Annotated in this window: 99 protein-coding genes, 2 tRNA genes and 1 pseudogene (1 of these 102 running past the window's edge); 46 read left to right on the top strand and 56 right to left on the bottom strand. The window is 73.3% G+C overall.

Going from position 1 to position 115,343, the window contains the following annotated elements; translation table 11 throughout:
* The 5 genes from CLV28_RS12035 to CLV28_RS12015 form a co-directional block, all read left to right on the top strand.
* Positions 1–756 carry the 3' portion of a beta-N-acetylhexosaminidase gene (locus tag CLV28_RS12035; protein WP_100423575.1) on the top strand. Its footprint begins 1,137 nt before the window's first position, so 756 of the gene's 1,893 nt are visible here — the last part of the coding sequence; its start codon lies off the left edge, out of view; the stop codon is at positions 754–756.
* A complete protein-coding gene (locus tag CLV28_RS12030; RefSeq protein ID WP_100423574.1) occupies positions 753–2,429 on the top strand; it encodes an N-acyl-D-amino-acid deacylase family protein in 1,677 nt (558 codons plus the stop codon). Before CLV28_RS12035 ends, CLV28_RS12030 begins: the two co-directional genes overlap by 4 nt.
* A 61-nt stretch (positions 2,430–2,490) precedes the next feature.
* Positions 2,491–3,906, top strand: a complete 1,416-nt coding sequence (locus CLV28_RS12025; protein WP_239073219.1) for an alanine racemase — start codon at positions 2,491–2,493, stop codon at positions 3,904–3,906.
* Positions 3,907–3,945: 39 nt separating this feature from the next.
* Positions 3,946–4,359, top strand: a complete 414-nt coding sequence (locus CLV28_RS12020) for a RidA family protein (protein WP_100423573.1) — start codon at positions 3,946–3,948, stop codon at positions 4,357–4,359.
* 65 nt (positions 4,360–4,424) lie between these two features.
* Positions 4,425–5,366: a hypothetical protein gene (locus CLV28_RS12015; protein ID WP_100423572.1), complete on the top strand. Its 942-nt coding sequence runs from the start codon at positions 4,425–4,427 to the stop codon at positions 5,364–5,366.
* Positions 5,367–5,458: 92 nt separating this feature from the next.
* Here the strand turns inward: CLV28_RS12015 and CLV28_RS12010 are convergent, their stop codons facing one another.
* Complete coding sequence (locus CLV28_RS12010) at positions 5,459–7,138, bottom strand: SulP family inorganic anion transporter (RefSeq protein ID WP_100423571.1); 1,680 nt, start codon at positions 7,136–7,138, stop codon at positions 5,459–5,461.
* A 238-nt stretch (positions 7,139–7,376) separates the two neighbouring features.
* Between CLV28_RS12010 and CLV28_RS12005 the strand changes: the two genes are divergently transcribed.
* The 3 genes from CLV28_RS12005 to CLV28_RS11995 all read left to right on the top strand — a co-directional run bounded on the left by CLV28_RS12005 (position 7,377) and on the right by CLV28_RS11995 (position 10,669).
* On the top strand, positions 7,377–9,263 hold the full coding sequence (locus tag CLV28_RS12005; RefSeq protein WP_100423570.1) for an alkyl/aryl-sulfatase: 1,887 nt from the start codon (positions 7,377–7,379) through the stop codon (positions 9,261–9,263).
* A gap of 79 nt (positions 9,264–9,342) precedes the next feature.
* Positions 9,343–9,918, top strand: a complete 576-nt coding sequence (locus CLV28_RS12000; protein ID WP_100423569.1) for a dihydrofolate reductase family protein — start codon at positions 9,343–9,345, stop codon at positions 9,916–9,918.
* Positions 9,919–10,066: 148 nt separating this feature from the next.
* A complete protein-coding gene (locus tag CLV28_RS11995; protein ID WP_157802631.1) occupies positions 10,067–10,669 on the top strand; it encodes an LppA family lipoprotein in 603 nt (200 codons plus the stop codon).
* Here the strand turns inward: CLV28_RS11995 and CLV28_RS11990 are convergent.
* A complete protein-coding gene (locus tag CLV28_RS11990; RefSeq protein WP_100423567.1) occupies positions 10,647–11,291 on the bottom strand; it encodes a TetR/AcrR family transcriptional regulator in 645 nt (214 codons plus the stop codon). The genes CLV28_RS11995 and CLV28_RS11990 overlap by 23 nt on opposite strands.
* A 129-nt stretch (positions 11,292–11,420) precedes the next feature.
* Between CLV28_RS11990 and CLV28_RS11985 the strand changes: the two genes are divergently transcribed.
* The gene (locus CLV28_RS11985; RefSeq protein ID WP_100423566.1) at positions 11,421–12,944 is read left to right on the top strand and encodes an MFS transporter; all 1,524 of its coding nucleotides are present in this window, start codon (positions 11,421–11,423) and stop codon (positions 12,942–12,944) included.
* 57 nt (positions 12,945–13,001) lie between these two features.
* Here CLV28_RS11985 and CLV28_RS11980 read toward each other — a convergent pair whose 3' ends face one another.
* Positions 13,002–14,189: a glycerate kinase gene (locus CLV28_RS11980; RefSeq protein WP_100423565.1), complete on the bottom strand. Its 1,188-nt coding sequence runs from the start codon at positions 14,187–14,189 to the stop codon at positions 13,002–13,004.
* A 171-nt stretch (positions 14,190–14,360) separates the two neighbouring features.
* Between CLV28_RS11980 and CLV28_RS11975 the strand changes: the two genes are divergently transcribed.
* The 4 genes from CLV28_RS11975 to CLV28_RS11960 all read left to right on the top strand — a co-directional run bounded on the left by CLV28_RS11975 (position 14,361) and on the right by CLV28_RS11960 (position 19,421).
* Positions 14,361–15,920, top strand: coding sequence for a Re/Si-specific NAD(P)(+) transhydrogenase subunit alpha (locus CLV28_RS11975; protein ID WP_100423564.1), 1,560 nt, complete (start codon positions 14,361–14,363; stop codon positions 15,918–15,920).
* Position 15,921: 1 nt separating this feature from the next.
* The gene (pntB, locus tag CLV28_RS11970; protein ID WP_100423563.1) at positions 15,922–17,307 is read left to right on the top strand and encodes a Re/Si-specific NAD(P)(+) transhydrogenase subunit beta; all 1,386 of its coding nucleotides are present in this window, start codon (positions 15,922–15,924) and stop codon (positions 17,305–17,307) included.
* A gap of 53 nt (positions 17,308–17,360) precedes the next feature.
* Positions 17,361–17,804 carry a MarR family winged helix-turn-helix transcriptional regulator gene (locus CLV28_RS11965; RefSeq protein ID WP_100423562.1) on the top strand — a complete coding sequence of 148 codons (444 nt, stop codon included), beginning with the start codon at positions 17,361–17,363 and terminating at the stop codon, positions 17,802–17,804.
* A gap of 285 nt (positions 17,805–18,089) precedes the next feature.
* A complete protein-coding gene (locus CLV28_RS11960) occupies positions 18,090–19,421 on the top strand; it encodes an MATE family efflux transporter (RefSeq protein WP_244900160.1) in 1,332 nt (443 codons plus the stop codon).
* Positions 19,422–19,619: 198 nt separating this feature from the next.
* Here CLV28_RS11960 and CLV28_RS11955 read toward each other — a convergent pair whose 3' ends face one another.
* Entirely contained in the window at positions 19,620–20,084 is a 465-nt protein-coding gene (locus tag CLV28_RS11955; protein ID WP_100423560.1) for a MarR family winged helix-turn-helix transcriptional regulator, read from the bottom strand.
* A gap of 37 nt (positions 20,085–20,121) precedes the next feature.
* Positions 20,122–20,883: an isoprenyl transferase gene (locus CLV28_RS11950; RefSeq protein ID WP_100423559.1), complete on the bottom strand. Its 762-nt coding sequence runs from the start codon at positions 20,881–20,883 to the stop codon at positions 20,122–20,124.
* A 179-nt stretch (positions 20,884–21,062) separates the two neighbouring features.
* On the opposite strand from CLV28_RS11950, the gene trhA reads away from it, so the two are divergent.
* On the top strand, positions 21,063–21,764 hold the full coding sequence (gene trhA, locus CLV28_RS11945; protein WP_100423558.1) for a PAQR family membrane homeostasis protein TrhA: 702 nt from the start codon (positions 21,063–21,065) through the stop codon (positions 21,762–21,764).
* Between the two features lie 57 nt (positions 21,765–21,821).
* Positions 21,822–22,640, top strand: a complete 819-nt coding sequence (locus CLV28_RS11940; RefSeq protein ID WP_239073218.1) for a nucleotidyltransferase domain-containing protein — start codon at positions 21,822–21,824, stop codon at positions 22,638–22,640.
* Here CLV28_RS11940 and CLV28_RS11935 read toward each other — a convergent pair.
* From CLV28_RS11935 to mca, 3 genes are read right to left on the bottom strand one after another with little or no spacing between them, the layout of a single operon-like run.
* Complete coding sequence (locus CLV28_RS11935) at positions 22,616–23,416, bottom strand: carbon-nitrogen hydrolase family protein (protein ID WP_203968171.1); 801 nt, start codon at positions 23,414–23,416, stop codon at positions 22,616–22,618. The genes CLV28_RS11940 and CLV28_RS11935 overlap by 25 nt on opposite strands.
* Position 23,417: 1 nt before the next feature.
* On the bottom strand, positions 23,418–23,846 hold the full coding sequence (locus CLV28_RS11930; protein ID WP_100423556.1) for a hypothetical protein: 429 nt from the start codon (positions 23,844–23,846) through the stop codon (positions 23,418–23,420).
* Entirely contained in the window at positions 23,843–24,721 is an 879-nt protein-coding gene (gene mca / locus CLV28_RS11925) for a mycothiol conjugate amidase Mca (protein WP_100423736.1), read from the bottom strand. Before mca ends, CLV28_RS11930 begins: the two co-directional genes overlap by 4 nt.
* Positions 24,722–24,890: 169 nt before the next feature.
* Between mca and CLV28_RS11920 the strand changes: the two genes are divergently transcribed.
* Both CLV28_RS11920 and greA read left to right on the top strand, forming a co-directional pair.
* The gene (locus CLV28_RS11920) at positions 24,891–25,370 is read left to right on the top strand and encodes a DUF4307 domain-containing protein (protein WP_100423555.1); all 480 of its coding nucleotides are present in this window, start codon (positions 24,891–24,893) and stop codon (positions 25,368–25,370) included.
* 385 nt (positions 25,371–25,755) lie between these two features.
* Complete coding sequence (gene greA, locus CLV28_RS11915; protein WP_100423554.1) at positions 25,756–26,238, top strand: transcription elongation factor GreA; 483 nt, start codon at positions 25,756–25,758, stop codon at positions 26,236–26,238.
* Positions 26,239–26,315: 77 nt separating this feature from the next.
* Here the strand turns inward: greA and ilvA are convergent, their stop codons facing one another.
* Positions 26,316–27,542, bottom strand: a complete 1,227-nt coding sequence (gene ilvA / locus CLV28_RS11910; protein ID WP_100423553.1) for a threonine ammonia-lyase — start codon at positions 27,540–27,542, stop codon at positions 26,316–26,318.
* On the bottom strand, positions 27,539–28,846 hold the full coding sequence (locus CLV28_RS11905; protein WP_239073217.1) for an AI-2E family transporter: 1,308 nt from the start codon (positions 28,844–28,846) through the stop codon (positions 27,539–27,541). The genes ilvA and CLV28_RS11905 overlap by 4 nt, the downstream gene beginning before the upstream one ends.
* Before the next feature lie 130 nt (positions 28,847–28,976).
* On the opposite strand from CLV28_RS11905, the gene msrA reads away from it, so the two are divergent.
* Both msrA and CLV28_RS11895 read left to right on the top strand, forming a co-directional pair.
* Entirely contained in the window at positions 28,977–29,648 is a 672-nt protein-coding gene (gene msrA, locus CLV28_RS11900; protein WP_100423552.1) for a peptide-methionine (S)-S-oxide reductase MsrA, read from the top strand.
* Between the two features lie 211 nt (positions 29,649–29,859).
* Positions 29,860–30,126 (top strand): hypothetical protein, encoded by a 267-nt coding sequence (locus tag CLV28_RS11895; protein WP_100423551.1) that lies wholly within the window; start codon positions 29,860–29,862, stop codon positions 30,124–30,126.
* Positions 30,127–30,198: 72 nt separating this feature from the next.
* Here the strand turns inward: CLV28_RS11895 and CLV28_RS11890 are convergent, their stop codons facing one another.
* The 3 genes from CLV28_RS11890 to CLV28_RS11880 form a co-directional block, all read right to left on the bottom strand.
* On the bottom strand, positions 30,199–31,176 hold the full coding sequence (locus tag CLV28_RS11890) for a glycoside hydrolase family 19 protein (RefSeq protein ID WP_170062668.1): 978 nt from the start codon (positions 31,174–31,176) through the stop codon (positions 30,199–30,201).
* Between the two features lie 203 nt (positions 31,177–31,379).
* Positions 31,380–33,842, bottom strand: coding sequence for an Ig-like domain-containing protein (locus tag CLV28_RS15850; protein ID WP_203968170.1), 2,463 nt, complete (start codon positions 33,840–33,842; stop codon positions 31,380–31,382).
* A gap of 159 nt (positions 33,843–34,001) precedes the next feature.
* The gene (locus tag CLV28_RS11880; RefSeq protein WP_100423550.1) at positions 34,002–35,024 is read right to left on the bottom strand and encodes a LysR substrate-binding domain-containing protein; all 1,023 of its coding nucleotides are present in this window, start codon (positions 35,022–35,024) and stop codon (positions 34,002–34,004) included.
* A gap of 60 nt (positions 35,025–35,084) precedes the next feature.
* On the opposite strand from CLV28_RS11880, the gene CLV28_RS11875 reads away from it, so the two are divergent.
* The gene (locus tag CLV28_RS11875; protein WP_100423549.1) at positions 35,085–35,513 is read left to right on the top strand and encodes a DUF5997 family protein; all 429 of its coding nucleotides are present in this window, start codon (positions 35,085–35,087) and stop codon (positions 35,511–35,513) included.
* Between the two features lie 3 nt (positions 35,514–35,516).
* Here the strand turns inward: CLV28_RS11875 and CLV28_RS11870 are convergent, their stop codons facing one another.
* Positions 35,517–35,867, bottom strand: a complete 351-nt coding sequence (locus CLV28_RS11870) for an Rdx family protein (RefSeq protein WP_239073216.1) — start codon at positions 35,865–35,867, stop codon at positions 35,517–35,519.
* A 56-nt stretch (positions 35,868–35,923) separates the two neighbouring features.
* On the opposite strand from CLV28_RS11870, the gene CLV28_RS11865 reads away from it, so the two are divergent.
* Positions 35,924–37,117: a class I SAM-dependent methyltransferase gene (locus CLV28_RS11865; RefSeq protein WP_100423548.1), complete on the top strand. Its 1,194-nt coding sequence runs from the start codon at positions 35,924–35,926 to the stop codon at positions 37,115–37,117.
* A gap of 40 nt (positions 37,118–37,157) precedes the next feature.
* On the opposite strand, the gene CLV28_RS11860 is transcribed toward CLV28_RS11865, so the two are convergent.
* Entirely contained in the window at positions 37,158–37,562 is a 405-nt protein-coding gene (locus tag CLV28_RS11860; protein WP_100423547.1) for an FKBP-type peptidyl-prolyl cis-trans isomerase, read from the bottom strand.
* A gap of 100 nt (positions 37,563–37,662) precedes the next feature.
* Positions 37,663–38,547 (bottom strand): Bax inhibitor-1/YccA family protein, encoded by an 885-nt coding sequence (locus tag CLV28_RS11855; RefSeq protein ID WP_100423546.1) that lies wholly within the window; start codon positions 38,545–38,547, stop codon positions 37,663–37,665.
* 288 nt (positions 38,548–38,835) lie between these two features.
* On the opposite strand from CLV28_RS11855, the gene CLV28_RS11850 reads away from it, so the two are divergent.
* From CLV28_RS11850 to CLV28_RS11835, 4 genes are all read left to right on the top strand, one after another.
* Entirely contained in the window at positions 38,836–39,792 is a 957-nt protein-coding gene (locus CLV28_RS11850; protein ID WP_100423545.1) for an ABC transporter ATP-binding protein, read from the top strand.
* Positions 39,789–40,634: an ABC transporter permease subunit gene (locus CLV28_RS11845; protein ID WP_100423544.1), complete on the top strand. Its 846-nt coding sequence runs from the start codon at positions 39,789–39,791 to the stop codon at positions 40,632–40,634. The genes CLV28_RS11850 and CLV28_RS11845 overlap by 4 nt, the downstream gene beginning before the upstream one ends.
* 101 nt (positions 40,635–40,735) lie before the next feature.
* Complete coding sequence (locus tag CLV28_RS11840) at positions 40,736–41,989, top strand: sensor histidine kinase (protein WP_100423543.1); 1,254 nt, start codon at positions 40,736–40,738, stop codon at positions 41,987–41,989.
* Positions 41,986–42,669 carry a response regulator gene (locus tag CLV28_RS11835; RefSeq protein WP_100423542.1) on the top strand — a complete coding sequence of 228 codons (684 nt, stop codon included), beginning with the start codon at positions 41,986–41,988 and terminating at the stop codon, positions 42,667–42,669. The genes CLV28_RS11840 and CLV28_RS11835 overlap by 4 nt, the downstream gene beginning before the upstream one ends.
* A gap of 105 nt (positions 42,670–42,774) precedes the next feature.
* Here CLV28_RS11835 and CLV28_RS11830 read toward each other — a convergent pair whose 3' ends face one another.
* On the bottom strand, positions 42,775–46,002 hold the full coding sequence (locus CLV28_RS11830; protein WP_100423541.1) for an efflux RND transporter permease subunit: 3,228 nt from the start codon (positions 46,000–46,002) through the stop codon (positions 42,775–42,777).
* A gap of 156 nt (positions 46,003–46,158) precedes the next feature.
* On the bottom strand, positions 46,159–46,692 hold the full coding sequence (locus CLV28_RS11825) for a GbsR/MarR family transcriptional regulator (RefSeq protein WP_203968168.1): 534 nt from the start codon (positions 46,690–46,692) through the stop codon (positions 46,159–46,161).
* Positions 46,693–46,811: 119 nt separating this feature from the next.
* On the opposite strand from CLV28_RS11825, the gene CLV28_RS11820 reads away from it, so the two are divergent.
* On the top strand, positions 46,812–47,324 hold the full coding sequence (locus CLV28_RS11820) for a MarR family winged helix-turn-helix transcriptional regulator (RefSeq protein WP_157802630.1): 513 nt from the start codon (positions 46,812–46,814) through the stop codon (positions 47,322–47,324).
* Positions 47,325–47,352: 28 nt separating this feature from the next.
* Here CLV28_RS11820 and CLV28_RS11815 read toward each other — a convergent pair whose 3' ends face one another.
* Complete coding sequence (locus tag CLV28_RS11815) at positions 47,353–48,585, bottom strand: MFS transporter (RefSeq protein ID WP_203968167.1); 1,233 nt, start codon at positions 48,583–48,585, stop codon at positions 47,353–47,355.
* Positions 48,586–48,651: 66 nt separating this feature from the next.
* Between CLV28_RS11815 and CLV28_RS11810 the strand changes: the two genes are divergently transcribed.
* The 3 genes from CLV28_RS11810 (at position 48,652) to CLV28_RS11800 (ending at position 51,191) form a co-directional block, all read left to right on the top strand.
* Entirely contained in the window at positions 48,652–49,206 is a 555-nt protein-coding gene (locus CLV28_RS11810) for a MarR family winged helix-turn-helix transcriptional regulator (protein ID WP_157802629.1), read from the top strand.
* 171 nt (positions 49,207–49,377) lie between these two features.
* Positions 49,378–50,622, top strand: a complete 1,245-nt coding sequence (locus CLV28_RS11805; RefSeq protein WP_100423539.1) for a glycoside hydrolase family 3 N-terminal domain-containing protein — start codon at positions 49,378–49,380, stop codon at positions 50,620–50,622.
* Between the two features lie 71 nt (positions 50,623–50,693).
* Positions 50,694–51,191 carry a hypothetical protein gene (locus CLV28_RS11800; RefSeq protein ID WP_157802628.1) on the top strand — a complete coding sequence of 166 codons (498 nt, stop codon included), beginning with the start codon at positions 50,694–50,696 and terminating at the stop codon, positions 51,189–51,191.
* Between the two features lie 48 nt (positions 51,192–51,239).
* Here CLV28_RS11800 and CLV28_RS11795 read toward each other — a convergent pair whose 3' ends face one another.
* The 10 genes from CLV28_RS11795 to CLV28_RS11750 all read right to left on the bottom strand — a co-directional run bounded on the left by CLV28_RS11795 (position 51,240) and on the right by CLV28_RS11750 (position 61,117).
* Entirely contained in the window at positions 51,240–52,151 is a 912-nt protein-coding gene (locus tag CLV28_RS11795) for an oxygenase MpaB family protein (RefSeq protein WP_239073215.1), read from the bottom strand.
* 31 nt (positions 52,152–52,182) lie between these two features.
* Positions 52,183–52,259: transfer RNA gene (locus CLV28_RS11790), tRNA-Leu, on the bottom strand.
* 80 nt (positions 52,260–52,339) lie between these two features.
* Positions 52,340–53,785, bottom strand: coding sequence for an NAD(P)/FAD-dependent oxidoreductase (locus tag CLV28_RS11785; RefSeq protein ID WP_100423537.1), 1,446 nt, complete (start codon positions 53,783–53,785; stop codon positions 52,340–52,342).
* Between the two features lie 195 nt (positions 53,786–53,980).
* Complete coding sequence (locus tag CLV28_RS11780) at positions 53,981–55,288, bottom strand: hypothetical protein (protein WP_100423536.1); 1,308 nt, start codon at positions 55,286–55,288, stop codon at positions 53,981–53,983.
* Positions 55,285–55,617, bottom strand: coding sequence for a PadR family transcriptional regulator (locus CLV28_RS11775; protein ID WP_100423535.1), 333 nt, complete (start codon positions 55,615–55,617; stop codon positions 55,285–55,287). Before CLV28_RS11775 ends, CLV28_RS11780 begins: the two co-directional genes overlap by 4 nt.
* A 442-nt stretch (positions 55,618–56,059) precedes the next feature.
* Entirely contained in the window at positions 56,060–57,004 is a 945-nt protein-coding gene (locus CLV28_RS11770; protein WP_100423534.1) for a Ppx/GppA phosphatase family protein, read from the bottom strand.
* Between the two features lie 69 nt (positions 57,005–57,073).
* Positions 57,074–57,586 (bottom strand): DUF501 domain-containing protein, encoded by a 513-nt coding sequence (locus CLV28_RS11765; protein WP_100423533.1) that lies wholly within the window; start codon positions 57,584–57,586, stop codon positions 57,074–57,076.
* 80 nt (positions 57,587–57,666) lie between these two features.
* Complete coding sequence (locus CLV28_RS16095; protein ID WP_239073214.1) at positions 57,667–58,647, bottom strand: FtsB family cell division protein; 981 nt, start codon at positions 58,645–58,647, stop codon at positions 57,667–57,669.
* Positions 58,648–58,977: 330 nt separating this feature from the next.
* Entirely contained in the window at positions 58,978–60,258 is a 1,281-nt protein-coding gene (eno, locus tag CLV28_RS11755; protein ID WP_100423532.1) for a phosphopyruvate hydratase, read from the bottom strand.
* Between the two features lie 94 nt (positions 60,259–60,352).
* Positions 60,353–61,117: a nucleoside triphosphate pyrophosphohydrolase gene (locus tag CLV28_RS11750; protein WP_100423531.1), complete on the bottom strand. Its 765-nt coding sequence runs from the start codon at positions 61,115–61,117 to the stop codon at positions 60,353–60,355.
* 83 nt (positions 61,118–61,200) lie between these two features.
* Between CLV28_RS11750 and CLV28_RS11745 the strand changes: the two genes are divergently transcribed.
* The 4 genes from CLV28_RS11745 to CLV28_RS11730 all read left to right on the top strand — a co-directional run bounded on the left by CLV28_RS11745 (position 61,201) and on the right by CLV28_RS11730 (position 64,983).
* On the top strand, positions 61,201–62,775 hold the full coding sequence (locus CLV28_RS11745) for an ABC transporter permease (RefSeq protein WP_100423530.1): 1,575 nt from the start codon (positions 61,201–61,203) through the stop codon (positions 62,773–62,775).
* 80 nt (positions 62,776–62,855) lie between these two features.
* Entirely contained in the window at positions 62,856–63,524 is a 669-nt protein-coding gene (locus CLV28_RS11740; RefSeq protein ID WP_100423727.1) for an ABC transporter ATP-binding protein, read from the top strand.
* Between the two features lie 86 nt (positions 63,525–63,610).
* Entirely contained in the window at positions 63,611–64,696 is a 1,086-nt protein-coding gene (locus tag CLV28_RS11735; RefSeq protein ID WP_100423529.1) for a sulfite exporter TauE/SafE family protein, read from the top strand.
* A 92-nt stretch (positions 64,697–64,788) separates the two neighbouring features.
* Positions 64,789–64,983 (top strand): hypothetical protein, encoded by a 195-nt coding sequence (locus CLV28_RS11730; protein ID WP_100423528.1) that lies wholly within the window; start codon positions 64,789–64,791, stop codon positions 64,981–64,983.
* 33 nt (positions 64,984–65,016) lie between these two features.
* On the opposite strand, the gene CLV28_RS11725 is transcribed toward CLV28_RS11730, so the two are convergent.
* Complete coding sequence (locus CLV28_RS11725; protein ID WP_239073234.1) at positions 65,017–65,466, bottom strand: FAD synthase family protein; 450 nt, start codon at positions 65,464–65,466, stop codon at positions 65,017–65,019.
* Between the two features lie 258 nt (positions 65,467–65,724).
* On the opposite strand from CLV28_RS11725, the gene CLV28_RS11720 reads away from it, so the two are divergent.
* Positions 65,725–66,294, top strand: a complete 570-nt coding sequence (locus tag CLV28_RS11720; RefSeq protein ID WP_100423527.1) for an arsenate-mycothiol transferase ArsC — start codon at positions 65,725–65,727, stop codon at positions 66,292–66,294.
* A gap of 19 nt (positions 66,295–66,313) precedes the next feature.
* Here the strand turns inward: CLV28_RS11720 and mfd are convergent, their stop codons facing one another.
* The gene (gene mfd, locus CLV28_RS11715) at positions 66,314–70,021 is read right to left on the bottom strand and encodes a transcription-repair coupling factor (protein ID WP_100423526.1); all 3,708 of its coding nucleotides are present in this window, start codon (positions 70,019–70,021) and stop codon (positions 66,314–66,316) included.
* A gap of 90 nt (positions 70,022–70,111) precedes the next feature.
* Complete coding sequence (locus CLV28_RS11710) at positions 70,112–71,431, bottom strand: MATE family efflux transporter (protein ID WP_100423525.1); 1,320 nt, start codon at positions 71,429–71,431, stop codon at positions 70,112–70,114.
* Between the two features lie 196 nt (positions 71,432–71,627).
* Between CLV28_RS11710 and CLV28_RS15570 the strand changes: the two genes are divergently transcribed.
* Together CLV28_RS15570 and CLV28_RS11695 are read left to right on the top strand one after the other, a co-directional pair.
* Entirely contained in the window at positions 71,628–73,016 is a 1,389-nt protein-coding gene (locus tag CLV28_RS15570; RefSeq protein WP_170062667.1) for a tyrosine-protein kinase domain-containing protein, read from the top strand.
* A gap of 10 nt (positions 73,017–73,026) precedes the next feature.
* Positions 73,027–74,280: a hypothetical protein gene (locus tag CLV28_RS11695; RefSeq protein ID WP_100423524.1), complete on the top strand. Its 1,254-nt coding sequence runs from the start codon at positions 73,027–73,029 to the stop codon at positions 74,278–74,280.
* Between the two features lie 31 nt (positions 74,281–74,311).
* On the opposite strand, the gene CLV28_RS11690 is transcribed toward CLV28_RS11695, so the two are convergent.
* From CLV28_RS11690 to CLV28_RS11680, 3 genes are all read right to left on the bottom strand, one after another.
* The gene (locus CLV28_RS11690; protein WP_157802626.1) at positions 74,312–78,583 is read right to left on the bottom strand and encodes a LamG-like jellyroll fold domain-containing protein; all 4,272 of its coding nucleotides are present in this window, start codon (positions 78,581–78,583) and stop codon (positions 74,312–74,314) included.
* Between the two features lie 119 nt (positions 78,584–78,702).
* Complete coding sequence (locus CLV28_RS11685) at positions 78,703–79,428, bottom strand: hypothetical protein (RefSeq protein ID WP_157802625.1); 726 nt, start codon at positions 79,426–79,428, stop codon at positions 78,703–78,705.
* Positions 79,421–80,377: a glycosyltransferase family 2 protein gene (locus CLV28_RS11680; RefSeq protein WP_100423521.1), complete on the bottom strand. Its 957-nt coding sequence runs from the start codon at positions 80,375–80,377 to the stop codon at positions 79,421–79,423. The genes CLV28_RS11685 and CLV28_RS11680 overlap by 8 nt, the downstream gene beginning before the upstream one ends.
* Before the next feature lie 174 nt (positions 80,378–80,551).
* On the opposite strand from CLV28_RS11680, the gene CLV28_RS11675 reads away from it, so the two are divergent.
* Genes CLV28_RS11675 through CLV28_RS11655 form a run of 5 tightly spaced genes read left to right on the top strand, consistent with a single transcriptional unit; the run spans position 80,552 to position 85,267 of the window.
* Entirely contained in the window at positions 80,552–81,286 is a 735-nt protein-coding gene (locus tag CLV28_RS11675) for a CDP-alcohol phosphatidyltransferase family protein (RefSeq protein ID WP_100423520.1), read from the top strand.
* Positions 81,283–81,963 carry an acyltransferase gene (locus CLV28_RS16090; RefSeq protein ID WP_100423519.1) on the top strand — a complete coding sequence of 227 codons (681 nt, stop codon included), beginning with the start codon at positions 81,283–81,285 and terminating at the stop codon, positions 81,961–81,963. The genes CLV28_RS11675 and CLV28_RS16090 overlap by 4 nt, the downstream gene beginning before the upstream one ends.
* Positions 81,960–82,997, top strand: coding sequence for a glycosyltransferase family protein (locus tag CLV28_RS11665; protein ID WP_100423518.1), 1,038 nt, complete (start codon positions 81,960–81,962; stop codon positions 82,995–82,997). Before CLV28_RS16090 ends, CLV28_RS11665 begins: the two co-directional genes overlap by 4 nt.
* Positions 82,998–83,013: 16 nt before the next feature.
* Positions 83,014–84,345 (top strand): phenylacetate--CoA ligase family protein, encoded by a 1,332-nt coding sequence (locus CLV28_RS11660; protein ID WP_100423517.1) that lies wholly within the window; start codon positions 83,014–83,016, stop codon positions 84,343–84,345.
* A complete protein-coding gene (locus tag CLV28_RS11655) occupies positions 84,323–85,267 on the top strand; it encodes a glycosyltransferase family 2 protein (RefSeq protein ID WP_100423516.1) in 945 nt (314 codons plus the stop codon). Before CLV28_RS11660 ends, CLV28_RS11655 begins: the two co-directional genes overlap by 23 nt.
* A gap of 4 nt (positions 85,268–85,271) precedes the next feature.
* On the opposite strand, the gene CLV28_RS11650 is transcribed toward CLV28_RS11655, so the two are convergent.
* The 9 genes from CLV28_RS11650 to CLV28_RS11610 form a co-directional block, all read right to left on the bottom strand.
* Positions 85,272–86,402, bottom strand: coding sequence for a glycosyltransferase (locus CLV28_RS11650; RefSeq protein ID WP_100423515.1), 1,131 nt, complete (start codon positions 86,400–86,402; stop codon positions 85,272–85,274).
* Positions 86,399–87,493, bottom strand: coding sequence for a glycosyltransferase family 4 protein (locus CLV28_RS11645; protein WP_100423514.1), 1,095 nt, complete (start codon positions 87,491–87,493; stop codon positions 86,399–86,401). Before CLV28_RS11645 ends, CLV28_RS11650 begins: the two co-directional genes overlap by 4 nt.
* Positions 87,490–88,638, bottom strand: a complete 1,149-nt coding sequence (locus tag CLV28_RS11640) for a DUF1972 domain-containing protein (RefSeq protein ID WP_100423513.1) — start codon at positions 88,636–88,638, stop codon at positions 87,490–87,492. The genes CLV28_RS11645 and CLV28_RS11640 overlap by 4 nt, the downstream gene beginning before the upstream one ends.
* A gap of 156 nt (positions 88,639–88,794) precedes the next feature.
* On the bottom strand, positions 88,795–89,391 hold the full coding sequence (pth, locus tag CLV28_RS11635; RefSeq protein ID WP_100423512.1) for an aminoacyl-tRNA hydrolase: 597 nt from the start codon (positions 89,389–89,391) through the stop codon (positions 88,795–88,797).
* Positions 89,392–89,488: 97 nt separating this feature from the next.
* On the bottom strand, positions 89,489–90,091 hold the full coding sequence (locus CLV28_RS11630; RefSeq protein WP_100423511.1) for a 50S ribosomal protein L25/general stress protein Ctc: 603 nt from the start codon (positions 90,089–90,091) through the stop codon (positions 89,489–89,491).
* Between the two features lie 265 nt (positions 90,092–90,356).
* Positions 90,357–91,520 (bottom strand): glycosyltransferase, encoded by a 1,164-nt coding sequence (locus tag CLV28_RS11625; RefSeq protein WP_100423510.1) that lies wholly within the window; start codon positions 91,518–91,520, stop codon positions 90,357–90,359.
* A 150-nt stretch (positions 91,521–91,670) separates the two neighbouring features.
* The gene (locus CLV28_RS11620) at positions 91,671–92,654 is read right to left on the bottom strand and encodes a ribose-phosphate diphosphokinase (protein ID WP_100423509.1); all 984 of its coding nucleotides are present in this window, start codon (positions 92,652–92,654) and stop codon (positions 91,671–91,673) included.
* The gene (glmU, locus tag CLV28_RS11615; RefSeq protein ID WP_239073232.1) at positions 92,651–94,243 is read right to left on the bottom strand and encodes a bifunctional UDP-N-acetylglucosamine diphosphorylase/glucosamine-1-phosphate N-acetyltransferase GlmU; all 1,593 of its coding nucleotides are present in this window, start codon (positions 94,241–94,243) and stop codon (positions 92,651–92,653) included. Before glmU ends, CLV28_RS11620 begins: the two co-directional genes overlap by 4 nt.
* A gap of 90 nt (positions 94,244–94,333) precedes the next feature.
* Positions 94,334–94,405 (bottom strand) — tRNA-Gln (locus CLV28_RS11610).
* Between the two features lie 249 nt (positions 94,406–94,654).
* Here CLV28_RS11610 and CLV28_RS11605 point away from each other — a divergent pair.
* The 5 genes from CLV28_RS11605 to CLV28_RS11585 all read left to right on the top strand — a co-directional run bounded on the left by CLV28_RS11605 (position 94,655) and on the right by CLV28_RS11585 (position 99,417).
* Positions 94,655–95,260: a TetR/AcrR family transcriptional regulator gene (locus CLV28_RS11605; RefSeq protein ID WP_100423507.1), complete on the top strand. Its 606-nt coding sequence runs from the start codon at positions 94,655–94,657 to the stop codon at positions 95,258–95,260.
* A gap of 102 nt (positions 95,261–95,362) precedes the next feature.
* A complete protein-coding gene (locus CLV28_RS11600; RefSeq protein ID WP_100423506.1) occupies positions 95,363–96,388 on the top strand; it encodes an ABC transporter ATP-binding protein in 1,026 nt (341 codons plus the stop codon).
* On the top strand, positions 96,385–97,623 hold the full coding sequence (locus tag CLV28_RS11595; protein WP_100423505.1) for an ABC transporter permease: 1,239 nt from the start codon (positions 96,385–96,387) through the stop codon (positions 97,621–97,623). The genes CLV28_RS11600 and CLV28_RS11595 overlap by 4 nt, the downstream gene beginning before the upstream one ends.
* Positions 97,624–97,673: 50 nt before the next feature.
* Entirely contained in the window at positions 97,674–98,180 is a 507-nt protein-coding gene (locus CLV28_RS11590) for a MarR family winged helix-turn-helix transcriptional regulator (protein ID WP_100423504.1), read from the top strand.
* A gap of 73 nt (positions 98,181–98,253) precedes the next feature.
* Positions 98,254–99,417 carry an MFS transporter gene (locus CLV28_RS11585; RefSeq protein WP_100423503.1) on the top strand — a complete coding sequence of 388 codons (1,164 nt, stop codon included), beginning with the start codon at positions 98,254–98,256 and terminating at the stop codon, positions 99,415–99,417.
* A 13-nt stretch (positions 99,418–99,430) separates the two neighbouring features.
* Here CLV28_RS11585 and CLV28_RS11580 read toward each other — a convergent pair whose 3' ends face one another.
* From CLV28_RS11580 to CLV28_RS16085, 12 genes and pseudogenes are all read right to left on the bottom strand, one after another.
* Positions 99,431–101,377 (bottom strand): ABC-F family ATP-binding cassette domain-containing protein, encoded by a 1,947-nt coding sequence (locus CLV28_RS11580; RefSeq protein WP_100423502.1) that lies wholly within the window; start codon positions 101,375–101,377, stop codon positions 99,431–99,433.
* 8 nt (positions 101,378–101,385) lie between these two features.
* A complete protein-coding gene (locus CLV28_RS11575) occupies positions 101,386–102,708 on the bottom strand; it encodes a YibE/F family protein (RefSeq protein WP_244900159.1) in 1,323 nt (440 codons plus the stop codon).
* Between the two features lie 54 nt (positions 102,709–102,762).
* Positions 102,763–103,701: a 4-(cytidine 5'-diphospho)-2-C-methyl-D-erythritol kinase gene (locus CLV28_RS11570; RefSeq protein WP_100423501.1), complete on the bottom strand. Its 939-nt coding sequence runs from the start codon at positions 103,699–103,701 to the stop codon at positions 102,763–102,765.
* Positions 103,698–104,585 carry a 16S rRNA (adenine(1518)-N(6)/adenine(1519)-N(6))-dimethyltransferase RsmA gene (rsmA, locus tag CLV28_RS11565; RefSeq protein WP_100423723.1) on the bottom strand — a complete coding sequence of 296 codons (888 nt, stop codon included), beginning with the start codon at positions 104,583–104,585 and terminating at the stop codon, positions 103,698–103,700. The genes CLV28_RS11570 and rsmA overlap by 4 nt, the downstream gene beginning before the upstream one ends.
* Positions 104,586–104,708: 123 nt before the next feature.
* On the bottom strand, positions 104,709–106,028 hold the full coding sequence (locus CLV28_RS11560) for a resuscitation-promoting factor (protein WP_239073388.1): 1,320 nt from the start codon (positions 106,026–106,028) through the stop codon (positions 104,709–104,711).
* 399 nt (positions 106,029–106,427) lie between these two features.
* Positions 106,428–107,690, bottom strand: coding sequence for a resuscitation-promoting factor (locus CLV28_RS11555; RefSeq protein WP_170062666.1), 1,263 nt, complete (start codon positions 107,688–107,690; stop codon positions 106,428–106,430).
* Positions 107,691–107,954: 264 nt separating this feature from the next.
* Complete coding sequence (locus tag CLV28_RS11550) at positions 107,955–109,142, bottom strand: resuscitation-promoting factor (RefSeq protein ID WP_239073387.1); 1,188 nt, start codon at positions 109,140–109,142, stop codon at positions 107,955–107,957.
* Positions 109,143–109,262: 120 nt separating this feature from the next.
* Positions 109,263–110,279 carry a TatD family hydrolase gene (locus CLV28_RS11545; RefSeq protein ID WP_100423499.1) on the bottom strand — a complete coding sequence of 339 codons (1,017 nt, stop codon included), beginning with the start codon at positions 110,277–110,279 and terminating at the stop codon, positions 109,263–109,265.
* Positions 110,279–111,943, bottom strand: coding sequence for a methionine--tRNA ligase (gene metG / locus CLV28_RS11540; RefSeq protein WP_100423498.1), 1,665 nt, complete (start codon positions 111,941–111,943; stop codon positions 110,279–110,281). Before metG ends, CLV28_RS11545 begins: the two co-directional genes overlap by 1 nt.
* A gap of 86 nt (positions 111,944–112,029) precedes the next feature.
* Positions 112,030–113,775 carry a DUF7937 domain-containing protein gene (locus CLV28_RS11535; protein ID WP_100423497.1) on the bottom strand — a complete coding sequence of 582 codons (1,746 nt, stop codon included), beginning with the start codon at positions 113,773–113,775 and terminating at the stop codon, positions 112,030–112,032.
* 120 nt (positions 113,776–113,895) lie between these two features.
* On the bottom strand, positions 113,896–115,176 hold the full coding sequence (locus CLV28_RS11530; RefSeq protein ID WP_239073386.1) for a PQQ-dependent sugar dehydrogenase: 1,281 nt from the start codon (positions 115,174–115,176) through the stop codon (positions 113,896–113,898).
* A gap of 37 nt (positions 115,177–115,213) precedes the next feature.
* Positions 115,214–115,343: pseudogene (locus CLV28_RS16085) on the bottom strand (ectoine/hydroxyectoine ABC transporter ATP-binding protein EhuA); the annotation flags it as partial.

Genomic DNA, 115,343 nt, shown 5'->3' with positions numbered 1-115,343 from the left:
GTCGCGCGCGCGGCGGAGCTCGGGCTCGACGACGTTGCCGACCTGCACGGCTGGTTCCTGGGTCGGCTCTCCGAGGTCGTGACCGCGGCGGGCCGTCGCCCGATCGTGTGGGACGAGGGCTTCTCGCCGCGCCTGCCGCGCGAGGGCGTCGTGACGTCGTGGCGCGGGCTCGCGGCGGGTGCGCAGGCCATGGTCGCGGGGCACGACGTGGTCATGGCGCCCGAGCAGGTCGTGTACCTCGACCACCGCGCGTCCGACCGGGACGACGAGCCGATCCCGGCGGGGTTCGTGAACTCGATCGAGCGCGTGCTGGCGTTCGACCCGCTCCCGCCCGAGGTGGCCGCGGAGTTCCCGGCGCTGTCGGGCCCGGACGACGAGACCGGCACCGGCAGCCTGCTCGGCGGGCAGGCCGAGGTCTGGACCGAGTACCTCGACTCGGCCCGCCGCGTCGACTACGCGGCGTTCCCGCGCCTCGCGGCGTTCGCCGAGGCGGTGTGGAGCCCGGCGACGGACCGGGCGCCGGGCTCGACGGCGTCCGACGAGTTCCTGGACCGCCTGCGCGAGCACCACCTGCCGCGCCTCGACGCGGCAGGTGTCGAGTACCGCCCGCTCGACGGCCCGCTCCCGTGGCAGACGCGCCCGGGCGTGCAGGGCTACCCGCGCGACCTCGAGGCCGAGATGGCCGAGGCGGGGTGGGCCGGGGCCGGCGGCTGGCGCGAGGACGCCGACGGCAACGAGGTCGGGGACCGCGGATGACCGGCCGCACCCGCGCCGACGGCACCGCAGGCGGCCCGGCGGGCAGCACCGCGAGCACTACCGCAGGGGACGTGCTCGTGCGCGGCGCGCGCCTGCCCGACGCGACCGCACCGGACGGGATCGGCTCCCCCGTCGATCTCCTGGTGCGTGACGGCCGCGTGGCCGACGTCGTTCCGGCGGGCTCTCGTACGCCGTACGACGCACCGACCGTGCTCGACGCCGAAGGCCGGCTCGCGATGCCCGGGTTCGTCGACGCGCACGTGCACGGCGAGGCCGCGGTGCTCGACCCTGACGTGCAGCTCGCGCTGCTGCGCCAGGGGGTGACGAGCATCGTCGTGGGGCAGGACGGCGTGTCGTTCGCGCCGTCCCCCGCGCCCGCCACCAGCACCGACACTCCCGATGTACACGACGGGCTGCACGACTCGTACACCTGGTCGTCCGGCTACTTCGCCGCGATCAACGGCGCGCACCCGACCTTCCGCGGGGGCGGCGTCGGCGACCTGCTCGCGACGTACGACGGCACGACGCCCGTCAACGTCGCCGCACTGCTCCCCCACGGGACGCTGCGCTACGCGGTGCTCGGCGGCGCGGACCGCCCCGCGACCGCCGCGGAGACGGACCGACTCGTCGCGCTCGCGCGGCGCGCCTTCGACGAGGGTGCGTGCGGGCTCTCGACGGGCCTCGAGTACGTGCCCGCCGCGTACGCGGACGAGGCCGAGCTCGTCGCGCTCGCCCGCGTGGCCGCCGAGCGCGGCCTGCCGCACGTGAGCCACATGCGCGGCTACGAGGACAAGGCGGGCCCGGCGTTCGCGGAGCTCGTGCGCATCGCCCGCGCGTCGGGCGTCGCGACGCACGTCTCGCACTACCACGGCCCGCACGCCGAGCTCCTGGGTTACGTCGACGACGCGCTCGACGCGGGCCTCGACGTCACTTTCGACTCGTACCCGTACCTGCGCGGCTGCTCGATCCTGTCGATGGTGTCGCTGCCCACGTGGCTGCCGATCGCGGAGCCCGAGCGCGCGGTCGCGATGCTGCGCGACCCGGCCGTGGTCGCGCGCCTGCACGCCGAGCACTTCCCCGGCCTCGCCGACCTGTGGCCGCGCGTCACGATGGCGAACGTGCCGGGCGAGCACGCGTGGACCGAGGGCCTCACGCTCCCCGACGTCGCGGCGCGCCTCGGCCTCGCGCCCGCCGACGCGGCCCTGACGCTGCTCGTCAGCACGGGCCTGCGTGCCGGCTGCGTGTTCGCGCAGCCGCCCACGAACTCGCCCGACTCGGTGCGCGCGCTCCTGCGCCACCGCGCGCACATGGGCGGCTCGGACGCGATCTACGGCGGCGGCATGCCGCACCCGCGCGGCTGGGGAGCGTTCGCACGGTTCCTCGCCGAGCACGTGCGCACCCTCGGCGACTGGACCTGGGCGGACGCCGCGCACCACCTCGCGGCCGCCCCCGCGGCCCGCTTCGGGTTCGCGGGTCGTGGCACCCTGGTCCCTGGGTCGGTGGCCGACCTGTCGCTCGTCGACCCGGCCGCCGTGCAGGACGTCGCGTCGTACGACGCACCCCGCCGGCCGGCGTCGGGCATCGCCGACGTGCTGGTCGCGGGCGTGCCCGTGCTGCGCGACGGCGCGCCGACCGGCGCGACGCCGGGGCGCGCGCTGCGCCCGGGCGCCTGACCAGAGCACGTACGAACGAGCACGCCCGGCGCGCTCGCACGACCGACGGAAGGACGACGCTGTGCCGAGCGCGCAGACCGAGAGCAGCCCGACGACCCGCACGACCGACCCGACCACGGTGGTCGGGCGACGGACCAAGGGCCTGCGGCTCGACCGCGACCACGCCGCGGCCGCGCTCCTGACCGACCAGCCGCACGTCACGGACGCGCCGTTCGCGTGGCCGCTGCTCACGCTCGACGACGGCGCGCTCGCGCACAACATCGCGCTCATGGCACGGCTGTGCGCCGAGCACGGCGTGCAGCACGCGCCGCACGTCAAGACCACGATGTCCCGCCAGGTCGTCGCGCGGCAGCTCGCCGCGGGCGCGTGGGGCGTGACCGTCGCGACGCCCGGCCAGCTGCGCACCGTGCGCTCGTGGGGGCGAGAGACGGTGTTCCTCGCCAACGAGCTCGTCGACCCCCGCGAGATCGCATGGCTGCGCGCCGAGATCGAGGGGTCGCTCGGCCCGGGCGGCGTCCCGTTCGAGGTGTGGCTGTACGTCGACTCGCCCGAGGGCGTGGGCCTGCTCGCGCGCGGGTTCGCGGACGCCGCGCCCGAGGTGCTCGACCGACTCGGGGTGCTCGTCGAGGTGGGCGTGCACGAGGGCCGCACGGGCACCCGCACGTCGGCCGACACGATGCAGGTCGCCCGCGCCGTGGTCGGTGCGGGCCTGCGCCTGCTCGGCGTCGCCGGCTACGAGGGCAGCGCCGCCCACGGCACGAGCCCCGAGGAGCTCGAGACCGTCGCCGCGTGGTGCCGGTCGCTGCGCGAGGCCGCGACCGCGCTCGTACGCGAGCGCCTCGTCCCGGCCGAGCGCCCCGTGGTCGTGAGCGCGGGCGGCTCGTCGTACCTCGACGTCGTCCTCGCGACGCTGCCCGGCCCCGTGACCACGCCCGACGGTGCCGAGCACCCGACCCGCGTCGTCGTACGCTCGGGCGCCTACGTGGTGCACGACCACGGCTACTGCGCGCGCATGGACCCGTGGGACCGGATCGCCGGTGCCGAGCCCATGCGGCCCGCGGCGACCGTGTGGGCGCAGGTGCTCTCGACCCCCGAGCCCGGCCTCGCGCTGTGCGGTGCCGGACGCCGCGACGTGGCCGACGACATCGACCTGCCCACGCCGCTGTGGCTGCGATCGCTCCAGCAGGACGGCACGTGGAGCGCGCCGCACGAGCTGCACGGGGCGAGCGTCACAGGCCTCAACGACCAGCACCTGTACCTCCGGCTCGACGACTCCCCCGCCGACCGCACGCCCGCGACCGCGGTGGTCCGCCCGGGCGACGTCGTCGGGTTCGGCATCTCGCACCCGTGCACGCTGCTCGACCGTTGGCGCGCCGCGGCCGTGGTGCGCGGCAGCGGCCGCATGGGTGAGACCGGCGGCGCGCTCGGCGAGTCGAGCGCCGACGAGGTGCTCGAGATCGTCACGTTCGACTTCTGACCCCACCCACCCGAGAACGACCGAGGAGAACCCGACCCGATGAGCGACACGACCCCGAAGACCGCCGTCAGCACGCCGCACGCCCCGGCCCCCGCGCACACCTTCCACCAGGGCGTGCGCAAGGGACCGTTCGTGCAGGTCTCGGGCCAGGGCCCGGTCGACCCGGCCACGAGCGAGTACCTCTTCCCGGGCGACGTGCACGCCCAGACGACGCGCACCCTCGAGAACGTCAAGGCGATCGTCGAGGCGTCGGGCGCGACGTTCGACGACGTCGTGATGCTGCGCGTGTACCTGACCACGCGCGACGACTTCGCGACGATGAACGACGCGTACGGCGCGTTCGTCGAGGCGCACTGCCCGAGCGGCGTGCTCCCGAGCCGCACGACCGTCATGACGGGCCTGCCGCGCGAGGAGATGCTCGTCGAGATCGACGCGTTCGCGATCGTCGGCTGACACCCCGCGGGGACGGCCGGCAGCCCCCAGTTGCCGGTCGTCCCCGCGCGCGTCACCGTGGCTGCATGCTCGGAACCGTGACGCGAGGCCTCGTGGCCGGCGCAGCAGGGACCGCCGTCATCGACGCGGTCACGTACCTCGACATGGCCCTGCGCGGTCGCGACCCGTCGAGCGTGCCGCAGGGCACGGTCGACGCGCTCGCGGACCGTGCCGGCACGAGCGTCCCGGGCGACGGCGCTACCGCGGAGAACCGCCGCACCGCGCTCGGCGCGCTCGCGGGCACGGCGACCGGACTCGGCGTCGGGGTGCTCGCGTCGGTCGCCCGTCGCGCGGGCCTGCGGACCGGCCCGGCCGCGGGAGCGGTCCTGATCGGCGGCGCGGCCATGGCCGCGGCCGACCTGCCCGTCGCCGCCCTCGGCGTCTCCGACCCCGGCACGTGGTCCCGTGCGGACTGGGCCGCGGACGTCGTCCCGCACCTCGCGTACGGGCTCACGACCCACCTGACGCTCGACGCGCTCGCGAGCGACGAACCACCCGCGGGGCGCGCGCGCCCCGCGCTGCTCGCTCGGTCGGCGGCCCTCGGGCTCGCGTCGGGAGCCCGCGCCTCGCTCGGCGTCGCCGCACCCGTGCTGACCTCGCCCGGCGGCGGTCGCGGACGCGCGGTGGCGAAGGCGGGCATCGCGCTCGGGGTGGTCGGCGAGCTCGTCGGCGACAAGCAGCCCACGACCCCCAGCCGGCTCGACCCGCCCGGACCGCAGGTGCGCGTCGCCGCGGGCGCGCTCGGCGGTGTGGCGCTCGCACGGCGCGCCGAGGCGCGGCCGCTCGTGCCGATGGCCGTGGGTGCCGCGGCCGCCGCCGTGGGCACCCGCGCGGGGGCCGCGTGGCGCGCGTGGGCCGTGGGCCGGGTGCCGGACTGGCAGGCCGCGGTCGCCGAGGACGTCGCGGCGCTGGCTCTCGCGGCGGTGGCGTGCGTGGGCGGGCGCCCGGGCAGCGGCACGACGGCCTGACCGACGACCTGACCCCCGCGGCGACGTCGTCGTGGTCCCGGATCACGGCCCGGAGCGGTGCCCGGGGCGCGACGACGCGCCCACGCGGTCGGTCAGCGGTCGTCGTCCTGCCAGGCGCGCGCGTCGTGGACCGCGCGCAGGGTCGACTCCCGCAGGGTCGAGGTCGTGACGTGCACGCGGTCGGGCCCGAGCTGGTCGAGCGTCCCCGTGCGTTCGAGCTGGTGCGCGAGGTCGGCACTGACCCCGACGAGGTAGAGCCGTGAGTCGGCCCCGGCGAGCCGCTCCCCGTAACGCTCCAGCAGGTTGATGAACGTCGAGCCGAGCTCCTCCTTGCCGCGCAGGTTCAGCAGGACGGCGCACCGGTCCGTCGTCGGCCCCACCGTGGGGAGCTGCGCCTCGGCGATCGGCGTGGCCGCGAAGAACAGCGACCCGTACGGGCGGATCACCACGACGTCGTGACGTCCCAGGGTGCCGGGGAGGTCCTCCTCCGTGAACGACCCGTCCGCGTGGGGCACCCAGCGCCGGAGCGTGACCTTGTTGGACTGCTTGACGACGAACAGGATCAGCGAGGTGCCGACGCCGACGAGGACGGCGTACTGGAGCGGGATGAGGATCGTCAGCACGAACGTCACGAGCATCGCTGTCGCCTGAACGCCGCCCGTGCGGAGCACGCTCCCGGCGGCGGAGAGCTTGAGGCTGCGCACCCCGACCACCATGAGCAGGCCCGCGAGCGCCGGCATCGCGACCTGGCCGACCGCGTCCGAGAGCACCACGACGACGAAGGCCATGGTGAGGCCCGCGACGATCAGCGCGAGGCGGCTGCGTGCGCCGGCCCGGGTGACGATCGCGGTGGCGGACATCGACCCGCCGACGGGCATGCCTGAGAGCAGCCCGGAGGCGATGTTGGCGACGCCCTGCCCCCGGAAGTCGCCGGAGGGGTCGGGGTACTCGCCGTCGGGGTTGGGGGTCGAGGCGCTGATCGCCGCCCCTTGGACGAGCCCGACGAACGCGAGGGAGGCGGCGGGCACCAGGAGGGATCCGACCAGGCTGAGGTCGGGCAGCGTGATGCCGGGGAGCCCGGCCGGGACGGTCGCGATGTCTGCCAGGACGGGCACGGCGTCGAAGGGGATCGCGAGGAGCGACCCGAGGATCACGGCGACGACCATGCCGAGGGCCCCGAGCCGGGTCTTCTCGAGCAGCACGATGAGCACGATGGTCGAGAGGCCCACGCCGAGCGCGGAGAGGCTCCAGGAGCCGACGTGCAGGATCGTGTCGAGGGCCTCGTGCAGCCGGGTGGCGCCCACACCGTCGTACCCCGTGATGTCGTCGAGCTGGCTGAGCACGATCGTGACGGCGACCGCGTTGACGAAGCCGACGAGCACCGAGTTCGGTACCCACCGCACGACGCGCCCGAGCCCGGCGGCGCCGAGCGCGAGCATGATGATCCCGGTGAGCAGCGCGACGGTGAACAGCGCGGTCTCCCCGCCCTCGCCCTGGGTCTCCGGGATGTCGGCGACCACGACGGCCATCGCGCCGGTCGCCTGGACGGCCATGAACGCCGAGCTGGTGCCGAGCGCCCCGAAGAACGTGCCGACCATGTAGCCGTAGAGCCCGTAGATCGGGTTGACGCCGGCAAGGAGCCCTCCGGCGAGCCCGTCCGGCACCGACTCGACGCCGAGGGTGATGCCGGCGGGGACGTCCTTCTTCCAGTGACGTAGCGGCTTCCGGTGACGCAGCGGCCGCCGGCGGGGGGCGTGCTGCGGTCCGGGCATCCGTCAGCCTCCGGTCGTCGTGGTACGTCGGGTCGCTCGGGTTCGACCGTACCCGCGACCGCCCCGATCGACCTCCGAAGGTCGATCCTGCACGACGAGTGCGCAGACGCGATGACGGGACCCTGGACGCCCTCCGGGAGTCGTGTGCAGGTGTCGGTGAGGCAGCGCTCCCACCGGTGGTCGTCCACCCACGGCGGTCCTACGGTCGAAGAGAAGCACCGACGAGAAGGAGTCCGACATGAGCACACCGAAGCCCGCTACCGCCGCCACCGTCCGCACCAACCGCGCGGTGCTCGACGCACTGCCCTTCGACGACACCACGGACCTCGAGAACGCGGACCGGGGCCTCGTCGTCCGGGCGAGCGGCCAGGTCCGTACCGACGACGGCGACGTCGCCTGGGACTTCGACCGGTGGGACTTCCTCGACGGGGAGGCCCCCGACACGGTCAACCCGTCCCTGTGGCGGCAGAGCAAGCTCGTGTCCAAGGCCGGGATCTACAAGGTCACCGAGGGCGTCTACCAGGCCCGTGGCTTCGACCTGTCGGTGCAGTCGTACATCCGGGGCGAGAGGGGGTGGATCGTCGTCGACCCGTCGATCAGCGTCGAGCCGACGCGGTACGGGTACGACCTGATCCGTGAGCACGTCGAGGACCTCCCCGTCACCGCCGTCATCCACACGCACTCCCACATCGACCACTACGGCGGCGTGCGCGCGCTCGTCACCGACGAGGACGTCGAGGCCGGCACCGTGCGGATCATCGCTCCCGTCGACTTCCTCGAGGAGTCGGTGAGCGAGAACGTCATGCTCGGCAACGCGATGGCACGACGCAAGTCCTACATGTACGGCGAGATCGTCGGCTACGGGCCGGACCGCTCCGTCGGAGCCGGCCTCGGCCAGGTGACCTCCGCCGGCACCGTGACTCTCATCCCGCCGACGGACATCATCTCGGAGACCGGCACCGAGCTCACCGTGGACGGCGTCCGGATCGTCTTCCAGCACACCCCCGGCGCCGAGGCCCCCGCGGAGCTCTGCTTCTACCTGCCGGACCTCAAGGCGCTCTGCGGGGCCGAGATCGTCACGCACACGCAGCACAACCTCTACACCCTGCGCGGTGCGAAGATCCGTGACTCGCTCGTCTGGTCCAAGCACCTGCACGAGATGCTGCAGCTGTTCGGCGACGCCGAGGTCCTGTTCTCCTCGCACCACTGGCCCACGTGGGGCAACGCCGAGCTGCGCGACCTCATCGAGGGCCAGCGCGACATGTACCGCTACCTGCACGACGAGACCGTGCGGCTGGCGAACAAGGGGCTCACGCCCGTCGAGATCGGCGAGCGGATCACCCTGCCCGACGCCCTCGCGCAGCGCTTCGCGAACCGCGGGTACTACGGCTCGATCAACCACAACGTGAAGTCGACGTACGTCTACTACCTCGGCTGGTTCGACGCGAACCCCGCGACGCTGAACCCCCTCGAGCACGTCGACGCCGCCCCCCGCTACGTCGAGTACATGGGCGGCGCCGACGCCGTCCTGGAGCGGGCCCGTGCGGACTTCGACAAGGGCGAGTACCGCTGGGTCGCCGAGGCGCTCAACCACCTCGTCTTCGCCGAGCCGGAGAACATCGCGGCGCGCGAGCTCCAGGCCGACACGTTCGAGCAGCTCGGCTACCAGGCCGAGAACGGCACGTGGCGCAACTTCTACCTCACCGGCGCGATGGAGCTGCGCGACGGGATCCGCAAGCAGCACGTGCTCCTGACCGCGAGCCCCGACTCGGTGCGCGCGATGTCGGTGTCGATGTTCCTCGACTACGTGGCGATGCGGCTCAAGGCGCCCGAGGCCGCCGGACTGCGGTCGACCTTCGCCCTGGTGCTGCCCGACATCGACGAGCGCTACGTCCTCGAGCTCGGCAACGGGGTGCTCAACCACCGCCCGGGCACGTCCGACGACGTGCAGGCCACGCTCACGTTCGACCGTTCCGTGCTCGACGCCGTGGTGCTGGGCCGGACCGACATCCCCGAGGCCGTCGAGAACGGCGACGTGCAGGTCGACGGCGACGCGGCCGCCGTCCGGGAGTTCGTCTCGCTCCTGGACACGTTCGACTTCTGGTTCGACATCGTCACCCCCTGACGACTCGTCGTCTCCCGAACGCCGGGGCCCGACCGCACAGGTCGGGCCCCGGCGTTCGTACCTCCCGTACCGTGGACGCATGCCACGCACCGTCTTCTACACCGCGTCCACGCTCGACGGGTTCATCGCCGACGAGGCCGGGTCGCTCGACTGGCTGTTCGCGGTCGACGACGGCGGCGGGGCGGCCGACGAGTTCTTCGCGACGTTCATGAGCCGTGTCGGCGTGCTCGTCGAGGGGTCGACGACGTACGGCTGGGTCCTCGAGCACGAGAACCTCCTGGCCGAGCCCGAGCGCTGGCAGCAGCTCTACGGCGACCTGCCCACCTACGTGTTCTCGTCGCGCGACCTCCCCGTGCCGGACGGCGCGGACGTGCGCGTGGTCCGGGGCGACGTCGTCGACGCGCTGCCCTCGATCTGGTCGGCCGCGGGCGACAAGGACGTGTGGGTCGTCGGCGGCGGTGACCTCGCGGGGCAGTTCCTCGACGCGGGGGCTCTCGACGAGGTCGTCGTGGCGGTCGCGCCCGTGACGCTCGGTGGCGGCGCGCCCGTCCTGCCGCGGCGGGTCGAGGCCGACCGGCTGCGGCTGCGCGCCGTCGAGCAGCGCGCGCAGTTCGCGTACCTGACCTACCACGTGGTGCCCTCGCCCGCGTCGTAGCACGACCGCGACCTCGTCGCCCGTGCTGGACGACGAGCCGAGCAGCGTGGCGTCGCTGGCATCATGACCCCCGCACTGCACGTCGAGACAGAGGGGGCAGCACGAGATGCATCGACGACCACGTGGACGCCAGGGGCGGGTCGGCGCCGTGGTGGCGCTCTCGCTCGCGAGCGCTGCGACCTTCGGCGGGTGCGCCGCGTCGTCCGACTCCGCGGACCCGTCGACCGTGGAGGACTACCTGGGCACGAGCACCGAAGGCTACGACCGGATCGATCAGCGTGCCCCGCTGGAGACCGTGCAGGCCGAGAACGACGCGATGATCCTCGCGATGCGTGACGCCCTCACTGCGCAGTTCCCCGAGCTCGAGTGGGTCGAGGCCAAGGAAGGCCAGCTCAGTGGCATGCCGCCGGCCGACGACATCTTCACGGACGACGGGATCGAGGGGCGAAGCTACAACACGACGCTCTGGGCCACCGAGACGCAGCTCTCCTCATATCCCGACACCGACATCGACACCGCGATCCGCATCGTCTCCGACATCGGCAACGACTACGGGTACGGCGATCTGTCCACGATCCAGCGGCTGAGCGACCCTGCCGTCTTCGGCACCGTCGCCGACAACGCCGACGGCGACAAGTACTACTTCACCTCCGACAGCGGGACCACGCTCCGGGCGCGGTCGGCAGGCCACCTCACCAGCGACCAGCTCGACCAGGTCGCCGCCCTGGTCAGCCCGACACCGACCCCGTAGCGCCCGGCGCCGGAGCGGTCGCGAGCGGGACGACGATCTCGTCGGTGATGCGCGCGAGGTACTCCGGGCCGACCGGCAGGCCCGCGACGACCTTGCGGTACACGGTGAGCGCCGGGCCGATCTCGGCGAGCAGGTCGACGTCACGCTCCGGGGGGATCTCGCCGCGCTGCTTGGCGCGCTCGAGGAGCGACCGCATCATGTCGACCTTCGCGGTGACGAACCGCTCGTGGAACGCGTGGGCGAGGTCGGCGTCGGTCCGCATCTCCGAGATGAGGCCGGGCATGAGCGCGTCGCCCTTGTCGCGGCCCCGCAGCTCGGCGAGGGCCGCGAGGTCGCCGCGCAGCGTGCCCGTGTCGGGCACGTCCTCGGCGCGCAGGGTCGCGCGCGTGCCGCGGGTGATGGCGTCGACGGCGAGCTCGGACTTCGACGACCAGCGGCGGTAGACCGTGGCCTTGCCCGCGCCGGCGCGGCTCGCGACGGCGTCCATCGTCATGCCGCCGAACCCGCGCTCGGCGATGAGCTCGCGCGCCGCGTCGAGGATCGCGTCGTCGCGGGACTCGTCACGGGGTCGTCCTGGGCGCGGTGCGGGAGGCTGCACGTCGTCGTCGGCGTGCGTCGTCATGTGGATCTCCTCCTCGGGCGCTTTCGCTGTGGGCGAACATCGCCACTTTTCGAGACTAGCCAGTTTCGATACTGGTCGGTTCTGCAATAGGCTCAGGATACCGACCCGCCGTCCTCAGGAGAAACCCGCATGACCTCGACCCCCTCCTCCGCCGCGACCGGCGACGCCGCGCGGCACCACGCGCGCCGCTGGTGGATCCTCGCCACGGTCGCGCTCGCCCAGCTCATGGTCGTGCTCGACGCGACCATCGTGAACATCGCGATGCCCTCGGCCCAGGCCGACCTCGGCTTCAGCGACAACGACCGCCAGTGGATCGTGACCGCCTACGCCCTCGCGTTCGGGAGCCTCCTGCTGCTCGGCGGGCGCCTGTCGGACATCCTCGGCCGTCGCCGCACGTTCCTCGTCGGCCTCGTCGGCTTCGCCGTCGCCTCCGCGATCGGCGGCGCGTCGCAGAGCTTCGAGATGCTCGTCGCGGCCCGCGCCCTGCAGGGCGTCTTCGCCGCGGTCCTCGCGCCGTCGGCCCTCGCGGTGCTGACGACGACCTTCACCGAGCCCAAGGAGCGCGGTCGCGCGTTCGGGGTGTTCGGCGCGATCGCCGGCATGGGCGGCGCCGTCGGCCTCCTGCTCGGCGGCTACCTGACCGAGAACTTCGACTGGCGCTGGAACCTCTACGTCAACCTGTTCTTCGCCGCGATCGCCGTGGTCGCGGGCCTCGTCCTGCTCCCGCGCGACGCGACCAAGCGTGCCGCGGGCGCACCGCGTCAGAGCCTCGACGTGCCGGGCGTGCTGCTCGGGTCCGCCGGGCTGTTCGCGCTCGTGTACGGGTTCTCGCAGGCCGAGCCGCAGGGCTGGGACTCCGTGTGGACGTGGGGCCCGCTCGCGGCGTCCGCGGTCCTGCTCGTCGCGTTCGTGCTGTGGCAGCGCCGCACGACCCACCCCCTGCTCCCCCTGCCCGTCGTCGTCGACCGCGACCGCGGCTCGGCGTACGTCGCGATCCTCGTCGCCGGCTCGGGCATGTTCGGCGTGTTCCTGTTCCTGACGTACTACCTGCAGTCGTCGATGGGCTACTCCCCCATGACCACGGGCTTCGCGTTCCTCCCGATGGTGCTGGCGATCATCGTGACCGCGCAGGTCTCGAACAACGTCACGCTCCCCCGGTTCGGCCCCAAGGTGCTCGTCCCGATCGGCCTGACCACGAGCGCGGTCGGGATGCTCTGGTTCACGCAGCTCGCGGGCGACTCGGCCTACGCCTCGGGCGTCATGCCGGGCCTGATCCTCATGGGCATCGGCATGGGCTGCACCATGCCGCCCGCGTTCCAGCTCGCGACGCTCGGCGTCGACCGCCGCTACGCGGGCGTCGCCTCGGCCATGGTCTCCACGAGCCAGCAGGTCGGCGGCGCGATCGGCACGGCCGTGCTCAACACGCTCGCGGCGACCGCCGCGACGTCGTACGTGACCGACCACGCCCCCGCGACGCCGCAGGTCATGGCCGACGCCGCGATCCACAGCTACGACGTCGCGTACCTGTGGTCGGCCGCGTTCTTCCTGGTCGGGGCCGTCGTGGTCGCGTTCCTGTTCCGGACCAAGGACGACCGGGCCGAGCGGCTCGCCACCGCCGAGGCCGAGACGTCCGCCCCGGTGGTCGCGCACTGATCGCACGCCCCGACGGCGGGCTCGCGCCCGGACGGGGTCGGACGGCGTCACGCGGGGTCAGCGCCCCGCGTGACGCCCCGCCAGGTGCAGGCTCGTCACGGCCGCCGCGACCTCGGTGAGTCGCACCGCCGTGCGGTCGAGCAGCGCGTCGAGCTCGATCGGGCCGGGCGCGATGCTGAACGCCGCGGCGATGCCCGCCTCGCGCGCCTGCGCGACGGGCAGCAGCACACGGCCGGCGATCACGACGACGGGCGGCGGCACGGGCGCGGCCGCGGCGAGCGCACCGATCGTGTCGGCGACCTTGCCGTGCACGGACTGCGAGTCGAACGACCCCTCGCCCGTGAGCACGAGGTCGGCGTCCGCGACGGCGGCGGGCAGGCCGACCGTCTCGGCGACGAGCGTCGACCCGCGCTCGGTCTCGGCACCCAGCACCGCGACGAGCGCCGCGGGCACGCCCCCGGCCGCCCCCGCGCCGGGCAGCTCGCGCACGTCGACGCCGGTCGCGGCCTCGAGCACCCCGGCCCACCGGTCGAGCGCGGCGTCGAGGAACTCCACGTCGGCCGGGCCGGCGCCCTTCTGCGGCCCGAACACCGCGGCGGCGCCACGCTCGCCCACGAGCGGGTTGGTCACGTCGACCGCGAGCCGCCAGCGCACCGCACGCGCCCGCGGGTGCAGACCTGCGAGGTCGAGCGAGGCCACCCGGGCGAGACCCTCGCCTCCGTCGGGGACGTCGGTGCCGTCGTCCGCCAGGAGACGCGCGCCAAGCGCGCGCAGGACACCCGCGCCCCCGTCGGTCGACGCCGACCCGCCCAGGCACACGAGGATCTCCTCGACCCCCGCGTCGAGCGCGGCACGCGCGAGGTCCCCCGTGCCGCGCGTCCCCGCGTGCAAGGGCTGGAGGCGGACGTCGCTCACGGCGGGCAGCCCGCTCGCCTCCGCGAGCTCGACGACCGCGACCGTACCGTCGGCGCTCAGCCCGAGCCGGGCGGTCGCGGGGCGGCCGATCGCGTCGACCGTGTCGACCACGACGGTCCGCACCCCACCACCCGCGGCGAGCGCGTCGAGCGTCCCCTCGCCGCCGTCGGCCACGGGCAGCTCGACCACGTGCGCGTCCGGCGCGACGGACCGCACGCCCGCGGCGAGGCAGCGCGCGACCTCGGCGGCGTCGAGGCTGCCCTTGAAGGAGTCGGGCGCCACGACGACGCGCAGCGCAGGGACGGTCGGATCGTTCGTCGGCGAAGTCACGCGTGAATCGTACGCACCCCCGTGCGGCACCGGCGTCCCACATGCTGCGACGCCGCCCCGGTGTGGGAGCGCGTCCCCTAGGCTCGGCGCCGGCGGGCCACACCCGCCGGTCGGCGCGACGACGCACCGGCCAGCAGTCCCCGCAGCAACGGCGCACGACGGGAGCAGCACATGAGGATCGGTGTCCCTCGCGAGACACGACCGGGCGAACGGCTCGTCGCCGCGACCCCCCGCACGGTCGGACAGCTCGTCGACCTCGGGTACGAGGTCGTCGTCGAGTCCGGCGCGGGCGAGCGCGCCCACCTGGGCGACGAGGCGTTCACGGCCGCCGGAGCGCGCGTCGTCGGCGCGGACGAGGCCTGGGCCGCGGACGTCGTCACCGCGGTCAACCCGCCCGCAGCCTCAGACGTCGCCCGGCTCACGCCCGGCGCGACGCTCGTGTCGATGCTCGGCCCGGCCGCGCACCCCGACCTGGTCGAGTCCCTGCGCGCCCGCGGCGTGACCGCGCTCGCGCTCGACGCGGTGCCGCGCATCTCGCGGGCCCAGGCGCTCGACGTGCTGAGCACGCTCTCGAACGTCGCGGGCTACCGCGCGGTGGTCGAGGCGGCGACGGAGCTCGGCGCGATGTTCTCCGGCCAGGTCACCGCGGCGGGCAAGACGCCGCCCGCGACCGTGTTCGTGATCGGTGCGGGCGTCGCGGGCCTCGCGGCGATCGGCACGGCGGCGAGCCTCGGCGCGCAGGTCCGCGCGTTCGACGTGCGCCCCGAGGTCGGCGAGCAGATCGAGTCGATGGGCGCGACGTTCGTGCAGGCCGCGCAGGCCCAGCAGGAGGTCAGCGCCGACGGCTACGCGAGCGCGCTCACGGCCGAGCAGGAGGCCCTGACCCGCGCGATGTACGCCGAGGAGTCGGCGCGCGCCGACGTCGTGATCACCACGGCGCTCGTGCGCGGCACGGCGCCGACGACCATCACGGCCGACATGGTCGCGGCCATGAAGCCCGGGAGCGTGATCGTCGACCTCGCGGCCTCGGGCGGCGGCAACTGCGAGCTCACGGTGCCGGGCGAGCGCGTCGTGACCGCGAACGACGTCGTGATCGTCGGGGCGACCGACCTCACCTCACGCATGCCGCAGCACACCGCGCAGCTGTTCGGCACGAACGTCGTGCACCTCATGGCCCTGCTGACGCCGGGCAAGGACGGCGTGCTCGTGCTCGACCTCGACGACGTCGTGCAACGCGGCATGACGGTGGCGCACGCCGGCGAGACGCTGTGGCCGCCGCCGCCCGTGCAGGTCTCGGCCGCTCCGGCAGCCGCCGCGCCTGCCCCGGAGCCCGCGCAGGACCCCGCCGAGGTCGAGCGGGCCGCCGCGGAGCAGCGACGCCTGCGCTCGCGCCGCCGCACGGTCGGCGCCACCCTGGCCGCCGTGCTGGTCGTGCTCGCGCTGTCGTTCAGCCCGCCCTCCGTCGTCGGGCACGCGACCGTGCTGATCCTCGCGGTGTTCGTCGGCTACTACGTCATCTCGCACGTCTCGCACTCGCTGCACACCCCGCTCATGGCCCAGACCAACGCGATCTCCGGGATCATCCTGGTCGGCGCTCTGCTGCAGATCGGCAGCGACGACCTGCTCGTGACGGTCCTGGCGTGCGTCGCGGCGACGGTCGCGTCCATCAACATCTTCGGCGGGTTCGCGGTCGCGTACCGGATGCTCGCCATGTTCCGGAAGGGGGCATGAGATGACGTGGACGTCCCTCGCCCAGGCGGTCTACGTGGTCGCCGCCGTGCTGTTCGTGCTCTCCCTCGCCGGGCTCTCGCGGCAGGAGACCGCCAAGCGCGGCAACGTGCTCGGCATGGTCGGCATGGTGCTCGCGCTCGCCGCGACGGTCGCGCTCGCGGCCGACCAGTCCGAGCGGCCCGTCGCCGTGACGCTGACGCTGACCGCCGCGGTGCTCGCGGTGGGCGCGAGCGTCGGGCTGTGGCGCGCGCGCAGCGTCGAGATGACGCAGATGCCCGAGCTCATCGCGATCCTGCACAGCTTCGTGGGCCTCGCCGCGGTGCTCGTGGGCTTCAACTCCTACCTGACCGAGCCGCAGGACCCCGCGCACCTGGTCGAGGTCTTCCTGGGCGTGCTCATCGGCGCGGTCACGTTCACCGGCTCGATCGTCGCGTTCCTCAAGCTCTCGGCGCGCATCAAGAGCTCGCCGCTCACACTCCCGGGCCGCAACTGGCTCAACCTGGGCGCGCTCGTCGCGTCGGCCGGGCTGCTGTGGTGGTTCCTCGCGTCGGGCTCGGTGCTGCCGCTGATCCTCATGACCGTGGTCGCGCTCGCGCTCGGGTGGCACCTGGTCGCGGCCATCGGCGGCGGTGACATGCCGGTGGTCGTGTCGATGCTCAACAGCTACTCGGGCTGGGCCGCAGCCGCCGCCGGGTTCATGCTCAGCAACGACCTGCTCATCATCACGGGGGCGCTCGTCGGCTCGTCGGGTGCGATCCTCAGCTACATCATGTGCACGGCCATGAACCGTTCGTTCGTCTCGGTCATCCTGGGCGGGTTCGGGGCGGACGGCGGGTCGGCGGCGTCGTCCGGCGACGTGACCGGGGAGCACCGCGAGGTCAGGGCCGACGAGGTCGCCCGGATGCTCGCCGACGCCCGCTCGGTCGTCATCACCCCGGGGTACGGCATGGCGGTCGCGAAGGCGCAGTACCCGGTCGCGGACCTCGTGGCGCGGCTGCGCGCGCAGGGCGTCGAGGTCCGGTTCGGGGTGCACCCCGTGGCCGGGCGCCTGCCGGGGCACATGAACGTGCTGCTCGCCGAGGCGCGCGTGCCGTACGACGTGGTGCTCGAGATGGACGAGATCAACGACGACCTCGCCGCGACCGACGTGGTGCTCGTGATCGGCGCCAACGACACCGTGAACCCGGCCGCGCTCGACGACCCGGGCTCGCCCATCGCCGGGATGCCGGTGCTGCGGGTGTGGGAGGCCGCGCAGGTCGTCGTGTTCAAGCGCTCGATGGCGACGGGCTACGCGGGCGTGCAGAACCCGCTGTTCTTCAAGGAGAACACCGCGATGCTGTTCGGGGACGCGAAGGAGCAGGTCGAGGCGATCGTCCGCGAGCTCTGAGGCGTGGCACGGTCTCGTTGACAGTTAGAAGTCAAACAGTTAGAGTTCTAATCATGAGCGAGGACGAGACCCGGTTCGACACGCCCCTCGGCCTGCTGCGCTGGATCAGCTGGGCGCAGATGCAGGCCGGCGAGGAGTGGGTCCGCGAGCGCGGGCTCACCCGGGAGCAGGCCTTCGTGCTCGGCTATCTCGTCAAGAACCCCGGCGCGATCCAGCGCGACATCGCGCAGGTCAGCCGCACGACGCCCGCGAGCGTCTCGAGCCTCCTGCAGGGGCTCGAGCGCCGCGGCCTCGTCGAACGCCGCACCGAGCCCGGCGACGTGCGCAGCAAGCGCGTGCACGCGACCCCCGAGGGGGCCGCGCTCGTCGCCGGGTTCGAACCCGCCGTCGCGGCGATCGAGGAGAAGATCCTCGCGCCCCTCGACGCGACCGAGCGCGCCCAGCTGCACGAGCTGCTGCGCCGGATCACGGCGGCGCTCCCGCCGCCCACGCGCTGACGCGCCCTGATGCTGCCCGTTCTCAGTCGCTGACCGTTCCCCGACCGCCCCGCGCGGCCGCACCACCCTCACCCCACATCGCCATGCCCTGACGCGCCGCTCCCCCGGCGTGCGCCGCGGCCTGCCCGGATGGAGCACGCCATGACCTCCCTCACCCCTGAGACACACGCCCCTGAGACACACGCCCCTGCGACACCTGCAGCCAAGGCCCCTGCCCCGGGCACCAACCGCTGGTACCTGTCGACCGCGCCGATCCTCAGCGCTCTCGCACACCTGTGCATCCCTATGGCCGCCGCGATGATCGTCGGCGCGCTCTACAACGTCATCAACGCAGGGTTCGTCGGCTCCCAGCACGACACCGCGCTGCTCGCCGCGATCACGCTCGGCACCCCGCTCCTCGGCCTCGTGATGGGGGTCGGCGGCATGTTCGGCGTCGGCGGCGGCGCGCTCGTCTCGCGCCTGCTCGGCGAGTCCGAGCAGGACCCGTCCCGGGCGGCCGGCATCCGCGGCGTCACCTCGACGTCGTTCTGGGGCGCCGTCGCCACGGGCGCCGCGCTCGCCCTCGGCGGCCTGCTGCTGCTCGACCCGCTCGTGTCGCTCCTGGGCGCCGACGCCGCGACGCAGGACGCCACGACGTCGTACGTCATGGTCATGCTGCTGTTCGTCCCCGTGCTCGCAGGGGCGTTCTGCCTCGAGCAGCTCGTGCGCGCCGAGGGCGCCGCGCGGCAGGTCATGGTCGCGCTCGTGGGCTCGGCGGTGCTCAACGTGCTGCTCGACGCGCTCCTGATCCTCGTGCTGCACCAGGGCGCCGCGGGCGTGGCGCTCGCGACAGGCCTGTCCAACCTCGCGGTCGTCGGCTACTTCGCGCTGTGGCTGCACCGTCACAGCGAGCACACGAGCCTCGCCCCGCGCTGGTTCACCCTCGCGCCGACCGTGCTGCGGCCGGTGCTGGGCGTCGGCAGCAGCGAGCTGCTCCAGTCCGGGTTCCTGATCGTCACGTCGCTCGTGCTCAACAACCTCGCCGCAGCCTACGGCGACGGCCCGCTCGCGGCGATGGGCGTCGCGGTGCGCATCGCGCAGGTCCCCGAGTTCCTCGTCATGGGCGTCACGCTCGGCGTGCTGCCGCTGCTCGCCTACACGTTCGGCAAGGGCGACCGTGCGCGGATGCTCGCGGCACTGCGCGCCTCGGCACTCACGGTCGGAGCGGTCGTGCTGGTGTTCTCGACCACCGTGCTCGTGCTGCGCGAGCAGGTCTTCTCGATCTTCTCCGACGACGCCTCGTTGCTCTCGATCGGGGTCACGATCCTCACCGCCCAGCTCGTCGCGACCGTCGTCAACGGGTTCACCGGCCTCATGACGTCGCTGTTCCAGGCGACCGGGCGCGCGACGTCCGCGGTGACGATGTCCCTCGCGCAGGGCGTGCTGTTCATCCCGATCGTGCTGCTGGGCGACCACCTGTTCGGGATGCCCGGCATCATCTGGGCGCTCACGGTGACCGAGATCCTGGTGTTCGTCGTCGGTCTCGTGATGCTCGCGGTCTCGCGCCGCGGGATCGAGCGCGACCTCGCCGACGGGACCCCCGAGCGCGCGGAGGCCGTGCTCGAGACGGCCGGCTGACTCCCGCGCGGGCCGCGAGCTCGGCGCGCGGGCGGGCCAGGTCAGCCGCAGCCCACCGCTTGTGGTCCGCAGGTGCGCGGACGGAGCTCCGAGACCGGCGCACCGTCGACGATCCTGGACGGCGCAGCGGAGTCGCCGTACGGCGACACGAGTACCCGTCCGCGCCCGTCAGTGCCCGTCAGTACCCGTCAGTACCCGTCAGTACCCGCGCAGCTTGTCCGTCAGGCGTTGCAGCTCGGCGAGCTCGTCGTCGTCGAGCACCGCGCCCACGGCCGCGTCGATCGAACGCACGTGCCGACGGCCGATGCGCTTCTGCAGGCGCGAGCCCTCGGCGGTCAGCGCGACCACGGTGCCGCGGGCGTCGTCGGGCGCGGCGCGGCGCTCGACCAGACCGCGCTCGGCGAGACGGTCGACCATGCGGCTCAGCGACGGCTGGCTCAGCAGGATCCGTTCGTTGACGTCGCGCAGCCGGGCGGCGGCGTCCGGGAAGGTCGAGAGCGTGAACAGCACGTCGTACTCGCGCAGGCTCAGCTCGTCCCAGACGTCCTCGGCCTGGAACCTGCGCATGAGCGCGACCTGCGCGCGGAACAACGACTCCCAGGCCGCGGCGGAGCGGTGCGCGCGCGGCGTCAGCGCGGCGTCGTCGGGCAGGTCGGTCGACATGAGCCGATCCAACCACGGCACCGCGCGCCGGGGCGGGCTACCGCCCGAGCCGGCGCTCGCGCAGCGAGAACGCGCGCAGGGCGCGCAGGTAGTCGACGCGCCGGAAGTCGGGCCAGTGCGCCTCGCAGAAGTAGAACTCGGACTGCGCGCTCTGCCACAGCAGGAACCCGCTGAGCCGCTGCTCGCCCGAGGTGCGGATCAGCAGCTCCGGGTCGGGCTGACCCTTGGTGTACAGGTGGGCCTGGATGTGGTCGACGTCGACGATCTCGGCGACGTCCTCGAGCGAGCGCCCCTCGGCGGCCTGCTCGCGCAGGAGGTCGCGCACGGCGTCCGCGATCTCGTGCCGGCCGCCGTAGCCGATGGCCACGTTGACCTCGAGGCCCGCAACGTCGAGCGTGCTCTGCTCGGCCTCGCGCAGCGCGACCGCGACGCGCTCGGGCAGCAGGTCGATGCGACCCACGACGCGCACGCGCCAGCGCCCGCTCGCGGCGAGCGAACGCACGGCGTCCTCGATGATCGGCAGCAGCGCCGCGAGCTCCTGCGGCGAGCGCGAGAGGTTGTCGGTCGAGAGCATCCACAGCGTCACGACCTCGATGCCGAGCTCCTCGCTCCAGCCGAGGAAGTCCGCGATCTTGTCGGCGCCCCGGCGGTGCCCGTGCGCCGCGGGCTCGCCGAACGACTTGGCCCAGCGCCGGTTCCCGTCGAGGATCACCCCGACGTGGCGGGGCATCTCGGACGCGTCGATCGACGCCGCGAGCCGCCGCTCGTAGAGGTTGTACAGCGGGTGGGGCAGGCGCACGGCGTTCCTTCGGTCGTCCGGTGGATCGGGGCAACGGTACCGGAGCGCCGCGCGCCGCCGGACGACGTCGGGCAGGCTGGCACACAACATTCACACCGGGGGTCGCAAACCTACGGTGGCGTAACCTACGATTCCGTAGGTAGGGGTCGGCACGCGCCCCCGACGACGCGAGGAGCACCGTGAACGACGAGAACCGCGAGAGCGCACCGGAGACCCTGCGCGAGGTCGTCGCGGACGTCGCTGCGGCCGTCAAGCCCCGCCTGCGCGGCTGGATCCACGCGGGTACGTTCCCGCTCGCGCTCGTCGCGTCGATCGTGCTCGTCGTCCTCGCCCCCACCACGGCCGGCAAGGTCTCGTGCGCGGTGTTCGGCGTCAGCGCGTGCCTGCTGTTCGGCACGAGCGCCGTCTACCACCGCGGCACCTGGTCGCCCCGCGTCGCCGCCGTGCTGCGGCGCGCCGACCACTCGAACATCTTCCTGATCATCGCCGGCACCTACACCCCGCTCGCGGTCCTGCTGCTCCCCCCGGACACCGCCCGGATCCTGCTGATCGTCGTGTGGTCCGGCGCCCTGCTCGGGCTCGCCGCACGCATCGTGTTCCTCAACGCACCCCGCTGGGTCTACGTGCCCATCTACGTCGCGCTCGGCTGGGTCGCCGTGTGGTTCCTGCCCGAGTTCGGCCGCGCCGGCGGCCCCGCCGTCATGTGGCTCGTGATCGCTGGCGGGCTCGCCTACACGCTCGGCGCCGTCGTCTACGGCATCAAGCGGCCCAATCCGAGCCCGCGCTGGTTCGGGTTCCACGAGGTGTTCCACTCGCTGACGGTGGTCGGGTACGTCTGCCACTTCACGGCGATCGCGCTCGCGGTCGCCGCGACGAGCTGATCCGGCCGCACCGCAATTCGTTGTCCCTCAGAGCGTGATCGCTGCGACGATCGACCCGTGCGAGAGACCATCACGACCATGGCCGGCCGGCTCGTCGACGTCCCGGGCGTCGTCGGCGTCATGCTCGGCGGCAGCCGCGCCCGCGGCGAGCACCGACCCGACTCCGACTGGGACCTCGGCGTCTACTACCGCGGGCCGCTCGACCTCGACGCGCTGCAGGCGCTCGCCGGGCCAGAGGTCGAGATCGCCGGGCCGGGGTCGTGGGGTCCGTGGGTCGACGGCGGCGCCTGGCTGGTCGTCGACGGCACCCCCGTCGACTGGATCCTGCGGGACCTCGACCGCGTCGAGCAGGTCTGGGCCGACTGCCGCGCGGGCCGCTTCGAGGTGGGCACCCAGGTGGGGCACCCGCTCGGGTTCTGGTCGCCCTGCTACGCCGGGGAGGTCGCGCTCGGGCAGGTCCTCGCCGACCCGACGGGCACGCTGACCGACCTCCGGGCGTCAGCCCGCTACCCCGAGCCGCTGCGCGAGGCCCTCGTCGCCGCGGCGTGGGAGGCGTCGTTCCTCGTCGGCTCCGCGACCAAGGGCGCCGCCCGCGCCGACACCCTCTACGTCGCGCTCTGCCTCGCGCGCGCCGTCGGCGTGCTCGTGCAGTCGCTGCACGCCGCGCACGGCCGGTGGTGCCTCAACGAGAAGGGCGCGCTCGACGTCGCCGGAGCCCTGCCCGGCACACCGCCGGGCTTCGCCGACCGCGCACGTGCCCTGCTCGGCACCCTCGGGAGCACGCCGGAGCAGCTCGCCGCGACCGTCGAGGCCGCGCGCACGCTCGTCGACGAGGTGCGTGCGGGGCTGCCTCAGCCCCGCGGCACGACCGCGTAGCGCCGGTTCGCGAGCGACGGGTTGCGCTCGCGCACCGCGGCGAGCTCGGCCGGGTCGAGGTCGGCCGTGCGGATCTCGGGGTCGGTCCCGAGCTCGAGACCCACCTCGCCGTCCGGGCCGACGAGCAGCGACCGGCCCGTGACACCCCGGCCCACCTGCCCGACCGCCACGACGACCGCCGTGTTCTCGATCGCCCGCGCCCGCGCGAGCGTGCGCCACTGGTCGGCCTTGCCCGGCCCCGCGGCCCACGCCGCAGGCACGAGCAGGACGTCGGCCCCGGCGTCGACGAGCCGGCGCGCCGACTCGGGGAACCGCAGGTCGTAGCAGGTCATGACGCCGAACCGCAGCTCGCCGACGTCGAGCACGAGCGGCGGGGCGTCCACCGGACCGGGCTCGAGGCGGTCGGACTCGCGGTGCCCGAACGCGTCGTAGAGGTGCACCTTGCGGTAGGCGCCTACGAGCTCGCCCGTCGCGTCGACCGCGACCACCGCGTTGACCGCGCGATCCGGGGACGCGCCCGGGAGCGTCGTCCCCGCGACCACCGCGGTGCCGTGCGCGCGGGCCTTCTCGCGCAGCATCGTCACGAACGGCCCGTCGAGCGGCTCGGCGTGCTCGCGCCCCACCCCGGCGGGGTCGTACCCCGAGGCGTACTCGGGCAGCACGAGCAGCTGCGAGCGCACGGCGGCGGCCGTGCGGAACGCGGTCGCCACGACGTGCCGGTTCGCGGCGTGGTCGTCCGAGACCGCGAGCTGCCCGAGCGAGACCCGCACGCTCACGTCAGGCCCGCCCCGCCGGCGGGTCGTCGGTGCCGGACGGGTCGTCGGTGCCGGAGGCGTCGCCGCCGTCACGAGCCTTGCCGTCCCGGCCCTCGCCCTCACCGTCGGACGACGGACCGGCCGCGGCACCGTCGTCCGCCCCCGTCGTCGTCGTGGGAGCGTCGCTCAGCGCCTCGGCCGAGGCCGCGACCTCCCGCTCGCGGCGCACGCGGTCGTTGTGCGTCGCGCGCCGCATGTGCTTGGTCATCGACAGGAACAGGAACACCGCGGCGACCGCGACCGCGAAGATCGCGAGGAACCCGACGAGGCCCGGCGAGACCTGGTACGGGTCGAGCTGGGGCTGGAGCGGGTCGGGCGACCCGCTCGGGGACGGCGTGGGCGTGACCGCCGCGAGCCCGGAGAGCAGGCTCGCCGTCGCGTGCGCGATCATGCGGCGTCGCCCGGACGCAGGCCCGCGAACAGGTCGGTCTCGTACTCGCCGTCGGCGCGGTCGACGCGCACGCGGGACTCCGCGAGCTCGTACTCCTCCCACGGCCAGACCTCGAGCTCGAAGTCGCGCGGGATCGCGAAGAAGAACCCGGCGGGGTCGATCTGCGTCGCGTGCGCGCGCAGGGCCGCGTCGCGCTGGTCGGTGAAGCCCGCGATCTCGATGCGCGTGGTGACCTCGCGCTCGGGGATCTCGCGCGCCTCGCGGCGCTCGACCCACTCGCCGAACGGCGACTCGATGCCCGCCGCGACGCACGCCTCGTGCACCGCACGGATGCGGTTCATCGAGAAGTCGTGGTTGTAGTAGAGCTTGCTCGGGGTCCAGGCCGGCGCCCCGCCGTCCACCACGTAGCGCTCCGGGTCGCCCGCCGCGGCGAACGCCTCGAACGACACGTCGTGGCACTTGATGTGGTCGGGGTGCGGGTACCCGCCCGACGGGTCGTACGTCGTGATGACGTGCGGGCGGAACTCGCGCACGAGCTCGACGAGCGGCGCGGCCGCCTCCTCGAGCGGCACGAGGCCGAAGCAGCCCTCGGGCAGCGGCGGCAGCGGGTCGCCCTCGGGCAGCCCGGAGTCGACGAACCCGAGCCAGTGCTGGCGCACGCCGAGCGCGGCGGCGGCAGCGGCCATCTCGTCGCGGCGCAGCGCCGCCATCTCCTCGGGCGTGCCGGGGGCCTCGCCGAACGACGGGTTGAGGATGTCGCCGCGTTCGCCGCCCGTGCAGGTCACGACCAGCACCTCGACCCCCTCGGCCGCGTAGCGCGCGGTGGTCGCGGCACCCTTGCTCGACTCGTCGTCGGGGTGCGCGTGCACCGCCATGAGTCGCAGCGGGTCGCCGCCTGCGGTCGTGGGTGCTGCGGGGGCCTGCTCGGCCACGGTGTCCTCCTCGGGTCCGGAGCGCCCGATGATCGGGGCGCGACGAAGGTCAGGCACAATGATCGCGCACCCTGCACCGCCCCGCGTACCCGCACGAGCACTGGTTGATCACATGGACCGCAGCACGCCCGACCCCGAGACCACCGACCAGCACGCGCCCGGCGCCGAGGCTCCCGCGCCGGCCCTGCCCGCGGGCCGCTACGGCGTCGCCCCCGGCTCGCGCCCGGGCCTGCGGGTCGGACGACGCGTGGTCAGCTGGTACGCGGTCGCGATCACGGTCTTCTGCGTGCTGGGCACGGCCGTGGTCGCGTGGATCGCGGTCGACAACGCGACCGGCTCGGTCGAGTGGAAGGGCTACGGGTTCGAGGTCGTCTCGCCCGAGCAGGTCGACGTCACGTTCGACGTGACCATGGAGCCCGGGTCGGTCGCGACCTGCACGATCGACGCGATGAACCCGTCGTTCGCGCAGGTCGGGTCGATCGACGTCACCGTCGGACCGAACGAGGCCCGCACCGCGCGCTACACCGTGAGTGTCGCGACGTCCGAGGAGGCCACGACCGGGAACGTGACGGTCTGCGACCTGGCCGACTGAGGCCCGGGCGGGCGCGTTCCGGGGACGGCACCTCGCCCTCGGTCGAGCCCGATGCCGCGCGAGCGTCACGTTCCGGCCCTCTCATGGACTCCGGAAGGGGCCCGATCGTGGCGCTCGCTGCTGGTGGGCAGGCACGAACGGGCGTGTCGGACCGCGGACGCGCGGTCCCCGCACCGTGCCCGAACACGCCCGGGACCGGCGCTCCGCCGCGCCGATCCGCCGATTTGGTACCCTGTGGGATTCCGACGCCGCCCCTGACGTGGCCGACGACCGCTGACGAGCGGGGCCACGCGGCGCACCTGCGCCATCGACCGGACCGGACGGGCACCCACCCGCACGACCGCGAGAGCGCGCGCCCCGACGCATCATCTGAAAGGAGCGACCCGTGACCGAGACCCCTGTCACCTGGCTGACCCAGGAGGCGTACGACCGCCTGAAGTCCGAGCTGGACCAGCTGTCCGGCGAGGGCCGTGTCGAGATCGCCGAGCGCATCGCCGCCGCGCGCGACGAGGGCGACCTCAAGGAGAACGGCGGCTACCACGCCGCGCGCGAGGAGCAGGCCAAGAACGAGGCACGCATCCGTGAGCTCACCGAGAAGCTCCGCAGCGTGCAGATCGGCACGCCCGCGGACGACGGCCTGGTCGAGCCCGGCATGGTCGTGACCGCGAACGTCGCGGGCGACCCCATGACGTTCCTGCTCGGCTCGCGCGAGATCGGCGAGGGCACCGACCTCAAGGTCTACTCGCCGACCTCCCCGCTGGGTGCCGCGATCAACGGCAAGTCCGTGGGTGACACCACGTCGTACGCCGCCCCGAGCGGCGCCGAGATCGCGGTCGAGATCCTCGAGGCCAAGCCCTACGCGGGCTGACCCCACCCGCACCGACGACGGCCGGTGACCGCGCCCCCGAGGCGCTGGTCACCGGCCGTCGTCGTCCCCGGAGCCGATCAGGTCGCGACCACCCGGTAGCCGGCGGCGCGGAGCCGGTCGACCACGAGGTCGCAGTGCTCGGGCCCCTTGGTCTCGAGCTGCATCTGCACCCACGCCTCGTCGATCGACAGGTCGATGTCGGTGCGCGCGTGGTCGATGTGCATGATGTTCCCGCCCGCGCCCGCGATGGCCTCGAGCAGCCCGGCAAGAGCGCCAGGTCGGTCGTCGAGCCGCACACGCAGCTGCAGGTAGCGGCCCGCGGCGGCGAGACCGTGCCGCAGCGCGCGCAGCAGCACGAGCGGGTCGACGTTGCCGCCCGAGAGCACGGGCACGACCGTCCCGCCGCCGCTGAACGCCGCAGGGTCGGCCAGGAGCGCCGCGACGCCCACGGCCCCCGCGGGCTCGACCACGAGCTTGGCGCGCTCGGCGACCATGAGCAGCGCGCGCGACGTCTCCTCCTCGGTCACGGTGCGCACCTCGACGCCCAGGCGGTCGAGCGCCTCGAACGTGACCCGGCCGGGCGTCCCGACCGCGATGCCGTCGGCCATCGTCGACTGCAGGCGCACGCTCGTGGGCCGACCCGCCTCGAGCGACACCGGCCACGACGCGGCCCGCACGGCCTGCACCGCGACGACCCGCACGTGCGGCGCACGCTCCGCGAGCGCCGTCGCGATCCCGGCCACGAGACCGCCGCCGCCGAGCGGGACGAGGACGGTGCCGACGTCCGGCACCTGCTCGAGGATCTCGAGGCCCACGGTCCCCTGGCCCGCGATGACGTCGACGTGGTCGAAGGGGTGGATCATGACGGCGCCCGTGCGCTCGGCCTCGCCCGCGGCGGCGGCGAGGGCCTCGTCGACGGTCGACCCGACGAGCCGGACCTCGGCGCCGTACTCGCGCGTCGCGGCGACCTTGGGCAGGGCGGCGTCCTCGGGCATGTAGACAACGGCGCGGATGCCGAGCTCGGCGGCGCCGAGCGCGACGCCCTGCGCGTGGTTGCCCGCGCTGGCCGCGACCACGCCGCGCGCCTTCTCGGCGTCGCTCAGCCGGGCCATGCGCACGTACGCGCCGCGCACCTTGAACGAGCCGGAGCGCTGGAGGTTCTCGCACTTGAGCAGCACGCGCACGCCCGCGAGCTCGCTCAGGGCGCGCGTGGTGTGCACGGGGGTGCGGTAGGCGACGCCGTCGAGGGTGCGGGCGGCGTCCTCGACGTCGGCGAGGGTCGCAGGGTGGACGGCGGGGCTCACCGACGTCGTCCGGGCGGGGCCTTGCGCTGCGCGCGAAGGTCATCCTCGACGTCCTGCACGACGCGGGCCGGCGCGGACGCGACGGTATGCCCGCGGACCACGACGTGGTCGTCCGTGCCGAGCTCGGGGAACTTGTCGTGCCCGTGGAAGTACAGGATCACGGTGTTGAGCACCGCGGCGACGGGCACGGCGAACAGCGCGCCGACGATCCCGGCGGTGAACCCGCCCGCGGCGACCGCGAGCAGCACCGCGACCGGGTGCAGCGACAGCGCGTGGCCCATGAGGAACGGCTGCAGCACGTGCCCCTCGATCTGCTGCACGAGCAGCACCACGCCCAGCATGATCAGCGCCGTGACCCAGCCGTTCGCGACGAGCGCGACGAGCACCGCGACGGTGCCGCTCAGGAGCGCACCGACGATCGGGACGAACGCGCCCATGAACACCAGGATCGCGAGCGGCACCGCGAGCGGGACCCCGAGGATCGCCGCACCGACGCCGATGCCGACCGAGTCGACGAACGCGACCAGGATCTGCGTGCGCGTGTACGCCGAGAGGGTCACGAAGCCGCGGCGACCCGCCTGGTGCACGGAGTCGCGCGAGCGCTCGGGCAGCAGGCCCACGACCCAGCCCCAGATCATCCGCCCGTCGTACAGGAAGAAGAACGTGCAGAACAGCGCGATGACGGCGCCCGCGAGGACGTGCCCGACCGTCGTGGCGGCGCCCAGCGCGCCCGAGACGACCGGGCCGTCCGAGCCGAGGAACTGCGACGAGAAGTCGTCGAGGTAGCCGCTGAGGTCGGAGGCGTTGATGTGCAGCGGCGGGCCCGAGAGCCACGACAGGAACTCGTCGAACCCGGCCTTCGCCTGGTCGGCGAGGTCCTGGAACCCTGCGACGATCGTGCTGCCCGCGAGCACGATCAGGCCGATCACGAGCAGCAGCGTGCCGATCAGCGCGGTGCCCGCCGCGAGGCTGCGGCCGAACCGCAGACGCCGCTCCAGGAACAGCTTGACCGGCATGAGCAGCACCGTGAGCAGCACCGCGACCGCGACCGGCACGGCGATGACCTCGACCTTGGCGAGCAGGAAGAACCCGACGGCGACCGCCACCACGATCAGCAGCAGGTTCCACGACCACGCGGCCGCGGTGCGCACCGACGGCGGCAGCGCGTTCGTGCCGTGCAGCACCTGCTCGGTGGCGTCGGGCGCAGGCAGGGGCGCGGTGGGCGGGGTCGGCCGGGAGCGGCCCCGGCGACGCATCACGAGGCACCCCCGGAGGTCGCCGGCAGCACGCGGGCGGGTCGGCATGGGTTCACCCCGACAGGGTACGGCCGGGGCGCGCGACCCGCGCGGAGCCTCGCGGGAACACCCGCCGACCGGACCGCGTTGCGCAGGTGTGCGCCGGCGACCCGGCCGGCGGCACGTACGGAGGTCATCAATGTTCGAGGCACTGTTCGGCTCGTCGCTCAAGACCCAGATGGTCGCCCCCGAGAAGGCGCTCGCCGGCCGGGACACCCCGCCCGACGTCGTCCCCGGCACGCACGCCGTGCTCGGCACCCCGCTCCAGGGCCCGTGGCCCGAGGGCACGCGCGTGATCTACCTCGGCCTCGGCTGCTTCTGGGGCGCCGAGAAGGCGTTCTGGCAGCTCCCCGGCGTCGTGACGACGGCGGTCGGGTACCAGGGCGGGTACACCCCGCACCCCACCTACGAAGAGGTGTGCACGGCCCGCACCGGGCACACCGAGACCGTCATGGTCGCGTACGACCCGCAGGTCGTCTCGGACGCCGAGATCCTGCGCGCGTTCTGGGAGGAGCACGACCCGACCCAGGGGTTCCGCCAGGGCAACGACGTCGGCACGCAGTACCGCTCGGCCGTGTACTGGACCACGCCCGAGCAGGAGAAGGTCGTGCGCGAGACGCACGAGACGTTCGCCGCGAAGCTCGCCGCGAGCGGGTACGGCGCGATCACGACCGAGCTGCGCCCGGCCGACGAGGCCGGGCAGTTCTACTACGCCGAGGGGTACCACCAGCAGTACCTGCACAAGAACCCCGCTGGCTATTGCCCGACGCACTCGACGGGCGTCGCCTGCCCCGTGCCGGCCGAGGGCTGACGGCGCGTCGCCGGGCTGCGGCACCAGGAATCACGTCGCAGCCCGGCACGCGCGGGTGCCACACTCGGACCGTGCACAGGAGCGCCCCGGCAGACGCGGCAGCGGTGAGCGCCGCCCACGCGCTTGCCTGCATCCGGTCGGACCGGTGGCACATGGTCGCCGCCCTGCACGATGCCCCGGAGGGACGCGTATCCCGAAGCAGATCAAGATCATGAACGAGTACGCCGTCACGTGGCCCCTGTGGAACGAGGCGGGGCCCGCCGAACCTGGCGAGCTCCCGGTGTCCGAGTCGACGTCGGCGAGGCTCCGGTCCTGGGCGCGCCTGTTCAACGACCACTCCGACTGGGAGTCCGGCTGGGACGACACCGAGCTGGTCGAGCCGCACCGGCTCGAGGCGCACACGCTGCTTCGTCTGGTCCAGGACGAGGTGGGTGACGGCGACGACGTGCGCCTGCACCTCTGGGAGACCGACCTCTAGAGCCCGGCGACCGAGGCCCCGCGCGCTCGCCGGGTCCCCGTCATCGGGAGACCCGGCGAGCGTACGGTCCGGTCAGCAGGTCAGGCCGGAGCCCGGCGCGACGCCCAGCACCTCGACGATGCGCTCGTAGCGCGCGACGCGGCTCGCGACCGACGCCGGGTTGCCGCCGTCGCACTCGAGCGCCCCGTTGAGCGAGTTGATGGTCTGGCCGAACCCGGCGCCGCTGACCATCGCCTCGTGCGACGTCATGACGCCGGGGCCGTTCTGCGTGTTCCAGTACCAGAGCGCGGTCGCCCAGGCGACGGCCGGGTCGCGCTCGACGAGCCACGGGTCGTTCAGCAGGTCGAGGCCGAGGGACTTGCCGGCGGCGTCGTAGTTGAAGTTCCAGCTGAACATGATCGGCCCGCGGCCGTAGTACGCCTCCTGGCCCGCGGGGCAGCCGAACGGCTGGGAGTAGTCGCACTTGATCCAGTAGTTGGCCGCGTTGATCTCCTTGACGTACCGCAGCCCGACCGACTCGAAGTCGGCGTGCGTGAGGAACGCGGCGGCCTCCTGCGTGCGGGTCGTGCGCGTGCCCGTGCTCGCGAACTGCGGGTAGGCGTTGAGGGCCTCGACGAGACCCTCGTAGGTGTAGAACGGGTCGCGGTTCGGGAAGATCTCGTCGAACTGCTCGGCGCTCACCACGAAGTCCGAGGTGCCCCCGGTGCACGCCCCGGCGTCGACCCACACCGACGTCGTGCCCGGCGTCTCGCGCTGGGTCCACCACCGCGCGGTCCAGTTGTGCCCGTGGTGCGAGACGACGCTCCCCCCGCCGTACGCCGTCGTCTCCCCGAACCCGGGGGCGCAGGTGGCGGACGCCGCAGCCGGGCTCGGTCCCGAGGGCGCGGCGCTCGCCGCGGCGGGGACGAGAGCGACCGCCGTGAGCGCGGCGAGCGCGGCGGCGACGATGCGGGTCGCGCGTCGGCGGCCAGCGCCGACCCTGATCGTCAGGCCCGTGCTCGTCAGGCCGGTGGTCGTCAGGCTCGTGGTCGTTCGGTCGGTCCTGCGCATGCTGGAACCCCCTGGTTCGTCGTGGCGCCTCGTCGCGCCGTCCGCCAGGGTACCTACCGCACTATCGGCCGCAACCCGGCATCGGGAATCAACCAGACATCGGACATCGACCAGACATCACCAGGGCGACCAGACTTGCCGTGACGCACCGGTGGGGTGCGGTCGACGACCGCACCCCACCGGGTGTCGCTGCTCTCGCGGGGTCAGCGCCCGAACGAGCTCAGCATCTTGAGGATCTGCGCGATGAGCGCGTTGATCGCTGCCTGCACATCGAACTTCGCGGGCTTGAGCGGCGTCGCGGGGGTCGTGACCGCGGCGGGCGCGTTGTCGACCGTGACCTCGACGGTCGCGCTCGACTTGTTGCCGACCGCGTCGTACGAGGTCACCTTGACCTGCGTGCGCGCACCGTCGACGAGCGCCGTGGTGTCGACCGTGAAGCCGAACTCGTTCGAGCCCGTGAACCACTGGCCCGACTTCTTGGCCCACGTGCCGTCGACGATCTGGTCGATCTCGACGTAGGTGCGCTCGGGGTGCGCCTCGACCTGCGACACGTCGAACGTGTGCGTGCCGCTGACCGTGCTCGCGGCCGGGACCGTGATCGCGGGGGCGGTGTTGTCGACGACGACCTCGGTCGACGCGCCGGACTTGTTGCCCGCCGCGTCGTACGACGTGACCTTGAGCTGCGTGCGCGCACCGTCGACGAGCGCGGTCGTGTCGACCGTGAACGCGAGGTCGTTGGTGCCGGTGAACCACTGGCCGGCCTTCTTGACCCACTTGCCGTCGACGATCTGGTCGATCTCGACGTAGGCGCGCTCGGGGTGCGCCTCGACCTGCGACACGGCGAACGTGTGCGTGCCGCCCACGAGGACCGGGCCCGCGGGGACCGAGATCACGGGGGCGGCGTTGTCGACGACGACCTCGACGGTCTTGGACACGCGGTGGCCCGCGGCGTCGACCGACGTGACCTTGAGCTGCGTGCGCACGCCGTCGGCGAGCGTCGCGGTGTCGACCGTGAAGCCGAGGTCGTTGACGCCCTCGAAGCGCTGACCGACCTTCTTGACCCACTTGCCGTCGGCGCCGATCTGGTCGATTTCGACGTACGACCAGTCCGGGTTGGCCTCGACCTGCGAGACGGCGAACGTGTGCGTTCCGCTCACGAGCACCGGGCCCGCCGGGACCGACAGCACGGGCGCGGTGTCGTCGACCGTGATGGTGCGCTCGGCGCCGCCCCAGTTGTCCGACGTGTCGTGCGCGCCGGCGCGGATCGTGTAGACCCCCTCGGGCAGACCTGCGGGGAGCTTCCAGCCGCCGTTCCACGCCGCCGAGGCGAGCGCGGTCGTGGCGGACGTCGAGCCGATGTTCTTGAAGAACCCGCCGTCCTTGTAGTACAGGTTCGCGGCGACGCGGCGCAGGCTCGTGTCGTCCGACGCGTCGATCTGGACGTCGCCCGCGGCGGCGCTCGTGACGACGGCGTCGGTCTCGGGCGTGACGATGCGCACGACCGGGCGGGTCGTGTCGGCGACCTTCTCGACCTCGAGCGTGAACGTCACGGTCGTGGAGTTGCCGAGCACGTCGGACACCACGAGCGTGTTGAGGCCCTCGACCGCACCGAACGTGCCGGGCTTGACCCCGTTGAGGTCGGACCACGCGTTGTCCGTGAGGTTCTTCTCGACGCCGTTGAGCGTGAGGCGGTCAACCTTGTTCGCGTCGTGCAGCTTGAACGACACGTTCCGGTAGACGCCGTCCGTGCCGTCCGACTCGGGCTTGACCGTGACCTCGGGGCCGGTCGTGTCGAGCGTGAACGTGACGGTCGTGGAGTTGCCCGCGACGTCGAACAGCACGAGCGTGTTGAGGCCCTCGACCGCGCCGAACGCGCCCGGCTTGACCCCGTTGAGGTCGGACCAGACGTTGTCCGTGAGGTCCTTCTCGACGCCGTTGAGCGTCAGACGGTCGACCTTGTTCGCGTCGTGCAGCTTGAACGACACGTTCCGGTAGACGCCGTCCGCACCCTCGGCGCCGTCCTTGACGGTCGCGTCCGGGCCGGTCGTGTCGAGCGTGAACACGAGCGTGGTCGCGTTGCCGAGCGCGTCGGTCACGACGAGCTTGTTGAGTCCCTCGACCGCACCGAACGTGCCGGGCTTGACGCCGTTGAGGTCGGACCAGACGTTGTCCGTGAGGTCCTTCTCGACGCCGTTGAGCGTCAGACGGTCGACCTTCGCGCCGTCGTGCAGCTTGAACGACACGTTCCGGTAGACGCCGTTCGCGCCGAGCGCGCCGTCCTTGACGGTGACCTGCGGCCCCGTCGTGTCGAGCGTGAACACGAGCGTGGTCGCGTTGCCGAGCGCGTCGGTCACGACGAGCGTGTTCGCGCCCTCGACCGCGCCGTAGACGCCGGGCTTGACGCCGTTGAGGTCGGACCACTGGTTCGCGGTGACCGGCTTGGGCGTGCCGTTGAGCGAGAGGCCGACGACCTTGTCGGCGTCGTGCAGCTTGAACGAGACCGAGCGGTAGCGGCCGTCCGTGCCGACCGACTCGGACTTGACGTCGATCGACGGGCCGGACGACTCGGCGGCGACGGCGGCGGGGGCGGCGACGATCCCGAACGCGGTCACGCAGGTGGCGGCGAGGGCGGTCGGCCCGAGCCAGAGCTTGCGACTGATGGGCATGGAGACTCCGTGCTGGCGGTGTGCAGAGGTAGTTGACGATTGAATCGTCAGTAGCACACTAACGAGCGGCACCCACACGGTTGCTCCCGGCAGCGGGTGAAAAGGGCGGCGTTGCGCGAATTCTCCGCTGACCGGCCGTAACGATCCCGTAACGACGGGTCAGCGGCCGCGGCGCGCGGCCCCGCCCTTGCCCGCGGGGCCGCCCTTGCCGCGCTTCGCGGCACCCTTCAGCCCGCCCTTGGCGCCCTTGGCCCCGCCCTTCACGCCGGACTTGGCGCCGGACTTGGCGCCGGACTTGGCCCCGGCCTTGCCGGACGGGCGCGGCCCGCCCTCGGCCCGGTACTGCGCCTTGCCCTGGGCGGCCCGCCGCGCCGCGGCGGTACGGGCGCCGGGCGACGCCGGCGCCTCGCCCCGGCCGCGCGCCGCACCCTTCTCCGGCGCCACGGTGCCCGCCGCCGCCTGCTGCTGCGCTCGCGGGCCGCGCGAGCTGTTCGCGGTGCGCCCCCGCACGATCCCGACGAGCTCCTGCACCAGGTCGGTCGTGCGGTCCGTCGCCCAGCCGAGCCCGACCGGCGCGAGCGGACCGTCCGCGACCTCCCGGTAGGTCACGTCCTTGCGGTGGTGCAGCCGCGCGAGCGACTTCGGCACCACGAGCACCCCGACGCCCGCGGCGACGAGCTCGACCGCGTCGGCCGTCGTCGCAGGACGCTCGGCGGCCGGCAGCCCCGGACGCTCGGGCGCGGCCGACGACGCGCCGTCGTCCGGGGCGCCGCCCTCCGCCCACGCGAGCACCGCGTCCAGCGGGTCGAGCACGATCTCGTCGTCGAGGTCCGCGAGCTCGACCTGCTCGTCCTCCTCGAGCGCCGCCAGCGTGTGCTCGCGCGAGACGACGACGACCGGCACCTCCGCGTACAGCGCGACCGCGCTCATGCACGAGCGGTCCACCGGGAGCCGCAGCAGCGCCGCGTCGAGGTCGCCCGCGAGCAGGTCCGCGCCCACGGCGTCGGCGCCCACGGGGACGAGGTCGAGCGCGACGTCGGGCAGACGCTCGCGCCACACACGGGCCCACTTGGCCGGGGTCGCGCCCGGCACGTAGCCGAGCCGGAACCGCTGCGCCGCGTCGTCGGTCGACGCCTCCGGGAGATCGGCCGCGGGGGTCTGGTCGTTCTCGGGGGCGCTCACCGCACAAGCGTACGGCGGCCCCGTCGCCCGGACCCCGCCCGGGGCCGATATCCTGGGGGCATGACCTCCTCGAACTCCTCGCAGACCATGAAGGCCGCCACGGCGGCGAAGAAGCTCGGGGTGTACCTGCCGGCCACGCCGCAGGAGTTCCAGGACTCGCTCGTCACGCGCGCCCAGCTCGACGAGCTCGAGAAGAACCCGCCCGAGTGGCTCGCCGAGCTGCGCCGCAACGGACCGCACCCGCGCCCCGTCGTCGCGGGCCGCCTCAACGTCTCGATCGCGGGCCTGACCCGCGGCGGCGCCGACGGGCCGCTCACGACCGACGAGATCAACGAGCTGCGCGACGACCCGCCCGCGTGGCTCGTGCGCGAGCGCGAGATCCAGGCGGGCGTGCGCGCCGAGGAGGAGCGCATCAAGGAGCGCGACGCCAAGGAGGCCCGCAAGAAGGCCCGGTCGGCGCCCGAGCAGGCACGCGCGACCAAGGACTGACGCTCAGACGCTCGGCTCGCCGTCGGGCGCGGACCCGGGCGCGGGCTCGCTCGGCGAGGCCTTGGCCGCCGCCCGGTCGGTGTGTCCGAGCGACATGCCCGGTGCCGCGACGTCCCGCACGCGCTGCTTGAGCATCGGGATCTCCGGGAACCCGCGCTGCACCGCGCGGTCCCACACGACCTCGCCGCCGACCTCGACGACGAACACCCCGCCCGTGCCCGGCACGAGCGTGACCCCGCCGAGCGCGGTCCCGAAGGTCGTCAGCAGCTCCTGCGCGATCCAGGAGGCGCGCAGCATCCAGCGGCACTGCGTGCAGTAGGTGATGCGCACGGTCGGTGCGTTCGTCTCGTCCACGGCCCCAGCCTGCCAGACGGTCGGGCGGCCCCGCCGCGAGCGGGGACAATGGTGGGGTGACCTCCCCCGCGCTCGAGTCCGTGTTCGCCTTCGTGCACCGCTACCCCGCCGCCGAGGACGGCACGCTCGTCGCGGTCGACGCGACCGACCGGCTCCTGCTCGACGAGGCCGCGGCCGACCTCGCGGCCGCCGGCCCGGGCGAGGTGGTCGTGGTCGACGACCGCTACGGCGCGCTCACGCTCGGCGCCGCCGCAGCGCACGACCTGCACGAGATCCGGGTACACCAGGACGTGCTGTCGGGCGAGATCGCGCTGGCCCGCAGCGCCGAGCGCGCCGGCCTCGCCGACCGCTACTCCTCGCACCCGCTCGGCCCCGAGGCGTTCGTCGGCGCGCGCGTCGTGCTGCTCCAGCTGCCCCGCTCGCTCGCCGCGCTCACCGAGATCGCCGAGACCATCGCGGCGTCCGCGCACCCGGACGTCGTCGTGTACGCGGGCGGGCGCCTCAAGCACATGACACGCGCCATGAACGACGTGCTCGCCGCGTCGTTCGAGGACGTCACCGCGTCGCTCGCGCGGCAGAAGTCCCGCGTGCTGGTCGCGCGCGGCCTGCACCCGACCGCGGGGGCGGCGTCCGACGCGGACGACGCAGCCCGGCCCGCGCCGTCCGGCCCGGTCACGGCCCACCTGGCCGGGATCGCGGTGGGACGGGGGAAGCGGATCGACCTCGACGTCGTCGCGCACGGGGCCGCGTTCGCGGGCGCCCAGCTCGACCTCGGCACGCGGTTCCTGCTCGAGAACCTCGCACCGCTCGACGACGCGCGCACCGCGGTCGACCTGGGGTGCGGCACGGGCGTGCTCGCGACCGCGTTCGCGCTCACGCACCCCGAGGCGCAGGTCGTGGCGACCGACGAGTCCGACGCCGCGGTGCGCTCGGCCGCCGCGACGGCCCGCGTCAACCGGGTCCGTGCACGCGTGCGCGTGCTGCGCGACGACGTCGGCTCGCAGCTCGACGACGCGAGCGCTGACGTGGTGCTGCTCAACCCGCCGTTCCACGTGGGCGCGGCGCTCGACACGGCGGCCGCGCACCGGATGTTCGACGCCGCCGCGCGGCTGCTGCGCCCGGGCGGCGAGCTGTGGGCGGTGTGGAACTCGCACCTGCGCTACAAGCCGGCGCTCTCACGCGCGGTGGGCCCGACCGAGGTGGTCGCGCAGAACCCGAAGTTCACGGTCACGCGCAGCACGCGCCGCTGACCGCCGCCCGTCCCTCGCGGGCCGGGCGGCGCGTCGGTGACTACTTGACGCCGACGACATCCACGACGAACACGAGCGTGTCGCCGCCGCCGATGCCGGCCTGCGGCACGCCGCGCATGCCGTAGCCGTGCTCCGGCGGGATCGACAGCAGCACGCGCGAGCCCGTGTTCTGGCCGACGAGACCCTTGTCCCAGCCGCCGATCACGGCGCCGACGCCGATCGGGAAGTCGATCGTGGCGCCACGGTCGTAGGAGTTGTCGAACATGCCGCCCTCCCACACCTGGCCGTAGTAGTTGACGACGATCGTGTCGCCCTTGGCGACCGTGCGGCCCGTGCCCTCCTCGAGCACCTTGACGTGCAGGCCGGCGGGCGCGCCGCCCTCGGGGAAGGTCAGGGTCGGCTTGTCGCCGAAGGTTCCGGTGGCCTCGGGCAGTGCGGTGCTCATGAGTGGTCCTCTCGGTCGGGGGTAGGTGCCCAGCCTACGACCGGAGCCCGGCCCCGACGGATGTCGGGACCGGGCTCCGGTCGGTGCTGAGGACGAGGTGCTAGTCGCGACCCTGCAGGATCGCGAACAGGCGCAGGAACTCGAGGTACAGCCAGATCAGCGTCACGAGGAGGCCGAACGCGGCCGACCACGCGTACCGTGCGGGCACGCCGCCCTCGACGCCCCGCTTGATCGAGTCGAAGTCCATGATGAGCGACGCCGAGGCGAGGCCCACCGCGACGAGGCTGATGAGGATCCCCCAGCCGCCCGAGCGCATGCCCCAGCCGTCCATGACGCCGGTCAGCAGCAGGACCAGGTTGACGAGCGAGAACGCGAGGTACCCGACCATGCCGATGAGCAGGAACTTCGTGAACTTGGGCGTGACGCGCACCTTGCCCGAGCGGAACAGCAGCAGCGCCGCGGCGAACGTGCAGACGGTCGCGATGATCGCGGACGGCACGACGCCGTTGAGCTGCTGGCCGTTGACCACGATGCTCGAGTAGTACTGGCTGATGCCGCCGAGGAACATGCCCTGCGCGACCGTGTACAGCATGATGAGCAGCGGGCTCGGCTCGCGCTTGAACGCGTTGACCAGGCCGAGCACGAGGCCCGCGATCATGCCGACGACGTACAGCTCGGGCGCGAGCACCCACGTCGCGGCACCGACCACGACGAGCAGCGCGAGCAGCCCACCGGTCTTGATGATGACGTCGTCGTAGGTGAGCCGCCTGGTGTCCGCGGTCGTGGCGGACGGCGCCTTGTACATCGCGTCGAGCGACGCGGCGTCGGCCCCGGCCGCACCCGCGGCACCGTACTGCGGTGCCGTCCCGTACTGCGGTGCCGTGCCGTACGCCGGAGCGCCCCCGGCGGGGCGCGCCTGGGCACCGGCCCGCTGCGCGTTCGGGTCTCCGAACACGGCGCTCTTGTTGAACACGGGGTTAGCCATCACTGCCCTCCTGGTCGCGGGGGCCGCGGCACCGCTCTGGTGCCACCGGGTCCCGCCGGCCGTCTTAGTCGTCATCCTATGCAACGCATCGCCTCAGCCGCAGGTTCCCGCGGCGTATCACGCGCACCCTGCACGTCATCCCTGCGGCGTACGCACACCCGCAGAGATACGTCGCGCGGGCACCTCCCCCGGCGGACGCCGCGCCCTAGGCTCGAGGCGGAGCGTGACCCGTCGATCAGGCCGGGCGCGCCGCACCGAAGCAACCAGTCGAGCTCCGAGGGGTACACGATGATCGAGGTGAAGGGCCTGTCCAAGCGGTACGGGCCGAAGACGGCGGTGGACGGGGTCTCGTTCACCGTGCAGCCGGGCATGGTGACCGGCTTCCTGGGGCCGAACGGCGCCGGGAAGTCCACGACCATGCGCATGATCATGGGGCTCGACCGACCGACGTCCGGCACCGCGACCGTCAACGGCAAGCCGTACGCGGCGCACCGCGCCCCGCTGACCGAGGTCGGCGCGCTGCTCGAGGCCAAGGCGATCCACCCGGGCCGCTCGGCCCGCAACCACCTGCTCGCGCTCGCCGCGACGCACCGCATCCCGGCCCGCCGCGTCGACGAGGTCATCGACATGACGGGCCTCACGCAGGTCGCGCGCAAGCGCGCCGGCGGCTTCTCGCTCGGCATGGGCCAGCGGCTCGGCATCGCGACCGCGCTGCTGGGCGACCCGAGGACGCTAATCCTGGACGAGCCCGTCAACGGCCTCGACCCCGAGGGCGTGCTGTGGGTCCGCAACCTCGCGAGGTACCTCGCGGGCGAGGGACGCACCGTGTTCCTGTCGAGCCACCTCATGAGCGAGGTCGCGCTCACCGCCGACCACGTGCTCGTGATCGGGCGCGGCAAGATCCTCGCCGACGCCCCCGTCAACACGTTCATCGACGCCGAGACCCAGAAGACCGTGCTCGTGCGCACGCCCGACGCGACGCGCCTGGCCGAGCTCGCGACGTCCGACGGCGTCACGATCGCGTCCGACGAGCCGGGCCTGCTGACCGTGACCGGCCTCGACGCACCCGCGATCGGCGAGCTCGCCGCGCGCGAGGGCATCGTGCTGCACGAGCTCACCCCGCAGACCTCGACCCTCGAGGCCGCGTACATGGCCCTGACCGCCGACTCGGTCGAGTACCGCACGGGCGAGCCCGGCGCGGACACCCCGGCCGAGGCTGCCGCACCCGAAGGAGCGAACCGATGACCGCCACCGCCGTGGCACCCGCCACCCAGGCGTCCCCGTCCCCGTACCGCCGCAGCTTCGGCGGCGACGTGCGCTCGGAGTGGATCAAGCTCCGCACGCTGCGCTCCACCTGGTGGGTCGCCGGCGCGACGCTCGTCGTGATCGCCGGCTTCGGGCTGCTCACCGCGTTCCTCAACCACGCCTCGCTGAGCGACGAGCAGCTGTCGGCCACCATGGGCGGCATCTTCACCCCCACCGAGATCATCACGTCCGGGGCGCAGCTCGCCTACCTGATCCTCGCGGTCCTCGGCGTGCTCGTGGTCACCAACGAGTACTCGAGCGGGATGATCCGGTCGACCCTCGCCGCGACGCCCACCCGGGTGCCGGTACTCCTGGCCAAGGCCGTGGTCCTCGGGCTGACGAGCCTCGTGCTGACCGTGGTCGGTCTCGTGCTCGCCGCGCTCGTCGCGATGCCCGTGCTCGCGATGGACGACATCTCGCTCGACCTCGCCGACGCCGACGCGCAGCGCACCCTCTGGGGCACGCTCGTCTTCCTCGTGCTGATCTCGCTCATGGCGCTCGGGTTCGGGGCGATCCTCCGGCACACCGCGGGAGCCATCTCGACGGTCGTCGCACTCCTGTTCGTCGTGCCGATCGTGCTCTTCCCGTTCAACAACGACGTCATCACCGAGATCGAGAAGTACCTCCCCTCGAGCGCCGCGAACGCCTTCATGACGACGTCCGACGCGGCGCAGCAGGGCCTCGCGCTGCTGAGCCCGGAGGCCGGCCTCGCCGTGATGATCGCCTGGGCCGTCGTCCCGCTCGTGATCGGCGCGGTCCTGCTCAAGCGTCGCGACGCCTGACGGAGCGCACGCTGACCAGCACCGGCCCGGGGCCGACGCCGCACGCGGCGTCGGCCCCGACGCGCGCCCTGACCGAGCTCGAGGCCCGTCACCTCGGGCCGGTGCGACGGTTCTTCCTGCTGCACCCGCGCGCCTCCGACTGGCTCGTGGTCGCCCTGTACGCCGTCGGGGCAGCGGTCGGAGGGCTCGGCTCCACCTCGGCAGGCGCCGAGCCGCCCGGGTGGCTCGTGCTCGTCGCGGTCGCGGTCGCGGGAGTCCTGCTCGCGCGCCGCCGCCGTCCCGTGCTCGTCGCGGCCGTCGTGACCCTGCTCGGCGCGGGATCGATCCTGCTCACGCAGGAGGGCGTCGCGACCGACACCGCGGCGGCCTTCGCGATGTACGCGGTCGCGGCCCAGCGCCGTCCGCGCGTCGCCTGGGCGACCCTCGGCGGCGTGGTCGCGGTGCTCGGCGGTGCGACGCTCGTCGCCTACCAGGTCACCACGTTCGGCACCGCCGACGCGCTCGTCGCCGTCGACGTGCCCTTCGGCCGGATCACGGGCGACCGTGTCGCCTCGACCGCGAGCCTGATCGTGATCGTCGTGCTCGGGTTCGCGATCGGCACGAGCGTGCGCAGCCGTCGCCTGCACGTGACCGAGCTCATCGACCGCTCGGTCGCGCTCGAGCGCGAGGGCACGCAGCGCGCCGAGCTCGCCGCGGCCCAGGAGCGCGCCCGGATCGCTCGCGAGATGCACGACGTCGTCGCGCACAGCCTCACCGTCATGGTCGCGCTCGCCGACGGCGCCAAGGCGCTCGGCGCCAAGGACCCCGCGCTCGCGGGGCAGGCGATCGACGAGCTCACCGAGACCGGGCGCAGCGCGCTCGCCGACATGCGCCGCGTGCTCGGCGTGCTGCGCGGCACCGAGCCCGGCGAGGACGGTGCCCCGCTCGTGCCGCACGCGAGCGCCGACGTCGAGCAGACCGTCGAGACGTTCCGGCACGCGGGCCTGCCCGTGCGCCTCGTGCGCTCCGGGACGCTCGCCGACGCTCCCCCCGGCGTGCGGGCCGCGGTGCACCGCATCGTGACCGAGTCGCTCACCAACGTGCTGCGCTACGCGCCGCTGTCCCCCGCCGTGCAGGTCGTCATCGGGCGCCACCCCGCGGCGTCCGACGGCTCGAGCGGGCCGTGGGTCGAGGTCACCGTGACCAACGCGGCCGGCGCCGCGCCGTCCGCGGCCGCCACCAGGACGCCCGGCTCCGGGCGGGGGATCCTGGGCATGCGCGAGCGTGCCGCGCTGCACGGCGGCACGGTCGAGGCCGGCCCGACCGACGCGGGCTGGAAGGTCCGCGCCGTGCTACCCGAAGGAGACGTCGCATGACGCCGGTCCGCGTGCTGCTGGTCGACGACCAGGCCCTGATCCGGATGGGGTTCCGGATGATCCTCACCGCCGAGGACGACATGGAGGTCGTGGGCGAGGCGCACGACGGCGCGTCCGCGCTGGTCCAGGCGCGCGCGCTGCGGCCCGACGTCGTGCTCATGGACGTGCGCATGCCCGGCACCGACGGGATCCGGGCGACCGAGCAGGTGCTCGCCGAGCTGCCCGACACGCGCGTGCTGATCCTGACGACGTTCGACCTCGACGAGTACGCGTTCGCGGGGCTGCGTGCCGGGGCCAGCGGGTTCCTGCTCAAGGACGCGCGCCCCGCCGACCTGCTCGCCGCGATCCGGTCGGTCGCCGCGGGCGACGCCGCCGTCTCGCCCCGCGTGACGCGCCGCATGCTCGAGATGTTCGCCGACGACCTGCCGACCGACGGCACCTCCCCCGGACCCGGCGGCCAGGACGACCCGCGCCTGGCCGACCTCACCGCGCGCGAGCACGAGATCTTCGCGGCGCTCGGCGAGGGGCTGTCGAACGCAGAGATCGCGGAGCGGTTCGTGCTCTCGGAGGCGACCGTCAAGACGCACGTGGGGCGCGTGCTCGGCAAGCTCGGGCTACGCGACCGTGTGCAGGCCGTGGTGCTGGCCTACGAGACCGGGGTCGCGAAGCCCGCGGGCTGACGACCCCACCCGCATCCGAGCGCGAGATAGAACCCAGCGCGCGAGGTAGAACGTGGGACGTTCTACCTCGCGCGCTGGGTTCTATCTCGGCGGCATCACCGCGGGTCAGGACGCGGGTGCGGTCCCGTCCTCGGTGTCGGACGACGCAGCGTCCGGCCCGCTCGTGTCGGACGACGCAGCGTCCGCCTCCGCGGCACGTGCCGCCTTCTTCTCCTCCCGCGCATCAGCGCGACGCTCGCGCTTGTCGGCCCGGCGGTCGAGCCAGCGCGCCGCGAGCGTGTAGAGCACCGGCACCACGACGAGCGTGAGCAGCGTCGAGGTGAGCAGACCGCCGATCACGACGAGCGCGAGCGGCTGCGAGATGAACGACCCGCCGCCCGTGACGCCGAGCGCCATCGGGGTGAGCGCGAAGATCGTCGCGGCGGCGGTCATCACGATGGGCCGCAGACGCTTGCGCGACCCCTCCATCACGGCGTCGTCGAGCGTGCGCCCGCGCTCGCGGTACTGGTTGATCAGGTCGATCAGCACGATCGCGTTCGACACGACGATGCCGATCAGCATGAGCATGCCGATCAGGGCGGGCACGCCGAGCGGCGTCGACGTCGCCACGAGCAGCAGCAGCGCCCCGGTCGCGGCGAACGGGATCGACACGAGCAGGATGAACGGCTGCAGCAGGCTGCGGAACGTCGCGACCATCACGAGGTACACGATCGCGATCGCGGCGAGCAGCGCGAGGCCGAGGTCGCCGAACGCGTCGGCCTGGTCGGCGGCGACGCCCCCGACCTCGACGGTCGCGCCCGGCGGCAGGTCGAGCCCGTCGACGGCCGAGGTCACGGTCGCCGACAGCGCGCCGATGTCCTGCCCCGAGGGCGTGACCGACACGGTCGCCGAGCGCGCGCCGTCGACCCGCGAGATCGACGTGGGCACGTCGACCTCCTCGATGGTGGCGATCTGCGCGAGCGGGACGACGCCCGCCGCGGTCGGCACCGCGAACGCCGAGAGCTCGTCCGTGGTGGCGGGCACGTCGCCCGCGAGCACGGTCACGTCGACGGGGCCGTCGCCGAGGTCGACGGTGCCGATCGCGCGCGGCGCCATGGCGTTCGCGACGATGCCCGAGACCTGGGTCTCGGTGAGCCCGGCCGCGGCGGCCTTGTCGCGGTCGACCGTGACCTGGAGCGTCGACTGCTGCGCCGCGAGGTTGTTCGAGACCTCCTTGACGCCGTCGAGGTCGCTCACGGCGTCCTGCACCTGCTGCGCGGCCGTGGTCAGCGAGTCGCCGTCGGGCGCCTTGACGACGAGGTCGACGGTCGAGCTGCCGAACCCGCCCTGGCCGGCCGCGACGGTGATGTCGGTGGTCCGGTCGCCGCCGAGCCCGTCGACGGCGTCCTCGACGTCGGCCTGCGCGGCCACGCCGTCCGCGTCCTCGTCGAGCGTGATCGCGAAGGTCGCCTTCGGGGTCGCGCCCCCGCCGAACAGGGCGGCCTCGGGGCCGCCCGCCGAGCCGACCGTCGTCTGGACGGTCTCGACCGCGGGGACGTCGAGCAGCGCGGCCTCGACCTCGCGCGCGGCGTCGTCCTGCGCCGCGAGCGACGTGCCGGACTCGAAGCTCTCCGTGACCGTGATGGTGTCCTGGCCGGAGTCGCCGATGAAGTTCGTCTCGAGGCGCGTCGCGAGCAGGCCCGTGCCGGCGAGGACGGCGACGGACACGGTCATGGTGATCCAGGGGTGCCGCAGCGCCGACATGATCGTCGGCACGTACGCGCGCTGCCAGAGGCCGTTGCGCTCCTTGGTCTCGGCGGCCTCGCGCTGCGCGGCGAGCGCGGCCTCGGCCTCGGCGTCGCCCTCGGCGACGGGACGCGGGCCGCGGATGAACCAGTACGCGAGCACCGGGACGATCGTCAGGGCCACGAAGAGCGACGCGAGCAGGGCGATCGTGATGGTCATCGCGAACGGCCGGAACAGCTCGCCGACCGACCCGCTGACGAACGCGATCGGCAGGAACACCGCGACGGTGCAGATGGTCGAGGCGGTGATCGCGCCGCCGACCTCGCGCACGCCGCCGAGGATCGCGTGCTTCTTCTCCTCGCCGTACGACAGGTGCCGCTTGATGTTCTCGATCACGACGATCGAGTCGTCGACGACGCGCCCGATCGCGACGGTCATGGCGCCGAGCGTGAGGATGTTGAGCGTGTAGCCCGAGAGGTCCATGACGACGAACGTCACGAGGAGCGACAGCGGGATCGACACGGCCGAGACCAGCGTCGAGCGCAGCGAGGTGAGGAACAGCAGGATCACGACGACCGCGAAGAGCAGGCCGAGCCCGCCCTCGGTCGCGAGGTCCTCGATCGACTTCTCGATGAACGGCGCCTGGTCGAACACGACGGACGTCGTGACCCCGGCGGCGTCGAGCGCCTCGGCCTGGTCGTCGAGGACCTGCTGGACCTCGTGCGAGACGTCGACCGTGTTGCCGGCCGGCGTCTTGGTGATCGCGATCGCGAGCGAGTCCTCGCCGTCGAGCCGCGAGTAGGACGTCGCGGCCTCGGGTCCCGCGGTCACGGTGGCCACGTCGCCGAGCGCGACGACGTCGCCCGTGGGCGTCGCGAGCGGGAGCGCCTCGAGCGCGTCGAGGCTCGTCAGCGGGCTGCCGACCTGGACCGAGAGCGTGGTCTCGTCCTCGGTGATGGTCCCGGCGGGCATGCGCACGCCGTTGTCCTGGAGCACGGTCGTGAGCGACGCGGGCGACAGGCCGGCCGCGGTGAGCGCGGCGAGGTCGACGTCGATGGTCACGGCCTGGTCGGCCACACCGGTCACGGAGACGCCGCGCACGTCGGGGATCTGCTCGAGCGCGGGCACGAGCACCGTGTCGAGGGTGTTCGCGAGGTCGTCGGCGTCCTCGCCGCCCGCGGCCGCGAGCTGGATGACCGGCAGGTCGTCGATCGAGCCCGTGACCACGGTCGGGTCGACGTCCGCGGGCAGCGCGCTGCCCGCCTGGGTCATCGCGGTCTGTAGCTGCTGCGCCGCGATGTCCATGTTGGTGCCGTACGTGAACTCGACCGTCGTCACGGACAGGCCGGTCGACGCGGTCGACGTGACGGACTCGACGCCGTCGACGCCCTTGGCCGCGGCCTCGACGGGCTCGGTAACCTGGTCGGCGACGATCTCCGGCGACGCGCCGGGGTACGACCCGACGACGGCAGCGGCAGGGAACGAGATGGACGGGATGAGCTCCTGCTTGAGCGATCCCAGGCTGAGCACGCCGAAGATCGTCACGGCGATGGTGGCGAGCGCCACCACCGCCCTGTTGGCGAGCGAGAGTCGTGCGAGGCGGTCCACGCGGGGTCCTCCGGCGGTCGTGTGGTGCGGGTGGGCGGGGGTCACGACGCCGTCGTCGCGGGGTTCGTGCGGTTCAGCGGTCTAGCGGTTCAGCGGTCTGGCGGCTTCAGCGGCCGGGCGGTCCGGCGGTGGAGCGGTCCGGTCGCCGGGGTCGGCCTAGGGGTCGGACGGCGCGGGCGGGGCCTCGCCCTCGCGCGACCGGCGGTCCTCGTCGTAGCGACGCCCGAGGGCGGGGAGCTCACGCTCCATGAAGGCAAAGTAGTCCTGCGCCTGCCGCAGGCGCTCGCGACGCGACGGGTCGGCGGCGGCGAGGAGCCCGAGTCCCTCGTCGGCGAACCCCCGCATGGCGGTCGCGAGGCGCAGGTGGTCGGCGATGCTCGTCGACCACGCGTCACGCTTGATCCGGTAGTGGGTGCGGCGGTCGTCGGGGAGCCCGACGCGCTCGACGAGGCCGACCTGGGCCAGGAGGCGCACGTTCGTGCTGACGCCGCCGCTGCTCGCTCCGAGCGCCTCGGCGAGCTGCTGGGCGCTCTGCTCGGGCGGGTCGCACACCAGGAGCCAGCCCACGAGCCGGCCGGCCGACCGGGGGACTCCCGTGGACTCCATGAACATGCCGACGTCCTCGACGAAGCGACGCAGCGCGTCGTCGTCGACGGGCGCGGCGGCCGACCCGGGAGCCTCGGTGTTCACGGGCTTCACCGTAGAGTGAAAAGTCCGAAACTCCAATCCGACGATTGTCGGGGTGAACGCCACAACATCTTCACAAATGGGACGATTGCATGGGACGGATCGCCACTAGGGTCGGGAGGGTGAATGCACCCGACCAGGCCCGCCGCGACGAGCTCGTGCGCACCTACCTCGAGTCCCAGCTGCTGCTCGGCGACCTCCGCGTCGCCCGGCGGCTGCGGTCGATCGTGCGCACCCAGCTCACCGCCCAGCAGTTCCGTGCGATCGCGATCCTCCTGCTCGACGGGGAGATCAGCGCCCACGAGCTCGCCCGCTCGCTCGGCGTCTCCCCCGCGACCGTCTCCGGGATCCTCGACCGCCTCGAGGCCGCCCGCCTCGTCGAACGGCGCACCGACGCCCGCGACGGACGCATCCGCCGCATCGTCGTGACCGAGAACGGCGCGAGCGCGGTGCGCGGGATCGTCGTCGACGACGAGATCGCGGACCAGGACCTCGTCTCGACCTTGAGCACCGAGGACCTCGACCACCTGAGCCGCGGCGTCGCGGCCCTCGCGCGCGCGGCCGAGGCCACGAGCGCGGTCGGCACCGAGGACGCCTGCGCGTCCTCGGTGCCGACCCTCGCGCGCGCCCTCTAGGGGCGCGCGCCACCACCGTCCGCCGGGGTCAGACCTCCCCGAGCGCCTCTTCCGGGGCGCCCTCGACCGACGCCGCGGCGCGGTTCCAGCGCTGCCACAGCACGCGCTCGCCGATCGCCCCGGCCATGCGGTGCGCCGTCGCGAGGAACACGACGATCCCGACCGCGAGCACGCCCACACCGACCCAGTACGGGACCGAGGCGCCGTGCGGCGCGAGCAGGCCCGCGAGCACCGGCGCGGGGGCCGCGAACCCCCAGCGCACCAGGTTGAACGCGCCCGTGGTCACGCGACGGTCGGGCGAACCCATGCCGAGCGCGAGGTCGGTGAGGATCGCGTTGGCGATACCCATGAACACGCCCGCGATCACGAGGAACACGATCGACCAGGCCGTGCCGAGGTCGAGCGCGAGCAGCACGAGGGTCACCAGGACGCCCGCGATCGCGACGCCCATGGTCTGCACGCCGCCGATCCGGTGCGCGAGCCGGTGGCCGAGGCCGAGGATCCCGAACGCGAGGCCGACGCCCCACGCGGTGAACACGAGGCCGAGCTCGATCACGCCCAGGCCGAGGAAGATCGGCGTGTAGCCGAGCACGATGAAGAAGCAGAAGTTGTAGGCACCCGTGATCGCGCACAGCGCGAGGAACGCGGGCTTGCGGAAGAGGCCGAAGACCTGGCCCACGTGCAGCGGGGTCGGCTTCTCGGCCGGGTCCTTGAGGCGCGTCACCGACACCACGAGCGCGACGACCATGAACAGCCCGCACAGCAGGAACGGCACGCGCCAGCTGATCTTGCCGAACAGGCCGCCGAGCAGCGGCCCGACCGCGAAGCCGAGGCCCACGCACGTCTCGAACAGCCCGACGACCCACTCGCGGTCGTTGGCGAGCGCCACGAGCAGCACCATCGCCGTGGCGAAGAACATCGCGTTGCCCAGGCCCCAGAAGCCGCGCAGGACTGCGAGCTCGAGGATGTTGCTGCTCAGCGCGGCGAGCACCGCGGCGACCGCGACGAGCGACACGCCCGCGGCGAGGATCTTCTTGAACCCGAACTTCCCCGTCGCGAGCACCGCGGGGATCATGCCGATCGCCATGACCGCGATGTAGGCGGTGAACAGCAGCTCGATCTGCCAGGTCGTCGCGCCGATCTCGGCGCCGATGACCGGCAGGATCGGGTCGACGATCGCGATGCCCGCGATCGCGAAGAACGCGGTCAACGCGGTCGCGTAGATCGCTGTCTTGTTGGGTTCCACTGTCGAGCTGGGCACGAGGCCGGCTCCCCTCAGGTGTCGAAGTATCTGCATCATGCAGGGATTCACCTGTAGGATACACCCATGACGATTGCTTCAGGTAACGATCACGGGACGGGCACAGACGGCGCGCGTCACCGCGCCGACCGCGCCGACCGCGCCGACCGCGACGCCGATGCCGCGAGCGCGAGCGCCGCCGCGACCCTGCGCGCGGTCGAGCTCGAGGTCACCCTCCTGCTGCGCCGCGCCGACCAGGCGACCCGCACGCAGGCCGTCACGGGCCTCGACCGCTCCGCCTACCTCGTGCTGCACGTGCTCGACGAGCACGGCCCGCTCAGCGTGACCGCGATCGCCGACCTCCTGGGCCTCGACGGGTCGACCGTGACCCGGCAGGTCATCGCGCTCGAGCGCGCCGGCCACGCGACGCGCCGCCGCGACGACGCCGACCGCCGCGTCGTCCTGGTCGCCCCGAGCGCCGACGGCCTCGCCGCCCTCGCCCGGCACCGCACGGCCCGCGCAGAGCTCTACGACCGCGTGCTCACCGACTGGTCGGACGACGACCGCGCGCACCTCGCCGAGCTCCTGCACCGGCTCAACCAGGACATCGACACCCACCGCGGGGAGGCCGGGCGGCCCTGACCTCGCGCCGCACCCGAGCTGCGTCGCACCCGAGCAGCGTCGCACGAACGTCGCCGCACGCCCCGCGACCACTAATCCACGACCGCCGGCCCTGGCCCCGAGCCACGGGAGCTGCTCTGGCGATGACCGCTCCGCCCGATTTGCTCCGGCCCCTCGCCTAGACTGGGCCCGATGCAGCGCACATCGCCCGACCCCCGCACCCGACGCACCGCGCGAGGCGCAGCGGCCGCCACCGCGAGCCTGGCACTGCTCGGCCTCCTCGCCGCGTGCGGCGCCGGAGAGCCCGCCAGGGACGCGACCACGCCGAGCGCGACGAGCGCGGGGGCGGCGTCCGACACCACGCCGAGCGCCACCCCGACGCCCAGCCCCACGCCCACGCCCACGCCCACGCCCACGCGCGGCGCGGACCTCACGCTCGCCGAGAAGGCCGGGCAGCTCGTCATGGTCGGGGTCGACGCGAACGCCCCGCAGGACGCCGCCTACGCGGCGGTGCGCGACCAGCACGTCGGCGGGATCTTCGTCGCGGGTCGTTCGAGCGCCGGGGTCGACGCCGTCGCGGATCTCGTGTCGTCGTTCACCGACCTCGTCGACCCCACCGGCCCGGGCGGGCCGCTGCTCGTCGCGACCGACCAGGAGGGCGGCGCGGTCCAGGTGCTCAAGGGGCCCGGGTTCTCGACCATCCCGTCGGCCGTGACGCAGTCCGGCTGGCCCGTCGAGACGATCCAGGCGCGCGCGACCGGGTGGGGCGCCGAGCTCGCCGCGGCCGGGATCACCCTCAACCTCGCGCCCGTCATGGACGTCGTACCCGCCGGGACCGCCGGGTCGAACCCGCCCGTCGGCGTGTTCGGCCGCCAGTACGGCGACGACGCGCACCGGGTCGCGATCAACGCGAACGCGTTCTCCGCCGGCATGGAGGCGTCGGGCGTGGACGTCGCGATCAAGCACTTCCCGGGCCTCGGGCTCGTGGACGCCAACACCGACACGACCGCGCACGTGGTGGACGACCAGACCGACGCGTCGTCGCCGTCCGTCGAGGCGTTCCGTGCCGGGATCGACGACGGCGCGGCCGTCGTCATGATGGCGACCGCCGTCTACACGCGGCTCGACCCCGACAACCCCGCCGCGTTCTCGCACGACGTCGTGACCGGGCTGCTGCGCGACGAGCTCGGCTTCGACCGGGTCTGCATGACCGACGACGTCTCCGCGGCCGTGCAGGTCGCCGACGTCGACCCCGGCCAGCGTGCCGTGCGGACGATCGCGGCCGGCTGCGACCTCGTGCTCGCCTCCGCCAAGCCCGAGATGGCCGCGACCATGGTCGACGCGATCGTCGCGCGGGCCGAGGAGGACCCGGAGTTCGCGGCACAGGTCGACGCGTCCGTCGAGCGGGTGCTCGCGATGAAGCAGCGCCTACGCTGAGAGCCGGTGCAGAGCGGCACGGTCGATGCTTCCAGGGGGAACCGATGAACGACACGGCGATACGGTTCGAGATGTCCGCTCCGCTCCTGGAGCTGCTCTTCGTGCGCGAGGCCTGGGACCTCTCGGGCACGGCTGGCCTCCCTGCCTGCGCGCCGCGGCCCGACGCCGGTCGGTCGAGTCGTCCGTCGAGCGCGCTCGACCTCGAGGCAACCTGGGACGAGAGCTGGGCCGTACGGTTCGCGGGGGGCGCCGACGAGAGCTGGCGCGGCCGCTTCGGGCAGGTCGACGAACCGGGCGACACCGGGATCGACGGCGATGCGCTGCGCGCCTGGAAGAACCCGCTGCGCGAGGCGTTCACCGCGCTAGCGATGCGATCGCACGCACGCACCGATCCCCGGTTCACCGACGCCCTGGAGCGAGCGCGCCGCGCTGGAGTCGATCAGATCAGCGTGCTCCCGCTCACGCCGGGCTGGTCCCTGCTCGAGGGCACCACGTTCTGGACCACGACAACCGACGTCGCCGACGGCCGCGGTCTCGACCTGACTCTGCGCGAGGCGCTCGGCGGCTGATCGCAGGATCGTCTCGATCGTCGGCTACGACGGCGCGAGCGCCCCAGTTCACGACGCCGCGAGCGCCCAGCGGATCGCCCGGGTGACGGCCTCGCCGCCCGCCCGCACCGCCGCGGTCTCACCGCGGAGCACCCGACCGCGCCCCACGACGTCCGGCGGGAGCATGCGCCGCGCCCACCCGGGCAGCGACCCGACCGCGGCGGCACCGAGCAGCGCGTACGGTCCGCGCACCGGCCACGGGAGGGGCGGCTCGGCGAGGAGGTAGCGGGCGACGTCGTCCGAGGCCTGCGTGCGCTCGAGCGCGGGCCCGAGCTCGCGGAACGACCGCATGAGCGAGGCGCGGTCGTGCGGCACGTCGGCCGCGCCGAGCCGCTCGGCGACGGTCGCCGCCTGCGCGAGGTACTCGTCGCAGCCGGCCGCGTCGAGCGGGCGCTCACCGTAGCGCTGGTGCGCGTGCAGGAAGCTCGCGGCCTCGGCCGCGTGCACCCAGCGCAGGAGCTGCGGGTCGTCGGCGGCGTACGCGCGCCCGTCGGGCGACGTCCCCCGGATGCGCACGTGCACGGCGCGCACGACGTCGACCGCCTGCTGCGCGTGCTCGACGGTCGCGAACGTCGTGGTCGCGATGAACGTGCTCGTGCGCGCGAGCCGTCCCCACGGGTCGCCGCGGTATCCCGAGTGCGTCGCGACCGCGGCCATCGCGAGCGGGTGCAGCGACTGCAGCAGCAGGGCCCGCAGGCCGCCGACGAACATCGACGCGTCGCCGTGCACGCGCGCGATCGCGGAGTCGGGCGCGAACCAGCGCTCGCCCGGGGTGTCGTGGATGCGGGAGCGCTCGGCCGGACCGTCGGGCCCGGCGACGCGCTCGAACAGCGCGCTGCCCGCGCGGGCGCGCAGGGTGTCAAGGCGCAGGTTCTCGAGGCGCAAGTTCTCGAGGCGCAAGGTGTCGGCCAGGGTGCTCACTCCCCCAGTCTGCCCCGCCCGCACGGCGCGGTGGTGCCCCCGCCGGGACTCGAACCCGGAACCCGCCGATTTTAAGTCGGATGCCTCTGCCAGTTGGGCCACGGGGGCGGACGACGACGGGGCGGGCCGCGTGGCCCGCCCCGTGGACGTGGTGCTCAGGCTAGCCCAGCCGTGCGGCCGGGCGTGCGTCAGGACTTGCCGACGGGCTCCGCCTTCGTCTCGGGCGTCGACTCCTTGGCCACGGCCTGCTTGGGCGGCAGCGACGCGGCGCGGAACTCGGCGCGCGGGTCGTGGATCGAGCCGAGCGACACCGTCTCGCGGCTCATCACGAACTGGTCGAACCAGCCCATGAAGATGCGCAGCTTGCGGTTGAACGTCGGCATCGCGCCGCCGTGGTACGTGCGGTGCACGACCCACGCCGGGAAGCCCTTGAACTTGAACGTGCCGAACAGCTCGGCGACGCCCTTGTACAGGCCGAGCGACGCGACCGTGCCGACGCTCTTGTGCTTGTACTCGCTCAGCGCCTCGCCCTTGATCTGCGCGGCGAGGTTGTCACCGAGCTTCCAGGCCTCGCGGATCGCGTGCTGGGCGTTCGGCGGGCAGAACTTGCCCGGGTTGACGAGGTCCGGCACGGCGGCGCAGTCGCCCGCACCCCAGGCGTCCGGGACGACGTTGCCGTCCTCGTCCGCGACCTGGAGGGTCGGCAGGACGGTCAGGCGGCCCATCTTGTCGGTCGGCAGGTCGGACTCGCCGATGACCGGGTTGGCCTTGACGCCGGCCGTCCACACGATCGTCTCGGAGTCGAACTCGACACCCGTCGACGTCACGACGTGACCGTCGACGCACGAGCTGAGGAACGTGCTCAGGTGGAACTCGATGCCGCGCTGCTTGAGCTGCTCGAGCGCGTAGAGCGCCATCGGCTCGCTGAGCTCGGGCAGGATGCGCCCGGCGCCCTCGATCATGACGAAGCGCAGGTCGCTCACGTCGAGCGAGTCGTACTGCTTGACGGCCGAGCGGGCCATGTCCTCGGCCTCGGCGATCGCCTCGATGCCCGCGAAGCCGCCACCGATGAACGTGAAGGTGAGCATGCGCTTGCGCAGCTCCGGGTCCCACGTCGACGACGCGACGTCGAGGCGGTTGACGACGTGGTTGCGGACCGCCACGGCCTCCTCGACGTTCTTGAAGCCGATCGCCTGCTCGGCGAGGCCCGGGATCGGGAGGGTGCGCGAGACCGACCCGAGGCCGACGACGAGCTGGTCGTACGAGATCTCGTACGGCTCGCCCTCCTGCGGCGTGATCTCGATGCGCTTCGCGCCGTGGTCGATCTTCGTGGCCTTGCCCTGCAGCACGTCGATGCCCTTGAGCGCCTTGCGGTGCGGGGCCACGACGTTGCGGGGGTCGATCGAGCCGGCCGCGACCTCGGGCAGGAACGGCGCGTACGTCATGTACGGGCGCGGGTCCACGACCACGATCGCAGCGTCCTGACGGCCGAGGCGCTTGCGCACGCGGCGGGCCGAGTAGAGGCCCACGGTGCCGCCGCCGAGCACGACGATGCGGGGGACCTTGCGCGCGCGCGGCGCGGGCGACGTCGAGTTCTGGGCAGGGCTGACCGAGGTCAGGTCATTCTGAGGCATGTCCCCAGAGTACGACCGGACGCGGCGTCAGGTAAAACGTGTCCGGATTCTGTGACGGACGAGACGTGCGCACAGTTCCCGGCCCCCGCCGAGCACGGGGTCAGGCACGGCCGAGCACGGGGTTGGGCACACGCGGAGCGCCGCGCAGTGTGCCCAACCCCGTGCTCGGCGCGCAGTGCAGCACGCCGCGGGCGGTCAGGAGGTCGGAGCGCCAGACGGCGTCGCGGCAGGCGTCGCCGTCGCCGTGTCGCTCGCCGACGAGTCGGCGCTCGGGGTGGCGCTCGGGGTCGCGGTGGCGGCGTCGCTCGGCGACGCCGACGGGTCCGTGCTCGGGGTGGCGGACCTCGTCCCCGCGGGGGCCAGCGGCGCGACCTTCTCGAAGGGTCGGGGCGCGTCACGCAGCGCGTTTGGGCCGTCCGGCATCATGCCCGTCGACCACCCCGCGTCGTCGTGCGACTCCGTCGCGGCGTTCTCGCCGAAGATCTGCAGCGGGTACACGTTCCAGACCTCGCGCCCGTCGTCCTTGAAGGACGGCGCGTAGTACCAGCCGCCGCTCAGACCCCAGATGCGGGTGCTGTCCCACGCCCCCGTCACGCCCTGCGCCGTCACGGGGAACCCGCGGTCGTCGAAGATCTGGGCCCTGTCGACGGGGTTGCCGTCCTCGTCGTACACGAACAGGTTCTCGACGGCGTTCCCGTCGTTCACCAGACCCGCGCTCGGCTCCCAGGCCTCCTGGACGTACGTCGGCTGCGACCGCAGGTCGCTCGCGACAGCCGTGACCGACGAGACGGTGAACACCGCGAGCATCGCGGTCGCCGTGACCCCGATCCAGCGCGGTGAGCGGCGCAGGTGCCACCGCCCGCGCGCCCACTGGACGCTCACGACGACGAACGCGAGGAGCACGAGCATCGCCGGCACCGACTCGGGAGCGTAGGCCCGCGTGGTGTAGCTGACGCCGAACCACGCCAGCAACCACTTGGCGACCGCGAACGCGACCCACGCCCGCACGACCCACCACACGGGTTCGAGGGTGCGCAGGAACTCGATGCTCGAGGTCCAGGCCCGCGAGCTCGTCACGGGCTCGAACGTCGTGACGATCCGGGCGACGGCCCCCTGCGCCGCCGCCCGGACGTATGTGCGCACCCCGCGCGGAACGGTCGTGGCGGCCGCGACCGGCGTGAACCCGGCGGCGACGCGCAGCTCTGCGGCGTACTCGTCGACCGGGCCGAAGACCGCGGTCAGGTCGGGACCGAGGCGGCTCCCGCCGTCCGACACGTTGGCGGCCCGGGCGCCGACGGCCCGGGCGGACCCGGTCGCGGACGCGTCCGCCAGCGCCTCCGCGAGGTCGGCCTCGAGGCCGTCGGTGAGCTCGTCGGCCTGCTCGTCGGTGAGATCGCCCAGACGGGCGCGCACGGCGAGCGCGTAGTCGTGGACGGCGTCGGCCACGGGGTCGAGCGTCGCCGTCGCGAGCGGGACGGTCGGGGCGTCGTGGGCGGTGCTCATGCTGCTGCTCCCTCCGCGCCCAGGAGGGCGCCCATGGTGGTGGCGAACTCGTGCCACTCCTTGCGCTGCGTGTCGAGCACGGCCCGACCCTGCGGCGTGATGCCGTAGTACTTGCGGTGCGGCCCCTCGTCCGAGGGCACGACGTAGCTCGTCAGCGCGCCCGCGGCGTAGAGCCGGCGCAGCGTGCCGTAGACCGAGGCGTCACCGACGCCCTCGAGCCCTCCCGCCCGCAGGCGGCGCACGACGTCGTACCCGTACCCGTCCTCGGCGTCGACGACCGCGAGCACCGCGGCGTCGAGCACCCCCTTGAGCAGCTGTGTGCCGTCCATCTCGTCTCCGTCCTCGCCCCCCTGGGCGATGCTGCGGCGTGTCGGTCCCGCGTGCGTCACAGTACTACGGAGTGCGTACTACTGGCTAGAGCCCGCTACCGCGTGATCCGGAGGTGGGCGGGAGGGTGCGATCCAGAGGGCGCGACCCGGGGCGCAGGCGCCGGAGTACACGCATCGGAGCGCATGCAACGGCGGAAGAACGCGGGCGTGAGGCCCCGCGGCGTGCCGAGCACGGGGTTAGGCGCGGCCGAGCACGGGGTTGTGCACACGCGGAGCGCCGCGGAGTGTGCCCAACCCCGTGCTCGGCACGCAGTGCCGTGGGTCAGTGCGCAGTGCAGCGCCGCGCGCCGTGCAGCCAGGTGTCAGCGCGCCGCAGGGTCAGCGCGCCGCAGGGTCAGCGCGCCGCAGGGTCAGCGCGCCGCAGGGTCAGCGCGCCGCAGGGTCAGGCGATCGAGAGCGCGATCCCGTCGAGGATGTCGTGCTCGCTCGTCACGACCGTCTCGAGCGAGCCGCCCGCCGCCGCGACGTCGTCACGCACGCGCCGCACGACCTCCGACCACACGAGCGCGCCAGCGCCGATCACGTCGACGCGCCCCGGGTGCATGAACCCGAGGCTCTCGCGCTCCGCCCGCGGGCGGGCGAGCAGGTCGTCGCACGCCGCGAGCACGACGTCGACCGGCACCTCGGCGCCGTTGATGAGCTCACGGTCGTACGCGGGCAGCCCGAGCGCGTGCGCCGTGACCGTCGTGACCGTCCCGGCGAGCCCCACGAGGGTCGCCGTGCGCCCGAGGTCGACCACCTCGGCCGCGGAGTCCAGGGCCGCGCGCACGTCGGCCCGCGCCGCCGCGACCTCGTCGGCCGTGGGCGGGTCGCTGCGCAGGTGACGCTCGGTCATGCGGACGCAGCCCACGTCCATTGACCGCGCACCCTGCGGCGTCCGCTCCCCCAGGACGACCTCGGTCGAGCCGCCCCCGAGGTCGACCACGAGGTACGGGGCGGGGTGCTGCGCCGCGACGACCGTCGCGCCGCGGAACGACAGCGCAGCCTCCTCGTCACCGGAGACGACCTCGGGCTCGACCCCCAGGACGTCGCGGACGCCGTCCACGAAGTCGGTCCGGTTCTCGGCGTCGCGCGTCGCGGACGTCGCGACGAACCGCACGCGCTCGGCGCCGAGGTCACGGATGATCTCGGCGTAGCGGCGGGTCGCGGCGAGCGTGCGCTCGAGCGCCTCGGGAGCGAGGCGGCCGGTGCGGTCGACGCCCTGGCCGAGGCGCACGACCTCCATGCGACGGTCGAGGTCGACGAGCGTGCCGTCCGCGGCGACGTCGGCCACGAGGAGTCGGATGGAGTTGGTGCCGCAGTCGATCGCTGCCACGCGAGAAGTCATGCGTCCTAGGGTGCCAGCACTCCCGGCGCGACGTGCTCCCGAGCCGCTATGAGGACCGTCATACGACGCTCATCCGCACGTGCAGCGGTCGCGCCGCCACAGGCCCTGGGCCTCCATGCGCGCGATCGCGTCGTCGCCCATCGGGTTGACGCCCGGACCGGCGGCGAGCGAGTGCGCCGTCACGACGTGCACGCACTTGACGCGCACGGGCATGCCGCCCGCCGAGATCCCGTCGATCTCGTCGACGTGCCCGAGCGCCTCGCGCTGCGCGAGGTAGTGCTCGTGCGCGCGCCGGTACGCCGCCGCGAGCTCCTCGTCCTCGGCCAGCGCCGCCGTCATCTCCTTCATCGCACCGTTCGCCTCGAGGGTCGACGCCGCGGCGACGACCGACGGGCCGGTCAGGTAGAAGGTCGTCGGGAACGGCGTGCCGTCGTCGAGCCGCGGGAGCGTGCGCACCACGAGCGGGTGGCCCGCGGGGCAGCGCGCGGCGATGCCGACCACGCCGCGCGGGGTGCGGCCGAGCTGCTCGGCGAGCACCTCGAGGTCGCGCTCGGTCACGGTCTCGTCGGGTCGGTCAGTCACGTCAGGTCCATCCGTCGGGAGGTCGGCAGGTGCGGGCGCCGCCGGCGCCCCGTCCCATTGTCCCCGACCGGCCGGTGCGGTCAGTCGCCCGCGGACGACGCCCCCGCGGCGTCGTCGGACGGCACAGCCTTCGCGTCGTCGGTCGCGTCGCCCGTCGGCGCACCCGAGGGGCCACCGCTCGGGGCGTCCGACGGCGCGTCGCCCGCAGGCACCTCGGCGTCGGGCTCGCCGACCGTGCCCGCGACCTCGACCGAGTCCCACAGCGACTCGTACCAGGGGTCGCTCGCACCGCCCGCAGGCACCGGGCCGTCCGTGATCGCGAGCCCCGTCCCCGGGTCGACGACCTCGTCCACGTCCTGCGGGTCCATGACCCGGTAGGCGGTCTCGCCCGGCATCACGAAGCTCAGGCGCTCGCGGGCCTGCGCGATCACGTACGAGGAGTCGTCCCACCGGTCGAGCTCGACCTGGTAGGCGTCGCGGTCGGCCTTGGCCTGCGCGAGGTCGGCCTCGAGCGCGCGCAGGTCGGCCGACTGGTTGACGTACGCGCGCACCGTGGGCAGGAGCACCACGATCGCGAGCAGGATCACGACCGACAGCACGAGCGCACGCGCCGTGACGACCTCGGGCAGCACCGCACCGAAGCGGCTGCGCGACGCCTCGTGCGGGGCCTGGGGGCGGGTGTCGCGCGGCGTGTTGCGCGCCCGACCACCCGCGGCCGAGGTGCCGGAGGGACGGGCCGACCCGGTCGACGACGCCGGGCTCTTGGCCGCGGTGCTCTTCCCGGTCGTGCCCTTGCCCGCTGCACCCTTGGCCGCAGTGCCCTTCCCGGCGGTGCTCTTTCCGGTCGTGCCCTTGCCGGTCGCGCTCGTCCCCGCCCCGGACGCTCCCGCGCCGGATCCCCCGGCCCGGCCGGACGACGTCCGCGGCGTGGCGGGCTTGCGGCCGGCACCCGTGCCGCCGCGCAACGTGCTCGTGCGCGGCGTCCCGGTGCGCGACGTCGTCGTCCGGGCGCCGGGGCGCGCGCCGCCACCGGGCGTGGGCGGACGGCGGTTGGCGGGCATGGCCCGATCGTGCCACCGGGCGGCGGCCAGGCCCGGGAGGCCGCGCGGCGTGCCCGCGGCGCGCCGCGCTGTGACCCCCGCCACGACCCGATCGGACCCCCGGCCGGGAACCCCACGGCCGAACGCAACCTTCCGCACGAGGAACGGCCCTAAGACGGTGCGGAACGTTGCGTTCGGCCGTGGGCCGGGGCGGCCGGGGCGGCCGGGGCGGGCGGGCCGTGGGCCGGGGCAGCCCCGGGCAGCCCGGACGCACGGACGCCCGGCACGCGGGTGCGTGCCGGGCGTCCGGGTGGTGCTGTCACCCGAGGGTGACGGCGGGAGGCGTCGAGGTCACGCCTTCCAGCGCGGGAACGCCGAGGCGCCCGCGTACACCGCGGCGTCGTCGAGGGCCTCCTCGATGCGCAGCAGCTGGTTGTACTTGTTGATGCGCTCGCCGCGGGCGGGGGCACCGGTCTTGATCTGGCCCGCGTTCGTCGCGACCGCGAGGTCGGCGATCGTGGTGTCCTCGGTCTCGCCCGAGCGGTGCGACGTCATCGTGGTGAAGCCGTTGCGCTGCGCGAGCGACACGGCGTCGAGCGTCTCGGTGAGCGTGCCGATCTGGTTGAGCTTGACCAGCAGGGAGTTCGCGGCCTTCTCGTCGATGCCGCGCTGCAGGCGGGTCGGGTTGGTGACGAACAGGTCGTCGCCGACGATCTGCACCTTGTCGCCGACGTCCGCGACGAGCTGCGACCAGCCGGCCCACTCGTCCTCGGACAGCGGGTCCTCGATCGAGACCAGCGGGTAGTCGCGCACGAGCGCCTCGTAGTAGGCGACCATCTCGTCGTTGGTCTTCGCGGCACCCTCGAACTGGTACGCGCCGTCCTTGAAGAACTCGGTCGCGGCGACGTCGAGCGCGAGCGCGACGTCCTTGCCCGGGACGAACCCGGCCTTCTCGATCGCGACGAGGATCAGGTCGAGCGCGGCACGGTTGCTCGGCAGGTTCGGGGCGAAGCCGCCCTCGTCGCCGAGGCCCGTCGCGAGGCCCTGCTCCTTGAGCACGGACTTGAGGGAGTGGTACACCTCGGCGCCCGTGCGGAACGCCTCCTTGAAGCTCGACGCACCGATCGGCGCGATCATGAACTCCTGGATGTCGACGTTCGAGTCGGCGTGCGACCCGCCGTTGAGGATGTTCATCATCGGCACGGGCAGCACGTGCGCGCCGGCGCCGCCGACGTAGCGGTACAGGTCCAGGTTCGCGGACTTCGCGGCGGCCGAGGCCACGGCGAGCGAGACGCCGAGGATCGCGTTGGCGCCGAGCTTGCCCTTGTTGGGCGTGCCGTCGAGCTCGATCATCGCGGCGTCGATGAGGCGCTGGTCCTCGGCCTCGAAGCCGATGACCTCGGGGGCGATCTCGTCGATGACGGCGTTGACCGCGCCCTCGACGCCCTTGCCCAGGTAGCGGCCCTTGTCGCCGTCACGGCGCTCGACGGCCTCGAACGCGCCGGTCGAGGCACCGGAGGGGACGCCGGCGCGCGCGAACGTGCCGTCGTCCAGGACGACCTCGACCTCGACGGTGGGGTTACCGCGCGAGTCGAGGATCTCGCGTGCTCCGACGGCTTCGATGCTGGCCACAGGTGCTCCTTCAAGCGGGGGTGGGGTTACCTCCCCAGCCTAGACCGTGAACCCTGGGAGCGAGCAGTGCGTCCGCATCTCGACCCCTGGGGGTTCACGGCACGTCACCCGGCGTTCGCTCGGCCGCGCGGACGGCGTGCTCGACCTCCCGGATCGCGCCCCGCAGCGCGGCCTCGGCGTCGACGCCGTCGGCCTCGGCGGCGCGCACCGCGTCGAGCAGCGCACGGCCGTGCCGGCCGGCGACGTCCTCGATGCCGCCCGTGGCCGCCGTGCCGTCAGTGCTCGCCACGCCGTTCCCGGTGTCCACGTCGCCCACGGTGTCGGACGCCGCACCCGGCCCCGGCCCGGCGTCGGGGCGCGTGCCCGGGGCGGGGTCGAGCACGATCCCGGCGCGCGCGGCGCGCCCGAGCACCTTCTGCGCGCGGGCCAGCGCGCCCTGGTCGAGCGCGATGCCCTCGAGCACCGACGTGCGCCGCTTCTCGGTGCGCTTGATCGCGTCCCACTGCGCGTGCATGTCCTGCGGGACGGGGGCCGGCCCCGCGCCGTCCGCCGCGAACACGTGGGGGTGACGACGCCGGAGCTTGGCGACGAGGTCGGCCGCGACGTCGTCGACCGTGAACGGGTCGTCCGGGTCGTCGGCGGCGATGCGCGCGTGGAACACGACCTGCAGGAGCACGTCGCCGAGCTCCTCGCGCATGCCGGGGCGGTCGTGCGTCTCGATCGCCTCGGCGAGCTCGTGCGCCTCCTCGAGCAGGTAGCGCACGAGCGAGGTGTGCGTCTGCTCGGCGTCCCACGGGCAGCCGCCCGGGGAGTAGAGGCGGTCCATGGTCGCGACGAGGTCGTCCAGCGCGTCGGTCATGGCGCCAGCCTAGGCGCGCACCCCACAGCGTCCCCACAGACTCACGACAGCACCGCACCAGCGACCGTCCCTACGTTCCCCTCATGTTCTTCACCTACCTCAGACGTGAGCTGAGCAACAGACGCAAGCAGTCGGTGATCATCGCGATCGGCATGGCCGTCGCGATCGCGCTGGTCATGATCGTCAACGCGGTCGCCGCGGGCGTGAGCGACGCCCAGGACGACGTGCTCGACTCCGTGTACGGGGTGGGCACCGACATCACGGTGACCCAGGCGGGCGAGCCGGGCGGGCGCGGTCCGGGCCGGTTCGACGTGGGCTCCGACGACGGCGAGGCCTCGGACGACGGCGGCTCGCGCAGCTTCGACCAGGACCAGCTCGCGGTCGCGCGCGGCACGGCGTCGTTCGACGCGTCCGCGCTCGACACGGTCGCCGGGATCGAGCACGTCGCGGGGACGACGGGCACGCTCGTGCTGTCGAACACGTCGTTCTCGGGCGAGGTGCCGGACTTCGGCCAGATGCAGGGCGGCCAGGGCGGCGGCCCCGGGGGCGGCGACGCGCAGTCCGCCCCGACCGGAGGGGCGGACGGCGCGGGCGGGTCCGCGTTCTCGATCGACGCGTTCACCGTGACCGGGGTCGACCCTGCGGCCGACGCCGTGGGGCCTCTCACCGCGGTCGAGGTGAGCGACGGTCGTGGCCTCGAGACCGCCGACAACACCTCGGGCGACGACGGCGCGGCCGGCACGGTCGCCGTGCTCGACTCCACGTACGCGGAGTCGGCGGACCTCGCGGTCGGCGACACGGTCACGGTCGGCGGGACGGACCTCGACGTCGTCGGCGTGGTGTCCTCGACCTCGGGCGAGGGCGTCTCGACGGGCTCCGACGTGTACGTGCCGCTCGCCCTGGCGCAGTCGCTCGCCGACCTCGACGGGCAGGTCTCGAACGTGTACGTGCAGGCCGACTCGTCGGAGCACGTCGACGCGATCTCGGACGCGATATCCGCGGCCCTGCCCGACGTGAGCGTCTCGACGCAGGCCGACCTCGCGTCGTCCGTCACCGGGTCGCTCTCGACCGCGTCCGACCTCGTCTCGACGCTCGGCCTGTGGCTCTCGGTCATCGTGCTCGCCGCCGCGTTCGGGATCGCGATCCTGTTCACCGTCTCGGGCGTGACCCGGCGCACGCGCGAGCTCGGCACCCTCAAGGCGATCGGCTGGCCGAACGGGAGGGTCGTCGGGCAGGTCGCGGGCGAGTCGCTCGTGCAGGGCCTGATCGGCGGCGTCGCGGGCCTCGCGCTCGGTCTCGTCGGCATCGGCGTGATCAACGCGCTCGGCATCACGCTCTCGGGCGCGACCGGCACGGGCGGGTTCACGTTCGGCGGGCCCGGTGGCTTCGGGGGTGCAGGTGGCGCGGGGGCGGACGCCGGAGCCGGCCCCGGCGCCGCGGGCGGCGGTCCCGGCGGTGGCGGGGGCGGCGGGCCGTTCGGCGGCGCCGCGGACGCCGCGCAGAGCGCGGTCGACGTCGCGCTGCACGCGCCGGTCAGCGTGACGGTGATCGTCGTCGCGATCGGTCTCGCAGTGCTCGGCGGGCTGCTCGCCGGCCTCGTCGGCGGCCGCCGGGCCGCACGCCTGCGCCCCGCCGAGGCGCTGCGGAGCGTCGCATGAGCGCCGCCGAGGTCGGCGTCGGGCCGACCGGACCCGCGACCGCGCCCACGGGTGCCCCCACCGAGACGAAGGACCGTGCCATGTACGAGATCTCGCAGCTGACCAAGACGTACACGCAGGGCAAGCGCACCGTGCACGCGCTCCAGGCCGTCGACCTCACGATCGGCACGGGCGAGCTCGTCTCGATCCAGGGCCCCACGGGCGGGGGCAAGTCGACCCTGCTGCAGATGCTGGGCGGGCTGGACCGGCCGACGTCCGGCAGCATCACGCTCGACGGCACGGACCTCGCGAGGGTCTCCGACTCCCGGCTCACCCGTGTGCGCGCCGAGACGATCGGCTTCGTGTTCCAGGGCTTCAACCTGATCCCCACGCTCACGGCACAGGAGAACGTCGAGACCGCGCTCGTGCCGGGCAAGGTCCCGGCGGCCGCGCGCGCCGCACGGGCGACCGCCGCGCTCGAGCAGGTCGGCCTCGGCGACCGGGGCGCTCACCTGCCCGTCGAGCTCTCGGGCGGCCAGCAGCAGCGCGTCGCCATCGCGCGGGCGCTCGTCAAGGCGCCGACCGTGCTGCTCGCCGACGAGCCGACCGGCAACCTCGACGAGCAGACGCGCGACGAGATCGTCGACCTGCTCGAGGGGCTGTGGAAGGAGCAGGGCCTGACGGTCGTCATGGTCACGCACGACTCGACCGTCGCGCGGCGCACCCAGCGGCGCCTGCGCATCGCGGGCGGCCGGCTCACCGAGATCTGACCCCCGCCCACCGGGACGACGCGTGACGTCGTCCCGGTGGGCGAACGCTCGGTCGCGATTCCCCACTTTCCGCGTAGGTTGGTGGGATGGACCTCGCCCTCGTGATCGCCGCGTTCGGCATCGGCATCATCGTCGGCCTCACCGGCATGGGTGGCGGCGCGCTCATGTCGCCCGTGCTCGTGCTGTTCTTCAACGTCCCGCCCCTGACCGCCGTCTCGAGCGACCTGCTCGCGAGCGCCGTCATGAAGCCCGTCGGGTCCGTCGTGCACCTGCGCCGCCGCACCGTCGACCTGCGCATCGTCGGGTGGCTCTGCATCGGCTCGGTGCCCACCGCGTTCGCCGGCGTGTTCGTCATGCGCGCGCTCGGCGACGGCGAGGCGCTCCAGCACGCCATCAAGACCGCGCTCGGCGTCGCGCTGCTCATCACCGTGGTCGGCCTCGTCGTCCGCGCCTACCTGAGCCTGCGCGAGCGCGCCCTCGTGCGCGACCACCCCGAGCTCGCCAAGCCCGCCCTGACCGGGCGTGTGCCGCTGCGCCCCCTGCCCACCGTCGTGCTCGGCGCGATCGGCGGCCTCATCGTCGGCATGACGTCGGTCGGCTCCGGCTCGATCATCATCATCGGCCTCATGGCCCTGTACCCCGCGCTCAAGGCCAAGCAGCTCGTCGGCACCGACCTCGTGCAGGCCGTCCCGCTCGTCGCCGCCGCCGCGCTCGGGCACGCGCTGTACGGCGACCTCGACATGGCCGTGACGCTGCCGCTGCTGATCGGCAGCGTCCCCGGGGCGTGGCTCGGCGCGCGGCTGTCCACCACGCTGCCCGGGTCGGTCGTGCGCCGGGCGCTCGCGGTCGTGCTGCTCGCCTCGGCGCTCAAGATGCTCGGAGCGGGCAACGTGCTCACGCTCTCGGCCGTCGTCGGTGCGCTCGTGCTCGGCCCGCTCGTGTGGATGCTCGTGCGCCGCGCGCACGGGTTCCCGGCCCGGCCCCGCCGGGTGCGCGGGACGACCGCGACGGGCGACGGGTCGGACGGACGGTCGGACGGCGGGACCGGGGCTGGTCCGGCGGGCGGCCCCGACGACGAGAGCACCGCGGGCGAGAGCACCGGCGTGAGCGCCGCTGCGCCCCCGCAGGGCGGCGAGGACGAACCCGCTGTCCAGGGACAGACCACCGCGTAGGTCACGGAGCGGAAGACTGTTAGCCTTCCGGCCATATTGACCCGCCGTGGTGCCGTACCACGGCCTGCTCGTGCACAAGGGGCGACGACGCCATGAACCACACCGCCACGCCGGACGACGACCTGCCCGAGGCCCTCGACCCCGACGTCCTCGCCCGCGTCATCGACGGGCTCGACGTCGCGCTCCCGATCACGTCCCCGACGCCGACCGTGCGCACCCCCGAGCCGCAGATGGTGCCGGCCTGGGCGCCCACGCTCGCGCCGCGCACGACCCGTCGCCGCGGCTGACCGACCGGTCCGCCCGCCGTCCCGGCACGGGCTCTACAGGCCGACGGACGCACCGCCCGCGCCCTGCGCGCCCTCGAGCAGCTCGAGCGCACGCCGCAGCGCCGTGCTCGACGTGTGCAGCGTGTACGGGAAGTACTCGACCTCGACGCCGACCTCCGCGAAGCGACGCTCGAGGTCGAGCCCCTGCGGGGTCCCCCGCCAGTCGTCGCCCTTGAAGAACACGTCGAACGGGCGCAGGCCCCACGTGACGAGCTTGTCGGGCTGCGTCTCGACGAACACCTCGTCGACGCCCGTGATGCTCGCGACGATCTCCGCGCGCTCCGCGACCGGAACGATCGGCCGGCGCCCCTTGGCGCGCTCGAGCATGTCGTCGTCCACGACCCCCGCGACCAGGTAGTCGCAGCGGGCACGCGCGTGCTGGAGGATGTTCAGGTGACCGACGTGGAAGAGGTCCCAGGCGCCCGGCGCGTAGCCGACGCGCACGCCGTCCGACGTCGTGCGGTGCTCACCCGTGCGGTACTCACCCGTGCGGTGCTCACCCATGCGCTGGCCTCCCATGCGCCCGCCTCCCCGATGCCGTCGGCGACGTCCTCCCCGACGAGTCCCACGGTAGGCCGCGAAGGTCCGCCGTGGACCGCCCGTACAGGGTGAAGCACGGGTGAATCCGCGGGCCACTATGCTCGTGCCGAGCGGCTCGCCGGGGCCGACGACAGCGCCGCCGTCCGCCGACCGAGAGGCACCATGAAGCCGTACATCCTCGCGGTCTGCACGGGGAACATCTGCCGGTCGCCCGCACTCGAGCGCATGCTCCGCCGCGACCTGGGCGACGCCGTCGCCGTCACCTCCGCCGGGACGTCCGCACGCGTCGGGGAGCACATCCACCCGCCGATCGCGGAGATCATGGTCGGGGACGGCCTCTCGCCCTCGCACTTCACCGCACGCGCGCTCACGGCCGCTGACGTCACCGACGCCGCGCTCGTGCTGACCGCGACCACCGAGCACCGCAGCGAGGTCGTGCGGCTCGTGCCGTCCGCCGTGCGCCGTACGTTCACGCTGCTCGAGCTCGCCCGCCTGGTCTCGACCGTGCCGGAGGAGGCTCTGCCGGACGCGACCACCGACCGGCTCGCGGCGATCGCGGCGCTCGCCAACGCCCAGCGCGGGCGTCACCTCGGGAGCTGGTCGCGCGACCTGGCCGACCCGTACGGCGCCCGACCGCGCAAGGTCGCGACGATCTACCGGGAGCTGAGCGCGGCCGAGGCAACGGTCGCGGCGGTGCTCGCGCAGCGCGGGCGGCACCTCACCGAGTCCTGAGACCCGAGCGGGGACCAGCTCAGCGACTGCCGACCTTCGCGGCCTCGCTCACGCTCCCGAGGATCACCGCGTCGATGAGTTGACGCGCCCACGCGAGGATCTCGGTGCCGCGCAGCGGACGCCCGCCGAGGCGTGCCGTCATCGGGAACGGCACGAGGAACGCGCGGACCGCGGGCTTGAGGATCGTGCCCGGGTACAGGCGCTTGAGCCGCAGCTCGGCCGACTCGGGCAGGTCGACCGGCGCGAACCGGACGTGCTTGCCCTGCGCGGTGACGTCGGCCAGGCCCGCGCTGCGGGCGTGGTTGCGGAAGTCCGCGACGTCGAACAGCGCGGCGACGACCTCGGGCACGGGGCCGTAGCGGTCGACGAGCTCGGCGCGCACCTCGGCCAGCGTCGCGGAGTCCTGCGCCGAGGCGATCTTGGTGTACGCCTCGAGCCGCAGGCGCTCGTGCGCGATGTAGCTCTCGGGGATGTGCGCGTCGACGGGCAGCTCGATCGTGAGCTCGGGCGCCTCCTCCTCGGCGTCGCCCTTGAACGACGCGACGGCCTCGCCGACCATGCGCACGTACAGGTCGAACCCGACGCCCGCGATGTGCCCGGACTGCTCGCCGCCCAGCAGGTTGCCGGCGCCACGGATCTCGAGGTCCTTCATCGCGATCTGCATGCCCGCCCCGAGGTCGGTGTGCGCGGCCATGGTCGCGAGGCGGTCGTGGGCCGTCTCGGTCATGGGCTTCTCGGGCGGGTACAGGAAGTACGCGTAGGCGCGCTCGCGCCCGCGACCCACGCGTCCGCGCAGCTGGTGCAGCTGCGACAGGCCGAGCATGTCGGCACGCTCGAGGATCAGCGTGTTCGCGTTGGAGATGTCGAGCCCGGTCTCGATGATCGTGGTGCAGACCAGGACGTCGAGCTCCTTCTCCCAGAACGCCCGGATGACCTGGTCGAGCTGGTGCTCGTTCATCTTGCCGTGCGCGACGCCGATCCTGGCCTCGGGAACGAGCTCGTTGAGCTTCGCGGCCGTGCGCTCGATCGACTCGACCTTGTTGTGGACGTAGAAGACCTGCCCCTCGCGCAGCAGCTCGCGGCGCAGGGCGGCCGCGATCTGCTTCTCCTCGTACGCCCCCACGTAGGTCAGCACCGGGTGCCGCTCCTCGGGCGGCGTCTGCAAGGTCGACATCTCCCGGATCCCGGTCACGGCCATCTCGAGCGTGCGCGGGATCGGGGTCGCGCTCATCGCGAGCACGTCGACGTTGGTGCGCAGCTGCTTGAGCGTCTCCTTGTGCTCGACGCCGAACCGCTGCTCCTCGTCGATGATCACGAGGCCGAGGTCCTTGAACTTGACCGACCCCGTGATGAGGCGGTGCGTGCCGATCACGACGTCGACCTTGCCCAGGCGCAGGTCCTCGATCGTCTCCTTCGACTCCTTCTCGGACTGGAAGCGCGAGAGCGAGCGCACCGTGACGGGGAACCCGGCGTACCGCTCCGAGAACGTGTCGTGGTGCTGCTGCACGAGCAGCGTCGTGGGCACGAGCACCGCGACCTGCTTGCCGTCCTGCACGGCCTTGAACGCGGCACGGATCGCGATCTCCGTCTTGCCGTAGCCGACGTCGCCGCACACGAGGCGGTCCATGGGGACCGTCTTCTCCATGTCGGCCTTGACCTCGTCGATCGTCGCGAGCTGGTCGGGCGTCTCGACGTACGCGAACGCGTCCTCGAGCTCGCGCTGCCACGGGGTGTCCGGCGCGAACGCGTGCCCCTGCGTCGCCATGCGCGCGCTGTACAGGCGGATCAGCTCGGACGCGATCTCCTTGACGTGCTTGCGCGCCCGCGACTTCGTCTTGGCCCAGTCGCCGCCGCCCATCTTGTTGAGCGTGGGCGACTCGCCACCCGTGTACTTGGTGACCTGGTCGAGCTGGTCGGTCGGCACGAACAGGCGGTCGCCCGGGTGGCCGCGCTTGCTGCTCGCGTACTCGATCACGAGGTACTCGCGCGTGGCCGCGTTCGCGCCCGCGCCGAACGAACGCTGCACCATCTCGACGAACCGGCCCACGCCGTGCTGCTCGTGCACCACGAAGTCGTACGGCTTGAGCGCGAGCGGGTCGACGACGTTGCGGCGCCGCGACGGCATCTTGCGCATGTCGCGCGTGCTCGAGCCCTGACGCCCGGTGAGGTCGCTCTCGGAGAACACCGCGAGGCGCAGGTCGGGCATCACGAAGCCCGGCCCGACGCGCGCGGGCGTCACGAGGACGACGCCGCCCTCGGGCTCCTCGCCCATCGCGGCCACGAGCCGCGCCGCGGTCTCGGCCGCCCCGAGCTGCTCGACCATGCGCTTGGCCGGGCCCGCGCCCTCGGTCGTGAGCACCAGGCGCCAGCCGTCGCGCTGGAGCGCGCGCACGTCGTCGATCGCGCGCTGGACGTCGCCCCGGTACGACTCGACCTCGCGCGCCCCGAGCGTGAAGGTCGGCCCGCCGTCCGCCGTCCCCGTGCCGGACGCCGCAGCCGGGCGCCCGCCGGACGTGCCGTCGCCCTGGCCCGCGTCGTCGAGGTCGCCCATGCCGAAGGCGCTCAAGGTCCACCAGCCGAGGCCGCGGCGCGCCGCGACCGCGCGGACGTCGTCGAACGTGTGGAACGACGCCGACGACAGGTCGATCGGCGTCGAGCCGCCCGCCGCCGCGCCCGTCCACGCCGCCGCGAGGAACTCCTCGGTCGTCGCGACCAGGTCGTGCGCACGGCGACGCACCCGCTCGGGCTCGTCGACCACCAGGAGCGCGTCGTCCGCGACCAGGTCGAGCACCGGGACCATGCGGTCCACGAGCACGGGCGCGAGCGACTCCATGCCCTCGACCGCGATCCCCGCGCCCAGCTTGTCGAGCATCTCGACCGCGCCCGGGAGCTGCTCCGCGAGCGCCGACGCACGGTCCCGCACCGCGTCCGTCAGCAGGATCTCGCGGCACGGCGGCGCCCACAGGCCGTGCTCGGCGACCTCGAGCGAGCGCTGGTCGGCCACCGAGAACCAGCGCACCTCGGAGACCTCGTCGCCCCAGAACTCGATGCGCAGCGGGTGGTCCTCGGTCGGCGGGAACACGTCGAGGATCCCGCCGCGCACCGCATACTCGCCGCGACGCTCGACCATGTCCACCCGGCTGTACGCCGCGGCCGTGAGCGCGTCAGCGACGTCCGACAGGTCGGCCGAGGCGCCCACGTGCAGCTCGACCGGCACGAGGTCGCCCAGGCCGTCGACCACGGGCTGCAGGAGCGCACGCACCGGCATGACGAGCACCCGGATCGGGCCGGCCTGCGTGTTGGTCGGGTCGAGGTCGGGGTGCGCGAGGCGGCGGAACACCGCGATGCGCTTGGCGACCGTGTCGGCGCGCGGGCTCAGCCGCTCGTGCGGCAGCGTCTCCCAGCTCGGCAGCACCGCGACGTCGTCGTAGCGCGAGTCCGGCAGGTACGCACGCACGTTCGCGGCGAGCTCGTCGGCCTCGCGGCCCGTGGCCGTGACCACCACAAGCGGGCGGCCACCCGCCGCGGGCCCCGCCCCCGCGGCGTCCGACACGGTGCCGCCCGTGCCACCGGACGTCGCCCGGGCCCCGGCCATGGCCGCCAGGAGCGGCGGGCGGACCCCGGCCGGGCCGACGACGTCGGCCGTGCCGCGCGCGACGACGTGCTCGACCGCGGCCGCGGCGGCGGGGTCGGCGAGGACGGCGGGCAGGAGGCCGGTGAGGTTCATCGAGGTCCTTCGACGGTGCGGGCGGGCAGCACGAGGGGCCCGATCCGAGATCGGACCGGGGAGATGCCGCGTCGAGCGGCTCGCTCCACCCTACGCCGACGCGCTCGTGCCGTCCGCGTCGCGAGCGCGGCGTCGCAGGTCGGCGCGGACCCACAGGCTGTTGGGCACGACCTGGAAGACGACGATCGCGATCACCGAGCCGAGCACCGGGCCGGCGGCGCCGAACGGGGCGATGAGGACCCACGACAGGGCGACGTTCGAGACCGTCATCAGGATGACCGGCACGACCTGGAACTTGAGGCCGCGCTCGTCGGTCATGTACATGCCCACGGGGTAGTTGAGGGCCTGGACCGCGACGAACGCGCAGTAGCCGAGGGCGAGCGCGGCGGGGACCTCGATCTCCCCGTGCGCGACGAACGACTCGAGCGCGGGCAGGACGAGCACGAGCGCGCCGGACAGGACGAGCGCGCCGACGAGGAACGCGAGCGCGGTCCGTGCCGGGCTGATCACGGTCCGGCTCGAGCGTGCCGCCGCGAAGTGGGGCCACAGGCTGACTCCTGCGGCGATGACGGTCTGCATGACGAGGCCGAAGACCTGCGTCGCGAACGAGTACTGGGCGAGCGCGTCACGGCTCGCGAGGTGCGACAGCAGGAGCCGGTCGCTCTGCAGGGCGATCGGCGTGGCGATCGACTGGACGAGCATCGGCCCGGCGACGTGCGCCACGCGAACCCCGGGGACGCGCCGCACGGCCGGGACGTCCCGGATCGCGCGCAGCACCTGGGGCGCGAGGAGCCGCGCGGCGACCACCAGCGTGATCAGCGACGCGAGTGAACCCGCGAGGTAGGCGACGAGCGCGACGGCGTCCCCCGTGGCGCCGAGCACGACGAGGCCGAGCACCCCGAGCAGGAACAGCGGGGAGACGAGACCCTGCAGCACGGTCTGCAGGGCCGTCCGGCGCACGCCGATCAGCACGCGGATGCCGATGCCGAGCGGCAGCGAGAGCCCGAACACCACGAGGCAGGACGCGGCGACCACGTCACCGCCGGCGGTGAGTCCGTCGCCCAGGAGGGTGGGCCACAGGCCCAGCAGCTGGATGCCGACCGCAGCGACCGCGACGACGACGCCCGAGACCGTGAGCACGCGCAGCGCGGTCGTCAGCGTCGCCAGGACCTGCTGCGACCGCCGCGGATCCTTCGCCTCGGCGATCGCGTTGATCACGACCGCGCCGATGCCGAGGTCTGCGAACGGGAGCAGGTTGCGCAGGCCGTTGAGCAGCCCGTACTGGGCGTACGCGTCGACACCGAAGTGCCCGATGATGAGCCGGCTGCTGAGGATGCCGAGCACGCCCGCGATCCCCATCACGAGCACCTTGGCACCGGCGGTGCCCGTGACCGAGCGCGCGACGCCCATCTCGACACCCCTTCCGGCGACTCGTGCCGGCGAGCCCGGCCGGACGATCGATCGTAGGCTCGAACAAGGAGCACGAACCCGGCGCGAGCGGGTGAAACCCGACGCGGTGCGCCGTCGAGCGGTCGGCGCCCCAGTAGCGTGGGTCCGACGATCGCCCACGGGGGTGATGGCGCCGACGAGGACGCGCAGGAGCCGAATGACGCTGAACGAGTACGCCGCGACGCTGGTCAAGCACTGGCTCGTGATCGCGCTGTGCATGCTCGCGGGTGGCGCGCTCGGCTACGCCTACGCCAAGTCCCAGGTCCCGATGTACCAGTCGAGCGCATCGGTCATGGTCGTGCCCGAGCAGGGCGAGAACACCTCCGAGCTCGTCCAGGGGTCGAACTACGTGCAGAACCTCGTCGCCTCGTACGCGGTGCTCGCCACGTCCCCCTACGTGCTCGGCCCCGTGATCGACGACCTCGGCCTCGACGACACGCCGACGTCGCTCGCGAACCGGGTCACGGTCGACACACCGCTCAACACCGTCGTCATCCAGATCTCGGCGCTCGACGCCGACCCGGACGTCGCCCGGGAGATCGCGGGCGCGACGGCCGCCCAGCTCGCGGTCGCCGTCCCCGAGCTCTCGCCCGAGCTCGCGGACGACTCGCCGGCCGTCCGCGTCACGACGATCGCCGAGGCGCGGCAACCCGTGAACCCTGTGTCTCCCAACACGCGCCTGCTCACCATGCTCGGCATCGTCGTCGGCGGTCTCGTCGGCGCCGCGTACGCCGTCGCCCGTCGGCTGCTCGCACGTCGGATCACGAACCGCACGACGATCGAGTCCGTCGCCGCCGCCCCGGTGCTCGGCGAGGTCGTCGTCGCCCCGAACGGCCGCACGCTCCCGCAGGAGCTCGCTGCCGCACCCGGGAGTCGGGCGTCGGAGTCGGTACGCACGCTGCTCGCCAACCTCCGCTTCGCAAACGTCGACAAGGACCATCGCGTCCTGCTCGTGACGTCGGGCGACGCCTCGGAGGGCAAGAGCTCGATCTCCGCGGCGCTGTCCATCGCGCTCGCCGAGGACGACAGCCGGGTGCTGCTGGTCGACGCCGACCTGCGACGTCCCTCGATCGACCGACTGACCGGCCTGGAAGGCTCCGTCGGGCTGACCAATCTGCTCGTCGGGGACGTCGAGCTCGGCGACGTCGTCCAGCACTGGGGCTCGACCAACCTGGACGTGCTGCCGACGGGCGCGCTCCCGCCGAACCCCGGCTCGCTCCTGGCGTCGACCAGGATGGCAGCGGTGATCGAGACGCTCCGCCGCTCCTACGACTACGTCATCATCGACTGCGCGCCCCTGCTCCCCCTCTCCGACCCGTTGTGGCTCACGCAGCGGGTCGACGGAGTCGTCGTGGTCGCACGCGAGGGACGCACCAAGATCGCACGGCTCCGACAGACGCTCGCCGACCTCGAGCGCAGCGGCTGCGACATCGTCGGCGTCGTGCTGAACGGCGCCCGGGCCCACGGGCGCAGCGAGTACTACGTGCGCCCGGCGCGCACGCCGTCGGACCGCAAGATGCGCCGGCCCACCGCGAAGACCGGATGAGGCGACCGTGATGGGCCAAGGTCCGCACACGGTCGCACCGCCGGCGGAACGACCCGCGACCGGCTCCCGGGTCACGAGCACGGTCGCCCAGCTCGTCTGCGTCGGCGTCGGCGCGTGGTTCCCGCTGGTCCAGGGCGTCACACCGGCGCTGCTGCTCGCCGTCCTGCTCCTCCCGGTCTGGATCGGCACGCTCTGGTCGTACCGGGCGGGCCGCTGGTTCCTCGGGCTCGGGGCCACGGCCATGGTCTCGGGCGTCGTCCTGACGTCGGCGGCGTCGATCGATCACGCCTCCTCCACCTCGACCATGCGTGGGAACCTCATCCTCCTGGCGACGCTCCTGGGCGGTGTCGGTCTGCTCGTCTGGGCGCGACGGGCCCTGTCCGCCCCGGTCATGGCGACCTGCTTCGGGATCGGCGCGGTCCTCGCTGCGCTCGTGCGCGACGGGGCCGAGAACCCGTGGAAGTACAACTACTCGGTCCCGGTCTCGATCCTCGTGCTCGCACTGTGCCTGTGGGCTCGCACCCGCCGGCCCGCGCTGATCGCGACCGGTGCGCTCGCGCTGGTCTCGGCGCTCAACGACTCCCGATCCGCCGCGTCGCTGATGCTGCTCGTGCTCGCCCTCGTGCTGTGGCAGGTCGTGCGCGACGGACTCCGCGCGCGCTCCGGCACCCTCGGCACCGTGGTCCAGCTCGCCGTGCTGGCCTGCGCGGTGTTCCTCGGCATGCAGACCCTCCTCCTGGACGGCTACCTCGGGGACGACGCACAGCTCCGGACCGAGGCGCAGGTCGAGGCGAGCGGCGGGATCTTCGCGGGCGGCCGCCCAGAGATGGGTGCGTCCGTCGCCCTGATCACGGCGAACCCGCTGGGAGTCGGAGCGGGGACCGTTCCCAACCTCGCAGACATCACCGTGGCGAAGTCCGGGATGGCCGCGCTCGACTACGACCCCAACAACGGGTACGTCGAGCGGTACCTGTTCGGATCCGGCTACGAGGTCCACTCAGTCGCCGGTGACCTCTGGCTGCGCTTCGGGATCGCCGGGATCGCCCTCGGCCTGCTCTGCGTGGGAGTCGTCCTGCACCGACTGACCCGTTCCCTCTCACGCAACGAGGCCCCGGCCCTCCTGATCTACCTCGCGGTCACGATCGTCTGGGACTTCCTTTTCAGCCCCCTCTTCTGGGCTTCTGTCACGCCGTTGATGCTCGGCGTCGCCCTCGCGCTCACCGGCGCCCACGGACGTCAGAACGCCCGGGGGGAGAACACCTGACGGTGTCCACCCCCCGGGCGTCCTCTCGCGGCTACTGCGGCGCGCTCACCCGGAAGGTGTCGAACGCGATCCGGGTCGTCGGGTTGGTCGACGCCGAGCTCACCGCGACGAGCAGGCTCGTGGTCCCGTTCGCCTGCAGCGCGGCCGTCACGTCGGACGCCGAGGTCTGCCACGACGCGGGCTCCGTCGTGCCCTGTGCCCAGACCTTCGCCGCGAGCGTCGTGGGACTCGTTCCCGCGACCGAGAGTCGAGCGTTCAGCACGGTGCCCGTCGCGTAGTTGTCCGGCAGGAGCTGGCTGGCGAGCAGGGTCTGCCCTCGCAGGAGGTAGAGGCGCACCTTGCCGTCGGGCTCGAGCCGCACACGCAGCGCGTAGTTGTCGGAGCCGACCTGCCGCCCGACCAGGTTGACGCTCACCGTGCCGCCCTGGGACGCGACGTCGGACGAGAACGACGTGTCGACCACGGCAGCGTTGGTGGTGACTGCCGCCAGCCGTGCCTCGCGGGTCCACGTCGGGGCGAGCGCCATCACGCCCGAACCACCTCCGACCGAGAAGGCAGGCGCCCCACCGAGGACGGTCCACGAACCGCCGACCTGCGCGGTGCCCCAGCTGCTCGTCAGCGTCCGGTCGAAGTCGTCGAGCGCGAGGACGTTCGCCGCCGGCGGCGCCGTGGCGGCCACCTCCCGGCTGGTGCTGGTCGACGCACCGTCGACGTCCTTCACCGTGAGCGTGACCACGTAGGTCCCGGCGGCGGCGTAGGTGTGGCTGGCCGTCACACCGCTGGCCGTCGCCCCGTCGCCGAAGGCCCACGCGTAGGTGAGGCCCGACCCGTCAGGGTCCGTCGACGCGGACGCGTCGACGCTCACGACGAGGTGATCCGGCGTGGCGGAGAACGCTGCGACCGGGGCGACGTTCGGCGCGACGACGCTCACGTCGTGGCTCACGGAGGACGTCGCACCGTCGTCGTCGACCACGGTCAGCGTGATCGTGTACGTCCCCGCGGCCGTGTAGGTGTGGGACGCCGTCGCGCCGGACCCGCCCGACCCGTCACCGAAGTCCCAGGCGTAGCCGTCGACCGTGCCGTCGGAGTCCGCGCTCGCCCCGGCGTCGACGTCGACCTCGAGGTGGTCCTTGGTGGCGCTGAACGCCGCCGTCGGCGCCTGGTTCGGCGCCTCGCCACGCCCGAGAGCGGCGTGGTCGGCGACCTGCGCGGCCGTCAGGATCGTGGGGTACACCGCGACCTCGTCGAGCGTGCCCGCCCAGTAGTTGTCGCCCTCCCAGCCTCGGTCGCCGCCGATGCGCCAGTACCCCGTGGACGCCTCGGCGGCCGACTTGTCGTTCGACCCCTGGAGCGCACCGTCGACGTAGAGGGCCATGCCGCTCGGTCCTTGCGTGGCCACCACGTGGTGCCAGGCGCCGTCGTTCATCGGCGAGCTCGTCGCGAGCACCTGCTCCTGGCCCGCATACGTCCCGAACTTCAGGATGCCGCCCGTGGTCATGTACAGGTGCCGGTCGTAGCTCGAGCTCAACGACGACCTGCTGCTGCCGAACCCGACAAGCTTGCCGCCCCGCGTCGACGTCGACTTGAACCACGTCTCGAGCGAGTACACGCTCGGCGCGGTCGTGGCGGACGCCGTCGCCGCCCAGGCGCCCTGCGTCTGGTTGTTCGGGGCGAATCGCACGGACTTGCCGTTGGCGCCGCTCAGGGCACCCGCCTGCCCCTTGACGACGTTGCCGAAGTAGGTCCCGTCGTTGTCGTCGGGTCCGCTGTCGGACGCCGTCGAGCCCGAGGTGTCGTCGAGCCGCCAGTACAGGGACGGGTCCAGCCCGAACACGGCCTGCCCGTAGGCGTCGCTCGGCGGCTGCACGAGACGGGAGGTGCGACCCGACGCGGTCCAGTGGGCGTCGACCGCCGTGCGGTCGAGAGCCTTGTCGTACACCGCGACGTTCGCGATGGTGCCGTTGAGGAAGTTCGAGCTGCCCGCGTCAGGCCAGCTCGACTGGTTGTCGCCTCCCACGCGCCAGTAGCCGTTGTACGCCTGCGCCGACGTCGTGTCCGTGCGCGTGCCGACCCTGACGCCGTCGACGTAGAACGACATCCCGGTGGCGTCGAGCGTGCCGACGACCTGGTGCCACGCGCCGTCGTTGTATCCCGTGCCGGACGAGATCGTCCGGACCGCACCCGGGTACACGCCGAACGTCAGACGTCCGTCGTTGCTCATGTAGATGTGACGGTCGTAGCTGCTGGAAGTACCGGTCTGCGAGCTGCCGAAGCCGACGATCTTCCCACCCCTCGACGACGTCGAGCGGAACCAGGCCTCGACGCTGAACGTCTGCGGACCCAGCACCGCGCTCGCGGTCGAGCCTCCGCTCGAGGAACCCGAGAAGGTCGTGGCCTTGGCAGAGGCCGGGACGTCCTTGCCCGTGGCCCCGCGGGTCGCGCCGGTCAGTGCAAGGTCGTCCGCGGCAGCCCAGTCGTACGCGGAGCTCCCGCTCGACTCGCCGAGCGGCCAGTAGTTGCTGGGTGCGCTACCCAGGACGGCCGTGTCGTACGCGGTCGTCGACCCTGCCGAGGCGACGGTCACGGAGGTCCAGTCGGAGACGGTCGAGTTGCCGTCCGGATCCGCCACCCGCACCCGGTAGTCGTACGACGTGCCTGCCGTGAGGCCCGTGTCGGAGAACGCCATCGTCGGACGCACCCAGTAGGTGGACCGCGACGTGGTCGAGTACACCGGGCTGGAGACGCCGCGACGGTAGAGCTCGTACGTCAGCTCGGGGCTGTCCGCGTCGTAGTTCGCCTTCCAGGACACGCGCGCCTGGCCCGATGCGACCGATCGGGTCGAGATCGTGTAGGTGCCGCCCTGGAGGGTCGGGCCGACCTTGGCCGCCACGTCACCACGCTTGGCGAAGCGGACGAGCCCTTGCTGCTTGACGCCCGACACGCTCGTGAACTCGCCGCCGTAGACGACGTACTTGTCGTTGCCCGTGATGTCCCAGCCTGCCTGGTCGACACCGGACACGGACCCCGTGCCCCAGATCGGGTACCACGGCAGCAGCGCGCCGGCGGGCTTGCCGGTGAAGCTGCGGTATCCGTACGGGTCAGGGGTGATCGTGCGGTCCGAGGGCTGCTTCGAGAACGCGAGCGAGTGGTTCACGGTCCACGGGTCGGTCTGGGGAAACTCACCGATGTTTCCGCAGTAGTGCGTGTGGCTCGCCGTGTAGACCGCACCGGCGGAGGGGTACACCGAGTACGTGTCGCCGTGGCAGTCCTCCATCCACACGAGCGTGCCGTCGCTCCACGAGGCGCGGAAGATGCCCTCGAAGTCGTCGTCGGTCTTGCTCCCGCCAAAGTCGTAGCCGCTGCCGTAGATGCTGTCGCCGTCCGAGGCGAGCGAGTAGATCGCCGAGTTGGTGCCGGCGTTGCGGATCGTCGCGTTGACGGCCCACGGCAGCAGAGCGCCGGACGTCGCGTCCAGCGCCGCCATGCCTCGGCCGGGGTTCGTCGAACCGTTGGTGCTCGTGAACGACCCCGCGACGACGACCTTGGTGCCGTCCGGCGACACCTCGATGGCCCGCCCGCCGTAGCCGCCGTCGAGAACGGGAGCGAACGGCAGCAGCGATCCGTCGGCTGCGCTCAGCGCCGCGACCTTCGACCGCGTCGTGTTGTTGACGTTGGTGAACTCGCCCGTGATGTACACGGTCGAGTTCGTCGCCTTGATGTCGATCACCGTCGTGTTGGTGCCGGGACGCCAGTTCGCGACGAGCTGCCCCGTGGCCGTGTCGAAGGCCGCGAGGCGATACCTCGCCTGGCCCGCGATCTGCGTGAACGCACCGGCGACGTAGAGCCGCGTGCCGTCGGGCGAGACCGCCATGGCGAGCACGCGGCCGTTGGCACCGGGGTTCCAGGACGCGTCGAGCGCTCCGGTCTCGAGGTTGTACCGCATGAGGTTGGCGCGGGGGGTCTCGTTGCTCCCGGCGGGCGAGCCCGCGGGCCTCGCGGACGTGAAGCTCCCGCCGGCGTACGCCGTCGATCCCGCGATCGCCTGCGCCCACACGATCCCGTTGATCTGTGCGGTCGGCAGCGGGTCGGCGGTGACCGACGAGGTGTCGGGCGCCGGTGCGGCCGCCACCACCGTAGCGGCGGGTGCGGGCGCGGCGTCGGCGCTAGCGGCGCCGACGACCGTGGCACCCGTGCCGAGTCCGAGCGCGAGCGCGAGCGCCGCTGCAAGGACGGCGCGGCGCGTCCCGGTCCTGCTCTCGCGGGCCAGGGGGGTCGTGCCAGAAGAAGGAAGTCGAATCGCCACAGGGCACTCTCCCCATTGAGACCTGAGGGCTCAGGTCGGCCAACGAATGAGACTCACCCTAGTTCCGTGCCTGCTCTTGAAAAGGATGAAGTTGGCCTGAGAGCGGGCGAAAACACAGATCACCCGCTGATCGACAGGTCCCCACGGAACGCGACCGTCGGCGTACCCGTCCGGTAGTCCACGGTGACGGTCACGTCGCCCCGCTGCTCCTCGGGGATGTCGAACAACACGACCGCACTCCCCGACTCTCCCGGTGCCACGACGCCCTCGAACGGAACGCCGCCAGGCTTCGTGAGGGTGCCTGCCGGCGCCCTGTCAGGACCCACGTAGGCGTTCACGACCGCACCAGAGAGGTCGAGGTCCTCGTCGCTGCCGTTCGTCACCTCGACCGTGAGGCGGACCGCGGGGCCCGAGATCTCCCCCGGCGCCACGGCCTCGCCGTCGACCGCCTCGACCTTCGTCAACGCCGCGGTGACGCCGTCCTCCCCGGTCGCGGTGTCGGTCGGCTCCACGGGATCGAGCTCCTGCGCGACGGGTGCGTCGGAGGCAGGACCCGCCGCGGCGTCCGAGGTCGGCTCCGCCGACGGTCCCACGCTGTCGTCGGACTCGTCGGCGCTGCTCTCGGTGGCCGCCGACGCGCCGTCGCTCGCCGCCGACGTCGGCACGCCGACGGTCGTCCCGCCGCTCGGACCGTCCGCCGGTGCGTCGTCGTCCCCGCCACCGAAGATCCAGACCGCGAGCAGCACCAGGACGACGACGGCGGCGAGTGCCGCAACGACCAGGACCATCCTCTGACGGCGCGAACTGCTGCCCTCGTCGGTGCCGTCGGGGCTCGAGTCAGCCATGCGTCTTCTCCTCGTCAGATGGTGTTGTGACCCGCGTCGGCAACGGAGCGAGGGTACGCGCGGCACGTCGACCGTCCCGCAGCCCCCGCGCGGCGGCACGCAGCGGACCCAGGGGCCGCAGGAACTGCCGCCTGCCTCCACGCAGCAGGATCGCGCGCGCCTGGGCGAGCGAGGTCCTGCGCCATGCGCGGACTCCTGCCGCGTCCAGGTGCCGCGCAGCGAAGACCATGCGGTTGCGGATGTTGAAGTAGTAGTACGTCCCGGACTTCGCCTCCGCGCGCGCCTGGCCGTCGCGATGCGTCCCGCCCTCGTCGTGCACCGCGACCGCGTCGTCGACCACGGCGACCCGGATCCCGAGTCGTCGGGCCCTGACCGAGAGGTCCACGTCCTCCCAGTACAGGAAGTACGCGTCGTCGAACCCTCCGACGAGCTGCCACGCCTCGGCGGTGATCCAGAGGCATGCGCCGCTCAGCCACGGCTCGTAGGGCCGCGGAGCCAGCTCGTCCCTGCGTCGCGGGCCGTGGATGGACCCATCGTCGAGGTAGACGTCGAGTCCGGAGAACCAGACCCGACCGTCCGAGGTCTTGACCACGGGAGAGAGCATCACGAGCCGGTCATCGGCCGCCTGCGCCGCCAGGCGCTCGACCGACCTCCCGTCGATCCACGCGTCCGGGTTGACGACGAGCAGATCCGTCGCACCCGCGGCGAGCGCGACCGCGGCTCCCCGGTTGACCCCGCCCCCGAACCCCAGGTTCTCGTCCGGGGCGACCAGGGTCCACCCCTCGTCCTCCGCGACGGCGCGGACGTCGTGCCGCTCGGCGTCGTCGGAGAAGTTGTCCACCACCACGACGTGCGTCGGCCGCGCCTCCTGCACGACACGGACGAGGTTCGTCGTCAGCAGGTGCGTCGAACCGAAGTTCACGACGACGACGGCCAGGGAGCCGACCATTGCGCTCTCCCCTCCGCGGTGCCGATGCGCTCCGCCGAGCATCCCGCATGTCGAGGGGCAGGTACACCGTGCCGACCCACTTTCACCCGGGCCGTCCGGGGGCATTTGGGCAGGTGGTCGATACGATCCTTGGGTTCGGGCGCGACCTCGCCACAGCGCAGCGACGGGAAGAGGATGTCAGCGTTCACCACCGCGATGACCGAACTTCGTGACGCGCAGAAGTCGTCGAGCGGGGCACCCGCATACTCCCGCTTCGTCAACCGGCCCCTCGGGCGACCGCTCGCGGCGGGCGCGGCCGTGCTGGGGATGACTCCCACGCAGGTCACCCTCGTGAGTGCCCTCTTCACGTTCGCGGGCATCCTCACGATCGCGGTGCACGAACCCACCCTGGTGTCCTCCCTCGTCGTGACGCTGCTCCTCGTCCTGGGCTACGCGCTCGACTCCGCCGACGGACAGCTCGCGCGGCTCACGGGCACGGGCAGCCTCGCGGGCGAGTGGCTCGACCACTTCTTCGACGCCCTCAAGGCCGCGGCGATCCACGCGGCCGTCCTCGTCTCGTGGTTCCGGTTCACCGACCTCGACGACGCATGGCTCCTCGTACCGATCGTCTTCGGCATCGTCGCGAGCGGCTTCTTCTTCGGAGTGGTCGGTGCCGACCTCCTGCGGCGACTGGCGGGCCCGGCGACCGACACCGGACCGTCGCGCCGGGGCCGGGAGTCGGCGCTCTACTCGCTCGCCGTCGTGCCCGCGGACTACGGGTTCCTCTGCATCAGCTTCGTCCTTGCATCGTTCACCCCCATCTTTGTCCTGCTCTACACGCTTCTCGCAGCGGTCAACCTCCTGCTCCTCGCCGTGTCGGCGCGGCGCTGGTACCGGGCCTTGGTGCGGGCGCGAGGAGGTCCCCGGTGACGCGGTACGGCGGGGCCGCCTCACCCACCCAGGCGCGGCGTGCCGAGATGGGTCTTCTGGCGCGGGCTGGTGAGATGTACGCGCGCGGACTGCTGCGCAAGCCGCTCTTCGGCACCTCTGGCGGCCCCCTGTTCATCGGGCGCGGCACGCGGCTGACGTCGCTCGCGGACGTCCACCACGCGGGTCGGCTCGTGATCGAGGACGGCGCAGAGGTCCAAGGCCTCGCGACCGGCGGTCTCCGGTTCGGCCAGGACGTCTCCATCGGGCAGAGGGCAGCGATCCGCCCCTCGAGCTACTACGGCGGGGAGATCGGCGAAGGTCTCGCCGTCGGCGACCGGTCGAGCTTTGCCACGGGCTGCTTCGTCGGCTGCTCCGGAACGATCACGATCGGCTCCGACGTGATGGTCGGCCCTGGGGCCATGCTCTTCTCCGAGAACCACCGGTTCGACGACCTCGCCGCTCCGATCAAGTCGCAGGGCGTCGAGCGAGGGCGTCTGGTCGTCGAGGACGACTGCTGGATCGGAGCCCGCGCAATGCTGCTCTCGGGAGTCACGGTGGGACGCGGATCGGTCGTCGCCGCCGGCAGCGTGGTGACGGCGGACGTTCCTCCGCACTCCGTGGTCGCTGGGGTTCCTGCCCGAGTCGTTCGTGACCGCGCGCCCAGGAGCGCACGATGAAGCCGATCCGCGTCGTCCAGTCGTTCCGCGCGCCCAGGCCCACGACGAATCCCTACATCACCCAGCTCGATCGTGAGCTGGGTCGCACGCCAGGGATCGACTACCACCGCTTCAGCTGGGGAAGAGCACTGCTCGGCGCCTACGACGTCTTCCACTGGCACTGGCCCGAAGGCAAGTTGCAGGGTTCGACGTGGTGGAAGACCGCGGGCAAGCACGTCCTCGTCGCCATGCTCTGGGCACGCCACCGGGTCACACGCGTCGCGGTCGTGCGGACTGTCCACAACGTCGAGCTCCCCGACGTCGCCCCGCTGACCCGCCGAGTGCTGGTCGCGATCGACCGTTCGACGTCCTATCGCATCACGCTGAACCGGACGACGGAGCTCGGGCCGGACCAGCCGCACACGCTGATCCTGCACGGCCACTACCGCGACTGGTTCGCGCCGGTCCCACGTGAGGCGCGAGTGCCGGGGAGACTCGGCTACTTCGGAGGCATCCGCCGCTACAAGAGCGTCGCGACCCTCATCGCCGCCTACCGCGCCGCGGTCGAGAACGGCGCGGAGATCTCGCTGCGGATCGGCGGACGCCCGAGCACCGCAGAGCTCGCCGACGACCTGCGCAGGGAGACCGCCGATCTCCCCGACGTGTCCATGCACCTGTCGTTCCTCTCCGACGAGGAGCTGGTGGCGCTCGCCACGAGCTCGGAGCTCGTCGTCCTCGCGTACCGGTTCATGCACAACTCAGGGAGCGTGCTCGCCGCGCTCTCCCTCGGGCGCCCGGTCCTGGTGCCGCGCAACCCGCCCAACGAGGCGCTCGCCGCGGAGGTGGGACCGGTCTGGGTCCAGATGTTCGAGGGCCAGCTCGACGCCGGCCAGCTGCTCGCCGCGCTCGACGCCGTGCGAACGCTCGGCGCTGACGACGAGCCCGACCTCTCGCTGCGGACGTGGGAGTCTGCGGGTCCGAGCCACGCCGAGGCGTACCGGCGGGCCGTCGAGATCCGCCGACCTGGACGTCGTGCAGCATCCGCGAGTTCGTGATGAGAGGGAATCACCGATGATGCGCAGGGCAGCCTTCCGGCTCAAGACCCGGCTCGTGGGACGCGACAGCGAGCGTGCGCTGCGCGAGTTTCGCGCAGCCGACGCCGCCGGGCCGGACGAGCTCGAGCGCCTCACCACCGCGCGGTCGGCGCGCGCCGCCCAGTTCGCCATGCAGCACAGCCGCTTCTACCGCGAGTTCTACTCGGACGCCGGATTCACCTTGGCCGACCTCGACGACCCGGCCGCGTTCACCGAGCTCCCGCTGCTGGACAAGGCGCTCGTCCGCGACAACTTCGAGACGCTCAGGAGCGACGAGGCGACGGCGAGGACCAGCGCGGTGTCTCGCACGGGAGGAAGCACCGGTCTCCCGCTGCACGTCCTGCGGGACCTTCGCTTCCCCGCACGCGCCCTCGAGTGGCGGCTGTTCGACTGGTGGGGAATCGAGCCGTGGGACGACCGCGGGATCGTGACCCGCCACATGCTCACAGGCCGCAAGCGCCTCCTCCACGACCTCCAGTGGCTCCCGTCCCGACGTGTCCAGCTCGACGCGTTCCACATCTCCGACGAGACGACGCGCGAGTTCGTCGACGCATGGAACCGTCTGAGGCCGCCGTTCCTCCTCGGCTACGGCGGGGCCGTGCTCGACGTCGCCCGACGGTCGCAGCGTCTCGGTCTGACCATCGCGCCGCCGCGCGCGGTCGCCGTGACGGCCGCCCCGCTGGCGCCCGGCGTCCGCGCGGAGATCGAGGCCGCGTTCGGCGCGCCCTGCTACGACCACTATCGCAGCGCCGAGGTCCCCTGGATCGCCGGCGAGTGTGCCGAACGCACCGGCCTGCACGTGTTCTCGGACGTGCGACGGGTCGAGATCCTCGCCCCGGACCTCCGTGCGGTGCCCGCCGGGACCGAGGGCGACGTCGTCGTCTCCGACCTCACCAACCGGGTGTTCCCGGTCTTGCGGTACCGGCTGGGAGACATCAGCAGCATCCTGCCCGGGACCTGCAGGTGCGGCCGGCCACTCCCCCGGCTCGGCGTCGTGGCCGGGCGGAGCTCGGACGCCGTGCGGCTCCCCGACGGGTCCACGATCGCCGGTGCGCTCGGCCACATCTTCGACCACGCCCCGCTGTCGGTGCGGCAGTTCGAGATCGTCCAGGCCCACGACTACTCGATCGTCCTGCGGTGCGTCCCTGCCGACGGCGCGAGCGCCTCCGAGTCGATCTCACGGGCCGAGGCGACCCTCCGACGTGCCACTCGCGACCTCGTCCCGGTCACGCTCGAGCTCGTCGACGACATCCCTGCGACCGGAGGAAAGATGAGGTTCATCCGCAGTGACGCCCCGGTCCCTCGCTGAGCGGCACGTCGTCGTCGGCATCCCGACGTTCCGTCGCCCCGATCGGCTCGCGCGCCTGCTGGCCGCGCTCGGACCACGTCTCGCCGAGATCCCTGCGTCGTACAGACCGGCGGTGATCGTCGTGGACAACGACCCGAACGGCTCGGCCCTCGCCACGGTCGATGCCGCCACCGTGCCTTCCCTCCGATACGTGCGCGAACCCGTCCCGGGGATCGCCGCAGCCCGGAACCGCCTGCTCGACGAGGCCGGCGACGGTGCTCTCGTCGCATTCATCGACGACGACGAGCTCCCGCGCGAGGGCTGGCTCACGACGCTGCTCGGCGTCTGGGAGGAGAGCCGCCCCGCAGCAGTCATGGGCCGCGTGATCTCCGTCTTCGACGAGGACGTCGACCCGTGGGTGCTCGCGACCGGCGCGTTCACCCGACGGCCACGGACCACAGGGCTCGAGATCCCTGTGGCCGCGGCCGGGAACCTTCTCGTCGACACCGTGCAGACGGCGGACCTTGACGTGCGCTTCGACGCCGGCCTGGGACTTGCAGGCGGTGAGGACACGCTGTTCAGCCGCACCCTCGTCTCGCGCGGGGGTCGCATCGTCTGGTGCAACGAGTCGGAGACCGAGGACTTCGTGCCCGCAGAGCGCACCACCCGCACCTGGACGATGCGGCGTGCTTTCAACGGTGGCAACTCCGCCGTCCGGGTCGAGCTCGCCCTCAGCACGTCGCGCACGGCGCGCGCGCAGATCCGCGTCACGGGCGTGCTCGGCGGCGCGGCGCGCGTGGTCGCCGGGGTGGGGCGCCACGTCTACGGACGTCTCCGGAACGACCTCACGTCCGACGCTCGCGGCCTGCGGACCGTCCACCGCGGATTCGGGATGATGAGTGCGTCGTTCGGCCACGTGCACGCGGAGTACGCGCGCAGCTGACGACTCAGTCCTCCGGGACGTCCACCACGACCTCGTGGAGCGCGGTCGCGTCGTCGGGCCACGGGCGGTCCCCCAGGAGGAACTGCGTGACGAGGACGTACCGGCGCACGTAGTCCGCCTGGGTCAGACCCTGCGCCACGACACCTCCGTCCCCCCGCACGGCGCGGTCCGCGTCGCGCTCCGCCGCCAGCGCGTCGCGGATCGCGTCCGCGAGCGCCGCACCGTCGCCGGGCACCACGATCCGTGCCTCCGGGCCCGCGTAGGGTTCGATCCCGCCCGTGCGAGACACGACGAGCGACAGCCCGGCGGCACGCGCCTCGACGCACGCCGTGCTCCCCGAGGCGTGCCGGTTCTCACGCAGCGGCACGACGGCGACCGTCGCGGCCGCGTAGATACGTTCGATCTCGTCGCGCGAGCGTGCGCCCTGCACGGTGACGTTGGCGGGCCAGGCGATCTGCCGCGCCCGGGACGCCGTGGTGACGACCCGGAACCGGTGGGCGGGCAGCCGCCCGGCGGCCTCCGCGAGCGTCTGCCAGTCGCGGTGCGTGTCGTTCCCGACCGCGACCACCTCGGCCCCCTGCTCCGCGTGCGCTGCGCGCGGGGGCGTGGTCCCGAACGGCACGCTCACGACGAGGCGTCCCGGGACAGCCTGCTCCGAGTCCGCCCGGTTGAGCGTGCTGTGCACCACCTCGACGTCCTGGCGGCGCAGGAGACGTGCGAGCACCGCACGTCGCACCGCGCCGAACGTCGGCCAGCGGTCCCAGAGCCAGACGGACTGCGCGAGCACGCGGGGCCGGCGATCCCGGCGACGGAGGACGAGGAGTGCGGCGACCGCGAGGTGCTCGCGCTCGGTGTGGGTCCACACGACGTCCGACTCCCGCACGAGCCGTCGGTTGCGCCAGACGTGGAGCAGGTCGAAACCGAGCAGGAGGGCGATCCGGCTGCGGATCCGCCGGACCACCGGGCCCTCGGGGTGCGAGGCCGCCCAGCGCAGGTCGAACCACGAGGCCGCTGTGTCGTAGCCGTAGGGCGTCGCGTCGGCCACCTCGCCGGCGTCGTGGCGCACCCGCCACCGCTCGGGGTCCTGCTCGTGAGCCAGCACGACGACGACGCGTGCCGGGTGGTCCCGCATCATATGTCGACGCTCTCGAGCGCGGCGCGCAGCCGCGCGACGCAGCCGGCCCACGTGTACCGGTCGAGCACCTGGGTGACGCTCGATGCGTCCGCCGGCCGACCCCACTGCGTGTCGAGTGCCTGCGCGACGACTCGAGGGGATGCGTCGAGCGGCACGAACCGTGCGGCGTCGCCGGCCACCTCCCGGAAGACCTCGATGTCGCTCAGCACCAGCGGAGAGCCGAACGTCAGAGCCTCCACGACCGGGAGACCGAACCCCTCGTCCCTCGAGAGGAACGCCGTGACGGAGGCGTTCCGGTAGAGCCACGCGAGCTCGTCGTCGGTGACCCGCCCGAGGAATCGCACCACGCCCGAGTCCGTGAGCTCGCGGACGTCGACGGGCAGGTCCGCCGTCTGCCCGCTGTGCTCGGCGCTGCCGACGACCAGCAGCGGGGACGCCGCGGTGACACATCGGCTCTCGCGCGCTGCCGCGACGACGGCTCCCAGGTTCTTGCGGACGTTGAGCCGTCCGACGCAGAGCGCGAAGTCGGCGATGCCGTCGAGTCCGTCGGGTCGGGCCGGTTCGGCACTCGTCAGCGTCCTCGCGACGCCGAGCCCCACCGGGACGACGGGGCGTCGTGCGCGGGTCGCCCGACGGATGCGCCGGGCCTCCGTGTCCGTCGACGTCGCGATGACGCCTGCCCGTCGGGCCGTCGGGACCATGAGCGAGAAGTAGGCGCGCTCGGGACGGCTGAACCAGTCGGGGTGGTCGACGAACATCACGTCGTGGACGAACGTCAGCGTCCTCCGTCGCGTCCACGGCGTGTAGTTGTGGCTCAGCACCCAGTCCGCATCGGTCCGTCGCGCCAACGCGCCCAGCTCGACGAGGTTCGACAGCGCGTGCGGGTAGAGCCGGGTCCGGACCGTCCTCACGCCGGCGGGGACGTCCACGGCACGCTCCGGCTCGCGTCCGCGGAGCGCGACGACGACGTCGTCGTGCGGGAAGGCACTCGCCCATGCCTGGACGATCTCGCGCTGGACGAGCCGGTTCGCGATGGGCCCCCGGCCGAACCAGTAGCCGTCGAACAGGACGCGCCGCGGCCCACCGGTCACGACGGGGCTCCCGCCGGGGCGTCAGATCGCCCCGCCGCCCGGCGCGCACGCTGCGGGCCCGGCACGTCGCGCAGCAGGAGGTCGCGCGCGAGCCGTTCGTACCCGTCGGCGACGTCGTCCCAGTCGTAGTCACGCGCGCGGCGTGAGAGCTCCGCCCCGTCGCTCCGGGCGGACGCCGGGTCGCTCTCGACCTTCTCGACCGCACGGGCGACGTCGTCGGGCGTGCGGAAGTATCTCCCCGCCGAGCGCAGCACCTCCCGGTTGAAGACGACGTCGTACGCGACGGTCGGCGTCCCCGCACCGATAGCTCGCAGCAGCGAGGGGTTGGTGCCGCCGACAGAGTGCCCGTGCAGGTACGACGCCGCGCCCGCATAGAGACCGTCCAGCAGCTCCTGGTCCCAGACCCCGCCGAGGAGGTGGACCCGCGGGTCGTCGCCGAGGGTCTGGACCTTGGCCGTGTAGGCGTCCGAGTAGGGGGCCGAGCCCACCACCACGAGCGGGAGCCGTGCGCTGCTGCGGACGTATCCCTCGACCACGACGTCCACGTGGTTCTCGGGCTCGAACCGTGCGACGACGAGGTGATAGCCACCCGCGCGCAGGCCGAGCTCGTCGAGCCGGTCGAGCCCGCTGCGCGCAACCGCGGGCGCGCCGTAGGCGATGGTCCGCGTCTGCGCGCCGAACTCGTCCTCGTAGTACCGGGCGATCCCGTCGGCGTCGGCGATGAGCGCGTCCGACCACCGGACCGCACGGCCCTCGGCCCACCGGTAGTAGCGCTGGCCGTGCACGCTCCACTTCGCGCGCTTCCACTCGAGCCCGTCGACGTGGGTCGCGACGGGGATCCGCGCGGCGCGCAGGACGGGGAGCCAGGGGCTGTTCGCGGCGTTGAACACGAAGGCGACGTCGGTGCGGTGGCTCGCGAGGTGGCCGACGGAGAGCCCGGTGTGCAGGAGCGTCTCGAGCGAGCGTCGCCGAACCACGGGCAGCGTCACGAGCCGCATCCCCTGGTACTCCGGCATTGCCTCGGAGTTGCCTCGTCGGCAGTACACGCGGACGGCGTGCCCCCGCGCGGCGAGCCTGGTGCCGATCTCCTCGACCGCCGTCTCGAAGCCACCGTAGCGAGCCGGCACCCCCCGGGTACCGACCATGGCGATGCTCAGCGGGCGGTCGCGATCGTGTGCCACGTGTCTCCCGGAGCGTTCGAGGGCGGATCACCGCCACGCTAGCCGCGCGGTCCACCCGCACGAGCGCTCCCGGGGACAATTCACCCTGGCCCGCCGGAATTCACCCGGCCGGGCGGCACCTCAGGCTCGGCCGTGGAACTTCCCCTGCGCCGCCAGCAGCCCGTCGACGATCACGACCTCGACCGCGTCCGCGGCGTCGTCGAGCAGGAACGGGAGCTCCTTCTTCTCGGCGCCCGAGAAGTCCTTGAGCACGAAGTCCGCGGTGTCCATGCGCCCGGGCGGGCGGCCGACGCCGGCGCGCACGCGCACGTACTCGCGCGTGCCGAGCGCCTTGGTGATGTCGCGCAGCCCGTTGTGGCCGCCCTCCCCGCCGGAGGCCTTGAGCTTGATGTCGCCGAACGGGATGTCGACCTCGTCGTGCACGACGACGACGCGCTCGGCCGGGACGTCGAAGTACTGGGCGAGCCCCGCGACGGGGCCGCCCGAGGAGTTCATGTACGTGGACGGCTTGGCGAGGACGACGCGCGGGCCGGGTGCCCCGCCGGGCAGCGTGCCGAGGCGCCCCTCGGCGACGGCGGCGCGCGAGCGGTGCGTCTTGAACGTCGCCCCGGTGCGGCGCGCGAGCTCGTCGAGCACCATCTGGCCGACGTTGTGCCGGTTGCCCGCGTACTGCGGACCGGGGTTGCCGAGGCCGACGACGAGCCAGCGGTCGCTCATGTGCGCTCCTTGCTGCGGGGACGCCGTCCGACGTCCCGGGACGACAGGACGCCCGTGCCGTACGGCACGGGCGTCCTGGTGGTCATGCGGGTGGGGCTCAGGCCTCGGCGGGAGCCTCGGCGTCGCCCTCGGCGGCGGCCTCGTCCTCGGCGGAGACCTCGCCGCGCGGGACGGAGATCGTCACGACGGTGTAGGTCGGGTCGGTCACGAGGACCGCGCCCTCGGGGAGCTCGACGTCGCCGGCGGTGACGTGCGCGCCCTCCTGGAGGCCCTCGACCGAGACCTCGACGGACTCGGGCAGGTTGGTGGCGTCGGCCTCGATCGAGAGCGTCTGCGTCTCGACGACGTGGATGGTGCCGGGAGCGGACTCGCCGGTCACGTGCACGTTGACGTCGACGGCGACCTTCTCGCCCTTCTTCACGACGAGGAGGTCGACGTGCTCGATGATGTTGCGGACCGGGTCGCGCTGGACGTCCTTGGCGATCGCGAGCTGGCCCTTGGCGCCGTCGATCTCGATCGAGAAGAGGGCGTTCGAGTGCTTGAAGGCCATCATCGTCTCGTGGCCCGGGAGGGTCACGTGGACGGGGTCGGTGCCGTGGCCGTAGAGGACCGCGGGGATCTTGTCGGCGCGACGGATGCGGCGGGCAGCGCCCTTGCCGAACTCGGTGCGGGACTCGGCGGCAAGCTTGATCTCGGACATCTGAACTCCTGCGGTGAACGGTGCGGGCCGATCGCCAGTGGGGGACGGTCGGCTGCTCGTGCGACCTGAGAGGGTGGTCAGCACGGGCGTGGCGGTTGCGTCGGCGCGGGGCGCATGACGGACGCGCGAACGGAGCGCGCAGCAGGATGCTGACGACCGCCCAGTCGATCACGGATATCCGACCACCTGACCACGCCGGACCCGGGACGGATCTATCGATCCGCCGCGTGTCGGCCGTCAGACGTCCCTCGCCGAGGCAACCTGACTACTGTACCCGGGGTTCACCCTGCGGCGAAACCTCGTGGTCGAGACGTGCAGCACCCTCCGCGAGCAGCGGGCTCACGGGGCGCGTGCGGCCCGCGCGGTAGACCACGCGGGAGTGGAACACGAAGCGGAGCACGAACGCGACGGCGATCGTGACGGCCTGCGCGACGATCGGCGGCACGGGCGTCGCCTCGACGATCCAGATGAGGAACGGCAGGCGGATCGCGGCCTCGGTCGCGTTGAACCCGAACGACTCGGCGAACCGGTGCCACACGGACCGCCCCGCCCGCAGGTCGTGGAACACGAACCGCTCCTGCAGCAGGAAGTTGATCGTGATGGTCGCGACGGCCGAGACGATCGCGGCGAGCACGTAGCTCTCGCCGAGGTGCATGAGCCCGGCCATGATCGCGAGGTTGAGCACCGCGCCGAACGCGCCGATGATCGCGAACCGCGACATGCGCCCGAAGCGCAGCGACGCGAGCTGGTGCAGGTAGTTGAGGCCCTGCGCGAGGTTCGCCTTGGACTCGCCGGCGAACCGCTCGCCGAACACGAACGGCTCCTCGACGACCTTGAGCTTGTTGCGCGTGAGCAGCTCGAGCAGGATCTTGAAGCCGCGCGGCTTGAGCGCGTCCATGTCGATCGACGCGCGACGCACCGCGAAGAAGCCGGTCATCGGGTCGGTGCAGTCGCGCAGCCGCACGGGGAACATCGAGCGGGCCAGCACGATCGACGACTTCGACACCGCGTGCCGCACCCAGCCGCTGAGCCCGTCGGCGTTGCCGCCGCCCACGTAGCGCGAGGCGACGACGACGTCCGCGTGGCTCTCGTCGCCCGTCTCGAGGAGCACGGGGATCATCTCGGGCGGGTGCTGGAGGTCGCCGTCCATGACGAGGCACCACTCGGCGTCCGACGCCTGGAAGCCGGCGACGACCGCGCCGCTGAGGCCGCCCTCGCCGTTCTCCCGGTGGATCATGCGGACGCCGATCGTGGACTCCGCCGCGACGCGCTCGATGGTCTGGGGCGTCGTGTCGGTCGAGTCGTCGACGAAGAGGATCTCGACCTCGCCGGACTCGACCATCGCGCCGCAGACCTTCTCGACGCGCTGCACGAGCGCCTCGACGTTCGGCTCCTCGTTGAACGTCGGGACGATCACCGTGACCCGCATGCGTGACCCTCCTCGGTCCGTGGACATCGTGGAACTCTCGCAGCACCGGCCGGAGGTGGTCAATGAGGGAGATCCCCTACGCAGCCAACCTATCCCCGACCCTGCGCCGGGACCACGGCGCAGGGTCGGGAGTACGGTCGGTGCGCTCGATCAGGCGTTGCCGTCGAACAGCGACGTGACCGACCCGTCGTCGAACACCTCGCGGATCGCGCGCGCGACGAGCGGCGCGATCGACAGCACCGTGAGCTGCGGGAACTGCTTGTCCGCGGCGATCGGCAGGGTGTCGGTGATGACGACCTCGGACGCGCCGCACTCCGAGAGCCGCTGCGCGGCCGGGTCGGAGAGCACGCCGTGCGTGGCGGCGACCATGACGGACTTCGCGCCCGCCGCGAGGCACACCTTGACGGCCTCGGAGATCGTGCCGCCGGTGTCGATGAGGTCGTCGACGAGCACGCAGTCGCGCCCCTCGACGTCGCCCACGACGCGGTTGGCGACGGCCTGGTTGGGGCGCGTGATGTCGCGGGTCTTGTGCACGAACGCGAGCGGGCCGCCGCCGAGCTTCGCGGCCCACTGCTCGGCGACGCGGATGCGCCCGGCGTCGGGCGACACGACGGTCACGTTGCTGACGTCGACGCGCGTGCGCACGTAGTCCGTGAGGATCGGCATGGCCCACAGGTGGTCGACGGGACCGTCGAAGAAGCCCTGCGTCTGGGCCGCGTGCAGGTCGACGCTCATGAGGCGGTCGGCGCCCGCGGTCGAGAACAGGTCCGTGATCAGGCGCGCGGAGATCGGCTCGCGCCCGCGGTGCTTCTTGTCCTGGCGCCCGTAGCCCCAGAACGGCTGGACGACCGTGATGGTCTTGGCCGAGGCGCGCTTGGCGGCGTCGACCATGAGCAGCTGCTCCATGATCCACTGGTTGATGGGCGACGTGTGGCTCTGCAGCACGAACACGTCGGCACCGCGCACGCTCTCGCCGAAGCGCACGTAGATCTCGCCGTTGGCGAAGTCGTACGCGCTCGTGGGCAGGAGGTCGATCCCGAGCTCGGCCGCGACGTCCCGCGCGAGCTCGGGGTGGGCGCGACCCGAGACGAGGACGAGCGACCGCTCGCTGGTGCCGGGGAGGAAGCTGCTCATGCGTTCGGTCCTTCGGTGTGTCCGCTGATGCCGGGCAGGGTTCGATCCACGCCGGGGCTGGGGGGCGGCGGCGTGGGCTTGTCCGCGGAGGCCGCGGCGGTGTGGTCGGCGAGCTGGGCCTGGGCCTGCGCGCCGAACGTGGGGGCGTTCTCGGGATTCGTGTGGGCCGCGGCCTCGGCCGCGGGGGTCCCGGGCCGACGGCGCGAGACCCAGCCGTCGATGTTGCGCTGCGCGCCCGCGCTCACGCCGAGCGCGCCCGCGGGCACGTCGCGGCGGATCACGGACCCGGCCGCGGTGTACGCGCCGTCGCCCACGCTCACGGGGGCGACGAACATGTTGTCGGCGCCGGTGCGCGCGTGCGAGCCGATCACGGTGCGGTGCTTGCGCACGCCGTCGTAGTTGACCGTGACCGACGCGGCGCCGATGTTGGTCTCCTCGCCGATGGTCGCGTCACCCACGTACGACAGGTGCGGGATCTTCGAGCCCGCACCGATCTCGGCGTTCTTGGTCTCGACGAACGTGCCGATCTTGCCGCGCGCACCCAGGTGCGTGCCGGGCCGCAGGTAGGCGAACGGGCCGACGCTCGCGCCCTCGCCGATCACCGCGAGGCTGCCCTGCGTGCGCACGACGCTCGCGTTAGCGCCGACCTCGACGTCCGTGAGCGTGGTGTCCGGCCCGACGGTCGCGCCCTCGGCGACGGTCGTGGTGCCGAGCAGCTGCGTGCCGGGCAGGAGCGTCACGTCGCGTGCGAGCTCGACGTCGACGTCGACCCAGGTGGTCGCCGGGTCGACGACGGTCACGCCCGCGGCCATCGCGGCCGCGAGCACGCGGCGGTTGAGCTCGGCGCGCAGCACCGCGAGCTGGGCGCGGTCGTTGACGCCCTCGACCGTCATGGGGTCGTGGGCCACGACGGCGCGCACCGCCCCGCCAGCCTCACGCGCGAGCGCCGCGACGTCGGTCAGGTAGACCTCGCCCTTGGAGTTGTCGCTGCCGACGCGCGCGAGCCCGTCGCGCAGCACCGCGGCGTCGAACACGTAGACGCCCGAGTTGATCTCGCGCACCGCGCGCTCGACCTCGGTCGCCTCGGAGTGCTCGACGATGCGCTCGACGTCGCCCGTGTGCTCCTCGCGCAGGATCCGCCCGTACCCGGTCGCGTCGGCGACGACGGTGGTGAGGATCGTGACGGCGTTGCCGTCGGCGTGGTGGGTCGCCACGAGCTCGGTCAGCGTCGCGGCGTCGAGCAGCGGCACGTCGCTCGCGAGCACGACGACGGACCCGACCAGGCCCTCGCCCGCGCCGCGTCCCTCGTGACCGTCGGGGACGCCGTCCGCGACCGCGGCCGCGAAGGCCCGCGCGTCGAGAGCCTCGAGCGCGCACTGCACGGCCCGGCCCGTGCCGTAGACCTCGTCCTGGTCGACGACGAGCGCCGACGGCGCGACCTCGGCGACGTGCGCGGCCACGCGGTCGCGCTGGTGGCGCACGACCACCGCGACCCGCTCGGGCTCGAGCTCGGCGGCGGCGACGAGCGCGTGGCCGAGCATCGTCCGCCCGCCCAGCGCGTGCAGCATCTTGGGGGTCGCGGACTTCATGCGCGTGCCCTCCCCCGCGGCGAGGACGACGACGGCGGCTGGCGTCGGTCGAGGTGCGTCGGTCACATGTGCTCCCATCGATGAAGTGCGCTCCGCCCCCAGGGTTCGAACCTGGACCAAGGGCACCAAAAACCCTTGTGCTGCCGATTACACCAAGGCGGACCGGACGGTGGGCGTCCGACCCAAGTCTGCCAGGTCGCCCGGCGTGCACGGGCACCGGGCGGGCGGGGCGTCCGGAACGCACAGGGCCTCCACAAGGCACGGGCCGCCGCACGAGGTCGCACCGCGGACGGCGCCCGGCCACGCGTCGTCCGGCACGAACCACCCGCTGGTCCCGCCGGGCTGCACGGACGCGGGGCACGGCATGATGGACCCGTGCCCTCCGACCCGAAGCAGCGCCCCCGTTCCCGCATGACCGCGAGCCAGCGCCGCGAGCAGCTCGTCGCGGTGAGCCGCGGGCTGTTCGCCGAGAAGGGCTTCGAGGGCACGAGCGTCGAGGAGATCGCGGCCCGGGCGGGCGTGTCGAAGCCCGTGGTGTACGAGCACTTCGGCGGCAAGGAGGGCATCTACGCGGTCGTCGTCGACCGCGAGGTCCAGGCGCTCACCGGCGCGCTCACGGGCGCGCTCTCGGCCGGCGGGCACCCCAAGGTGCTGCTGGAGCGCACGGCGCTCGCTCTGCTCACCTACATCGAGGCGTCCGAGGACGGGTTCCGCATCCTGGTGCGCGACTCCCCCGTCGCGCAGGCCACGGGCACGTTCTCGAGCCTGATCGGTGACGTCGCGACCCAGGTCGAGCACCTGCTCGCGGACCAGTTCGAGCGGCGCGGGCTCAACGCGAACAGCTCGCCGCTGTACGCGCAGATGCTCGTGGGCATGGTCGCCCTGACGGGGCAGTACTGGCTCGACGCGAAGCGCCCCAAGAAGGCGGACGTCGCCGCGCACCTGGTCAACCTCGCGTGGAACGGCCTGTCGGGCCTCGAGCTCAAGCCGGCGCTGACCAAGCACGCACGGGACTGACGACGGCGCGGGACTGACGACGGTCGCGGCGGGTCGCTCGCACGATCCGGTACGACTGTGCTTGTATTGTCCGGTTCCTCCACCCCGGCGCGAAGGTCCACCATGAGCCTGCTCGAGATCGACTCCCTCGCCAAGTCCTACGGGTCCGTGACCGCGCTGCGGTCGACGTCCTTCTCCGTCCGGTCGGGCGAGATCTTCGGATTCGTCGGCTCGAACGGGGCCGGCAAGACCACGACCATGCGCATCATGCTCGGGGTGCTCTCGCCCGACGGCGGCGAGGTGCGCTGGGACGGACGCCCGATCGACCACGCCGTGCGGCGGCGCATCGGGTACATGCCCGAGGAACGCGGTCTGTACCCCAAGATGAAGGTCGGCGAGCAGCTCGTGCACCTCGCGCGCCTGCACGGCCTGCCCAAGGCCGACGCCGTCGCCGCGATGGAGCGCTGGACCGAGACCCTCGGCGTCGCCGAGCGCCGCGGCGACGAGGTGCAGAAGCTCTCGCTCGGCAACCAGCAGCGCGTGCAGCTCGCGGCCGCGCTCGTGCACGACCCCGACATCCTGGTGCTCGACGAGCCCTTCTCGGGCCTCGACCCCGTCGCGGTCGACGTCATGAGCGGCGTGCTGCGCGAGCAGGCGTCGCGCGGCGTGCCCGTCGTCTTCTCGTCCCACCAGCTCGAGCTCGTCGAGGTGCTGTGCGACCGGGTCGGCATCATCAAGGACGGCGCGATGGTCGCCGCCGGCGGGATCGACGAGCTGCGCGACGTCGGCCGCCCGCGCTGGGTCGTGGACGGCCCCGCGGCCGGCACGCCCGCCGGCGCGTGGATGGCGGACGTCGCGGGCGCCGTCCCCGTCGAGGGCGCGGGCACCCGCACGGTGTTCGAGCTCACGGCCGAGGGCGCGGAGCAGGGAGTGCTGCGCGCGGCCCTCGCGCTCGGGCCCGTGCACGAGCTCGCCCGCGTGCGGCCGACCCTCACCGAGCTGTACCGCGACGCGGTCGCCGGGCGGGACGAGGCGACGGACGCGACCGGTACGGCGGGCACGACGGGCACGACCGGAACGACGGGCACGACCGGAACGACTGGTACGACGGGCACGACCGGAACGACGACGAGCGAGGCGACCGCATGAGCACCCCGCAGCAGAGCACCCGCGCCACCCGCGCGCCGCGATCGACGGGCGCGTGGTCCGCGATCCGCCTCGTCGCGGGCCGCGAGATCCGTTCCCGCGTGATGTCCAAGGCCTGGATCATCACGACCGCGGTGCTGGTCCTCGCCGTCGTCGGCGGCGGGATCGTCCTGAACCTCGTCACGTCGTCCGGGCCCGACGCGCAGGACGTCGGCTTCACCTCCGAGGTCACCGAGCTGCAGCAGCCGCTCGTCGCCACGGCCGAGGCGCTGGGCACCGATGTCGTCCCGACCGCGGTGGCCGACCGCGCCACGGGCGAGCAGGCGGTGCGCGACGGCGACCTCGCCGCCCTCGTCACGGGCACGCCCACCGACCTCGAGGTCGTGGTCGACGCCGACCTCGACTCCACCCTCAGCACGGCGCTGACGAGCGTGAGCCAGCAGGCCGCGCTCTCGGCGCAGGTCACCGCGCTCGGCGGCGACCCGGACGAGGTCGCGACCGCGCTCGCGACGTCCGCCCCCGAGGTCACCGCTCTCTCCCCCGGCGACACGACCGACGTCGCGCAGATCGCGGCGGGCCTCCTCGTCGGCATCCTGATTTTCATGTCGATCATGCTCTCGGGCCAGCTCATCGCGGCCGGCGTGGTCGAGGAGAAGCAGAGCCGCGTCGTCGAGATCCTGCTCGCGTCGATCCGCCCCTGGGAGCTCCTGGTCGGCAAGGTGCTCGGCATCGGGACCGTCGGGTTCATCCAGATCGCCCTGGTCGCCGGGGCGGGTGCGGGCACGGCGGCCGCGCTCGGCCTCGTCGACGCGAGCGAGCTGTCGCTCGGCGCGGCGGCCGGGTGGCTCGTCGTCTGGTACGTCATCGGCTACCTGACGTACGCGTTCGCGCTCGCGGGCGCCGCGTCCCTCGTCTCGCGCCAGGAGGACGTCGGCTCGGTCATCGCGCCGTTCACGACCCTCATGATCGTGCCCTACGTCATCGCGATCAGCATCGCCCCCTACGACACCGACAACACGCTCGTGCGGTGGATCTCGTACGTGCCGTTCTGCTCGCCGCTCGTGATGCCGGTGCGCGTCGCGGTCGGCGGGGTCGAGCCGTGGGAGATCGCGCTCTCGCTGGGTCTGTCGATCCTGGTCATCCCGGTCGTGGTGTGGCTCGCGGCGCGCATCTACCGCGGCGCGGTCCTGCGCACCGGTGCCCGGCTCAAGGTCAAGGACGTGCTCGCGGGCGCATGAGCCGCGCGTCAAGATTCTTGATGTCGAGAGGTGTCGACTAGTCTCACCCCATGGACCCCAGCACGCGCGGCGCCGACGAGGTCGACCGCATCGTCGACGCGTGGCAGCGTGAACGACCCGACCTCGACGTCGAGCCGCTCACCGTCTTCTCGCGCGTGAGCAGGCTCGCGCGCCACCTCGACCTCGCACGACGCAGCGCGTTCGCGCGCGGCAGCCTCGAGACCTGGGAGTTCGACGTCCTCTCGGCCCTGCGCCGCGCGGGCGAGCCCTACCGCCTCTCGCCCGGTGCGCTCATCACGCAGACGCTCGTCACGAGCGGCACGATGACCAACCGGATCGACCGGCTCGAGTCCCGTGGCCTCGTCGAGCGGCACCGCTCCCCCGACGACCGCCGCGGCGTGCTCGTCGAGCTCACGCCCGAGGGACGCACCGCCGTCGACGCCGCCATGAGCGACCTGCTCGACGTCGAGCGGCGCATCCTCGGCGCCCTCGCCCCCGAGGACCGTCCGCACCTCGCGGACCTCCTGCGGACCGTCGTCGGGCAGTTCGACGACTGAGGACCGGCGCGCGGTCGTCGCCGGCGGGGTCAACGGGCTCCTCCTCGCCGCCGTCCTCCTCGTCGCGCTCAACCTGCGCAGCCCGATCACTGCGGTCGCCCCCGTGGTGGACGACGTCGCGGCCGACCTCGCGCTGTCGCCCGCCGCCGTGGGGCTCCTGACCGGGCTGCCCGTGCTGTGCTTCGCGCTCGCGTCCCCCGCGGCGTCCGCGCTCGTCGCCCGCCTCGGCGTCGAGCGCGTCGTCTCCCTCGCGCTGCTGACCGTCGCGCTGGGCACCGTGCTGCGCTCGACCGGCGGCGCCACCACCGCGTTCGCGGGCACCGCGCTCATCGGGCTCGCGATCACCGCGGGCAACATCGCCGTGCCCGTGGTCGTGCGGCGCGACTTCCGGGCCCGCGCCGACGTGGTGACCGGCATGTACACCGCCGCGATGAACTTCGGCTCGGTGCTCGCGACGGCGCTCACCCTCCCGGTCGCCGAGGCCGTCGGGTGGCGCTGGGCGCTCGCCCTGTGGGTCGTGCTCGTCCCGCTCGCCTGGGTCCCCTGGCGGGCCGCGACACGCGGTCGGACCGCCCCCGTCGAGCTGGCCCCCGTGGGCGCGGACGCGGACGCCGCGGGCCGCCGCGGCGTGCTCGCCCGCCCGATCACGTGGTTCCTGACCGTCATGTTCGCCGGGCAGTCCTTCGCGTACTACGGCACGACGGCCTGGCTGCCGAAGATCCTGCACGACTCGGTGCACCTCGACGCGGGCGCCGCCGGCGTCGGCGCCGCGCTGTTCCAGGGGTTCGCGATCGCGGGCGCCCTCGGGGTCCCCGCGGTGCTCGCGCGCGGCTGGTCGATGCGCGCGGCCTTCGCGGTGATCGCGGCGGGCTGGCTCGCGCTGCCGCTCGGCCTGCTGCTCGCGCCGCAGTGGTGGGCCGTGTGGATCGCCGCGGCCGGCGTCGCGCAGGGCGGCAACTTCACGGTCGTGTTCACGACCGTCGTGCGCCGCGCGGGCACCGTGGCCGACGCGCGCCGCACGTCCGCGACAGTGCAGACCGTGGGCTACGGGGTCGCCGCGCTCGGCCCGTCGGTGATCGGCGCGGTGCACGCGAGCACGGACGACTGGACCGTGCCGCTGGTCGTGCTGCTCGGCGCGGTCGTCGCGCTCACGGTCGCCGGGCTCGTCGCGACCGGGACCCCACGCACCCAGCCTCCACGGACCGAGCCTCCACGCACCGGGCCCGAGCCCGCCTGAGCGCGCCCGGACGTCAGCCCGCGACCTCGGCCGCCTCGAGCCACTCCATCTCGAGCGCGTCCTTCTCGTCCGTGAGCTCGCGCAGCTGCGCGTCGAGCGCCGTCACCGCCTCGTGGTCGGTCGCCTGCGCCGCCATCTTGTCGTGGATGCGCGCCTCGGCCTCGGCGATCTTGCCGAGCCGACGCTCGATCCGCGTGATCTCCTTCTTGGCCAGACGCACCTCGGCGGCCGACGGTGCGGAGGCGGTGTCGGCCGACCCCGCCGCCGTGCCGCTCGACGACGTGCCGTTCGAGGACGCGCCGCTCGAGGACGTGCCGTTCGATGACGCGCCCGACGACGAGCCCTTTGCCGACGACACGCCCGACCCGCCGTCATGCCCCGCGAGCGCCGCCCGACGCAGCTCGAGGTACTGCTCGACCCCGCCGGGCAGGTCGCGGATCTGCCCGTCGCCGAGCAGCGCGACCTGCCGGTCGCACACGCGCTCGAGCAGGTAGCGGTCGTGCGAGACGACCACGAGCGTGCCCGCGTACCCGTCGAGGAGGTCCTCGAGCGCCGCGAGCGTGTCGGTGTCGAGGTCGTTCGTGGGCTCGTCGAGCAGCAGCACGTTGGGCTCCTGCACGAGCAGGCGCAGCAGCTGCAGGCGGCGGCGCTCGCCGCCCGAGAGGTCGCGCACGGGCGTGCGCGCACGCTCCTTGGTGAACCCGAGCTTCTCGACGAGCTGCGAGGCGGAGAGCTCCTTGCCGCCCACGACGACCGAGCGGCGCTCGCGCTCGACGACCTCGACGACGCGCAGGTGAGAGAGGTCGTCGAGCTCGGTGACGTCCTGGCTGAGCTCGGCGACCTGGATGGTCTTGCCGCGCTTGACCCGGCCAGCGTCGGGGGCCCGCCGGTCGGCGAGGAGCGCCAGGAGCGTCGTCTTGCCCGCGCCGTTGACGCCGACGACGCCGTAGCGGTCGCCCGGCCCGAGACGCCAGGTCACGTCGTCGAGCAGCACGCGCCCGCCGTCGTCCGCGGTGTCCGGGGCGTCGGACGACGTCCCCGCGGTCCCGCGGCGCGGGACCCGCACGGTGACGTCCTCGAGGTCGAGCACGTCCTTGCCGAGCCGCTTCATGGCGGTGCGCGCGAGCTCGAGCGTCTCGCGCGGCGGCGGCTCGTCGGCGATGAGCGCGGCGGCGGCGTCGAGCCGGAACTTGGGCTTGGAGGTGCGTGCGGGCGCGCCGCGCTGGAGCCACGCGAGCTCCTTGCGCAGCAGGTTGTCGCGCTTCTCGGCCGTGACCTGGGCGGTGCGGGCGCGCTCGGCGCGCGCGAGCACGTACGCCGCGTAGCCGCCCTCGTACCCGTCGACCGCGCCCGTGCCGTCGCCGCGGACCTCCCACATGCGCGAGCAGACCGCGTCGAGGAACCACCGGTCGTGGGTCACGACGACGAGCGCGCCGCGGGCGCCCGGGCGGCCGTAGCGCCGGCGCAGGTGCTCCGCGAGCCACGCCACGCCCTCGACGTCGAGGTGGTTGGTCGGCTCGTCGAGCAGCAGCACGTCCGGGTCCTCGACGAGCAGCGCGGCGAGCGCGACGCGTCGGCGCTGCCCGCCCGAGAGGTGCTGGGCGGGGGCGTCGAGGTCGAGGTCGGCGAGCAGGCCGGCGTGCACCGAGCGCACGCCCGCGTCACCGGCCCACGTGTGCGTGTCGGCGTCGCCGTGCACGAGGTCGCGGATCGTCGCGCCCTGCGCGTCGTCGTCGCGCTGCACGAGCATCGACAGCCGGGTGCCGCCCGCGCGCGTGACCCGCCCGGCGTCCGGCGTGCGGGTGCCTGCGAGCAGGCGCAGGAGCGTCGACTTGCCCGCGCCGTTGGGCCCGACCACGCCGATCCGGTCGCCGTCGTCGAGGCCGAGGCTGACGGAGTCGAGCAGGGTGCGGGTGCCGACGACGAGGCGGACGTCGTCGGCGCCGAGCAGGTGAGCCATGAAGGTCCTCAGGTGGTGGGTGCGGGATCAGGGTCCAGTTTCCCATCCACCGCGCTCGGCCGGGGAACCGTGAGCGCCGCGACCGCCGTCGTGGCGGGGATCGCGAGCACCAGGCCGATCGACCCGACGAGCGTGCGGACGACCTCCTCGGCGATCTCCCCCGACGTGAGGTTCGCCAGGAACCCGCGCTCCGACATGGAGACCGCGAGCAGCAGCGGGAGCGCGGCGCCCACGTAGGCGAAGGCGATCGTGTAGACGGTCGAGGCGATGTGGTCGCGCCCGATCCGCATCGCCCGGCGGAACAGCTCGAGCCGCCCGGCGGTCGGGGAGGCCTCGCGCAGCTCCCACACGGCCGAGGCCTGGGTGATCGTGACGTCGTTCAGCACACCCATCCCGGCGAGCACGATCCCGCACAGCACGACCCCGTGGATGTCGAGGGCGGGCGCGTACTGGGGCAACCAGATCGACTCCTCGGACGAGAGACCGGTGATGTTGGAGGTCTTGCTCGCCCATGTCGCGATGGCTGCCGTGAGCACGAGCCCGAGGAGGGTCCCGACGAGCGCGACCGAGGTGCGGACCGAGATGCCGTGCGCGACGTAGAGCACCATGCACATCACGAGGGACGACGTGATCAGGGCGACCGCCATCGCGTTCTCGCCCGCCAGCAGCGCGGGCAGCGTGAACCAGGCCACGACCGCGAATGCCATGGCGAGACCCACGAGCGCCGCGAGCCCTCGCCACCGGGCGACCAGCACGACGACGGCGACGTAGGCGGCGGCAAGGAGCCCGAGCGGGACGCCCCGGGAGTAGTCGATGAACACGTACGGCGTCGCCTCGCCGACCACGTCCCCGAGGTGGATCAGCGTGACGCGGTCTTCGACGTCGAAGCCGTGCGCGATCTGCTCGGGTGGCACCGCGAGATCGACGACCGTGCCCACGGGGTCCGGCGCGCCGGGCGAGGCGCTGTCGAGCCGGGCGGGGACGACGCCGCGTGCGTCGTCCGCGGGCCCGACGACGGTGCCCTGCTGTATCGAGGTGCCGTCGGCAGCGAACGGGATCGAGTCCGGCAGGTCGTCGGACGACGGCCACCAGTGCACGGCACCCAGGAGCGTGACGATCATGACGGGCACGACGATGGCGGCGAGGACGATCCGGCTCCGCCGCGTCGACCGTGCATCGCCGCGCAGCATGTGCCCATGCCCGTGCCCGTGCCCCCGGCCCTCACGGTGCTCGTGCTGCTGGAGCTGCTGGTGGTGCTCGTGCTGCTGGAGCTGCTGGTGGTGCTCGTGCTGCTGGAGCTGCTGGTGGTGCTCGTGCCGGCGGCGGCGCAAGGGCCACGTCGTTCCCTTCGTCGTGGTCCGGTGCTCGGGCTGGGGCGGCGGCGCTCAGACCGCGGTGACGACCCGGGCGCCCGCGACGGGGCCAGTGGCGGTGTGGACGTCGTCGGCGACGCCGGCCGCGGTCCAGGCCGCGCAGATCGCGAGGGCGTGCTGACGGCTGCGGGCGAGGGCCGCGACGGTCGGGCCCGATCCCGAGACGATCGCGCCGAGCGACCCGGCGCCCTCGGCGACCTCGATGGTCTCGGCGAGCTCGGGCGCGAGCGCGAGCGACGCGGCCTGCAGGTCGTTGCGCAGCGCGGCGCCGACCGCGACGGCGTCCCCGCGGCGCAGGGCCGCCATGAGCGGTGCGACGTCGTCGGGCGCGAGCTCGTCGGGACCGCCCACGTGCTCGTCGAACGCGCGGAACACCGCGGGAGTCGACAGGCCCCGGGTGCGGGTCGCGAACGCCCAGTGCAGGTCGCCGCGCGTCATCGCGGGCGTGAGCAGGTGCCCGCGCCCGGTGCCGACCGCGGTGTGCCCGAGCAGCCCGAACGGCACGTCCGAGCCGAGCTCGGCGGCCAGGCCGTGCAGCTCGTCGCGCGGGAGCCCGCCGTCCCAGAGGTGGTCGGCCGCGACGAGCGCGGCCGCGGCGTCCGCCGACCCGCCGGCCATGCCGCCGCCCACGGGGACGCCCTTGACGATGTCGATCCGCACGTCGGGCTCGACGCCGAGGCGCGCCGCGACGAGCTCGACCGCGCGCCAGGCGAGGTTGGTCGCGTCGGTCGGCACGGCCTCGGCGTGCAGTCCCGAGACGGCGAGCGAGATCCCCGAGCCCTCAGGGGTCGTGGTGAGCTCGAGGTCCTCGACGAGGCTGACGGCCTGGAAGATCGTGACGAGCGGGTGGTAGCCGTCCTCGCGCGGCGCTCCCACGCACAGCGCGAGGTTGACCTTGCCCGGGGCGCGCACGCGCACCGACGGCCGGGGCACGGGGACGAGCCGGCTCACGAGGCCGCCCGCGGGCCCGGACCTGCCGAGTCGCCGAGGGCCTCGGCGATGCGGGCGAAGTCCTCGACCGTGAGCCGCTCGCCGCGCAGGCCCGGGTCGACCCCGGCCCGCTCGCACGCCTCCTGCGCCGCCTGCGCGCCGCCGGCGATCCCCGCGAGCGCGGCACGCAGGGTCTTGCGGCGCTGCGCGAACGCGGCGTCGACCACGGCGAAGACCTGCTCGCGGGTCGCGGTCGTGGCCGGCGGGTCGCGGCGCTCCATGTGCACGAGGGCCGAGTCGACGTTGGGCACGGGCCAGAACACCGTGCGTCCGATCGTCGCGGCCCGGCGGGCCGTGGCGTACCAGGCTGCCTTGACGGACGGCACGCCGTACGTGCGGCTCCCGGGTGCGGCGGCGAGGCGGTCCGCGACCTCGGCCTGGACCATGACGAGCACGGTGCGCAACGAGTCGAAGCGCTCGAGCATCGTCAGCAGCACGGGCACCGCGACGTTGTAGGGCAGGTTCGCGACGAGCGCGGTCGGCGGCGGTCCCGGGAGCTCGGTCACGTCGAGCGCGTCCGCGCCGACGACCTCGAGCCGGTCGGCGAGGTCGGGACGGAACTCGGCGACCGTCGCGGGGAGCTGCGCGGCGAGGGGCGGGTCGATCTCGACCACGACGACGCTCGCGCCCGCGTCGAGCAGGCCGAGGGTGAGCGAGCCCAGCCCCGGACCCACCTCCACGACCCTGTCCCCCGGCCCGACGCCGGCCGCGCGCACGATCTTGCGCACCGTCCCGCCGTCGTGCACGAAGTTCTGGCCGAGCGTCTTGGTGGGTCGCACGCCGAGGCGGCCGGCGAGGTCGCGGATCTCGGCGGGACCGAGGAGGCCGCCCGGGGTGTCGTTCATGGTCATGAGCCTACCGACCGGCGCGCGGTCGCCCGACGCCGGGGACGACGACGGGGCGGACCGTGCGGTCCGCCCCGTCGTTCCCGCCCCCAGAGCGAGAGGTACCTCAGTGAGACGGTCTCGTCAGAGGAGACCGAGCTTGCGTGCGCACGCGGGCCACTGGCCCCAGCCCGACTGCGCCTGGAGCTTCTGCGCCAGGCGGGTCTGCTCGGCCGCGGAGTTCTCCGACGGCAGGCCCGAGCCTCCCATCGCGCGCCAGGTCTGCGCCGAGAACTGGTACAGGCCGTAGTAGCCGTTGCCCGTGTTGGTCGCGGGGTTGCCGCCCGACTCGCACTGCGCGAGCGAGGCCCACACGCCGGCCGGGGCGCTGCCCGTGGCCTTCGAGCTGGACGACGAGCCGGAGGACGACGAGCTCGAGGACGACGACTTCGAGGAGCTCGATGAGCTCGACGACGTCGTGGGCTTCGGGGTCGCGACCGGCCGCTCCTTGGTGCCCTTGACGAGCACGCGGTCGACGGGCTCGGTCGTGACGCCCTTCGAGACGAGCTCGGTCGACTCGACCTTGCCGTCCACGCGCGTGACCTTGTTGACGGTCGTGTACACGCCCTTCTTGCCCTCGGCCTTGACGGCCGTGCCGAGGTCGGCGTACCGGTCGGAGTCCGTCACGGTCGTGGTGTCGTAGTCGACCGACTTGGTCGAGGACTCTTCCTTGACCGTGACGCGCTGGACGACGAGCGAGACCGCCGGGGTCTGGGTGTCGTCGCGCACGACCGAGACGCGGTCGAGGTCGCCGACCGTGACCTCGTTGTCGGCGAGGATCGCCTCGACGCCCGCGTGGCCGTCGGGGACGACGACGGTCGTGCCGTCGTGGACGAGGTTGACGGGGCCGTCGACGTCGAGGACGAGGGGCAGTGCGGTGCGCTCGTCGCTGCGGGAGGCGACGAGGCTGACGTCGTCGCCGCGGTTCTCGAGGGAGGCCAGGGCCTCGTCGGCGTCGAGCGCGTTGGTCCACAGCTGCTCGTCGTCGCCGTCGGCCTGCACGGTGATCTGGTGCCCGGAGCGGACGACGACGTCGCCGCCCTCGGCGAGTGCGGTGTCGACCGCAGGCTGGACCTCGTCGCGCGAACCGACCGCGACGCCCTGCTCGTCGAGCAGTCCGTCGACGGAGCCGGCGAAGGTCGTCACGGTCCGGGTCTCGCCGTCGACGTCGAGCGTCACGGTCTTGCGGGCGTCGGCGTAGGCGACCGATCCGGCGGCGACGACCGCGACGGCGGTCGCGCCTGCGACGAACGGCCAGCGGCGACGCCGGCGGGTGGTTGCGGGGGTCTCGACCGTGCCGGGTGCGGCAGCGAGGTCGATCGGCTGGGTCATGGGTGCGGTGCTCTCAGGAGCGCCGTCGAGGTTGTCGTTCACACGGTTCCAGTCGTCGGTGGGACCGGTCACGGAGCCCTGGCGCGGTGCGGAGAGCACCTCCCGTGACCCCGAGGGGTCTCACGACACGTCGTGACGGGGCCAGGACACCGACCCGGCGGCCGGCACCACGGCGGTCTGGCCGTCGTGGGCGTCTCAGGGCCCCGGAGCGTCCGGCGGCCCTCGATCGGAGTCCGTCGGCGCCGCCAGGGCTCTGGCGACAATCGACCGTAACCGATTCGTTATCAGTTTCCAACCCTCAGTTCGATAGGCTGGCGGGTTTGCCGTCAGGTGCTAGGTAAGTCACCTTTGGGCGTTCTTCGTGGTTCGAGCTGGTCTGCGGAGCATCCCCCGACCCGCGCCGATTCGCACCCCGGCGCACGAGGGAGCGGTGAACCCGCAGGTCAGCGAGTCACCGCAGGACGGCGTGGATCAGTACCAGCCGACCGACTGCGAGTGGCCCCACGCGCCGCACGGCGTGCCGTACACCGACGCGATGTAGTCGAGCCCCCAGGCGATCTGCGTCTCGGGGTTCGTCTGCCAGTCGCCGCCGGCAGCGCCCATCTTCGAGCCCGGCAGCGCCTGCGGGATCCCGTAGGCCCCGCTCGACGGGTTCGCCGCGCGGTGGTCCCAGCCGGACTCACGCGTCCAGAGGCTGTCGAGGCACTGCGCCTGGCTGCCGCCCCAGCCGCGGGACGCGGCCATCTGACGCCCGAGCGCCTCGTTCGACGCCGGCGTCGCCGCCGGGCGCGCCTTGGTCCCGACCGTCACGACCTCGTCGACCGGCGCGGTCGTGACCTCCGACGAGACGGGCGTGGAGCTCTCGACCTTGCCGTCGACGCGCGTGACCTCGGACGTCGTGGTCTTGACGCCGTCCTTGCCCGCGGTCGTGACGACCGACCCCTCGTCGGTGTAGCGGTCGGCGTCCTTGACGGTCGTCGTGCCGTGCGCGACGGGTGCCGTCGACGTCTCGGTCGACGTCTCGACCCGCTGCACCACGACCTCGACCGGGGTCGCCGCATCCTTCTCGTCCCGCTCGACCGTCACGCGGTCGTCGTCGTCGACCGCGACGTCCGCGTCGGCCAGCGCCTCGTCCACGTCGACCGCGCCGTCGTCGACCACGGTCGCGTCGCCGTCGGCGACGACCTCGACGGGCGCCGACTCGTCGAGCACGACGGGCAGCTCGACGCGGCCGTCGGCCTGCGAGCGCGACGCCACGAGCGCGAGGCTCGTGTCCTCGCGCGCCTCGAGGGCCGCGAGCGTGCGGTCGGCGTCGAGCTCGGTCGTCCACACGTCGCGCGTGTCGTCGCCGTCCTGGACGGTGACCTCGCGGGCCGTGCGCACGACGACGTCCTCGCCCTCCTCGACGGGGGCCGAGAGGTCGGGGGCCACGAGGTCGCGGTCGCCCACCTCGATCCCCTGCGCCTCGAGGAGGCCCGCGACGTCGTCCGCCCCGGTCGTGACGGTGGTCGTGACGCCATCGACGTCGAGCGCGACGGTCGCGCGGGACCCCGCGTAGACGAACGCGCCCGTCGTCACGACGGTCACGAAGGCGCCGGCGATCGCGACGGGCACGGCCCAGCGCGGGCGGCGGCGCACGGCGGCGCCACCGGACACCGGGGCCGGGTCGTCGAGGGTCGGACGGTCGGGGTGCGCGTCGCCCGGCACGGGGGCGCTACGGAAGAACGTGTTCACAAGGATCCAGTCGTCGCAGGTGCGGACCCAGGCCCTGGGGCCGGTCCGGTGCTGTCGTCGTCGGCGCTCAGGGCGCCCGGCGGCGCGGTTGCGACCCGTCCCGGGGAACCACGCGGCGTCACCGACCGTAACCGGACCGTTATGGAGGACCAAACGTGCGCACACGTCCTTCACGAACCGCTCGCAGCTCCTCGGCGAGTCGCAAGGATTTCGTGAGTCAGGTCACATCTGACGGGGCCACGGGGCGACCGCGGCCGCCGGGGATCAGTACCAGCCGACGTCGACCGAGTGCGCCCACGCCGAGCACGGGGTGCCGTACCGGTTCGCGATGTAGCCCAGACCCCACTCGATCTGCGTCGCCGCGTTCGTCTTCCAGTCCGCGCCGGCCGACGCCATCTTGGTGCCCGGCAGCGCCTGCGGGATCCCGTACGCACCGCTCGACGCGTTGTGCGCGGTGACGTTCCAGCCGCTCTCCTTGTTCCAGAGCTTGTCGAGGCACGCGAACTGGTCGTCGCCCCAGCCGCGGTCGGCCGCCATCGACTTGGCGATCGCCCGCGCGGACCCGGGGCTCACGGGCGCCGAGGTCATCTTCATGGTGCCGATGCGGACGATCTCGTCGCGCGGCTCGACCGTGACCTTCTGCTCGACGACGTCGCGGCCGACCTCCTCGCCGTCGACGAGCCGCACCTCGTACCGGGTCACGGCCTCGCCCACGCGGCCCGTCTGGACCACGGTGCGGTACCCCTCCGGAAGCAGGTCGTTCTCCTCCTCGATCGTCTCGAACGGGAGCACCTCGGTGACCTCGTCGGCGTCGCTCGACGCGCGCCCGACGACCACGACCATGCCGTCCACGGCCGCCGCGTCGCGCGGGACGGACGTGACGTCGTCCGCGCCCAGGGTGATGCCGGCCTGCTCGAGCACCGCGGCCACGGTCGGTGCGGACGTCGTCGACGTGACGGTCGTGCCGTCGACCACGACGTGCACCTGCTTGAGCGTCGCGACGCGCAGCGGCGAGCGCCCCAGGAGGTCCGAGCGTGACGCCGACACGAGCGCGCCGTCGCCGCGCGGCCCGAGCGAGGTGAGGAACTCGCCGACCGTGCGGGCGGTCGTGCGCATGGTCTGCACGCGCCCGTCGATCTGCACCTCGACGTCGCGGCTCGAGCGCACGACGATCGTCTCGCCGGCCCGCGCGCGCACGCCGAGCGCGGGGACCACGAGGTCGTCGGAGGTCGCCTCGACGCCCTGCGACTCGAGCAGCTCGTCGACCGTGCGCCCGTAGGCGCTCACCGTGCGCACGTCGCCGTCGTAGTCGATCGTGACCGTGCGGTGCATCGACGAGAACATCCCGGTCACGCCGACGAGAGCCAGCACCACGAGGCAGCGGACGACGATCCCGCCGGGGACGCGGTCGCCGCGCCCCGGGGCGGACCTGCGACGCGAGCTCGACGGCACGACGGACCTTTCCGGGCGTTCCGGGCGCCGGACCCGGCGCACCAGGTCAGACCGTAACGGAACGCCCGCCCCCGGCGAAAGCCCGTCCGCGCCGCTGCGGCACGACCGGAGGCCGCGCGATCACCAGGAGCCGTAGACCCGCTCGGCCGTCGACGACAGCGCGGTGCACACCTCGGCCAGGTCGCGGTCCAGCTCGGCCGCGATCCCGCGCACCGTGTGCGGCAGCAGGTAGGGCGCGTTCGGACGCCCCCGGAACGGGTGCGGCGTCAGGTACGGGGCGTCGGTCTCGACGAGCACCTGGCTCAACGGCACCTCGTGCAGCGCGGCCCGCAGGCCGTCGTTCGCCCCGAACGTCACGGGGCCCGCGAACGACAGGAACCAGCCCTGCTCGGCGCACGTGCGCGCCATCTCCGCGTCGCCCGAGAAGCAGTGGAACACGGTGCGCTCGGGGGCGCCGTCGCGCAGCAGCACGTCGATCACCTCGGCGTGCGCGTCGCGGTCGTGGATCTGCAGCGCGAGGCCGAGCTCCTTCGCGAGCGCGACGTGCGCCCGGAACGACTCGCGCTGCACCTGCTCGCCCTGCGGTCCCGTGCGGAACAGGTCCATGCCCGTCTCGCCGATCGCCCGCACCCGCTCGTTCGCGCGCGCGACCGCCGCGACCTCGGCGATCGCGTCGTCCAAGGACGTCGCGTGCCGGGCCTCGGGCGTCGGCGTGAGCCCGTCGGGGCCGACCTCGGTCACGCCCGCGTGCAGCGTCGCCTCGTTCGGGTGGATCGCGACCGCGCCCAGGAGGGCCGCGCGGACCGGGGCGAGCGCGGCGGCGGCGTCCGACACCTCGGCCGGGACGCCGGGCAGCGGGCGCCCCGCGAGCAGGGCGTCCGTCCAGCGCACCGCGTCGAGGTCGCACCCGACCGTGACCATGCGCGTCACGCCGACCGCCGCGGCCTCGGCCACGAGCTCCGCGACGCCCGGCACCCGGATCGGGCGCTCGACGAGCTCGCCCGCGGCGTCCGGCACGCGGTCCGTGACGCCCGCCGCGTACCCCGCGATCGCGTCGAGGTGCGTGTGGTCGTCGACCACGGGCACCGGCAGCGGCTCGGGCGCGGGCGGCCAGCCGCGCTCGCGGCGGCGCGCCATCAGACCGTCGGGTCCTCGAGGCGCGGGAACAGCGACGCGCCCTTGGTCACGACCGTGCCCGCGGGCAGCGCGCCGAACGACGCCGCACCGGCGACGGGCTGCGCGCCGAGCGCACCCAGGGTCGCCTCGGCGCCCAGCGCGTCCCAGAGCTTGCCGGTCGCCTGCGGCATGACCGGGTGCAGCAGCACCGCGAGCGAGCGCAGCGCCTCGGCCGCGGTGACGAGGATCGTCGCGAGACGACCCCCCGGCACGCCGGCACCCTCGGCGTCGGTCTCGCCCGGGAGCTTGGCGACCTTCCACGGCTCCTGCTCGGTCAGGTACAGGTTGGTCGCGTCGACGAGCGTCCACACCGCGCTGATCGCCTCGTGGATCGCGAGCCGGTCGATCGCGGCCTCCGCGTCGGCCACGGCCTTCGCGGCGACCGCCTCGAGCGCGACCTCCGCGTCCGTGGCCGCACCCGCGGCCGGCAGCGACCCGCCGAAGTTCTTGCCGATCATGGCCGTGACGCGCGACGCAAGGTTGCCGAACCCGTTCGCGAGCTCCGCCTGGTAGCGCGACGAGATGTCCTCCCACGAGAACGAGCCGTCCCCGCCGAACGCGATCGCGCGCATGAAGTAGTAGCGGAACGCGTCCGAGCCGAAGTGGTCGGTGATCTGCGCGGGCGCGATGCCCGTGAGCTTCGACTTGCTCATCTTCTCGCCGCCCACGAGCAGCCAGCCGTGCGCGAACACCGTGGTCGGCAGGGGCAGGCCTGCCGCCATGAGCATCGCGGGCCAGATGACCGCGTGGAAGCGCAGGATGTCCTTGCCCACGAGGTGCACGCTCGCGGGCCAGGTGCGTGCGAACCGCTCCTGCTCGGCCGGGTCGTCGCTGCCGTAGCCGACGGCGGTCATGTAGTTGAGCAGCGCGTCGAACCAGACGTAGAGCACGTGCTTGTCGTCCCACGGGATCGGCACGCCCCAGTCGAACGTCGAGCGGGAGATCGAGAGGTCCTGCAGCCCCTGCTTGACGAACCCGATGACCTCGTTGCGCGCCGACGCGGGCTGCACGAACTCCGGGTGCTCCTCGTACAGCGCGAGCAGTCGCTCGGCGTAGGCGCTCATCCGGAAGAAGTAGTTCTGCTCGGCGAGCATCTCGACGGGCTTGCCGTGGATCGGGCAGACCTTCTCGCCCTCGTACTCGCCCGTGCCGTCGAGCAGGTCGCCCGGGAGCTTGTACTCCTCGCAGCCCACGCAGTACGGGCCCTCGTACGAGCCGGCGTAGATCTCGCCCTTGTCGTGCAGGTCGCTGATGAACGCCTGCACGCGCGTCGTGTGCCGCTCCTGCGTGGTGCGGATGAAGTCGTCGTTGAGCGCGTCGATCGTGCGCAGCACGGGCTTCCACTCGGCCTCGACGAGGCGGTCGGCCCACTCCTGCGGGCTCACGCCGTTCGCCTCGGCGGTGCGCAGCACCTTCTGGCCGTGCTCGTCGGTGCCCGTGAGGAACCAGACGTCCTCCTGGCGCTGGCGGTGCCAGCGCGTGACGACGTCCGCCGCGACCGTCGTGTACGCGTGCCCGATGTGCGGGGCGTCGTTCACGTAGTAGATCGGGGTCGTCAGGTAGAACGCCGTCCCCGAGGGTGCGGCGGCGCCCGCGGGCAGGGAGGAGGAGTCGACGTCAGGCATGCGTCCATCCTAGTGCCGCCGGTCCACCGGTTTCCCGGGCGTCCCGCCGCCCGGACGGGGCGGCGGGACGCGGGTGTCGGACGCCGTCAGCGACCTCGAGCCCGCAGCGCGGCGTCGACCTGGGGGTCGCCCAGCGAGCCGAGCCAGGTCAGCAGGTCCGGGTAGGTCGACGGGTTGGCGGCGACGAGCGGGCGCAGCGACGGCTCCTCGAGCACGATCCGGTGCAGCGACGCGAGCGGCGTGGTCGGGTCGGCCGCCTGCTGCGCGGTCCAGCCCGACGCGGGGGCGGGGGCGGGCTGCGGGTACGGCGCGGCCGCCTGCGGCTGCGGCTGCTGGGCCTGCGGGTACGGCGCGGCCGCCTGCGGCTGCTGATGCGGAGGCGACGTGTGCTGCGCCGGCGGGTACCCCGCCTGCTGGTGCGGGAACGGCTGCGGCTGGCCGGGCGCTGCCTGCCACTGGCGCGGACCGCCCTGCGCGCCCGGGGACGTCGGGAAGAGCGCCCCGAACTGCTTGCGCACCGACGCGGGGGCGAGCAGCATCGCGGCGGCGAGACCGGGAAGCGCAAGTCCGAGGAGGAGGTTCGGGTAGGCCACCATGGACGTGCCGGGCTCGCCGAACTGCGTGTCGAGAACGAGCACGACGATCCCGAGGACCACCATGACGGCCGTGACGACGAGCACGGAGACGCGCTGCGTCTGGTCGCCCCGGACCATCGAGCGCCCGGCGAGCGCTGCCGCGCCGATCACCAGCACGAGGATGAGCGAGGTCACGGCAACGGCGGAGACCTCGTCCTCGACGATCACGAGGAAGAGCATCGACAGCGTGCCGAGGCCGGCGAGCACCGCGGCGAGGAGCAGCCCTGCCGAGGCGGTTCGCAGTGCCGCGGGTACCTCGAGCCGGCCGCCGCTGAAGACCGGTGCCAGCACGATCGCGGCGACGGCGGGCGCCAGGAGGGTCCCGACGAGCGCCGAGACGACGTCGTTCGACGACGCGATGACGAAGAAGACCGTAGCCGTCGCCCCGACCGCCAGGGCCACGGGGCGCCACGCTGCGTCCCCGCGCAGGACGACGCCGCAGAGCGGGACCAGCACGGCGACGGCCGCCGTGGCCACGGCCAGCGCCGAAAGGACCAAAAGGGTCCAGAAGTCGCTGAAGAAGGAGCCCAGCGACGTCCCGAGCGCGATCATCAGGAGGATGGAGTGCAGCGCGACGTAGACGCCGAGCACCACGAGGACCCGCGACCACAGCGTCCGCTGGCGGGCCGCCAGCCCGTGGTCGCCCAGCTCGGCAGCACGCGGGGTCGCCGCCAGGAGCGCGCCCCCGAGGCCGACCCCGAGTGCCGGGCCCACGATCCCGGCGCCGTCCGAGAACTCGCTGACGAGTCCCACCACGAGATAGGCGAACGCGACGAGCACGTACGGGACGTTCGCGGCGAGCCGGACGGTCAGCACCGTGCGGTTGTCCCACGACGCGGGCAGCGACCCCGCGCGCGCCAGGTAGAACAGCGAGAGCGAGACCAGCGAGAGGATCGTGAGCAGCAGCACCTCGAGGCGGCTCGCGGCGGACTCGCCGTTCCACCACGGCATCGCGAGCGACACGCACAGCAGGACGAGCGCGCCGGCGTCGGTCGCGTAGTCGCGCCACGGGACGCCCGCGAACGGGTTGCCGACCGGCGCGGCAGCCGCCGGCGCCCCGTAGCCCTGCGGCGGCTGCTGCTGCTGCGGATGCGGGTAGCCCGCCTGCGGGGGATGTCCCTGCGTCGACGCCCCGCCGGGACTCGCGGGCACGTGGCCCGGCGCGTCGGGAACGTGCGGCTGCTCAGGCGTGCTCATCTGTCGTCCTTCGTCCGGAGCGGGCGGTGTCGGACCCCACCGTAGGCCCACGACCCGGCGCGCTCGACCCGCGTCCACAGAGTGCACGGTGCCGTCGGCGGAGCGAGGCCGCTCCTGGCGTCAGCGGGCGCCGCCGTCCACGACGACGCGCAGCAGCCGGTCGTCGTCCGGGGCAGGGTCGCCCCGCCCGTCGGTGTTGTTCGTCAGCACCCACAGGGTGCGGTCGGTCGGATCCGTCGCGTCGACCGCGACGGCGCGCAGCCGCCCGTGCTCGCCGGTGAGCAGCGGCTGCGGCGTACCGACCACGAACCCGCCGTCGTCCGACCACGCCACGCGCCAGAGCCGTTCGCCGCGCAACGACGCGACGTACACCGCGTCGTCCGACACCGCGAGGCCGCTCGGGCTGGCCTCGTCCGTGGACCAGGTGACGATCGGGTCGACGAACCCCGACCGGTCGCCGACGCCCTCGACCTCGGGCCAGCCGTAGTTCTCCCCGGGCTCGATCACGTTGAGCTCGTCCCAGGTGTTCTGCCCGAACTCGGCGGCGACCATGACGGGGTCGGGCCCGGGCGTCCACCCGATCCCCTGCGGGTTGCGGTGGCCGAGGCTCCAGACCGGCGAACCCGGGTCGGGGTTGCCGGGCGCGGGTGCCCCGTCCGTGGTGACGCGCAGGATCTTGCCCGCGAGCGACGCGTCGTCCTGCGCACGGTCCGGCCGGGCGGCGTCGCCCGTCGTGACGTACAGGTGACCGTCGGGACCGAACGCGAGACGTCCGCCGTCGTGGTTCGCGGCCTTGGGGATGCCGTCGAGGACGCTCGTGAGCGGGCCGAGCGTCGGCACGTCCGAGACGTCGAGGCGCCCCCGCAGGACGGCGTTCGCGTCGTCGCCCGTGCGGTAGAGGAAGAGCTCGTGCCCGGTGTCGGACGCCGGGGCCAGGGCGATCCCGAGCAGCCCGGCCTCGCCCTCGGGCCGGGTCTCGTCCGCGAGCTGGTCGGCGCCCTCGCCGACGACGCTCGTGACCGACCCGTCGTCGGGGTCGACGACCACGAGGGTCCCTGGCCGCTGGGAGATCACGAGGCGACCGTCCTCGAGCGGGGCGAGCGCCCACGGCACGTCGAGGCCGGTCGCGACGGTCTCGACCGTCACGCGCGCCTCGCCCCCGGGCGTGCCGCTCCCGGGCTCCGAGGAGACGACCGGTGTCGCCGCTCGCCCCGCACCGCCCTCCGGCGCGTCGGTGCAGCCCGCGAGGAGCAGCACGCCGAGCGCCGTCGCGACGAGTCTCGTCGCGACGAGTCTCGTCGCGACGAATGTCGTCGCGGCGGGTGCCGTCGCGACGGGTGTCGTCGCGCGAAGGGTCATCGCGGCGGGGCCGCGGGGTGCGGAGGGCGTGCTGAGCGCCATCCCCGCACCCTACGTGCGGCGGCGAGCGGTGTCAGGGTCAGAGCACGTGCGCGAGGAAGTCCTTCGTGCGCAGCTCGCGGGGCGCGTCCAGGACCTGCGCGGGCGGGCCCTCCTCGACCACGACCCCCTCGTCCATGAACACCACGTGATCGGCGACCTCCCGGGCG

The sequence above is a fragment of the Sediminihabitans luteus genome, assembly GCF_002797595.1.
Taxonomy (GTDB): Bacteria; Actinomycetota; Actinomycetes; order Actinomycetales; family Cellulomonadaceae; genus Paraoerskovia; species Paraoerskovia lutea.
The sequence above is the reverse complement of the archived record's forward strand: the minus strand, read 5'-3'. Positions and strand labels throughout refer to the sequence as shown.

Excerpts from the sequence above, each read along its gene's own strand:
- CLV28_RS12030 (WP_100423574.1), top strand. The coding sequence starts at position 753 with ATGACCGGCCGCACCCGCGCCGACGGCACCGCAGGCGGCCCGGCGGGC.
- CLV28_RS12020 (WP_100423573.1), top strand. The coding sequence starts at position 3,946 with ATGAGCGACACGACCCCGAAGACCGCCGTCAGCACGCCGCACGCCCCG.
- CLV28_RS12015 (WP_100423572.1), top strand. The coding sequence starts at position 4,425 with ATGCTCGGAACCGTGACGCGAGGCCTCGTGGCCGGCGCAGCAGGGACC.
- CLV28_RS12010 (WP_100423571.1), bottom strand. The coding sequence starts at position 7,138 with ATGCCCGGACCGCAGCACGCCCCCCGCCGGCGGCCGCTGCGTCACCGG.
- CLV28_RS12005 (WP_100423570.1), top strand. The coding sequence starts at position 7,377 with ATGAGCACACCGAAGCCCGCTACCGCCGCCACCGTCCGCACCAACCGC.
- CLV28_RS12000 (WP_100423569.1), top strand. The coding sequence starts at position 9,343 with ATGCCACGCACCGTCTTCTACACCGCGTCCACGCTCGACGGGTTCATC.
- CLV28_RS11990 (WP_100423567.1), bottom strand. The coding sequence starts at position 11,291 with ATGACGACGCACGCCGACGACGACGTGCAGCCTCCCGCACCGCGCCCA.
- CLV28_RS11985 (WP_100423566.1), top strand. The coding sequence starts at position 11,421 with ATGACCTCGACCCCCTCCTCCGCCGCGACCGGCGACGCCGCGCGGCAC.
- CLV28_RS11975 (WP_100423564.1), top strand. The coding sequence starts at position 14,361 with ATGAGGATCGGTGTCCCTCGCGAGACACGACCGGGCGAACGGCTCGTC.
- pntB (WP_100423563.1), top strand. The coding sequence starts at position 15,922 with ATGACGTGGACGTCCCTCGCCCAGGCGGTCTACGTGGTCGCCGCCGTG.
- CLV28_RS11965 (WP_100423562.1), top strand. The coding sequence starts at position 17,361 with ATGAGCGAGGACGAGACCCGGTTCGACACGCCCCTCGGCCTGCTGCGC.
- CLV28_RS11960 (WP_244900160.1), top strand. The coding sequence starts at position 18,090 with ATGGCCGCCGCGATGATCGTCGGCGCGCTCTACAACGTCATCAACGCA.
- CLV28_RS11955 (WP_100423560.1), bottom strand. The coding sequence starts at position 20,084 with ATGTCGACCGACCTGCCCGACGACGCCGCGCTGACGCCGCGCGCGCAC.
- CLV28_RS11930 (WP_100423556.1), bottom strand. The coding sequence starts at position 23,846 with ATGATCGCGCACGCGACGGCGAGCCTGCTCTCCGGGCTCGCGGCGGTC.
- mca (WP_100423736.1), bottom strand. The coding sequence starts at position 24,721 with ATGGCGGTGCACGCGCACCCCGACGACGAGTCGAGCAAGGGTGCCGCG.
- CLV28_RS11920 (WP_100423555.1), top strand. The coding sequence starts at position 24,891 with ATGGACCGCAGCACGCCCGACCCCGAGACCACCGACCAGCACGCGCCC.
- CLV28_RS11905 (WP_239073217.1), bottom strand. The coding sequence starts at position 28,846 with ATGCCGACCCGCCCGCGTGCTGCCGGCGACCTCCGGGGGTGCCTCGTG.
- msrA (WP_100423552.1), top strand. The coding sequence starts at position 28,977 with ATGTTCGAGGCACTGTTCGGCTCGTCGCTCAAGACCCAGATGGTCGCC.
- CLV28_RS11895 (WP_100423551.1), top strand. The coding sequence starts at position 29,860 with ATGAACGAGTACGCCGTCACGTGGCCCCTGTGGAACGAGGCGGGGCCC.
- CLV28_RS11890 (WP_170062668.1), bottom strand. The coding sequence starts at position 31,176 with ATGCGCAGGACCGACCGAACGACCACGAGCCTGACGACCACCGGCCTG.
- CLV28_RS15850 (WP_203968170.1), bottom strand. The coding sequence starts at position 33,842 with ATGCCCATCAGTCGCAAGCTCTGGCTCGGGCCGACCGCCCTCGCCGCC.
- CLV28_RS11875 (WP_100423549.1), top strand. The coding sequence starts at position 35,085 with ATGACCTCCTCGAACTCCTCGCAGACCATGAAGGCCGCCACGGCGGCG.
- CLV28_RS11860 (WP_100423547.1), bottom strand. The coding sequence starts at position 37,562 with ATGAGCACCGCACTGCCCGAGGCCACCGGAACCTTCGGCGACAAGCCG.
- CLV28_RS11855 (WP_100423546.1), bottom strand. The coding sequence starts at position 38,547 with ATGGCTAACCCCGTGTTCAACAAGAGCGCCGTGTTCGGAGACCCGAAC.
- CLV28_RS11850 (WP_100423545.1), top strand. The coding sequence starts at position 38,836 with ATGATCGAGGTGAAGGGCCTGTCCAAGCGGTACGGGCCGAAGACGGCG.
- CLV28_RS11845 (WP_100423544.1), top strand. The coding sequence starts at position 39,789 with ATGACCGCCACCGCCGTGGCACCCGCCACCCAGGCGTCCCCGTCCCCG.
- CLV28_RS11835 (WP_100423542.1), top strand. The coding sequence starts at position 41,986 with ATGACGCCGGTCCGCGTGCTGCTGGTCGACGACCAGGCCCTGATCCGG.
- CLV28_RS11810 (WP_157802629.1), top strand. The coding sequence starts at position 48,652 with ATGACGATTGCTTCAGGTAACGATCACGGGACGGGCACAGACGGCGCG.
- CLV28_RS11805 (WP_100423539.1), top strand. The coding sequence starts at position 49,378 with ATGCAGCGCACATCGCCCGACCCCCGCACCCGACGCACCGCGCGAGGC.
- CLV28_RS11800 (WP_157802628.1), top strand. The coding sequence starts at position 50,694 with ATGTCCGCTCCGCTCCTGGAGCTGCTCTTCGTGCGCGAGGCCTGGGAC.
- CLV28_RS11785 (WP_100423537.1), bottom strand. The coding sequence starts at position 53,785 with ATGCCTCAGAATGACCTGACCTCGGTCAGCCCTGCCCAGAACTCGACG.
- CLV28_RS11780 (WP_100423536.1), bottom strand. The coding sequence starts at position 55,288 with ATGAGCACCGCCCACGACGCCCCGACCGTCCCGCTCGCGACGGCGACG.
- CLV28_RS11775 (WP_100423535.1), bottom strand. The coding sequence starts at position 55,617 with ATGGACGGCACACAGCTGCTCAAGGGGGTGCTCGACGCCGCGGTGCTC.
- CLV28_RS11770 (WP_100423534.1), bottom strand. The coding sequence starts at position 57,004 with ATGACTTCTCGCGTGGCAGCGATCGACTGCGGCACCAACTCCATCCGA.
- CLV28_RS16095 (WP_239073214.1), bottom strand. The coding sequence starts at position 58,647 with ATGCCCGCCAACCGCCGTCCGCCCACGCCCGGTGGCGGCGCGCGCCCC.
- CLV28_RS11750 (WP_100423531.1), bottom strand. The coding sequence starts at position 61,117 with ATGACCGACGCGCTGGACGACCTCGTCGCGACCATGGACCGCCTCTAC.
- CLV28_RS11745 (WP_100423530.1), top strand. The coding sequence starts at position 61,201 with ATGTTCTTCACCTACCTCAGACGTGAGCTGAGCAACAGACGCAAGCAG.
- CLV28_RS11740 (WP_100423727.1), top strand. The coding sequence starts at position 62,856 with ATGTACGAGATCTCGCAGCTGACCAAGACGTACACGCAGGGCAAGCGC.
- CLV28_RS11735 (WP_100423529.1), top strand. The coding sequence starts at position 63,611 with ATGGACCTCGCCCTCGTGATCGCCGCGTTCGGCATCGGCATCATCGTC.
- CLV28_RS11730 (WP_100423528.1), top strand. The coding sequence starts at position 64,789 with ATGAACCACACCGCCACGCCGGACGACGACCTGCCCGAGGCCCTCGAC.
- CLV28_RS11720 (WP_100423527.1), top strand. The coding sequence starts at position 65,725 with ATGAAGCCGTACATCCTCGCGGTCTGCACGGGGAACATCTGCCGGTCG.
- mfd (WP_100423526.1), bottom strand. The coding sequence starts at position 70,021 with ATGAACCTCACCGGCCTCCTGCCCGCCGTCCTCGCCGACCCCGCCGCC.
- CLV28_RS11710 (WP_100423525.1), bottom strand. The coding sequence starts at position 71,431 with ATGGGCGTCGCGCGCTCGGTCACGGGCACCGCCGGTGCCAAGGTGCTC.
- CLV28_RS15570 (WP_170062667.1), top strand. The coding sequence starts at position 71,628 with ATGACGCTGAACGAGTACGCCGCGACGCTGGTCAAGCACTGGCTCGTG.
- CLV28_RS11695 (WP_100423524.1), top strand. The coding sequence starts at position 73,027 with ATGGGCCAAGGTCCGCACACGGTCGCACCGCCGGCGGAACGACCCGCG.
- CLV28_RS11685 (WP_157802625.1), bottom strand. The coding sequence starts at position 79,428 with ATGGCTGACTCGAGCCCCGACGGCACCGACGAGGGCAGCAGTTCGCGC.
- CLV28_RS11680 (WP_100423521.1), bottom strand. The coding sequence starts at position 80,377 with ATGGTCGGCTCCCTGGCCGTCGTCGTCGTGAACTTCGGTTCGACGCAC.
- CLV28_RS11675 (WP_100423520.1), top strand. The coding sequence starts at position 80,552 with ATGTCAGCGTTCACCACCGCGATGACCGAACTTCGTGACGCGCAGAAG.
- CLV28_RS11665 (WP_100423518.1), top strand. The coding sequence starts at position 81,960 with ATGAAGCCGATCCGCGTCGTCCAGTCGTTCCGCGCGCCCAGGCCCACG.
- CLV28_RS11660 (WP_100423517.1), top strand. The coding sequence starts at position 83,014 with ATGATGCGCAGGGCAGCCTTCCGGCTCAAGACCCGGCTCGTGGGACGC.
- CLV28_RS11650 (WP_100423515.1), bottom strand. The coding sequence starts at position 86,402 with ATGATGCGGGACCACCCGGCACGCGTCGTCGTCGTGCTGGCTCACGAG.
- CLV28_RS11640 (WP_100423513.1), bottom strand. The coding sequence starts at position 88,638 with ATGGTCGGTACCCGGGGGGTGCCGGCTCGCTACGGTGGCTTCGAGACG.
- pth (WP_100423512.1), bottom strand. The coding sequence starts at position 89,391 with ATGAGCGACCGCTGGCTCGTCGTCGGCCTCGGCAACCCCGGTCCGCAG.
- CLV28_RS11630 (WP_100423511.1), bottom strand. The coding sequence starts at position 90,091 with ATGTCCGAGATCAAGCTTGCCGCCGAGTCCCGCACCGAGTTCGGCAAG.
- CLV28_RS11625 (WP_100423510.1), bottom strand. The coding sequence starts at position 91,520 with ATGCGGGTCACGGTGATCGTCCCGACGTTCAACGAGGAGCCGAACGTC.
- CLV28_RS11620 (WP_100423509.1), bottom strand. The coding sequence starts at position 92,654 with ATGAGCAGCTTCCTCCCCGGCACCAGCGAGCGGTCGCTCGTCCTCGTC.
- glmU (WP_239073232.1), bottom strand. The coding sequence starts at position 94,243 with ATGAAGTCCGCGACCCCCAAGATGCTGCACGCGCTGGGCGGGCGGACG.
- CLV28_RS11605 (WP_100423507.1), top strand. The coding sequence starts at position 94,655 with ATGACCGCGAGCCAGCGCCGCGAGCAGCTCGTCGCGGTGAGCCGCGGG.
- CLV28_RS11600 (WP_100423506.1), top strand. The coding sequence starts at position 95,363 with ATGAGCCTGCTCGAGATCGACTCCCTCGCCAAGTCCTACGGGTCCGTG.
- CLV28_RS11595 (WP_100423505.1), top strand. The coding sequence starts at position 96,385 with ATGAGCACCCCGCAGCAGAGCACCCGCGCCACCCGCGCGCCGCGATCG.
- CLV28_RS11590 (WP_100423504.1), top strand. The coding sequence starts at position 97,674 with ATGGACCCCAGCACGCGCGGCGCCGACGAGGTCGACCGCATCGTCGAC.
- CLV28_RS11580 (WP_100423502.1), bottom strand. The coding sequence starts at position 101,377 with ATGGCTCACCTGCTCGGCGCCGACGACGTCCGCCTCGTCGTCGGCACC.
- rsmA (WP_100423723.1), bottom strand. The coding sequence starts at position 104,585 with ATGAACGACACCCCGGGCGGCCTCCTCGGTCCCGCCGAGATCCGCGAC.
- CLV28_RS11545 (WP_100423499.1), bottom strand. The coding sequence starts at position 110,279 with ATGGCGCGCCGCCGCGAGCGCGGCTGGCCGCCCGCGCCCGAGCCGCTG.
- metG (WP_100423498.1), bottom strand. The coding sequence starts at position 111,943 with ATGCCTGACGTCGACTCCTCCTCCCTGCCCGCGGGCGCCGCCGCACCC.
- CLV28_RS11535 (WP_100423497.1), bottom strand. The coding sequence starts at position 113,775 with ATGAGCACGCCTGAGCAGCCGCACGTTCCCGACGCGCCGGGCCACGTG.
- CLV28_RS11530 (WP_239073386.1), bottom strand. The coding sequence starts at position 115,176 with ATGGCGCTCAGCACGCCCTCCGCACCCCGCGGCCCCGCCGCGATGACC.